The sequence below is a fragment of the Microlunatus parietis genome, assembly GCF_013407955.1.
Classification (GTDB): domain Bacteria; phylum Actinomycetota; class Actinomycetes; order Propionibacteriales; family Propionibacteriaceae; genus Microlunatus; species Microlunatus parietis.
In genome coordinates this window covers 2430781-2542011 of sequence record NZ_JACCBU010000001.1, presented here as the reverse complement: position 1 = coordinate 2542011, position 111231 = coordinate 2430781, and the positions used below count along the sequence as shown (strand labels likewise).

The window sequence follows — 111231 nt, the reverse complement described above, 5'->3', positions numbered from 1 at the left end:
CTGGCCCAGCCCGATCGTCGCGCTGAACCGGGCGGTCGCGCTGTCCCATACGGCCGGGCCCGCCGCGGCCCTGGAACTGATCGAGGAACTGGCCGCCGAGCCGGAACTGTCCCGCTACCACTATCTGCCCGCCGCCCGGGCCGACCTGCTGCGCCGGCTGGGCCGGGCCGACGAGGCCCGCGCCGCGTACACCGAGGCACTCCGCCTCGGCCCCAGCGACCCCGAACGAGCCTTCCTCGAGTCCCGCCTCGCCGCCCTCTGACCCACCTCCGCCGACCGGGCACAAAAGCAGGCGTTCTGGCGGCGTGTCGCGGCGGTTGTGACCGGTCGGCGAGGGAATGGAGTCGACGTGTCGTGGGCCGGGACGGGCGGGGAGCGGGACGGGGGTGGGGCGGCCGGATGGGTGAACTGGCCGGCCGGCTCGGGTCGGCGACCGGATCCCTGTCGTGATTCGTCTTCACCTGGACTGATAAGCGCTTCAGAGGCCTGGACCCCTCGAGTTCAAGAGGTATCGCGACAGGCTCGGCTACCTCGGTCGCGGTGGGGGCAAGGACCCGGGCGCGTGCTGGCGGCGTGCTGTCGCGAGTGTCCCTCGCTCTGACCGAAACCGGGATCGGGCCGCGATGCTCACAGCAGAGTTGTTCGCGACACGAGGCTGGCCGAACGGCTCAGGCCTGGGTGACCTCGGCGGCTGTCCGGACGACCGCGGTCAGGTCGCCGGTGCGGTCCAGGAGGGGCGCTGGGGATTGCGGGGTCTGGGAAGGCGTTCGGGACCGGGGGCGGAGGTGGGCTCCCGCGGTCGGGTGTGCGCCAGGCTCCGGTCAGGACTACGGCATCCCTGGCGGATCGCGCTGCTCAATCGAGTGGCGAGAAAACGACGTGGTTCGACGAAATTCGAGTCGATTTCTCACCACTCGAATGAGGAAGCTCAGTTCTGGGTGACCTCGGCCGCGGTCCGGACCACGTCGGCGAGGTCGCCGGTGCGGTCGAGCACGGCGCGCTGCCGGTCGGCGCCGTTGCCCTCGGTCCGGACCCGCTCTACCTCGGCGTGGACGGTGTCCCGATCGCCGTTCGCCCCGAGCGCCGCGTCGACGTGCTCGAGCAGTGCGTCGATCACCTGGGCCGCCGGTTGGGGCCGGCCGCCGGCCGGGTCGATCAGGTCGCCGGCGAGGCCGGACCGGCCGGCCCGCCAGGTCGCCAGCCGGAGCGGCTCAGGATCGGTCGCCGGCGCCGGTTCGCCCGCGCGCCAGGCCGCGGCCGCGGTGTCGACCAGGGCCCGGACCAGGCCGGCGATCATCACCGTGTCGACGGTACGGGCGCAGATGTCGGCGATCCGGACCTCCACGGTCGGGTAGTGCCGGGACAGCCGTGCGTAGAAATAGATCATGTCGCCGTCGAGCGGGACCCCGGTGGCGACCAGGTCGTCAACATAGTCGCGGTAGTCCGCGCCGGAGGAGAACGCGCGGGTCGGGCCGGTGGTCGGGAATCTCATCCCGGCCTGCGACCGGTAGCTGGCGTACCCGCTGTCCCGGCCGTCCCAGTACGGAGAGTTGGCCGACAGCGCGAGCAGGGACGGCAGCCACGGCTGGATCCGGTTGATCACGGCGGCGCCCTCGTCGTCGGACTCGACCCCGACGTGCACGTGGCAGCCGCAGGTCAGCTGCTCCAGCGTGGTCAGGCCGAACTGCGCGATCATCGCCTGGTAGCGGGCCTTGACGGTGGTGCGCGGGTCGACCGGCAGCGGCGAGGTGGCCAGCGCGACGGCCCGCGCACCCGAGCCCCGGCCCAGCTCGTCGGCGCGCCGCCGCCAGTCCCGGACCTGGCTGCCGAGGTCGGCCAGCGACGTCGTCGGGGTGGTCTCGACCTCGATCTGCTGTTGTTGCAGCTCGGCCTCGATCTCGCCCTCCGGGTCGTCCGCGGACCGGGAGGCGGCGTGCGCGAGTACGCTCCCGGCGACCGCGACGGGTGCTCCCGATCCCGGATCGACGAGCAGCAACTCCTCTTCGACGCCGACCGTACGCACGCCCTCAGTCTGGCAGGCGAACCCTGACCCGTACCGTGATTTGGGTCCTCGCGCGAACTGGCGTAAAGTTTCGGGTCGGCCACCTTTGCCGGTGGTTCGTTGTTCCCTGTCAGGCGATCGTTAGAGAGTTTATGGCGAAGAAGGAAGGCGCGCTCGAGCTGGAAGGCACAGTGGTCGAGGCCCTGCCCAACGCGATGTTTCGCGTGGAGTTGTCCAATGGACACAAGGTGTTGGCCACGATCAGCGGCAAGATGCGGCAGAACTACATCCGTATCCTTCCGACCGACCGCGTCGTCGTCGAACTCTCCGCGTACGACCTGAACCGGGGTCGCATCGTTTACCGGCACAAGTAGTCGATCTTCCTGGGGTTCGCGCCCCGGGAAACCCCGCAAACCATCCACCACATGCCTGTGGCCTGCCATGGGCTGATCAAGAAAGCAGCTCGATGAAGGTTCAGCCGAGCGTCAAGAAGATCTGCGACAAGTGCAAGGTGATTCGCCGGCACGGTCGCGTGATGGTGATTTGCGAGAACCCCCGACACAAGCAGCGTCAGGGCTGAGCTCGGGACTCGCACGTCCCCGCAGCACCAACTGAACAGAAAAAGTGTGACCGCAACTCAGGGAGCCTGAACTCCCCGAGACCACCCTCGGACGAAGGCCGAGGCCCCGCGGCAGCCGGGATTCCGGCAGCTCGTCGGGGACGCGTCACGCCAGACACCTTCGCGGTCCGGACGATCTCCGCTGGAAACGGGATCCGGATCGAAACCGAGAGGTAGACCGCCTGATGGCACGCCTGATTGGTGTCGACCTGCCGCGTGACAAGCGGCTCGAGGTCGCACTGACCTACATCTTCGGCGTCGGCAAGACGCGCGCCGCCGAGACCCTGGAGGCCACGAAGATCAGTGGTGATCTTCGGGTACATCAACTCAACGACGACCAGCTGGTCGCGCTGCGGGACTGGATCGAAGCGAACTACCAGACCGAGGGTGATCTTCGCCGGGAGGTTTCGGCGGACATTCGGCGCAAGGTGGAGATCGGCTCGTACCAGGGCCGTCGTCACCGCAGCGGCCTGCCGGTACGTGGTCAGCGCACCCGTACCAACGCCCGGGGCCGTAAGGGCGCCCGGAAGCCCGTCGCCGGAAAGAAGAAGGCCAAGTAACGCGTCCGCGTGCTTGGTGAGAAACCTCCAGGAGAACCACACACATGGCAATCGCAGGACGCGGCGCCGCCAAGAAGGTCCGGCGCAAAGAGAAGAAGAACGTGGTCGCGGGCCACGCTCACATCAAGAGCACCTTCAACAACACCGTCATCTCGATCACGGACCCGACCGGCGCGGTGATCGCGTGGGCCTCGGCCGGGACGGTCGGTTTCAAGGGCTCCCGCAAGTCCACCCCGTACGCCGCGCAGATGGCCGCTGAGGCTGCCGGCCGGCGCGCGATGGAGCACGGCATGAAGCGGGTCGACGTCTTCGTCAAGGGCCCGGGTTCGGGCCGTGAAACCGCGATCCGTTCGCTCGGCGCGGTCGGCCTCGAGGTCGGCGCCATCGCCGACGTGACCCCAGTTCCGCACAACGGCTGCCGCCCGCCCAAGCGGCGCCGGGTCTGACCCAGAAAGGACGACTGAATCATGGCTCGCTATACCGGTCCCATGACCAAGAAGTCGCGACGGCTGGGTGTTGACCTGGTCGGCGGCGACAAGGCGTTCGAGCGCCGCCCCTACCCGCCCGGCGTGCACGGCCGCGGCCGCACCAAGGACACCGAGTACGCGCTGCAGCTGCGGGAGAAGCAGAAGGCGCGGTTCGCGTACGGCGTGCTGGAGAAGCAGTTCGCCCGCTACTTCGAGGAGTCCAGCCGGCAGTCCGGCAAGACCGGCGACCTGCTGCTGCAGATCCTCGAGTCGCGGCTGGACAACGTCGTGTACCGGGCCGGCTTCGCCCGGACCCGGCGGCAGGCCCGCCAGCTGGTGGTGCACGGCCACTTCCTGGTCAACGGCCAGAAGGTGAACATCCCGTCGTACCGGGTCAGCCCGCACGACGTGATCGACGTCAAGGAGAAGTCGCGTGAGCTGCTGCCGCTGGTGATCGCTCGCGAGACCCACGGCGAGCGGGACGTGCCCGGCTGGATGGACGCGCTGCCGAACAAGATGCGCATCCTGATCCACCAGCTGCCCACCCGCGAGCAGATCGTGATCGACGTTCAGGAACAGCTGATCGTCGAGCTCTACTCCAAGTGAGTTGTACGTTCTCTGGGCTTGTTGATCTTGGGTCTTGACCCTTCGACAAGCTCAGGGAACGATCCGCAGGATCCGCCGGCGTTGGATGCGCCGGCGGTTTCCGTACCGTCAAATAGCGGTCGGTACGGGGAAGGAATGAACCACCATGTTGATCGCACAGCGCCCGACGCTGTCGGAGGAGACCGTCTCCGACTACCGTTCCCGGTTCGTCATCGAGCCGCTGGAGCCCGGATTCGGTTACACGCTCGGCAATTCGCTGCGGCGCACGCTGCTGTCCTCGATTCCGGGGGCGGCCGTCACCAGCATCAAGATCGACGGTAACCAGCACGAGTTCGACACGCTCGAGGGCGTCGTCGAGGACGTCACCGAGATCATCCTGAACCTCAAGGGCCTGGTCGTCTCCTCCGAGGAGGACGAGCCGGTCACCATGTACCTGCGCAAGGCGGGCCCGGGCGCGGTCACCGCGGCCGACATCGCCCCGCCGGCGGGCGTCGAGGTGCACAACCCCGACCTGCACCTCGCCACGCTGGCCGAGAACGGCCGGCTGGAGATGGAGCTGGTCGTCGAGCGTGGCCGCGGCTACGTCTCCGCGGTGCAGAACAAGACCGCCGACGCCGAGATCGGCCGGATCCCGGTCGACTCGATCTACTCGCCGGTGCTCAAGGTCACCTACAAGGTCGAGGCCACCCGGGTCGAGCAGCGGACCGACTTCGACCGGCTGATCCTGGACGTCGAGACCAAGACGGCGATCCGCCCGCGGGACGCGGTGGCCTCGGCCGGCCGCACCCTGGTCGAGCTGTTCGGCCTGGCCCGTGAGCTGAACCTGGAGGCCGAGGGCATCGAGATCGGCCCGTCGCCGATCGACGAGCAGCTGGCCGCCGACCTGGCGCTCCCGGTGGAGGACCTGAACCTCACCGTGCGTTCGTACAACTGCCTGAAGCGGGAAGGCATCCACACGGTGAGCGAGCTGGTGTCCCGCAGCGAGCAGGACCTGCTGGACATCCGGAACTTCGGCTCCAAGTCGATCGACGAGGTCAAGCTGAAGCTGCACGAGATGGGCCTGTCCCTGAAGGACAGCTCGCCGGGCTTCGATCCGCTGACGGTGGGCCGGAACTACGACGACGAAGAGTCCGAGGACGAGGTCGACTTCAGCGAGACCGAGCAGTACTGAGTCGAGAGTCATGACGAGGAAGAACTGAAACCATGCCAACACCCACCAAGGGCAACCGGCTCGGCGGCAGCCCGGCCCACGAGCGCCTGATCCTGTCCAACCTGGCCACCCAGCTGTTCGAGCACGGCCGGATCGTGACCACGGAGGCGAAGGCGAAGCGGGTCCAGCCGCTCGCCGAAAAGTTGATCACCAAGGCCAAGCGCGGCGACCTGCACGCGCGCCGGCTGGTGCTCTCGACGATCCGGGACAAGGGCGTCGTGCACACCCTGTTCGCCGACATCGCGCCGACGTTCGCCGAGCGCGACGGCGGCTACACCCGGATCACCAAGGTCGGGCCGCGCAAGGGCGACAACGCCCCGATGGCCGTGATCGAGCTGGTCACCGAGTCGGTCGAGGAGTCCAAGGCCGCGAACGGCAAGGTCACCGCGAAGAAGGCCGATGCGAAGCCCGCCGCCAAGGCCGAGGAGCCCAAGGAGCCGGAGGCCACGGAGACCGAGGCCGAGGACACCTCGGAGCCGACCAACGCCGAGCTGGCCGCCGACACCGCGGAGGACACCGCGGAGCCGACGAACGCCGAACTGGCCGCGGAAGGGTCCACGTCGGAGGGCACGTACCGGGGCACCGAGCCGCCGGCGGGCTTCACGATCAAGGGCAACGAGGACTCGATGAAGTACCACACCGAGGCCTCGCAGTGGTACGACCAGACCGAGGCCGAGGTCTGGTTCGACAGCGAAGAGGCGGCCCAGGCCGCCGGCTTCACCAAGGCCGGCTGAGCTTCAGCAAGCACCGGAACGGCGCCCGTCCCCACCAGGGGAGGGGCGCCGTTTCCGTTGTTCAACTGGCCGGTTCGGCCGCGAACGCGGTGTCCCGGGCCACCGCCTCCCACTGGTCCAGTTCGGCGCCGACCCGATCGAGGTGACCGCGGATCGCGTCGACGGCGTCCCCGCCGAGCGGCAGCCGGAGCGGGGTCGACTCGGCCGCCAGGGCGGTCAGGATCGCGGCGGCGGCCTTGGCCGGGTCGCCGGCCTGGGTCCCGTCGCCCGCCTGCACCATCCGCCGGGTCTCGCCGACCGACGCGTCGTAGGCGGCCAGCGGCTCGCTGAACACCGCCGCACCCTTGCCGAACAATCCGGTACGGAAGGCGCCCGGCTCGACCACCAGCACCTTGATCCCGTACGGCGACACTTCGTCGGCGAGCGCCTCGGCGAACCCCTCGACGGCGAACTTCGTCGAACTGTAGGCCGAGAAGCCGGCGAACGACAGTTGCCCGCCCATGCTGCTGAGCATGACGATCGCCCCGCTCCGCCGCTCCCGGAAATGCGGCAGCACGGCCCGGGTCAGTGCCGCCGGGCCGAAGAAGTGCAATTCGAACAGGTCGCGCAGCTCGGCGTCGGTGGTCTCCTCGACCGCGCCGACCTGAGTCCGGCCGGCGTTGTTGACCAGGACGTCGATCCGGCCGTAGCGCCGGACCAGGTCCTCGACCAGCCGGCTGATCGCTGGGGCGTCGGTCACGTCGAGCTCGACCGCCTCGAGTTGATCTTGGTGGGCGGCGACCAGATCGTCGAGCCGCTCGGGGCTGCGAGCTGCGCCGATCACGATGTCGCCGGCGGCGATCGCGGCCTCGGTCAGAGCGCGACCGAAGCCGCTGGTGGCGCCGGTGATCAGCCAGACCCGCTGGGTGGTGTTGTTCATGGTGTCCACGGTTCCGTACCGCGAAGCCGGCGTCCAAGACCTGCTGTGATAACCATCAGGCATGGACGTGCATCTGCGTGAGTTGCGCTCTTTCGTCGCGGTCGCCGAGCACCTGCACTTCGGCCGGGCGGCCGAGGCCCTGTACGTCAGCCAGCCGGCCCTGTCCAAGCAGATCCGTGCCCTGGAAGGACAACTGCGGGTCCGGCTGTTCGAGCGCGATCGCCGGACGGTACGGCTGACGGCGGCCGGAACGGCGCTGCTGCCGCAGATCCGGAACGTGCTGGCGGCCTGGGCCGATGCGGAGGCCGAGCTGGCCGCGACGGCCGCCGAGACCGCGGCGACGCTGGTGGTCGGCATCAGTACCGGACTGGGCCGCGGCCTGCTCCCGGCGATCCGGGCCCGGTTCGCCGACGCGGCGCCGACGGCGACCCTGCAGCTGCGCCAGATCGGCTGGGCCGACACGACCGGCGGGCTGACCGGCCCGGCGGAGGAGGGCTGCGACGCGGCGTTCGTCTGGCTGCCGCTGGCCGAGCCGGAGCGGTACGACTGGATCACCGTCGCCACCGAGCAACGCCTGGTGCTGCTCCCGGCCGGCCACCGGCTGGCAGGCGCAGAGGCGATCCCGTTCGAGAGCCTGCTCGACGAGCCCTTCCTCGCCCTGCCTGCGGCGGCCGGCGTGAACCGCGACTTCTGGCTCGCCACCGAGAGCCGCGGCGGCCGGCCGCCGGTGATCGGTGCCGAGATCGCCTCGACCGACGAGACCCGGGAGGCCCTGGGCGCGGGACTCGGCGTCTGCCTGGTCGCCGCCGGCAACGTGCCCCTGTTCCGCGGCGACGACATCGCGGTCCGGCCCGTCACCGGGGTGCCGCCGTCGGAACTCGTCCTCGCCTGGCGGCGCGGGGACCGACGCCCCCTGCTGCGGACCCTGATCGAGGCGACCGGGGCCGGCGTCGGTCCGGCGGATGTGAGGAAGGAATGACGAGCTCCGGCAGGCTCTTCCTCTACAGCACGTCTCCGGCTCCGCACGAGGCCGCGATCCTGGCCGCGGTGCCGCGGGCCGGCCGTGCCGACGACCCGATTCGGGCCGTCGCGCTGCGGACCGCTCAGGACGAGCCGAGTGATCATGATCTTGAAACTCTGGCCGCGCATTTCACCACCCAGCCGGGGTTCCCGGTCCTGCTGGTCGACTCGGGCCTGGGGTCGCGGGCGGACGCCTTCGACCCGGCCGTGCTGGAACGGTTGGCGGAGGCGGAGTTGATCTTGATCAGCGGCGGATCGCCGACTCGGCTGGTCACGACGCTCAGCGGGACTCCGGCGCTCGCCGCCCTGCAGCGGGTCCATCGCGGCGGTGCCGTCGTCGCCGGCTGCAGCGCCGGTGCGGCCGTGGTGGGAATCGGCATGATCGACTTCGGGCGGCCGCTGCGGACCTGGGGCTGGCTGCCCGGGACGCTCGTCGCGCCGCACTTCGGCCAGTTCGATCATCGCGCCTGGCTGCGGGCCTATCCGGGCCGGTCGATGGTCGGCATTCCCGACGGTGCCATGGTGCGGGTTGCGGAGACCGGCGAGATCACGGGACTCGGTTCGATCCCGCTCGTCCACCTTCCGGGCGTTGACCGCGATGCGCAGTGAATTTCCGCCGGTCAGTCGCGGCGAGAAATCACTCTCGGTGGCCAGGCCCCGAACCCTTGACGTGGAATGCCCAGGTCCTTAGATTTCACAGAATTAGCGGCAGGGTGTTAACGCCCGTTCGGATGTCCGAAATTGATGCCGCAATTCGAGGGGGCGGGCGAAATGGGTCGCTGGGTCGTCGGTGCGGTGTTGTTGATCATGGTCGCGGCCGGTCTGGCCAGGCCGCCGGTCGCCGCCGCGGAGGTCGTCCCGACCACGCCGCAGTGGTGGAATCGCGGGCAGATCCCGCTCTACTCGACGAGCTCGGCGAGCGGCGAGACAGCGCGGATGCCGGACGGGTCGGTGCGGACGTACCGGGTGTTCAGCGGGGCGCCGGCCTATCTCGCGGAGATCGACACGTTCTCCGCGAAGGTGCTGCGGATGATCACGCTCCACGTACCGAACTCGGACCCGGCCGAGGTCCCGGCCGACAAGGGTGCGCAGGGCGCCTGGGGCGTCTCGGTCGATCGGCACGGCACGGTCTTCGCCTCGACGTACGGCTACGGGCACGTCTACCGGCTGCCCTGGGGTGCGACCGAGATCGAGGACCTCGGCCGGCCGACGAAGTACGCCAGCTTCACCTGGGAAGGCGACGTCGACGACAAGGGCAACTTCTACATCGGCACCACCGAGGGCTTCGCTCCGCCGCCGCTGCCCGGGGGCCGGTTGATCGCCTGGAACGCCGAGACCCGGACCTATCGCGACTACGGCGACTTCGGCGGGACGTACGGATACGTCCGCTCCGTCGAGTACGCCGAGGGCAAGATCTATGCCGGCCTCGGCCAGAGCGCCGGGCTCTGGCAGGTCGATCCGGTCTCCGGGAAGCGGGTCGAGATCCCGCTGCCGAAGGGGATGCCGACCGACAAGTACGCGTACCAGATGGAGGACGAGGCCGGTTTCCTCTACGTCATGTTCGCCGGCGGCACGACCGCTTCGACCGGCTGGGTGCTGAACCTGCGGACCCTCAAGTGGGTGCACGAGATCCCTGGCTACCTGGGCCAGACGATCACCTCCGCCGATGCGCGTGGCCGGGTCTACCTGATCGACTCGGCCGAGTTGAAGCTCTTCGATCCCCGTACCGGCCGGCTGACCGGCACCGGCTTCAAGGGCGGCGACGAGCAGGCGGACAAGGGCGGCCTGGGTGCGGGCAAGGGCCTGGGTCGGTTCCCCGATCCGGTCACCGGCCACGAGACGATCGTCGGCGGCGGGGCCACCGGTGACCTCTGGCGCTACGACACGGTGACCAGGGCCGGCATCCTGACCCAGATCGACGGCCTGGTCGGCACGCCGACGGCGCCGCGCTCGCTGGCCAAGGGCCCGGACGGCCGGATCTACGGCGGAGGCTACTTCCAGGGCGGCTTCGTCGCGTACGACCCGGCGACGACGACGTGGACCGAGTACAAGTTCCCGCACCAGATCGAGGGCATGGGCACCCACAACGGCAAGCTCTACCTCGGCATCTACGCCAACGCCGAACTCTGGGAGTACGACCCGGCGCAGCCGTTCGCCGACGGCACCAACCCGAAGAAGCTGTTCGACCTGAAGGCCGAGGGCCAGGAGCGGCCGTGGACCGTCGTCAGCGCCGGCAAGTACGTCGCCGTCGGCACCTCGCCGAAGAACACCCAGCTCAACGGAGCCGTCACCTTGTATGACCCGGAGACGGGGGAGCGGCGGACCTGGAACTCCGGCCTGGTCAGCGGCGCGAACCAGATCTCGGCGCTGACCTACCGGGACGGCATCGTCTACGGCGGGTCGCTCGGCTGCTGCAACCCGGCCGACGGCTCGAAGCACCGCGGCCAGGTGTTCGCGCTGGACGCCGCGTCGGGTGAGGTGAGGTGGACCTCGACGCCGCTGGCCGACGAGGACGGCGTCTCCGGCCTGACCTTCGACGGCCAGGGCCGCCTGTTCGGCCAGTCCTACGGGACCGTCTTCGAGATCGACCCCACCGACGGCAGGCTGCTCCGCTCCAAGAAGTACTTCGACTATCCGTGGCCGACCATCTCCGGTTTCCAGCCGCGGGCCGTCAACATGAACTTCGATCCCGGCGACGGAGCGATCCACACCACCAGCGGGACGACCCGCCGGATCGACCCGGACACCCTGAATGATCTTGGTCCGAACTACCGCTGCAGCTTCGCCGACACCTCGCCCGGCGCGAGCAAGTTCTACGTACAGAACGGCCTCCTGCTCGAGGTGAAGTGGTACTGAGCGACTAGGAGATCCGCCGCGCGGCGGTACGGAAGCTGCTCGGGGTCTGGCCGAGGCCGCGGCGGAACTCGCGGTTGAAGTGGGCCAGGTTGGCGAAGCCGCTGAGCCGCGCCACGGTGGCGATCGGAGTGTCCGACTCGGCCAGGAGGTGGCAGGCGTTGGCGATCCGGGCTCGGTTCAGGTAGGCGGTGATCGTCATCCCGGTCTGCCGGCGGAAGAAGCGGCTGGTCGCCGTCGGAGTCAGGGCGGCGACCTCGGCGATCTCGGCCAGGGTGATCGGCTCGGCAAGGTGATCGGTCAGGTGGCCGACGATCCGGTCCAGCCGGTCGCGGGACCGGACGGAACGGTCCGGGAGGTAGCGGGAGCTGGCCACCCGCTGCCGATCCGCCCGGTCGGCGAGGTCAACCAGTAGGCCGAGCAGGTTGATCGTCCGGCGGCCGGGACTCGGCGCGGACAGCCCGAGCCAGTCCTGCTCCCCGCACCGGGCAAAGCGCAGCCCGGTGACCGACTCGCCGAGCAGGCGGCGCAGGCTGGTGAACTCGGGCCGGTGCCGCAACTCCGGCCCGATCAGGGTCTCCGGGAACTGGCAGACCAGTGACCGGCTCGGCGTCTCCGAGACATAGGCGTGCGGCAGTTGCGGGCCGAGCAGGAACAGGTCGCCGGCGCCGTACGGCAGCACCCGGTCGCCGACGAAGATCGATCCGGTGCCGTCGGTGATCAAGATCAACTCGAGTTCGGCATGGTTGTGCCAGAGGTACGTGTACAGGCCGGTGGCCTCGAACCACCGCCAGGACTGGCCGGGCCCCGGCACGGTCCGCTCGTACAGCGGCTGGCGCATGCCGAGATCGTACGCAATCGGGTAACGGGGTATCAGGATCGGGCAATCCGGGTACTGGTCAGCCGCGAGCCGCGCAGGCACGCTGAGGGACATGACGACGATCACCGAAACCGTCACCAGCTCCTACCGACTCACCGACGCCGAACGCCTGGCCTTCGAACGGCAGGGCTGCATCAAGCTGCGTGGCGTGCTCGATCCCGATCAACTGGCGCCGTTCGGCGAGGTGATCACCGAGAAGGTGATCGAGCTGAACACGCAGCACCTGCCGATGGAGGAGCGCGACACGTACAGCAAGGCGTTCCTCCAGGTCGGCCATCTGTGGAAGCAGAGCCCGGTGGTCGACCGCTTCGTCCGTTCGCCCGATCTGGCTCGGCTGGCCGCCGACCTGCTCGGCGTCCGGTCGGTGCGGCTCTACCATGATCAGGCGCTGTACAAGGAGCCGAGCGGCGGGATCACGCCCTGGCACGCCGACCAGTACTACTGGCCGCTGTCCACCGACCGGGCGATCACCGTCTGGATTCCCTTGCAGGACACGCCTGCCGAGCTCGGCCCGCTCACCTTCGCGGTCGGCAGCCACCGGTTCGGGATGGGCCGGGACCTCCCGATCAGTGACGAGTCGGAGGCCAGGGTCGCCGACTACATGCTGCGCCAGGGCTATCCGGTCGACGACAGCCCGTTCGCGCTCGGTGACGTCAGCTACCACCTCGGCTGGACGTTCCACCGGGCCGGCCCGAACACGTCCACCGTGCCGCGCCGGGTGATGACGATCATCTACATCGACGGCGACATGATCATCGGCGAGCCGACCAACGACGCGCAGCGGGCCGACCTGAAGGCGTGCGCGCCGGGCCGGCAGCCGGGCGACCGGTTCGACACCGAACTCAATCCGGTGCTCTATCCCGTGCCGTAGGCTGCCCGGCGTGGAACGGGTACGGCTGTCGGACGGGGCGGAGCTCGCCACCTGGCGAACCGGGACGGTGACGGGCCGGCCGCCGGTGGTGCTGCTGCACGGCGGACCGGGGCTATGGGACTACCTCGAACCGGTCGCGGCCATGATCGACACACTCGCCCCGATCTTCCGGTACGACCAGCGCGGCTGCGGCCGGTCCACCCCGTCCGACGACCAGTCGATGGCGACCTCCCTGGCGGACCTGGAGCAGCTCCGGCAGGCCTGGCAGGCACCCGAGTTGATCTTGATCGGGCACTCGTTCGGAGCCACCCTCGCGCTCGCCTACGCGGCCGAGTTCCCGGACCGGGTGGCGGCGGTCGGGTATCTGGCCGGCCTCGGCACCGGTGACTGGCGAACCCCGTACCGGGCCGAGCGGGAGCGCCGCCAGCGTCAGTACGCCGACCGGCTGGCCCGCCTCACCGCCCAGCAGCGCAGCCGGGACGAGGAGATCGAGTGGCGCCGGCTCAGATGGGTCCACGACTACGCCGACCCCGACCGCGGTCTCGAGCTGGCCCGCCCGATGGCCGAGTCCGAGAACAAGATCAACTTCCAGGCCAATCGGGAGGTTCGGTTCGACGACGCGGACCTGGTCGGGTGGGCCGGTGCGGTGCGCTGCCCGGTCACGTTCCTGCACGGTGATCGGGATCCGCGGCCGGTCGCCAACGTGGTCGAGCTGGCCGGCCTGGTCCGGCGATCCCGGAAGCGGATCATCGCCGACGCCGGCCACCTGCCCTGGCTGGAACGTCCGGCCGAGACCGCCGAGCTGCTGCACGAGGTGATCATCGAGGCCGGTTGAGGCCGAGCCCTACTCCTCGGTGGACCCCTTGGCGGACGGCCAACGGTCGCAGCCGCCCTCCTTGTCCGGGCGGGACAGCGGGCGGTTGACCTCGGTGATCCCCTTGTAGGCGTACGGATCCTCGCCGGCCACCAGCAGCACGTCGCGGAAGTCGGCGGTGGCCATGCTCTCGCCCTCGACCGGGGGCCGCCAGGGCAGCAGCGACTCGGCGCTCATGTAGTGGTTGGCCAGCGCCCGCCGGTAGCCGTGCTTGCCGGAGTTCTCCAGCGACCGGTGCAGCAGGTAGCCGTTGAAGATCAGCGCGGTGCCGGCCGGGATCTCCACCGGCACCGCGTCGTCATCGGAGTACGGGAAGTCGTACGCCTCGCCGGTGCAGTCGAACCGCGGGTCGTTCTGCTCCTTGGACGGGTAGATCACGCCGCGCCGGTGCGAGCCGGGCAGCACCCAGAGGCAGCCGTTCTCGATGGTGGCGTCGTCGAGGGCGATCCAGGCCGCGGTCAGCGAACGGTCCCGGGTCGGGATGAAGAACTCGTCCTGGTGCCAGGCCTGGCCGGGCTTGCCCTCGGACTTGATGAACAGCATCGACTGCATCGCCTTGACGTTCGGGCCGATCACCGAGACCAGCGCGTCCACGATCCGCGGCGCGGTGAGCGCGGCCAGGGCGGCCGGCGACGCCTTGTGCGGGTAGTGGATGCAGAGGAACGACCGCAGCACGTCCTCGTCGCTCATCGAGGCGAACTCGGGCGGCGCGCTGTTCGGGTCGTCGCTGTCGCGCCAGCCGCCGAGGATCTCGCCGAGGTCGCCCCGGCAGAGCCGCAGCGCATCGTCGTTGACCGCGTCGACCTCGGCGCGGGAGAGGCCGTCGGCCAGCAGGGCGAAGCCGTGCTCGGCGTAGTGGGCGGCGAACTCGGCGTCCGCGGTGTCGAACCGGCGCAACTCCGGCGTGCGGGTGCTGATCAAGGAGGTCATGATCAACACTGTGCCGGGGACCGGTGCCGGGCCAATGGCCGATTGCCGCGAACTAATATCTGATCGTGACATCGCGAGCGATCGGGCTGGAGCCGGCGACGGCGGTGCTGGTCGCCGACTATCTGCCGGGAGACCAGTTCGGGCCCCGAACCCTGATCAGCTACGAGTTCGTCTGGCTGCTCGAGGGATCGGCCCGGCATATCTGGACCCGACCTCGGCCGGACGGCTCGATCGAGTCCGGCAGCACCCAGCTGCGGCCCGGCCAGCTGGTCCTGGTCACGCCCGGTACCCGGGACGCGCTGCACTGGGATCAGCACCGGGTGTCCCGGCATGCGTACGTCCACTTCATGATCACCGAACCCGGGCCGCTGCCGCCGATCGGGCAGTGGCCGATGGTCCGTGATCTGCTCGCCGCCCCGATCCTCGGCGGGATCTGCGACTACCTGCTGGAACTCGCCGGTCTCGGCACCGAGGCCGCGCAGCGGCGCAGCGTCGAGTTGATCACCCTCCTGGTCGACGTGTACGTCACCGGGCCGATGACCGACGCCGGGCCCGAGCCGCCGGCCCCGGTGGCCGCTGCTGTTGATCATGTCCGGGACGTGTGGGCGGCCGACGGGATGCGGATCGTCCCGGTCGAGGAACTGTGCGCGGCCGTCGGCATCTCGGCCGGACACCTGCACCGGGTGTTCCGGGCCGGCTACGGCACCGGACCGGCCCGCGCCTTCGAGCTGATCCGGCTGGCCCGCGGCGCCGTCGCGTTGCAGCGCAGCAACGCCGGGCTCGCCGAGATCGCCCGGCTGGTCGGCTACACGAACCCGTACCACTTCTCGCGGCGATTCCGCGAGGCCTACGGCCGGCCGCCCGGGAACTACCGGACCGCCGATGCGGCCGACCCGCTGGCCCCGCTCCGCAGGTCCGGGCTGCTCCCGTTGGCCGGGCCCCTGCTCAACCTGTGACGCTCCTCGCCTGCTCCCGGCGGCTCAAGATCGGCGCTGCTGATCCCGGTCTCCGGTGCCAGGATCAGGAGGCAGCTCCGGTCCGTGGCGTCCCGGTGATCGGTGACGATCTCGCAGCCGTCGCTCTCGGCCGCCATGATCAACTTCCGGGCCAGGGTGATCATCCGCTCGTCGCCGCCCGCCGGTACGACCAGCGTCAGCAGGTCGCCCCGGCCGCCACGCAGCGCCCGGGCGATCTGGTTCGGGCGGTAGCCGAGTTCCTCGACCGCGGCCAGCACCCGACGGCGCAGTCGATCACTCACTCCCGCGTACCCGTTGATGGCGTTGGAGGCGGTCTTCGTCGACACCCCAGCCTGGCGGGCGACGTCACGAAGAGTCGTCATGATCATCCCCTCACACCAGTGAAAGTTGTTTACTGGTGTAGTCTGAATCAGGAAATCACACCAGTCAAACGCTTATGATGGTGTTGTGAGCTCTTCCGCATCGGCGCCGGCCGAGGTGCTGCTGATCCGCGACTTCGTCAACAGCTACGAGCCGCAGGTCGACGACGAGACCCTGGCGTCCCCCAAGGCTCTGCGGGACTGGTTCGCCGGGCGCGGCCTGCTGCCGGCCCGGGCCAGGCTCGACGCCGCCGACCTTGCGGCGGCCACGACAGTCAGGGAAGGGCTGCGGGCGATCCTGCTCGGACACGGCGGGCACGCCGTCGACGAGGGCGCGATCGCCGCCGGCAACAGGATCCTGGCCGAGTTGCCCATCCGGCTGGAGCTCGGCGCGGACGGCTATCGGATGCTGCCGGCCGGCAGCGGGGCGCTCGATCCCGCGCTGATCGGGCTGCTGGACGCGATCCGGCGGGCCAAGGAGCAGGGCACCTGGGTCAGGCTCAAGGTGTGCGACCGGACCACCTGCCGCTGGGCCTACTACGACACCTCGCGCAACCAGTCGCGCCGCTGGTGCTCCATGACCGGCTGCGGCAACCACATCAAGATGAGGCGCGCCTACGCGGCCCGGACGGGCCGGGCGGAAGGCCGTACGAACTGAGCTGTTGACCATTGATCCGATCCTCACTCGACGCGAACGGCGTCTGCTGGCTCGCCTGGGCGGCCTCGGCGCCGGAGAGCAAGCGCCGCGACGCCGGAACTCGTGCAGACCGCCGTGGCCGAGACCGAGGCGGCCGTGTCGGTGTCGCAGGCCACGTTCGCCGGGGCGGAGCAGCTCCTGAGCTCCCGCCGGAATCCGGAACTGCCGAGTCGGTCCGGCACTCCCGGGAACGATGTCGTGATCGGCTCCCGCTCCCTGGTACTGGCCCGGATGGGCCGTTGATTCAGCCCGGACCCGATGATTCTCGGGCGGCGGAGGAGTCTCATTCCGTTATGGACAAGAACACTCATCCGCTGCCCGAGGTCGTCGATCGGGACACCTGGCAGGCAGCCCTGGATCAGTTGCTGGTCCGGGAGAAGGCCCACACCCGGGAGGGTGACGCGATCGCCGCGGCCCGCCGCCGGCTGCCGATGATCGAACTCGACCCGAAGATCGAACTGGTCGGCGAGAACGGCCCGGTAAGCTTGCTCGACACCTTCGAGGGGCGACGGCAACTGCTCGTCTACTTCCACATGTGGCATCACGGCCACCCCGCTCCGGAGCAGTGCGAGGGCTGCACATTCTTCACGAGCCACGCCACCGAGCTGTCGTACCTGCACAGCCGCGACGTCACATACGCGACGTTCTGCCAGGGCAGCTACCCGGAGAGCTCGCGCTACCAGGAATTCATGGGCTGGACGATGCCCTGGTACTCCGCCCGCGACGCCGAACAGGCGCTGCTCGGCGACCAGGGCTTCGGCGGCTACGCCTGCTACCTGCGCGACGGCGACCGGGTCTTCCAGACCTACTGGTCGACCGGGCGGGGGACCGAGGCCGGCGCGACCAGCTACCACCTGCTCGATCTCACGGTGTACGGGCGCCAGGAGACCTGGGAGGATTCGCCGGTGGGCTGGCCGCAGCCGTTCGCAGAGGCGGGGCAGCAGTTCCGGACCGGCGACCGGCCGACGTCCCAGTGGTCCCGGATCGAAGCCGGCCGCTCCGACGATCTCACCGGCACCGCATCCTGAGGTCCGTTGCCGGTACGGGTTTAGGATGCGGCGGTGACCCGCCCACGTATCGCGTACCAAGGCGAGCCGGGTGCCAACTCGCATCTGGTCTGCAAGGAGAACTATCCCGAGTCGGAGGCCGTGCCCTGCGCGTCCTTCGAGGACGTCTTCGCGGTCGTCGAGAGCGGCGAGGTCGACCTCGCCATGATCCCGATCGACAACTCCATCGCCGGCCGGGTCGCCGACATCCACCACTTCCTGCCGCAGTCCGGGCTGCACATCATCGCCGAGCACTTCCTTCGGATCCGGTTCCACCTGATGGGGGTACCGGGAGCGACGCTGGACACGATCACCACGGCGCACAGCCACGTGCACGCGCTCGGCCAGTGCCGCAAGATCATCCGCCGGCTCGGCCTGCGACCGATCATCTCCGGTGACACCGCCGGCGCCGCGCGCGAGGTCGCCGAGGCCGCGGACCCGACCCAGGCCGCCATCTCCCCGCCGCTCGCCGCCGAGATCTACGGCCTGGAGATCCTGGCCGAGGACATCGAGGACGAAGATCACAACACGACCCGGTTCGTGGTCCTGTCCCGCGACTTCATCAAGGCCCCGGCCGGCAACGGCCCCGTCGTCACCTCGTTCATCTTCAACGTCCGCAACCTGCCCGCCGCGCTCTACAAGGCGCTCGGCGGGTTCGCGACCAACGGCGTGAACATGACCAAGCTGGAGAGCTACATGGTCGACGGCTCCTTCAGCGGCGCCACCCAGTTCCTGGCCGAGGTCGACGGTCATCCCGACGACATCGGCGTCAAGCGGGCCCTGGAAGAGCTCGCCTTCTTCTCCACCGACGTCAAGATGCTCGGCGTCTACCCCGCCGACCCCTCCCGTTCCTGAGCCGAGCGGCGGCCCGAGCGAGCGGGGACGCTCGCGGCCTCCGGCGGCATCGAACCGCAGAGTCTCTGGTCACACCTCGGTCCGCGTCGAGTGGACCCGAATGGCATCGCTTCGGCACCAAGAGTTGCCAAAGGCGTCCGCTCAGTGCGGAGGCCGCGGGTGCTGGCCGCACGATTCTCGGTCGCGGGTCCTGCCGGAGTCGGCGCGGGTCGCGGAGCCCAAGTGCGGCTCGGTCCGGGCGTTCGAATGGAAGAGGCGCAGGAGGCTGCGACGGCTGCAGCGGACCCCGCGATCCGGCACACATCGATCGACCTCCGGGCGCAGACCGCGAGCTCATGGATGGAGATCAACGGGCCGCCAACACGGCTCCGGCGTGATCCGGTCGCGCCACGAAACGGTCCGTCCCGTACGCCCTCCCCGACCACAACGATCGAGTGGTGACTTAACGACGCCGAACGCGCCGGATGGCGTCGACAACTCACCACTCGACGTCGAAATGCCCGGGCCCTCCCGGCACCGCCCCGAGCGCCCGGGCAACCACAGTCGGCAAGATCAGCTCGACGCTCGGCTGGAGACCGGAAACCCCAGCCCCCGTCGCGGGACCAAGCTCCCCCTGAACTAAAAGATTCACGCGGATTCGTGGAGCCTCGGCACGTCGGCGAGCAGACGCTGCGTGTACTCGTGCTGCGGGTTGAAGATCACGTCGTCGGTCGGTCCCTGCTCGACCAGGATCCCCTTCTCCATCACGAGCACCTTGTCGGCGAGATAACAGGCCTGGCCGATGTCGTGGGTGATGAAGAGGACGGTCATGCCGAGCTCGTCGCGAAGGTCGGTCAGCACGTTGAGGATGTTCACCCGGAGCGAGGCGTCGAGCATGGAGGTCGCCTCGTCGGCGATCAGCAGGCGCGGGCGCAGCATCAGGGCTCGGGCGATCATGATCCGTTGCCGCTGACCGCCGGACAGCTGGTGCGGGAAACGATCAAGGACGCTCAGGTCCATCCCGACGTGGCCGAGCGCCTCCTCCAGCCGCTCCTTCGCCGACACCCGGTCCAGCATCCGCAAGGATCGGTTCAGCAGCCGACGTACGGTGAAGAACTGGTTGAACGACGAGAACGGGTCCTGGAAGACCGCCTGCACGTCCCGCCAGTACGCGATCCGCGCCGCCGTGGACAGCTTTGTCACGTCCTTGCCGTCGAAGGTCATGGTCCCGGAGCTGACCGGCAGCAGTCCGAGCACCATCCGCGCGATGGTCGACTTGCCCGAGCCGCTCTCGCCGACGATCGTCGTGATCTCCTTCTCCACCAGGGCGAACGAGACGTCCTCAACCGCGGTCACCTGGTTCCGGCCGGAGCCGAAGGTGCGGCCGATCCCACTGGCGGTGAAGATCTCGGTGCCGTGCCCTGAGCCCGTCGAAGGGTCGTCGCTCATGTCGTCCTCCCGGTGGTCGGGGCGTCCTCGAAGCCCTTCATGCCCTCGATCCTGATCTTGCGGTACTTGGGCTCCGGCACCAGCACCGAACCCAACAAGGCCCGGGTGTACGGGTGCTGCGGATCGTCGACCAGCTCCGGGGTGTCGCCGGTCTCGACGATCTTGCCGCGGTACATGATCGCGAGTCGGTTCGAGACCGTACGCAACACCGGAAGATCATGCGTGATGAAGATGACGCCGGACATGATCTTCTTCTCCAGCATGTCCAGCAGCATGTCGATCAACGCCTTCTGCGACGTCACGTCGAGCGCCGAGGTCGGCTCGTCGGCGATCAGGATCCGCGGATTGAGCAGCGTCGAGATCACCGTCACGGTCCGTTGCTTCATGCCGCCGGACAGCTGATGCGGGTACGCGTCGAGGGCCCGGACCGGCAGCCCGAGGGTCTCGAACCGGTCCCGGGCCCGGTCGATCGCCTCGCTCCGTTTCGCCGAACGATCATGGGCCTTCACGACGTCCACCACAAGATCACGAACGCGCATGGTCGGGCTGATCGAGTTCATCGCGCCCTGCGGCAGCATCGACACGACGGAGCCGCGCCAGGTCCGGGGGATCCGTTGCGATCCGTCCAGCATCAGCTCCTTGCCGTCCACCTCGAGGGCGCCGTTGTCGACGTACAGCGGCGGCCGCGCGGTCAGCGAGATGATCGACCCGAGCGTCGACTTGCCACTGCCGGACTCGCCGGCCAGGCCGAGCACCTCCCCCTCGTCGAGCGAGAGGGAGACGTGATCGACCGCGTGCAGTTCGGCCGACCCCGACCGGTAGACGCCATGGATGTCGGTGGCGCGCAGCAGTTGGCTCATTTCGGCGGTCCTTCCGCGGGGACGACATCGGCGACGGCCTTCTTGATCTTGCGGGCCCGGCCCCTGCGCAGCCGGGGATTGAACACCTCGTCCAGGCTGGACTGCAGCAGCAGCAGCGAGAACGCCACGATCGACAGCATCACCGTCGGCGGGATGAAGGCGAACCAGTAGCCGTTCCGGATCGAGCCCCAGGTCAGTGCCCAGTAGAGCATCAGGCCGAGGCTGACGGTGCCGCCGGCCGGCCCCAGACCGAGCAGGCTGAGCGCCGACTCGGCCAGGATCGCCCCGGACACCTGCAGAACGAAGGCCATCACGACATAGCTGAGCAGGTACGGCAGCACGTCCCAGCCGAGGATCGACCAGAACCGGGCGCCGGACAGCCGGGCGACGTCGATGTGTTCCCGGGTGCGCACGCTGGTCGCCTGGGCCCGGACCGCGCGGGCGGTCCACGGCCAGCCGGTCACGCCGATCACCAGCGCCAGGGTGAAGATCGACCGGTCGTTCAGCGCGATCGACAGCAAGATCACCACGACGATGCTGGGGATGGCCAGCGCGATGTTCGTGGCGCCCATCAGGATGTCGTCCAGCACGCCACCGCGGTAGCCGGCGATCAGCCCGATCACCAGGCCGATCGCGGTCGCGATGGCACCGGCGATCAGGCCGACGATGAGCGACGTGCGCGTCCCGTACACCAGATTGGCCACCACACTCTGGCCCTCGTTGTCGGTGCCGAGCAGGAAGGGCCCGAAGCCCTGCGGCGGGTCGTACAGGCCGCCGATCACGGCGTTCGGATCGGTCTGCACGACGAACGGGCCGAACAGGGCGATCAGCACCGTGATCCCGATCAGCACGCTGGCGAACCAGAATCTGGGAGTGAAACTCACGGCTTTCATCAGCGATCACCACTTTGGGCCGCGCGGATCCGGGGATCGATGATGCCGTACGCGATCTCGACGCAGAAGTTCGCGGCGAGCACGGCCAGCGTGATCAACAACGTGATCGACTGGATCACCGGATAGTCGCTCTGACTGATGGCGTTGAACAACAGGGTGCCGAGCCCGGGATAGTTGAACACCAGTTCGGTGATCAACGCGCCGCCGATCATGCCGCCGATCGACAACGCCAGGCCGGTGATCTGCGGCAGCATCGCGTTCCGGAAGATGTACCGGACGATCGTCGAGTCACGCAGCCCCAGACCCCTGCCGTAATTGACGTAGTCGGAGCCGAGCTCGTAGATCGCCATCGACCGCATGCCGATCGCCTGGCCGCCGATGAAGATCAACACCAGGGACCAGAACGGTAACCAGAAGTAGGTGATCGCATCGCCGAAGAACGCGAACGTCGCCTCCGGTGACAGGCCGAGCGAGTAGGCGCCGCTGATCGGCATGACGCCGAGCGAGACGCCGACGATGTACTGCAGCAGGATTGCCAGGCAGTAGTACGGCATGCTGGACAGGAACAGCGAACCGAGGAACGCGCCCCGATCGAAGTGCCCGCCCTTGAACGCCGCGATGGCGCCGAGCCCGTTGCCGACCAGCCAGCCGATCAAGATCGCCGGGAGCTGGATCGCGATGCTCCACGGGAGCGCGTCGCCGACCAGCGTGTTGACCTTCGCCGGGTACTGCGCGAACGAGGTGCCGAGGTTGCCCTGGGCCAGCTGGCCCAGATAGATGAAGAACTGCTTCCAGAGCGGCTCGTTCAGCCCGAACTCGCGCATGAACGTCTCGTGGATCTGCCGGAGCTGATCACCGCCGGTGCCACCGCCCCTCGCCAGCTGGCTGACGATCGTGTCCACCGGGTTGCCGGGGATCAGTCGGGGCAGCAGGAAGTTGAGCAGCAGCGCGATGATCAGAGCCAGCAGATACCAGAGCAGTTTGCGGCCGAGATAGCGTGCGAAAACCATCGAAGACTAGCCTCGCGCGCCTAGGTCCCCACCTTCTTCAACTTGAACAACCATTGGATTCCGGCGCCCTGCCACATCGGCGGTGCATACGGGTTCTCGGCGGTCGGGAAGCCGACCCAGTTGGTCTCGTTGAACTCGTAGAACTCCAGCGGCCGGTACATCAGCGGCACCGCCGGCACCTTCTCCCGGAAGATCGCGTCCAGCTTCTGGTAGACCTCGCGACGCTCCTCGTCACTGGTGGCGGCGCCGGCCTGGTCGAGCAGGCCGGGCACTTCGGGATCGGAGAACCGGATGAAGTTGTAGAACGTGGTCTTGCCCAACGGCGCGGCACCGCGGTTGTCCATCAGGTCCCGGAACCGCGACCACGGGCTGGCCAGGCTCACACCGGACGCGCTCCAGCAGGCCAGTTCGAAGTCGCCGTTCTGCATCTTCGACGTCACCTGCGGCGCCTGCGGGAACTCGGTCGCCACATCGATGCCGACCGCCTTGAGGCTCTTCGCCGCGACCTCGCAGGCCGTCTGCCAGTCCGACCAGCCGGTCGGCGTGATCACCGTCCAGGGGCCGAGCCGGGTGCCGTCCGGCAGCTCGTAGATGCCGTCCGATCCCTTGGTGGCCTTGAGATCCTCCTCGAGGATCCGGACCGCCTCGTCGGGGTCGTACTTCCAACCCTGCGAGTCCACCGCGGCCTGGTCGTAGAACTTCTCCTCGTACCCGGTCGGCAAGATCAAACTCGCGTTGGCGGGGTCGGAGTAGTCCGACATCGCGGTCTTGGCGATGTTGGGCGTGTCGATGGCGAACGCGATCGCTCGCCGTACCAACGGATTGTCCAGGCCCTTGACCTTGTTGTTGATCTGCAGCAGCGGGGTGTTGCCGGGCAGGTAGTACGGCTTCTCCTTGAGCCAGGTGCCGACCGGCTTGCCCTTCTCCCACATCTTCCAGATCTGGGCGGTGAACTGCTGGCTGGCGTCGATCTCGCCGCTCTCCAGCTTCAGGTCACCGTCGTTGTTGGAGCGGAAGATCGGGTGGTTGATCATCTTCATCGCCGGGGTGCCGTAGATGGCCTTGCCCCAGTAATCGTCGAACCGGACCAGGCTGATCTGGGTCTGGTCGGCCTTCTCCAGTTTGAACGGGCCGCTGCCGACCGGTTCCATGTTGGTGTCGGAGGTGAGCTTCTTGGCGTCGATCTTGCTCCAGACCGCCTGCGGGATGATCGCCGTGGCGGCGATCGCGTTGCGGACCGGCAGCAGGTTCAGCGGCTTGGACTTCGCCTTGAACTGGACCGTCCGCGGATCCTTCGCGGTCACCGACTCCAGGTATTCCCAGACATTGGAGTAGCTCAGCGAGTTGTCCTTGGCCAGCTCGAACGTGAACACGACGTCGTCGGCCGTGAGTTCCGACCCGTCGTGCCACTTGGTGCCGTCCTGCAGCGGTACCTCGAGCGTCTGCGCGTCGACCTCGATGAGTTCCTTGCCGAGGCCGGGCTGCAGGCTGCCGTCCAGCATGTTGAAGCGGAGCAGGGTTTCGTAGATCAACTGCATCTGGCCGCCGGTGGACGGCCAGGCCGGCGAGGGGCCGAGCGGGTTGAAGTTGGTCGGCGGGCCCCACTGGAAGCCGGCCACGAAGAAGGTCTCGCCCGAGGCGCCCGGCCGGCCCTGGCTCTCCGTACCGCCGGGCCGATTGCCCGTCTGCGCGGTGCCGCAACCGGCGGCACCGACTCCGACCGCGGCACCACCCGCGGTGAGTCCGGCGAGGGCCAGGAAGCGGCGGCGACTCGACTCCATCGTGGTCCCCCAGGAGTTCGAGTCATGGTCACCGGCCGGGTCCGGGCGTTCGCCTCGGCCTGGCTGGTGCGTGGGATCGGTCATCGTCGTCCTCCCCTGAAGGCAACATTGGTTCAAGTGAGCCCAAACTCACCACTTAACCGGTTCGGTTGTCAATGCCCCGACTGGCTTTGGATGCAGATTGATACCTGGTCCGGGCCGGGCCAAACGGGCGCGCCGGTGTGAGCCATAATCGAGCCCGGTTTGTCGAATCGATTCACGAAAGCGAGCGCCCATGACCGTCGTCGTCACCGCCGTGTTCCATCCCAAGGAAGGCGCGAAGGAACAGCTCGCCGAGGCCATGCGGGAGGGCATCGAGGCCGTCCACGCCGAACCGGGCTGTGAGTTGTACGCCATCCACGACGCCGCGGACGGCACGATCACCATGATCGAGAAGTGGACCACGGTCGAGGACCTGGACGCCCACGGCTCCGGCGCCGCCGTCAAGGTGCTCGGCGCCGGCATCGAGGGCCTGCTGGCCAAGCCGACCGTGGTCACCCGGATGACCCCGATCCCGCTCGGCACCCCGGAGCAGGGCGCCCTCTGAGCAACGTCTGCGGGTAGGCCGGATCGGCGAGACCGATACGGAGCCGAACCGCAGCGACTGTCGGCGGCGTTTGCAAGACTGCGCTCATGCTGTTGGAACGGGTCGCCGCGGCGTCGGCGGCGATGGCCGCGACGCGGTCACGGATCGCCAAGCGCGAAGTGATCGCCGCGGTGCTGCGCGACGCGGAGCCGGCGGAGATCGAGATCGTGGTGGCCTACCTGGCCGGCTCGTTGCGGCAGCGGCGGACCGGCATCGGCTGGCGTACGGTCAGCAAGGCGCCGCCGCCCGCCGCCGAGGCGACCCTGAGCGTGACCGAGGTGGACGCCATCTTCGAGGCCACGGCCGCGCTGGCCGGCACCGGGTCGGCGGGCCGCCGGGCCCAACTGGTGGCGAACCTGTTCGGCCGGGCGACCGAGCCGGAGCAGCGGTTGCTGGCCGGGCTGATCTCGGGCGAGCTGCGGCAGGGCGCGCTGGAGGCGCAGGTGCAGGAGGGGCTCGCGGTCGCCTACGAAGTGCCGGTGGCCGCGGTGCGGCGGGCGGCGATGCTCGCGTCGTCGACGACGGCCGCGGCACGGGTGCTGGTCGAGGGCGGTCTGGCCGGCTTGGCGGAGGTCGGGCTGACCGTCGGGACCGGGATCCAGCCGATGCTCGCGGCCAGTGCGCCGGACGTCACCGAGGCGGTCGGGAAGGCCGGCCTGCCGCTGCTGGTCGACCACAAGCTGGACGGGATCCGGGTCCAGGTGCACAAGGACGACGACACGATCCGGATGTTCACCCGGTCGCTGGACGAGATCACCGAGCGGCTGCCGGAGGTGAGTGCCACGGTGGCCGCGCTGCCGTACCAGAGGATGGTGCTGGACGGCGAGGTGCTGGCGTTCCGGCCGGACGGGAAGCCGGAGAGTTTCCAGGTGATCGCCTCCCGGACCGGCTCCCAGCTGGACGTTCCCGCGCAGGCGGTGCGGACGCCGCTGCGCGGCTTCTTCTTCGACCTGCTGCACCTGGACGGTCGCGACCTGCTGGACGAGCCGCTGTCCGAGCGGATCCGGATCATGGCCGAGGTGCTGTCGCCGGAGCTGATCGTGCCGCGACGGTTCTGCGAAACCGAGGACGAATTGGCCGAGGTGTTCCGGACCGCCGTCCTGGACGGGTACGAGGGCGTCGTGGTGAAGCGGCTCGACGCGCCGTATGCGGCGGGCCGGCGCGACTCGGCCTGGATCAAGATCAAACCGCGGCACACGCTGGACCTGATCGTCACGGCCGCAGAATGGGGCCACGGGCGCCGGAAGGGCTGGCTGTCCAACCTGCACCTGGCCGCGCGCGACCCGGCCAGCGGCGAGTTGATCATGCTCGGCAAGACGTTCAAGGGGATGACCGACAAGCTGCTGGCCTGGCAGACCGACCGGTTCCTCGAGCTGGAGGCGAGCCGCGACGACTACACGGTCTACGTCCGGCCGGAGACGGTGGTCGAGATCGCGTTCGACGGGCTGCAGCGCTCGACCCGCTATCCGGGCGGGGTGGCGCTGCGGTTCGCCCGGGTGCTGCGTTATCGCGAGGACAAGACCGCCGATCAGGCCGACACGTTCGACACCGTGCTCGCGATCGGGGGCACCGTCGAGCCGGAGTGACGGTGCGGGTCGCTACGGTGGGCGGGTGGCTTCCGAGGACAGGGCGGATCAGCCCGGATCCGCACGCGTACTGGTGGTCGTGTCGATCGGACTGCTGGTCGTCGGCGCGACCGTCGCCGTCGTGTGCGGCCTGCTCGGCCTGACCGGGCCGGAGGTCGCGCTGGGTCCCTATGCCGGTTTCCTGTTCGGGTACGCGTTCGCGACGGTCGGCCTGTCGATCTTGCTCCAGACTGTGATCGATTCGGCCACGGTGCCGGCGATCGTCTGCGGCGCCGCGGCACTGCTGTTGGCGGGGATCGTGCTGGCCCGCAGGGAGGCGATGGACCTCGTCGAGGTCGGCGCCGGCTCCTTCGTGGTCGCCTGCATCGCCTGGTGGGCGTACCAGTCGTTCCGGCGGCAGCGCGGCCGCGCGTCCTGACCGGGCCGTCCCTTCTTTCCGCAGCCCTTCTTCCGCAGCCGCGACCGTTCCTCCCGTCCGCGACCGCTGCAATAGTCGCGGTTGCGTGCAACGGTCGCGGCTGCGGGCGGGCGATATCCTGGCGCGGTGTCCGATGCGGGTCGGTTGAGCCGATGATCTTCCTGCTGCCGTTGGCGATCGCAGTCACCGTCTGCGCCATCGCCGTCACCCGGACCCGCGCTGAGCCGCGCCGGCTCAGCAACGCGTACTGGCTGCTGGCCGGGGCGATGTTGTTGATCAACGTGCTCGGCGGCCTGGGGCTGGTCATCGTCGACCTGCTGTCCTTCCTCATCGTGGCGATCGCTCTGCTGTCTCCGCTGCTGATCCTGGTGCTCTGCGGCTTCCTGATCATGAACGGCGTCGTGATGCTGCGCCGGGAGCGGGCCAGCCTGGCCAACTCGCTGTCCCTGCTGGCCGGGCTGATGATCATGGCGGCGGTCGTCCTGACGATCCCGGTCTTCCTGGCCGGGCCGCTCTGGTTGCGGGCGCTCTGGCTGTTCGGCCTGCTGGCGGTCGGCTACCTCGGGTTCCACTTCGTGGCGTTCCTCGGGTACGCCCAGCTCTACACCTGGCTGGTCCGGAACCGTCCGGCCGCCTGGGTGATGGTGCTCGGCTCGGGCCTCCGCCGCGGCACCGAGGTGCCGCCGTTGCTCGCCTCCCGGATCCGCGCCGGTATCGCCGAGTTCACCCGCCGCGGCGCCCGGGTGTTGATCATGTCCGGTGGTCAGGGGAGGGACGAGCAGCTCGCCGAGGGGACCGCGATGGCGGCCTGGGCGGTCGACCACGGCGTCGATCCGGCTTCGGTCCGGGCCGAGATCCGGTCCCGGACCACCGAAGAGAATCTGCGCTTCACCGGGGAGCTGATCCGCGCCGAAACCTCGACTCCGCCCGGCTCCGGCCTGATCGTCACCAGCAACTACCACGTGCTGCGGGCCGCCATCCTGGCCCGCAAGGCCGGGCTGGACGCGCAGGCGACCGGGGCTCCGACCGCCGGCTACTACTGGCCCAGCGCGATGATCAGGGAGTACGTCGCGATCCTGCGCGAGCGCCTGCTCCTGCACGCGGTGCTGCTGCCGCTGATCGCGCTGCCGTTGCCGCTGGTCCTGCTGCTCGCCGGCGGCTCGCCCTAGTCGAGCTTCTTGTGCGCCGTCTCGCCGAGGAACACGTACACGATCAGCGAGATCAGGCACAGCCCGGCGATGTACCAGCCGAACAGGCCGGGGTTGCCCAGCTGCTTGAACCAGGTGCCCATGTACGGAGCCGTGCCGCCGAACAGTGCCACCGTCAGCGAGTACGGGAAGCCGATGCCGGACGCCCGGACCCGGCCGGGGATCAGTTCGGCGTTCAGCGCGGCGCTGATCGAGGTGAAGCCGCTGAGGAAGATCATCCCGAGCAGCGTGATGATCAACAGTACGGCGAAGCTGTTGCTTGAGCTGATCAGGTTCAGCGCCGGCACGATGCCGATCATGAAGGCCGCCGCGAAGGCGATCAACATCGGGCGCCGGCCGATCCGGTCCGAGATCGCCCCGGTCACCGGCTGGATCAACCCGAAGAACGCCAGCGAGATCGTACTGATCAACAACGCCTGCTGAGTCGGATGCCCGTTCTGCTGGGCGAACGTCGGCAGATACGTGGTCCACGAGTAGTAGGCGATCGTGCCCGCGATGGTGACGCCACAGATCAACAGTGACTCCCGCGGGTGCCGCAGGATCGCCTCGAACAACCCCGGCCGGCGCTGGTCCTGGCCGACCTCGCGGGTCTCTTCGGCGCTGAACCGGATGACGAGCCCGACCAGCGCGATGACCGCGCCGATGAAGAAGCCGATCCGCCAGCCCCAGCCGGACAACTGTTCCTGGGTGAGCGCGAAGGCGAGGATCGTCGCCACGCCGGACGCGACCAGCTGGCCGGCCGTGGTGGAGACGTACTGGAACGAGGAGAAGAAGCCGCGCCGTCCGGGCGGCGCCGACTCGACCAGGAACGTCGTGTTCGCGGCGAACTCGCCGCCGATGGAGAAGCCGGCCACCAGCCGGCCGAAGACCAAGATCATCGGTGCCAGGATCCCGGCCGACTCGTAGGTCGGGGTGAGTCCGATGATCAAACTGCCGAACCCCATCATCAGGATGGTCGCGGTCAGCGTGTTCTTCCGTCCCCAGCGATCGGCGGCCCAGCCGATCACCAGTCCGCCGATCGGCCGCAGGAAGAAGCCGACCGCGAACACCGCGAACGCGGACAGCACCTGGGCCACCGGATCGCCGGGAGCGAAGACCTGCGCCGCGAAGATCGGCGTCAGGAAGGTGTAGATGTACCAGTCGTACCACTCGACGGCGTTCCCGATGGAGGCCGCGACGATCTGTCGCGGCCCGCGCTGCTGGGCCCTCGTTCGTTGATCAACACCGCTCCGTTGATCAACGGCGTCGCCATGCCCCGCAGGTTCGCTCATCGAACGCCGGGCTGGGGTCAGGCCGGGATGATCAGGCCGGCGGTCTGGGTCTTGGCGGCGGCGTAGCGCTGCTGGGCGTCGGCCCAGTTGACGACGTTCCACCAGGCCTTGACGTAGTCGGCCTTGACGTTTTGGTACTGCAGATAGAAGGCGTGTTCCCACATGTCGAGCAGCACGATCGGGATCTGGGCGAGGGGGAGGTTGCCCTGCTGGTCGAACAGTTGGACGATGTTCAGCCGCTGGCCGAGGGCGTCGTAGGCGAGGATGGACCAGCCGGAGCCCTGGATGGCGTTGGCGTTGGCCTCGAACTGGGCGCGGAAGGCGTCGAAGCTGCCGAAGGTGGCGTCGATGGCGGCGCCGAGGTCGCCGTCGGGCTTGTCGCCGCCGTCGGGGGAGAGGTTGGGCCAGAAGACGGAGTGGTTGATGTGGCCGCCGAGGTGGAAGGCGAGGTCCTTTTCGAGGCGGTTGATGTTGGCGAAGGAGTTGGTGCTGCGGGCTTCGTCGAGTTGGTCGAGGGCGGTGTTGACGCCCTTGACGTAGGTGGCGTGGTGTTTGTCGTGGTGGAGTTCCATGATCGTGCCGGAGATGTGGGGTTCCAGCGCGGCGTAGTCGTAGGGAAGATCAGGAAGCTCATAAGCAGGCACAGCGCATTCCTTTCGCAGGTTCAACGAACTCGGTTTGTCATATTACGCTGGCCCGTTCGGGCCCGATCAAGGGCCAACCGGCGCGCGGCGCGCAGCCCGGTGCGACGGAGCCGCAGCCCGGTGCAGGACACTGGCTCCATGATCTCGGCCATGTCGCTGCGAGGATTGCGCAAGAACTTCGGCCAGAAATGGGCCGTCGACGATCTCGAGCTCGAGGTACGGCAGGGCTGCATGTTCGGGCTGGTCGGGCCGAACGGGGCCGGCAAGACGACGACGCTCTCGATGGCGACCGGCCTGCTCCGCCCCGACGCCGGTACGGCCTCCGTGCTCGATCACGACGTCTGGTCCGATCCGGTTCGGGCCAAGGAACTGATGGGCGTGCTGCCGGACGGCCTCCGGCTGTTCGACCGGCTCAGCGGCGGCGAACTGCTCCGCTACGTCGGCCTGATCCGCCGGGTGCCGCTGCCCGACATCGAGGCCCGCAGTGCCGAACTGCTCGCCGCGCTCGGACTGGCCGACGACCGGGACACCCTGGTGGTCGAGTACTCGGCCGGCATGACGAAGAAGATCGGCCTCGCCTGCGCGCTGATCCACGCGCCGCGGCTGTTGATCTTGGACGAGCCGTTCGAGGCGGTCGACCCGGTGTCCGGTGAGACGATCCGGTCGATCCTGCGCGACTTCGTCCGCGGCGGCGGCACCGTGGTGCTGTCCAGCCACGTGATGGAGCTGGTGGAGAGCCTCTGCGACGAACTGGCGGTGGTGGCGCAGGGCCGGGTGCTCGCCGCCGGGACGCTGGACGACGTCCGGGCCGGATCCACGCTGCAGCAGCGCTTCCTCGAACTCGTCGGGTTCCAGGCCGGCGCGGAGGGAGGTTTGGCGTGGTTGCAATCGTCGTCCGACTCAAACTAACCCTGCTGAAGAACAGCCTGCGGCGCAGCATCTGGCGCACCGTCGGCATGATCATCGGCGGCGTGTACGGACTCGGCCTGGTGGCCGCGGCGATCTTCGGCATCGTGGCGCTCCGCCTCTGGGCGCCGGCCGACATCGCGGCCGACGTGCTGGTGCTCGCCTTCGCCATGCTGACCGGCGGCTGGCTGTTCTTCTCGCTGCTCGTGTTCGGCGTGGACGAGACCGTCGACCCGGCCAAGTTCGCGCTGCTGCCGGTGCGGGCCGGGGAACTGCAGCCAGGACTGTTGATCGCCGGGCTGATCGGCATCCCCGGCGTCGCCACGACCCTGGTCGCCCTGGCCATGATCATCGGCTACGCGCGCGATCCGGCGTCGATCATCGCGGCAGTCGTCGTCGTACCGTTCGGCGTGGCGAGTTGCTTCCTGCTGGCCCGGACCGCCACCACGGTGTTCGCCCGGGTGCTGTCGTCGCGGCGGTTCCGTGATCTTGCCTTCGTGCTGCTGGCGGTGCTGGGAGCCGGCAGTGCGGTGCTCGGCAACCTGTCCGGTGGGCTCGCCGGCGCAAGCCTTGATCAACTACGGGCCATCCTCGGCGACAGCGCCGAAGTGGCCGGCTGGCTCCCGGTCGGCTGGCTCTGGTCGGTCCCGGCCGAGGTCGGCCGCGGCGGTTACGCCGTCGCGGTGATCAAACTGCTGCTCGGACTGGCCATGATCATCGGGCTCTGGCTGGTCTGGCGGCACTTCTTGGCCCAGCGGCTGGTGGAGCCGATCGAGGGCGGCGGCGAGGCCCGCAAGGTGAAGCAGGGCCGACTGGTCGAACGGCTCTATCCGGCGACCCCGGCCGGCGGGGTGGGCTTCCGTACCCTGATCTACTGGCGCCGCGATCCCCGTTACATCGCGGGGATCGCGGGCTTCCTGATCTTGCCGCTCGCGTTGATCGCGACCCAGATCGCGAACCCGAACGCCGGCAGCCGGCCGTTGATCGCCTTCGCGCCGGTGCTGCTCGGTCTGTTCGTCTCGGTCAGCCTGGCCCAGGACCTCTCCTACGACGGCTCGGCGATCTGGCTGCACATCAGCAGCGGGCTGTCCGGTGCCGACGACCGGGCCGGCCGGGTCTATTCGGGTCTCACCCTGCTCGGTCCGCTCTTGCTTGCGGTCACCGTGATCTCGTTGGCGATCAGTGGGCAATGGCACCTCACGTCGCAAGTGCTGGCGTTGGTCGTCGGGCTGACCTTGATCGGCTTCGGCGTCGGGTCGTTCGTCGGCGCCCTCTGGCAGTGGCCGGCGCCGCCGCCCGGCAGCAGCCCGTTCCAGAAGGGCAACAGCGGTGGATTGCCGGCGCTGTTGTCGTTCCTGGTCTCGTCGGGGCTGTCGATCGGGCTCGGGCTGCCGTTGATCGCGTTGGTGGTCGCCTCGTTCTGGGTCGGCTGGCTGGCGGCGGTCGCCCTGGTGGTCGGCATCGTCGGCGGCCTCGTCGTGCTCCGGTACGGGATCCGGCTCGGCGGCCGCCGGCTGGAACGTCGCTGGCCCGAGGTGATGGCGGCGGTCAGCGAGCGGGCCGGCTGACCGCGAAGACGCGGAACCCCTTCGCGCTGGCCACCCGGTCGCACCGGTAGCCCTGCTCGACCAGCCACCGTTGCAGCGAGTCGGCGCCGAGGTTCCTGCCGACCACCAGCCGGGCCGCCCCGTCCGGCGCGAGCCTCGGCAGCCAGGTGGACAGCAGGGCGTGGACGGCCTCCTTGCCGATCCGGATCGGCGGATTGGACCACAGTTCGTCGTACCGGACGGACGGGTCGGCCTGATCCGGCCGCAACGTGATCACTCGGTCCGCGACGCCGTGCTCGGCCGCGTTGTCCCGGCACAGACGTAGCGCCCGGTCGTTGCTGTCCACCGCGTCGATGCGCGCCTCCGGGACGGCCAGTGCCAGCGTGATCGCGATCGGTCCCCAGCCGCAGCCGAGATCCAGCAGCCGGCGGGCCCCGGCCGGCGGCTCGAACGTCCGCAGCAGCAGCGCCGTCGCATGATCAAGTCCGTCGGCCGAGAACACGCCGTTCGCCGTGCTGAAGGTGAGGTCCCGGTCGCCGATCCGGGCCGTGATCCGGCGCCGCTTCTCCGGTGTGGCCGGCTCCCGTTCGAAATAATGATCTTGGGTCATGGCAGCGACCTCGTGGTGCGCGCCTCGGCGACACGGGCGGCGAGTTGATCATCGGGCGGGTAGTGCACCTGCTCCAGGGTCAGTCCGTGGGCCGGCATCACCTGGACCGAGGAGTCCCGGACCGGAGTGGCCGCGATCCCTTGCAGCCAAGCGAGATCTCGTCGCCCGGTGCCCACCGCGACGACCGCGCCGACCAGCGAACGGACCATCGAGTGACAGAACGCGTCCGCGCGCACGGTCAGGTCGATTACGCCGTCATCGAGGCGGTGGCCGGCGAAGTCGAGCAGGGTCCGGATCGTCGTGGCGCCCTCGCGACGTCGGCAGAAGGCGCCGAAGTCGCGCAGCCCGAGCAGGGTGGCGGCCGCGGCGTTGAGCCGGTCCAGGTCGAGCGGCTCGCGGACGTGCGCGACCAAGTGCCGGATCAGCGGGTCGGGCCGGATCGGTCCGTCGACGATCCGGTAGCTGTAGCGTCGCCAGTCCGCGGCGAACCGGGCGTCGAAGCCCGGTGGTGCCGGCCGTACCGTACGGACGACAAGATCATCGGGCAGCGCCCGGTTGAGCCGGCGGAGCAGCGTCGAGCCGTCGCCGGCGACCTCGGCCGCAAGATCGACATGGACCACCTGCCCGCGCGCGTGCACCCCGGCGTCGGTCCGGCCGGCGCAGACCACACGGGCCGGCTCCGGCAGCCGCAGCACCGCCGCGATCCAGCGTTCCAACTCGCCCTGCACGGTCCGCAGGCCGGGCTGGTCGGCCCAGCCGGCGAAGCCCGCGCCGTGGTAGGCGAGATCGAGTCGAAGCCGTACCAGAACGTCGTCCGTCATGATCAACGGCGGCGATAGGAGAGATCGAAGATGTGCCGGCCGGCGTCGATCCCGCGCTGCTCGAACCGGGTCATCGGCCGCTGCACCCAGCGGGGCGCCCAGCCCTCGCGGAACTCGTTGACGAACCGCGGATGATCATCGAGGACCTCCCGCATCTGACCGGCGTAGTCCTCCCAGTCCGTGGCGAGCCGCCAGACTCCGTGCCGCTTCATCCGGCTGGCGACCAGGTCGGCGAACGGCCTGCTCACCAGCCGCCGCTTGTGGTGTTTCTTCTTCGGCCACGGATCGGGAAAGAACGTCCACAGCCGGTCGATCGACTCGGGCGGCAGTAGCCGGCGCAGACCCTCCGCGGCATCCGTTTCGGCGACGCGCAGATTCTCGATCCCGGCGTCGGCGATCTTGCCGAGGATCGAACCGACCGAAGGGGTGTAGACCTCGAAGGCGAGCACATTGGCCTCCGGTCGGGCGGCGGCCATCGGGACCAGCGATTCGCCCATCCCCGGGCCGATCTCGATGATCAGCGGCGCCTCGCGGCCGAAGATCTTCCCGAGGTCGAGAGGTGGTTCGGCCGCCGGATTCTCCGGCACCGGCGGCGGGGGTACGTCGATCACCCAGCGCTCCCGATACCGGTCCAGGTTCCGCTGCTGGGCGACGGTGATCCGCCCGCCGCGGCGGACGAAGGACACGATCCCGCGGCGAACCGTCCCTGAGCGCTGGCCTACCATGATCACGCAATGTACCAACCGCCCAGTAGGTTGGCAGGGGAGGAGCTCCATGGCGCCGAAGGCCGTTTTCGCGATGAACCCCGGGCTGGAGCGACGGTTCTTCGACGCCGGCCGGCTGGCCCGGCTGACCGAACTGGTCGACCTGGACCCCGACCTGGTGATCCGTGACTGGCGGGACGCTCCGGCGGACGTGGAGCTGGCGATCACCGGCTGGGGCGCACCCGTACTGAATGCCGCTGCGCTGGCGCGGTTGCCGCGGCTGCGAGGGGTGATCCACGCGGCCGGGTCGGTCCGTTCCATGCTCCCCGACGAGGCCTGGCAGCGCGAGCTGCAGGTGTCCAGCGCCGCCCACGCCAACGCGGTGCCGGTCGCCGAGTTCACCCTGGCCGCGATCCTGTTCGCCGGCAAGGATGTGATCGGGATCTCGCGGGCGTACACCGCCGATCAGGTGCGGACCGAGCGCGGCCCGGAGATCGGCAACTACGGCAGGACCATCGGGATCGTCGGCGCGTCGCTGGTCGGGGCCCGGGTGATCGAACTGCTGCAGCCGTTCGATCTGACCGTTCTGGTGTACGACCCGTACCTGACCGCTGAGCGTGCCGAGGAGCTCGGTGCGACCAAGATCGACGACCTGGTCGAGCTGGCCCGGCGCAGCGATGTGTTCAGCCTGCACGCGCCGTCCATCCCGGCGACCGCCAACATGATCTCCGCCGAGGTACTGGCCGCGCTGCCGGACGGGGCGACGTTGATCAACACCGCGCGGCCGTCGATCATCGAGACCGCCGCCCTGGAAGCCGAACTCGTCTCCGGGCGGTTGCGCGCCATGCTCGACGTCAGCGACCCGGAACCCCTGCCGCCCGGGCATGTGCTGTACGGGCTGCCGAACGTCTTCCTCACGCCGCACCTGGCGGGGTCGGCCGGGAACGAGCTGGGGCGGATGGGTGCCTCGGCGGTGGCCGAGGTGGAGCGGTTCGTCGCCGGGTCGCCCTTGCAGCATGCCGTGACGGCTGCTGACTTGTCTCGCGTCGCCTAACGGGCCTGGTCTCGCGGCGCGGTCCGGGGTCTGGGGTCAGTGCGCGGGCAACCAGTCGCGCGCGGTGATCTTGGGTGCCGAGGGTGCGCGTCGAGAGCTGTCAACGTCAGGCGGTGAAGCCTGGGTGCTACCGCAGTCCTCCGAGCCTGGCCTGCCCGCCGTCCGGTCGTCCCTGTCGTCACTCTGGTCACAAGTTTTTCACGTAACGTGAAAAACTGGCTCTTCCCGCGAGTTACTTCTCTGGTAAAGCGACAAGAAGTGTGGGGTAGTCACACGCGTGGGCTGGCCGGTAGTCCGGTCAGTGCGGCGAATCCGGACTCACGTCGACGAGTTCGGCCTAGACGGACCAGCCTCGTCGAGTGTGACGAAAAACATCCCACTCGATGCATCATGCTGCCGACACGCCCCGAGTGGATGTCTGACCCCTGCCCGGCCGCCGACAAATCCCGTGCTTCGGGGTCGACTCAGCATCTAGGGTGACCGCATGGGACACGTCGAGTTGGCACGCGTGTCGTATCACCTTCCAGATGGGCGGGTGTTGCTCGACGAGATCTCGTTCCGGGTCGGGGACGGGGCCGTGGTCGCCCTGGTCGGGCCGAACGGCGCCGGGAAGACGACGCTGATGCGGATCATCTCCGGGGACGTGGCTCCGACCTCGGGGACGGTGACACGGAGCGGCACGCTCGGGGTGATGCGGCAGTTCATCGGCAGCATTCGCGATGAGAGTACGGTGCGCGACTTGCTGTTCTCGCTGACCGGGGATCGGCTGCGGGCCGCGGTGGCGGAGGTGGACCGGCTCGAGCTGGCGTTGATGGACGACGACTCCGAGGCCGTACAGCTGGAGTATGCGCAGGCCCTGGCCGACTACGGCGACGCGGGCGGCTACGAGGCCGAGGTGATGTTCGACGCCTGCTGCACGTCGGCGCTCGGCGTCCCGTACGAGCGGGCCCGGTGGCGTGAGGTCAGGACCCTGTCGGGTGGCGAGCAGAAGCGGCTGGCCCTGGAGGCCCTGCTGCGCGGTTCCGACGACGTGCTGCTGCTCGACGAGCCGGACAACTATCTCGACGTGCCGGGCAAGCGGTGGCTGGAAGATCAACTCCGGAATTCCCAGAAGACGATCTTGCTGATCAGCCACGACCGAGAGTTGCTGGCCCAGGCCTCGACGGCGATTGCCGCGGTCGAGTTGGGCGCGGCCGGCAACTCACTCTGGGTGCACCCGGGCAGTTTCGCCACGTTCGCCGAGGCGCGGCAGGCGAGGTTCGACCGGCTCGAGGAGTTGCGGCGGCGCTGGGACGAAGATCATCAGAAGCTCAAGGACCTGGTCCAGCTGTACAAGATCAAGGCCGCCTACAACTCCGACATGGCGGCCCGCTATCAGGCGGCGAAGACCAGGCTGGCCAAGTTCGAGGAGGCCGGGCCACCGGAGGCGATCCCGCTGGCTCAGCACGTCTCAATGCGGCTGCGCGGCGGGCGGACCGGCAAGCGGGCGGTGATCGTCGAGGACCTAGAGTTGACCGGGCTGGTGAAGCCGTTCGACGCCGAGATCTGGTACGGCGACCGGGTGGCTGTGCTCGGCTCCAACGGCTCCGGCAAGTCGCACTTCCTGCGCCTGCTGGCCTTGGGCGGCAGCGATCCGGACGTGGAGCATCGTCCGGTCGCGTCGCTGGACATCGCGCCGGTCGCGCACACCGGCAAGGCCCGGCTCGGCGCCCGGGTGCGGCCCGGCTGGTTCGCCCAGACCCACCATCATCCCGAGTATCTCGGCCGGACCCTGCTGGAGATCCTGCACCGCGGCGATGATCATCGCGACGGCATGGGCCAGGAGGAGGCGGCGCGAAAGCTGGACCGCTACGAACTGGCCCGCTCGGCCGAGCAGCGGTTCGAAACGCTGTCCGGCGGCCAGCAGGCCCGGTTCCAGATCCTGATCTTGGAACTGTCCGGGGCCACCCTGCTGCTGCTCGACGAGCCGACGGACAACCTGGACATCTCCTCGGCCGAGGCCCTGGAGCACGGGCTCGAAGTCTTCGACGGTACGGTGATCGCGGTCACCCACGATCGATGGTTCGCTCGGGCGTTCGACCGGTTCCTGATCTTCGGTGCCGACGGAAGCGTGTACGAGGCCGATCAGCCGGTCTGGGACGAAGGACGGGTCGCCCGGGCGCGGTGACGCGGAAAGGGAGATCCGATGCAGCTCGACGACATCACCCGGCTGGCCTGGGAGGTCCGCCACTACGGCGCGGTCGGCAACGGCCTGGTCGACGACACAGCGGCCCTGCAACTGGCGATCGACCGTTCCAACGCGGGCGGCGGGGGCCGGGTGCTGGTCTCGGCCGGTACGTATCGCTGCGGAACGGTCGAACTGCGCACCAACGTCGAGTTGCACCTGGCGCCCGGGAGCCGGCTGGTCGCCGATCCCGACCATTCGGGTGAGCTGGTCGTCATGACGGGGCAGCGGAACGTCGCGATCACCGGGACCGGAATGATCGACGCCGGCGACTCGGCGCGGGCGGCCGTGGTGATCACGGACTGCGACGATGTCGATCTTCGCGGGCCGACCGTCGCCGGCTCCGACGCCGGGATCGAGATCATCGGCTCGCGAGGGATCACCATCGACGGAAGCCGGGTCCGTGCCGCCGGCACCGGGCTCTTGCTGCGGGCCGAGGACCAGGACGCCGGCAATCGCGACCTGATCGTCGTCAACAGCTCCTTCCGCTCAGCCGCGGTCGGCATCAAGATCAACGGCTCGGCACGACGGTGCGCCTTCTCCAGCCTGGTGCTGGGTGACTGCGGCATCGGGATCGAGTTCGGCGCCGGCCCGGTCGACCAGTTGCGGTTCGCGGAGTTGATCATCGGTGCTGACGTGCCCTTGTTGTGGTCCGGAGACGCCCCGAACCGTTCGATCACCGTCGCCGGCCTCTCGATCGCGGGTCGGTGATCTCTTCGATGGAACCAGCGAATCCGACCGCGCCGTTGGCCTTTCAGCTCGACGTGAGCTCGATGCTCCTTGATCATCACCTGGGCGGCCTGGCGGCCGAGGACCTGGACTGGGTGCCGGCTCCGACGCACTGGACCATGCACCGGACCGCTGCAGGAACCTGGGAGCCGGACTGGGCCGACGTCGAGCCGGACCCGGTCCCCGTGCCCACGATCGCCTGGGTCAGCTGGCACCTGATCTGGTGGTGGTCCTGCACGCTCGCCGACATCCACGGCCACCCGGCGCCGTCCCGTACCGAGACCGGCTGGCAGCCCGACCCGGACTGGATCCGCGCCAAGCTCGCCGAGCTCCGTACCGCCTGGTCGGAGGTCCTGGCCGACCTGACCGAGGCCGACCTGGCCGAGCTGAGCGCCTTCCCCTGGCCCGCCGACGCCGGCCGAACCCGCCTCGACCAACTCGCCTGGGTCACCGTCGAGTACACGAAGAACGTCGCCGAACTCGGCCAGCTGATGATGCTCCGCCGAGCCGCACCTCATTCTTGACCGGGTTGCTGCAGGAGGACTTTGGGTGAATTTCCGCCGCGTACTCCCGGCGGAAATTCACCCAAATCGACGTCTCACCTGACTTCTCGGCTTCCTGGGACGTAAGGCTCGACGGCACAGTTGTCGATCACTCCGGCCCGCAGGACTCGGAGGGCGCATTCGGACACCACCAGCTGAGCCTTGCTCGTCAATCCAGGATCATCGTGACCGGCGGCCCGGTCACCTTGAGCCACCGGAAATGGGGAGTTGCTCCCGGCATGCTCCTCCTGCGCATCCGGATTCAGTGTCACCTCTACCTCGGCGAGGGTGAACGCGCCCAAGTCCGACGCCACGAGGGTGTCGGCAAAGCGATCCGTCATGATGTAGCAGGGGAAGCCTCCAGGAGTTCGTCACGAGCCACCCGTAGCCGAACTCGTCGTTGATGGAGCCTGACTCGATCCGAGGTCAGGGACCGATGTGTCGTAGCTCGTAGCCCGCGGGAATGTCCTGGGTCTTGTGGTAGGAGAAGAAGAGCTCGGCTGCCTCGCTAGCGTCGAACACTTCTGTGGGATAGATGTAGAGGGTCATCTCTCCGTTGTGATAAGTGATCGGAACCGTGGGCTCCCCCTCTCTCGGGCCGGCGTGGCCGATGGTGAAGAGCTTTTGTACGCCGTCGATGACCTTGCTGATCTCGCAGGTCATCGCATCGGCTGAGCCCGCGCACTGAATGTAGCTCCTACCCATTTCCTTGGTCTCAGCGGGCGTGAGATCTTCGGGCCATTTCGGAGTTGGCATGTGCATGAGGTTGAGTGAGAAGTTTTCATTGCCGTCCAGGACTGAAAGTGGGGCAAGGAAGTAGCTGAGACCATTGCCGGAGTCAATGGCGGCTTCAAGTTCTCCGCTATACGTCAGGATTTGGGAGGTTATCATCGATTCGTTTTGTCCTTATCAGTTCGACTCTGACAATATTGATCGCGGTGCCGTCCGAGAGTTTGGCGGTGGCGGGATTCTCCGGGGCTGACTGATTGGTCGAATTCTCTTTGGTGGCGGGTTCTGGTGGCACCTCGACTTCACCTCGATGCCGACATCGCCGTCGCGGCCTCGCATAATACCGTCGAAGTATCGGCCACTGGGAAATCCGGAGAGAGTTGCGCGAACCTTTTCGGTGATGATCGGAACTCCCCTCCTTCTGGATTGTTGCTCCAGGGCGTGATGCTCCGCGAGCTTGCCGTGCGTAGTCCCGACAGTGGCGAATTTCGTTCGATGTCCCGGCCACTGCCGTAGGAGTTCGTTCGCGAACACCTGTGCGTGGAATTTCCATGGGGCTCGGTCGAAGGTCCAATCGCGTACTGGGGCATTGCTCTCGTCAGTTCGCCGCCGAATCGCTCGTAGTCGGTCTCATAGTGCAGTCGCTAGACCTGCGATCGACATGCCGGCGCACGGTAGGCGGCTGCCGCGCCCTCCGTGATCAAGTACCTTAGCGAAGATCGTTGTCCTCGATCCGCCCGATCCCGCCGCGCCAGGGCAGTTCGTCTTCGTAATCGCATGCCGCCACAGTTGGAATCCCGGCATCCCACATCGTTTTCAAGATGCTCGAGGTGGTTCCGACGATGGACTCATTGTCGGCGTCATTCTCGGCCGCAATCTCGATAAGGATCGGCCAGCCGAGGAAAGAGTACCCCGCGTCAGTGTCCGGATTCCTGAGTACATCGAGTTCCGCGTTGGACGAGGTCATGAGGCCGTCTTGGAACGGTGCTCCCAGCAGGGGCTCCAGGAGTTCCGTCGCTGTACGAGTGTCCCCCCTGAAGGAACATCTTGCAGTAGTGATACTTCTCGTCTGCCATATCAAGGCAACTCAATGAATGGTGGATTTGTCAAATGGGCCGCCTTGCCGAATCAGTCCTCGAAGTCAAGCGCCAGGAACTCGTCCCAGTTATCGGCGAGTCGGCGCATGATCTCCTGGCTGGACCCGTCGGCGATGCCGAGCAACTCGGCCTGGTCGAAGTCGGCCCACCAGACCGACCCGATATCGTCGCCGCGGACCTTTATGGCGACGGCTCCGCCATCCCCGATGTTGACTGCCACGTAGTCCCTCGGGATGACGTCGCTACCCTCATAGGCTCGGACCATGGGTAGGCGCTCGACCGGCTCGAACTCGGAGAACAACCCGTTGCCCTCGGTGCCTGGGACGGGAGTGTCCTGCGGGACTTCAGCGCCGTTGGTCGCCTTGAGCCAACTGCGATAGGCTTCAGGCAACTGGAAGCCCAGCGCTGACTCGACCTCAGCGATCTGCAACTCCGAGGCTGGCTCGCGTGCATCGACCTCAAGCATTCTTCCCACCTTCCAAGTTCTTGACTCCGGTAGTTCTGATCCCGCCCCAGTGTCGAACGGCTTGGTGCAGATCCTTATTCACCAGCAACATCGTCACGCCATCCTCGTGGTGATGCCATGTTGTCCCACGTGGCCGTTCCTCGAATCCGGCAAGCCTGTCTGCCTCGGCGAAGTCGGTCCTCCGATTCCGGAACCCTTGGGGGAGCGTCACCTTGGCCAGGGAGTACGGCTCGAACTGCGGACAAGCTTCGTAGGAGAAGGCCACACCTGCTGGGTACTTGGCCCGTAGCGCTGGATCGGGGAAGTCATAGAAGACCGTTCCCGCTCGCTTCCTATTCGACCAACTCGTCGCGCCGAACGCCTTCTCGGCCCGGGCGAGCCCTTCTGCTCGCCGTCGCTGCTGCTCCGGCTCGGGCAGATTCGGGTTGTAGACCGATGCCGGACCACCCAGCGCGACCGAGTCGTTCGTCTGCACCGATGTTGCAGCTTCTCCGTTGGAAGCCGAAGCCCCTTGCGCCGCCTCGACTGGTGGCAGTCGGATCATATTCTGGGACATGCGGCGACGCCGGGCTGCTCGCTTGTCCTGTTCCGAGGCGTTGGGGTCGTTCAGGATCTCGTCGGGGGTCGGGCCGACGGGGCCGCCCGGCGCTGCCCTGGGACGGAGGGGTTGCTCGGTGTTCAGTTCCGAGTTGCGCTTGCCGAGTTTGGCGGTGGATCCCTTGCCGGTGACTTCCTCGTCGTCGCCCTTGCCGCGGCGGCGCAGGAGGCCCTGGCCTCGTTCGACGAGCTGTTGGGTGCCGACCCTGATGGCGCCGAGGCCGGCGCCGCCGGAGAGGGCTCCGCCCCAGGCCATCGCTCCCTTGACGGTCAGGGGTGAGGGCATGCCGGCCTTGTGGAAGGCGAAGTGCAGGGCGATCGCGGCCATCACCGGGGCGAGGCCGCCGAGGATCAGGGTCATGTCGGAGTTCGGGCCGGTGAAGCCTTTGATCACGTTCAGGATCACGTTGGTGAGCAGGGTGATCAGGCTGAGGATGAAGACGGCGAAGGCGGCGGTGAGGGACAGTCCGACGTACACCTTGACGAATTGGACCAGGCGGTTGTTGTCGGCGTTCGGCAGCAGGCAGATGATCGAGACGAAGATCGCGGACAGCAGCATGAAGGCCGCCACGGCCTTGACGATCATGATGATCGCGCCCATCGTGCCGAACACGGCGGCGACGCCGAGGGCCGACAGGATGTAGCCGATCAGGGCGGAGTTGCTGGCGCCCTGGTTGGTGCCGTGCAGGGCGGAGATGAAGTCGTAGATCGAGTGCGGCATGTCGCCGGCGACCTTCTTCAGCTCGCCGTCGCCGTCACCCCAGTCGAAGATCGCCGCGACCTTGTCGCCTTCGGTGTTGAAGAAGTCGAAGCAGGCCTTGTCGAAGTCCTCCGACCGGCCCTCCTCGGCCAGGCCGCGCTCACTCTGGTTCGTCTTCAGCAGCCAGCCCTGCGCACGCGGCGTGTGCCAGCCTGTCGGCTCCTTCAGATTGGCCAGCTTGTCGTCCCGCGGTACGCAAGCGGCCCAGGCGATCCAGGCCTTGTCCTGCTCCACCCGGTTCAGCGGCCGCCAGGCCGGGGCGCGGGGATTGACGACGAGCTGGCCCGGGTTGTCGGTGACCAACCGCAGTACGGCGGTCCGGGTGGCGGCCGACCGGTGCAACGTGTCGTCCCGGCCCTCGGTCGGGTACGCCTCGAGGCCGGCGGGGATCCCGGCGTTGGCATCGAGCATCCGGCAGGCGACCCGGTTCTGGCCATTCAGGTTGTCGCGGCCGAACTGGCCGACCGACCACGCCCGATAGCCGGACAGTTGCCACAGGTTGGACACCGTCTGGGCCGGGATCGACTTCGCCCTGATCATGGCGCCCTTGGACAGGGCGGACGCTTCGTATCCCTCCCGCAGGGCATCGACGTACGCGCCGCAGCTCAGTTCGTCCTGGTCGACCCCGACGCTGTCGTACGCCGACGGAGAGTCCAGGGCCGCTGCCGGCGCGGCGGCGATCTCGGTGATCGCCTGGTCGATCATGGTCGCGAACCAGCCCGGGGATCCCTCGCCGGGCTGGTATCTCCCGGCCGCGTCGGTCGTACTGTTGCCGGCCCCGACGACCATGATCACCAAGATCGCGACGATGATCATCTTCACGATCAGCCGCGGCAGCCAGCCGGGATCCTGTTTCATCCCGCGGATCAGCAACCCGATCACGGCGAGGCCGACGATGCCCGCCAGCAACGGCGACTGCAGGACGGCCTGGCCGAAGCGGGCCACGGTCTGGTCGATGGTGAGGCCGATCGACTGCAGCGGGCAGAACTCGGTCGACCAGGTGACGAACTTCGTGGTCACCGAATAGAAGAAGTCGCCGAAGGCGAACGCGCCGCCCTGGAACTCGCGCTGGAACGGCGCGAAGTCGAACGGGCCGCCGCCGCCGGACCGGATGTGCAGTTTCTGGGTCGCCCCGGACCACCGCTCGACCGGCAGGTACTGGTAGTCGGCCGTCGCTTCCGTCGCGCAGACGCTCCGGATCGGGTCCTCCGGGTCGGTCGGGCGGGCCCACGCCGGAGCCGCGCTCGCCAGCAGCACCACGGCGAGCGCCATCAGGAGCGCGCTCACCGAGCGGCCCCACCGCAGGCTGACTGCCGCCCTCACCCCACCTCCCCAACCGCACAACACGGGTCCCCGCCACCATAGAACCAGACGCTCCGCGGCGCCGCCAGGCTGCGACCAGTACGGTCGTGCCATGGCAGAGGACGGACTGATCGGGCGCAGGGCCGTGGTGACCGGGGGCGGGACCGGGATCGGAGCGGCGGTGGCCCACCGGCTGGCCGCGGACGGCGCCGAGGTGATCATCGTCGGCCGGCGGGCCGAGGTGCTGACCGAGACCGCGGACCGGATCAACACAGCGCTGGGCTCGGCACGGGTCACCGGCGCGCCGGCCGACCTGGCTGACCCGGACCAGGTGGCGGCCCTCGCCGAGCACCTGGCCGCGGGCGCGACCATCGACGTCTTGGTGCTCAACGCCGGCGGCGGGGCGACGTACGGCGACTCGACCACCCTGCACGGCGTCGCCGACGCCTGGCGGACCATCTTCGACCACAACGTGCTGACCTCGGTCCTGGTCACCGAGGCCCTGCGGGACCGGTTGACCCGCCCGGGCGCCCGGATCATCGCCATGAGCTCGATCGCCGGGCTCCGCGGTCCCGGCGCGTACGGGGCCGCCAAGGGTGCCGTGAACGCCTGGGTGATGGGCCTGGCCACCGAGCTCGCGGCCGATCAGATCACCGTGAACGCGATCGCCCCGGGCTTCGTCCCGGACACCGAGTTCTGGGCCGGGCGGTTGACCGAGGAGGTCGTGTCGTCGCGGCTGGCCCAGATCCCGCTCGGCCGTCCCGGCACGCCGGACGAGGTCGCCGCGACGGTGAGCTATCTCGCCGGCCCCGGCGGCGGCTGGACCACCGGCCAGATCATCCAGGTCAACGGCGGAGCGCTGCAGGGCCGCGGCTGACCGGCGCGCGGGCCTTGGTGGGGTGAGATCCGGTGTTGGTACGGGAGCGGCACCGCGAGATCATGCGGTTGCTCAGGCTGCACGGCGTGGTCCGGCTCGCCGAGCTGATGACGCGGCTCGGCTGCTCGGAGTCGACGGCGCGGCGGGATCTGGCTGCGCTGGAGGCCCTCGGCGAGCTGCGCCGCGTTCACGGTGGTGCGACCACGGTCGAGGACCGGCTGCCGAACGGTCCGGTCGTCGACGAGTTGCGTACGGTCGCGCTGGGGCTGCGCACCAGCCGCGGGTACCGGCCCGGCAGCACCGGCACCGTCGGGCTGCTGATTCCGCAACGCGGCTACTACTGGGCCCGGGTGCTCGCCGGTGCCCAGCGGGCGGCCGAGCTGACCGGGCTGCGGCTGGTGCTGGGTGAGGCGCCGGATCCGCAGCTGGAGGAGGCGGTACGCCTGCGTACCCTCCTGCAGATCGACGTCGACGCCCTGCTCATCGCGCCCAACCTGCACCGACTCGGTGACAACCGCGTGCTGGAGGCGCTGCAGGAGGTCGATCAGCCGTTGGTCCTGCTGGAGCGCCGCGTTCCGGAGGCGTTCGCGTCCCGCGCCGTCGACTCGGTCGTTTCCGATCATGCTCAGGGCGGCCGGCTGGCCGGGCGGCATCTGCTGGACCGGAGGCACCGGCGGCTCGGGATGCTCGGCTGGCCGGTCTCGCCCACCTACGAGCCGGTGCTCACCGGGCTGCGAGCCGTCGCGGCCGCCGCCGGGGCGACGCTGAGCGAGTACGGCCTGCCGTGGCTCGGCCGGATCGACCATCCTGATCATCCCGGCCTGGTCGCCGAGGGGCTGGCCGTGCTGCGGGAACAGAGAGTCACGGCCGTGGTCTGCCAGCCCGACGAGGCCGCGCTGTATCTGCTCGCGGCGGCGCGGACCGCCGGCCTGCGGATCCCGGACGACTTGGCCGTGATCACCTACGACGACGAGTTGGCGAGCGACGAGCTGCCGCTGACCGCGGTCGCCCCGGCCAAGGAGGACGTCGGGTTCACCGCGGTGATGTTGTGCCTGCGCCGGATCGCCCGGCTCGGCCCGTCGCCGCACGCCACTCAGCAGATCGCGCTGCATCCCCGGCTGGTGGTCCGGTCGTCCACCTGACGGGTTCTGACCGGTTTCGGTCCGGTCGCTGGTCCTCCGCGCGCGCCCGGTGCAGGCTCGGCTCACCAGTGCCGTCTCCACGGCAGAATTCGGAGGCATCGATGATGAAGTCCTCGGCCGGGCCGCTGCGTTCGAATCGGGTCGCGACCGCCGTGTTGTGCCTGTTGACGACAGCCATGATGATCTTGTCGGCAGCGCCGTACGCGGCAGCGGACACCGAGTCCGGTCGGTCCCGGCCGGTGATCTTCACGACCGAGGGGGAGATCAATCGGGCGATCCGCCGGGTCGCCGAACGCCAGGAACCCTTCTACGGTTCGTGGTTGAAGACGAAGGCGGTGGCCGACGCCGCGCTGACGAAGACGTACGTGCCCGACCAGAACTACCACCACGAGAGGTACTTCGGCACCGCTCGGCCGCAGGCACAGGACGCCCGCAGCCTCGCGCTGGCCGCCCGGATCACCGGCGACGACCGGTATGCCGAGAAGGCCCGGGAGATCCTCCGGCTCTGGGCCAAGGACGCGATCGACGGCGAGTACCCGGGCTGGGGGAGCCCGCACCAGATGGGTCTGGTGATCGGCCGGGTGATCCCGATCTTCGCGGACGCCTACGCGATGCTGTGGGACGAGTTGCCGGCCCAGGAGCGGTCCCTGATGGAGCAGTGGTTCCGCAAGATGGCCGAGGCGACCATGATCAGCCGGAACATCTTCAGGTACGAGACCCACACCTGCGACTACGGCGTGTGCCGCTATCGCGGTGAGCCGGGGACCTATCTGGGCGGGAACTACTTCAGCAACCACCTGTCCGCGCACAATCTGGGAATGCTGGCGATCGGGGCGATGTTCCGCGACGGCCGGATGATCCAGGAACAGCTGGACTCGCCGAAGAACGACCGCGACCTCCGAGAGTTGATCAACGGCGCGATCGTGATGCCCGATGATCTTGGTGGCGGTGTGGCGGACGGCGATCTGTACAAGGGGGATCCCACCTACACCGCGGGGGCCCCGCTGCCCGAGCCCGGTGAGATCTGGGACCGAAGCCGGACCACGCAGGGGCACGGACTGCACTACACGTTCCTGCACCTGCAACTCCTGATGCTGCAGGCCGACATCGCGAAGAACAACGGATCCCGGGACTGGTTCGCCTATGTCGGGCCGCGCGGGGAGAACCTCGAACTGCCGTTCAAGATCTACGACGACTTCCTGATGACGGCGGATCCGGGCGTCCGGACCGGGTACTACGTCGCCAGCACGATCGAATACAACCTGGTGACCCTCTACGAACTCGCCCACCGCGAGTACCGGAAGAACCGGGACGCCCGGAAGGTCCTGGAGTCCTTCGACCGGGCTCGGTTCATCGGTGATCACCAGACCTTCGGCTGGACCCTGCCGCTGACCGACGGGCTGGACGACCTGGCCCTGGCCGAGCATCTCTATCCCGCCTCCGGGAAGTCGAGCTGGACCTTCGACACCGACGGTGACTTCGAGGCCGTGACGGTACGGAAGGCGCCGGCGACCGTGGCCGGCGGCTCTCTGAACCTCACGGTGAACCAGGACGACCCCGGTGTCGTGACCCCGGATCTGCTCGGTCTGCCGACCGACGACTACGGCAAGGTCGAGGTGCGGATGCGCAACCAGACTGCGGACACCCAGCTGGTGGTCTACTTCAGCACCGACGAGGACCCGGTGATCGACGGTGCCAAGCGGGCGGCGATCACCGTGACCGCCAACGATGCCGAGTTCAAGACCTACCTGATCGACCTGAGCCAGAATCCCGAATGGACGGGCCGGATCCGGCAACTCCGGGTCGACCCGGTTCAGGGCACGTCGACCGGCACGGTGGCGATCGACTCGATCCGGGTCGTCAGCTGATCACACGCCCGACCGGCGTGCTCGGGCCAGGGAACGCAACGTGTCGTCGGCGACCGCGATCACCTCGCCCGGGCAGCCAACGCCGGGAGAACATGGTCACGTTGTCCCCCTCGGCGATCAGTCGCTGGATGTCGATCCGCATGTCCTGCAAGGGAAAATCGCGGAAGTATTCCAGCCACGCGGCCCGGGAGGAGGTGGAGACCTGCGCGGTCTCGGGAGTCGTCGATGAACCGGGTTTCATGATCACGGCGTGGCCCGGTCTGCTGCCGTGGCCGGGTCCGGAGTCGACAGCCAGGTCAGCGGCGAGAGGTCGAGCGCGGCGTCGGCGATCCGGCCGGCGAAGGACGTGCGCAGGGAGCGGCGGGAGGAGTCGATCCAGGCCTGGACGTCCTGGTAACCGGCATGGCGATACTCGACGGCCTGGATCAGGCATTCCAGCTTGTCGGCGTCCCGGGCACAGAGCGCCTCCCGTGTCTCGGCCGCCTCGTATTCGATCACCGCGTCCAAGATCGACTTCGCCAGGGACTCCGGGAGTTCGGCGAGTTGATCACGGGTGATCTGCTCGTGGTCCGGCATGGTCGCGAGGTACGCCCGGGCCGAGTGGGGGAGGTCGCAGATCCTGGTCTCCTGGGAGTCGTGCCAGATTCCGAGGTACGAGGAGCGCACCGGATCGGCGTCCTCCTCGGCGGCGACCAGTGCGGCGAGCTGGGCGACCCGAAGGCTGTGCTCGGACACCGACTCCGGGTCCCGGACACCGACCTGCCACCAGCCGGCGCGGCGCAGCCGCTTCAGCACTCCGAGTTCGTACGCGAAGCTCGCCACCGCAGTGGCGTCCCGGTCGTTGATCATGGCCCTCCGTTGATCGCTCAGGTCTCGTCAGGGTAACGCCGAGAGTCACGGCCACCGCGAGGCCTGCCCGAGGCGAGGTCGAGACAGCCGCGGATGATCAACAGCGGGCGCCCCGGATGTCGGTGCCAGGCCCGAGGCGATCAGGCCGGGTTGGGCGCGACGGGCTCCAGCCTGCCGGCGTCGGCAGCCGCTGTCGCCCGATGGGTCCGGCAGTCCGGCCGGGTGCCGCGGGCGTAGTGGATGGTCAGCAGGCACAGCCCGACGCCCCAGACGGCGAAGCTGCCGTACACCACGGCATACGCCCAGCCGGCGATCTCCGCATCGCCGATCTGCCGCAGCCCGAGCGCCGCCGGGATCAGGCCGATCACCGCTCCGATCACGCCGACCGGCACGAGCATGAACGAGCCGACGGTCCCGACGATGATCAAGCCGAGCCGGACCAGGCGCTGCCGGAGTCGCAGCCCCATCAGCACCGAGGCCACGATCGACAGCCCGGTCAGCGCGGCGGTGTCACCGAAGCCGGGCGAGGCGAACGACACGCTGTCGAAGCTGTGCCCGGGCAAGCCGATCCGCAGGCCCACCGCCCAGGCCAGCTTGAGCAGCCCGTACGGCAGCGCGCCGACCACGGCGACGGCGGCCAGGATCGGCACCCAGCGCGACCGGCCAGGCTGCACCGAAGCCTCGACCCGGCCGCAGGAGGGACACAGCCCGCGCGCGGCGCGCCAGCGGCCGAGCAGCCAGGCCCCGCCGAGGAAGGCGGCGATCGCAGTGACCAGGTGCGTGATCATGGTGATCACCGGAGGGTCGAGCACGAACGGCCCGCTCGCCTGGGTGACCAGGCCGATCGTCATGATGATCATCATCAAGCCGGTGTACGGGATCGCGGCGGCACTGCCGGCGGCCATGATCAGGAGCGCGACCAGGGTGGTGATCAACAGCGCCGGCCGGGTCCGCTCGCGGATCAGGAAGATCAACACCGCCGCCGCCAGGGCCCCCAGCGCGGCGACCGGCCGGGGCGCCATCGGCATCCCGGGCGCCGTCTCACCGAGGTCGAAGATCATCAAGACGACGAACCCGGCCGCGGCGAGCGCGCAGACCACTGCCGCGATCCGGCCGAGCCCGACCCGGGCAAGCAGAGCACTGGACATGACCCCAGCATCGCCCGGATCGGGCCGCCTCCGGTTCCCCCAGTTGGGGGAACCGGAGGCGGCCCGGCGGGTGAACCTCAGCCGGTGAAGTCCCCGTCGCCCAGCGGTACGGGTGCCGGTCGCTCCACCCGGGACTGGATCTCGACCCGCTGCCCGGACGCCGCGGAGGCGAGCAGCGACTCCATCACCTCGAGCACGTGGAAGGACAGCTTGCCGCCGGCCCGCGGCTCGGTGCCCTCCGGCGTGGCGACAAGGTCGGCGAGACCGTACCCGCGGCTGGCGTTGCGGTAGCCCGCCGAGACGTCGAGCGTCCGCCAGCCCTTGTCGGCCAGCCCGTGCAGTTCCACGTCGCCGTCGAACCGGTTCGGATCCGGTACGGTCAGCGACCCCAGCTCGCCGTGCACCTCGATCCGGGCCGCGTGGCTGGCCACCGAGTCGAAGCTCATCACCAGGGTCGAGAGGGCTCCGGACGAGTGCGTGAGCACGCCGGTCACGTGCGAGTCGACGGACACCTCGATCGTCTCGCCGGCCCGCGGGCCGCTGCCGATCACCCGGCTGTCCCGGGTCCGGCTGCCGGCCCCGATCACCGACGCGACGTCGCCGAGCAACGTGATCAACGAGGTCAGGTAGTACGGCCCCATGTCGAGCAGCGGCCCGCCGCCCGGCTGGTAGTAGAAGTCCGGGTTCGGGTGCCAGCGCTCATGGCCCGGCGTCACCATCGTCGCGGTCGCGGCGATCGGCGCCCCGATCAGGCCGGCGTCGATCGCGGCCCGGGCGGTCTGGGTGCCGGTGCCGAGCACCGTGTCCGGGGCGCTGCCGACCCGTACCCCGGCGGCGTCGGCGGCGGCCAGCACCCGGCGCGCCTCCTCGACGGTCGCGGTCAGCGGCTTCTCGCCGTACACGCTCTTCCCGGCGGCGATCGCGGCCTCGGCGATCTCGGCGTGCGCGGCCGGGATCGTCAGATTGAGCACTACGTCGACCTCGGGTGCCGCGAGCAGTTCGTCGACGCCGAGCGGCCGGGCTCCTGGATACGCGGTCGCGGCGGCCTTGGCCCGTTCCGGATCAAGATCAGCAACGGCGACCAGTTCGAGATTTCTCAACCGGGGCAGGGTTCCGAGGTACGCGCCGCTGATCGCGCCGCAGCCGATCAGGCCGACCCGGGCCCGGCGTTGCGGGCTCACCGGGCCGCCCACAACAGGCCGCGCTCGACGATCGTCTTCACCGACGGATGCTGCAGCACGTCGACGCTGTGACCCGGCGTCGCGACGAAGATCTTGCCCTCGCCCCAGTTCCGGGTCCAGATGGCCGGCGAGGTCACCTCGCGGTGCCACGGATCGCCGTCGCGGACCTTCTGCGTGGTGGTGGCCAGGACGTCGATGTAGTCGTCGGACAGCACCCAGTACTGCTCGGTGATCAGTTCGAAGTCCTCGATCCCGGCCACGATCGGATGGGTCGCGGTCTCGGGCTTGATGTTGATCACGTACGGCACGAAGTTGTTGGCCGGGTCGTCCGGCACGTGTTCCTCGGCGGGCTTCCCGGGATGGCAGGCGAACTGGCCGCCGACCAGGTGCAGGTAGTCGCTGCTGTTGCGGTACGAGTCCGCGATGCCGCCGTGCCAGCCGGCGAACCCGGTGCCGGCCTCGATCGCGCCGCGCAGGCCCTGGAGTTGATCACGCTCGATCGTGCTCATCGTCACGCACTGCATGATCAGATCGACGCCCGCAAGGTAGTCGGTGTCGGCATAGATCGCCGGCGAATCCTCGACCCGGACGGCGAAGCCGTTGTCGACCAGATGCGGAATGAAGAGGTCCGTCGCCTGGACCGGCGCATGCCCGTCCCAGCCGCCCCGGACCACCAGCGCGGTCCGTCTCCCTGTCGTGGTCATCGTCCCCCTTCACCTCCAACGCTCCGTACTGCAGCCTGAATCCTTTCAGACCGTACCCGGTGGCGGCAGCGCAGGTCCGGCTCACGGGACGGGCCCGCCGACGCAGGGGAGAATGACCGGGGTCGCCGCGAGTCAGGAGGGTCCGTTGTTCACGAAGCCGCTGGGAGACGATGCCGAGCTGAGCCCGCTGGAGCCGTGGCAGGCCGAGGAGCTGCTGGCTCACATGGATCGCGGGCGGGAGTTCATCGGCCGCTACATCGGGCTCGCCCATGCCGTCCACGATCTCGAGTCGGCCCGCTCCTTCCTGCGCTCGTACGCCGACAAGGCGCGGGACGACGCCGGGCGGATCTACGGCATCCGGGTCGACGGGACGCTGGTCGGCGGGGTGCTGTTCCGGGTGATGGACGTGCAGCAGGGCACGGCCGAGGCTGGCTGCTGGCTGGAGCCGTCCGCGGTGGGCCGCGGCCTGGTCACCCGGGCCTCGCGGATGATCATCGACTGGGCCATCCGGGATCGCAGCATCCACCGGGTGGAATGGATGGCGGCGGTCGGCAACACGGCCAGCATCGCCGTCGCGAAACGGCTCGGAATGGTCCGCGAGGGCGTACTGCGGCAGTGCTATCTGCATCCGGACGGTGAGCGACTCGACCTGGAGGTCTGGTCCGTCCTCGCTCCCGAATGGATCAATCACCAGTCGCCGCGCGAGCGGTGACGGAGCGGCTCAGGACTCGGGCGCGATGTACTCGCGCCGCAGGTCGGTCACCGCTGCGATGTGGTCGAAGTCGTGGTCGGCGGTCAGCACGGTCGCATCGTTCACGATGGCATAGCCGGCGATGAGGATGTCCAGGGAGCCGGCCGCGCGGACGAGCCTCGAGTTCCACAGGGCGCTCTGGATGTCGAGCACCAGTGACTCGTCGGGGGCGTGCTCCAGCGGAAATCCGAGGGAGATCTGCTCCCGGAAGCGCACGTGATCTTCGGGCGTCCGGGCGCTGTGGCAGAACTCCAGAACCTGCGGTGGGCAAGTCACGAAGAGGTCTGATGGTTCTGCTTCGAGGCGATGAGGCGGCGGAGTGCGAGGTCGAGGACCGCCCGGCTGGACCTCTCGCCGGTGAGCGCCCTTGCCGCTCGATCAGCCGGGGATCAAGGTCCACACTGGTCAAGGGCCAAACCGTCGTCGAAGATCTTGCGGTCCTGCCCGGACTCGAGGCGCGCGACCGGAGTGAGTTTCAGCCGGTCAGTCGCGGCGGAAATCCACAGCGGTCGTGTCGCGAGGTGAACGGGGCCGAATCCGCAACACGCTCTACTCGCGCCGTACCGGGCTCAGTCGCGCGTCGGGCGGCCGGTGAGCGCCGCGGCCAGGTCGAACAGGGTCTGGTCGGCGGTGTGGACCGCGGCTCCGTCGGCATCGGTGAGCCAGCGCAGCTCGCCCAGCACGCCGAGCCGGGCGAACGGCAGCAGCAACTCCTCGTCGGCGGGATCGAGCGGTCCGCCGGCCTCGAGGTAGTCCCGCCAGACCCGGCCGGGGTCCACGTCGAGGTCGGTGTAGGCGAGGTTGGCGACCTCCCAGACCAGGGGATCGACCCGAAGATCATCGGTGTCGATGATCGCGACCAGGCTGTCCTCCAGGTAGAGCTGGTTGCGCGGATTGAGGTCGCCGTGGATCGGTGCCCGGTCGGCGAGCCGCCCGGCTGTCGTCCAGCGGTCCAGTTGTTGATCAAGCTCCTCGATCGCCTGGTCGATCACGCTGACCGGCCCGAGAATGTCCGCCCCGCGGCCGAACCGTTCGATCACGGCGGACCGCGCCACGGTCCAGTCGGCCCAGCGCGGCTGTTCGTCGATCGAGGTGAACCCGGGCCGTTGCCGCAGGTCGAGCCCGAGCGAGACGCGGTGCATCGCCGCGACGACCGGGATCAACTCGCGGGTCCGGTCGGGACTGGCCATCGAGAGGCCGGAGAACCCTTTCACATAAGGGAAGATCGTCAACACGCGATCATCGACGACGGGTACGTCCTCGTGTTCGGCGGCGACCACGACCGGCGCGGCCTCGGCCCAGGCCCGGACCACCGGGAGTTCGTACGCCACCTGTTCGGGGGTTCGCTCGGACCGGCTGACCCGGAGCACCCGATCATGGTCGGAACACTCGATCTTCCAGCTCTGGTTGAGCAGCCCTTCGGCCAGCAGGCTCACCTGCGTCGCGGGCAGGCCGCGATCCTCGGCACAGAAGGCGAAGACCTCATCCGCGGTCAGCCAGAGTTCCTGCCAACCCCAGTCGGGCCCGTCGTAGTACTGCGTGCCGTCGGCCGAGAGTTCGGCTCGACGGGGATGCTCGGTCAGCGCTGCCCGATCGGTACGAACTGGCGGGTCCGGTGGCCGGTGTAGATCTGCTTCGGCCGGGCGATCTTCTGCTCCGGATCGGTGATCAACTCCGACCACTGGGCCAGCCAGCCGGAGGTGCGCGGGATCGCGAACAGCACGGTGAACATCTCCGGCGGGAACTCCAGCGCTTCATAGATCAGGCCGGAATAGAAGTCCACGTTGGGATAGAGCTTGCGGGAGACGAAGTATTCGTCCTCCAGCGCGATCTTCTCCAGTTCCTGGGCGATCTTGAGCAGCGGGTTGACCCCGGTCACCTCGAAGACGTCGTCGCAGGCCTTCTTGATGATCGTGGCCCTCGGATCGTAGTTCTTGTAGACCCGGTGGCCGAAGCCCATCAGTCGTTCCTTGCCCGCCTTCACACCCTCGATGAAGCCCGGGATGTTGTCGGTGGAGCCGATCCGGCGCAGCATCCGCAGCACCGCCTCGTTGGCGCCGCCGTGCAGCGGACCGTACAGCGCGGCGATGCCGGCGGCGACGGCCGAGTACGGATCGACCTCGGTCGAACCGACCGCGCGGACCGCGTTGGCGGAGGCGTTCTGCTCGTGATCGGCGTGCAGGATGAACAGCACCTCGAGGGCCTGGACCAGTCGCGGGTCCGCCTTGTACTCCGGCTCGCTCATCTTGAACAGCATGGCCAGGAAGTTCGCCGCATAGGAGAGGCCGTTGTCCGGGTAGACGTACGGCTTGCCCTGCTGATGCCGGAACGCGAACGCGCCGAGGGTCGGCATCTTGGCGATCATCCGGGTGATCTGCAGCTGCCGGTTCTCGGCGTCGTCGATCTGGACGGCCTCGGGATAGAACGTGGACAGGGCGCTCACGCCTGCCATCAGCATCGCCATCGGATGCGCGTCGTAACGGAAGCCCTGGATGAACTGCTTCAGGTTCTCGTGCACGAACGTGTGGTACGTGACCTCGTGCGTCCACTCGGCCAGCTGGTCGGTGGTCGGCAGCTCACCGTTCAGCAGCAGGTAGGCCACCTCGAGGTAGGTCGAGGACTCGGCGAGCTGCTCGATCGGGTAGCCGCGGTACTCCAGGATGCCGGCCTCACCGTCGATGTAGGTGATAGCGCTGCGACAGGAAGAGGTGTTGACGAATCCGGGGTCGTACGTCGCCAATCCGGGCTGTCCCTCGACGGCGATCTGTTTCAGGTCGGCGGCGCGGATGGTGCCGTCTGTGATCTCCAGCTCATACTCTTGGCCGGTGCGGTTGTCCCGTACGGTGAGCGACTCGGTCATGGCGACAACCTACGCGGGCGTAGCGGCGAGTGGCCAGCGGGGGACGGCGATGTGCGCTGGCTCACTCAGCCGCCTGCGGACGGCCGAAATCGGCCGTTTTGACCGGCATCGGAGCGGCCGGTAACCTTGACCGCTGTTGCGCCAATGCGCACTCACTTCCTTGCATCATGCACCGTCCGGGAGTCCGGGGGTGCCCGCAGGGGATTCCTTCAGCAGCACACCAGAGAGAGATTGGCAGGGCGAGGAGTGTCCACGTACAGTCCCAAACCGGGTGAGGTCACCCGTGAATGGCACGTCATCGACGCCGATGACCTCGTGCTGGGCAAGCTCGCCGTGACCGCGGCCACGCTGCTCCGGGGTAAGCACAAGCCGACGTTCGCGCCGCATGTCGACGGGGGTGACTTCGTCGTCGTCGTGAACGCGTCGAAGATCGCGCTCACCGGCAACAAGCGCGAGGACAAGATCAGTTACCGGCATTCCGGCCGGCCCGGTGGGCTCAAGTCCATCGCGTACGGAAAGCTGCTCGACACCGACCCGCGCAAGGCGGTGGAGCAGGCCGTGTGGGGCATGCTGCCGAAGAATCGGCTGTCCCGGAAGCTGATCAAGAAGCTCAAGGTGTACTCGGGACCGGAGCATCCGCACACGGCCCAGAAGCCGCAGCCGTTCCAGATCACCCAGATCAGCCAGTAAAGACTAAGGAAGCTCTTCGACGTGTCCGAAACTGTGACCGAGAACCTGGACGACGAGGTTCGCCCGTTTACCGAGGGCGACCGCGAGATCGCCTACCGCTCCGAGGCCAACCCGCAGGCCACCGGCCCGACCAGCCGGCCGGCCGTCGTGGCCGCCGGTGCTGCGACCGGTCGCCGCAAGGAGGCCATCGCCCGGATCCGGATCGTCCCGGGCACCGGCACCTGGAAGATCAACGGGCGCACCCTTGAGGAGTACTTCCCCAACAAGGTGCACCAGCAGATCGCCTCGGAGCCGTTCGGTACCGCCGGAGTCGAGGGCTCCTACGACGTGATCGCCCGGGTCCACGGTGGCGGCATCACCGGACAGGCCGGCGCGGTGCGGCTCGGCATTGCCCGCTCGCTGAACGCCGTCGACGCCGAGGCCAGCCGGTCCGCGCTGAAGAAGGCCGGCATGCTGACCCGGGACGCCCGGATCAAGGAACGCAAGAAGGCCGGCCTGAAGAAGGCCCGTAAGGCTCCTCAGTACAGCAAGCGCTGACGTCGTCCTCGCGATGGGGCGACTGTTCGGGACCGATGGAGTCCGTGGCCGGGCCAACGAGTTGCTGACCGCCGAACTGGCGCTCGACCTCTCGGTGGCCGCGGCCCACGTACTCGCGGAGAGCGGTGCCTTTGGTGGGCACCGCCCGTCCGCGGTCGTGGGCCGGGATCCGCGCGCGTCCGGCGAGTTCCTCGAAGCTGCGGTGGTGGCCGGGCTGGCCAGCGCCGGCGTCAACGTGCACCGGCTCGGCGTCCTGCCGACGCCGGGCGTGGCGTATCTGACCCGGTCCACCAAGGCCGACTTCGGCGTCATGCTGTCGGCCAGTCACAATCCGATGCCGGACAACGGCATCAAGTTCTTCGCGCGTGGCGGCGAGAAGCTGGACGACGCGGTCGAGGACCTGATCGAGGCCAGGCTGCGGGAGCCGTGGCCGCGGCCGACCGGGGCCGATGTCGGCCGGGTCTGGAACGACACCGCGCTGACGGATTCGTACGTCCGGCACCTGGTCCGGACCGTCGCACCGACCCGGTTCGACGGCATCACCGTGGTGCTCGACTGCGCCAACGGCGCCGCCCACCGGGCCGGCCCGGAGGCGTTCGAGGCGCTGGGCGCGAAGGTGATCCGGCTGCATGCGGAGCCGGACGGCATCAACATCAACGAGGCCTGTGGTTCCACCCACCCCGAGGACCTGCAGGCGGCCGTCGTCGAGCACGGTGCCGACCTCGGACTGGCCGTCGACGGTGACGCCGACCGCTGCCTCGCGGTGGACGCCGCCGGCCAGGTGGTCGACGGCGACCAGATCCTGGCCGTGCTCGCGCTGGCGCTGTCCGAGCAGGGCCGGCTGGCCGGCAACACCCTGGTCGCGACCGTGATGAGCAACCTCGGCCTGGTCCAGGCCATGCACTCCGCCGACATCACGGTGCAGCAGACCAAGGTCGGCGACCGCTACGTGCTGGAAGCGATGAAGGCCGGCGGGTACGTCCTCGGCGGCGAACAGTCCGGCCACGTCGTGCTGTCCGAGCACGCGACCACCGGCGACGGGATCCTGACCGGCCTGCACCTGGTCCGCCGGATGGCCACCTCCGGCCAGCCGCTGGCCAAGCTGGCCTCGGTGATGACCCGGCTGCCGCAGGTGCTGATCAACGTGCCCGGCGTGGACAAGACCCGCGCCGACTCCGACCCGATCCTGACCCGCGCCGTGGCCGATGCGACCGCCGAACTCGGCACCACCGGCCGGGTCCTGCTCCGCCCCTCCGGCACCGAGTCCCTGGTCCGCGTGATGGTCGAGGCCGAGACCGCCGACCGAGCCACCGCCGTGGCCGAACACCTGGCCGCCGTCGTCCGCACCACCCTCACCCTGACCTGACCCCCACCAAAACCGCCGACCAGTCAAATGATCGAGTGGCGAGTTGTCGACGTGATTCGGCGAAATTCGCGTCGATATCTCGCCACTCGAATGGACTCGGCGTGATCGGCGCTTGGAGCGGTCGCCTGCGGCTACTTGACGGCGATGAAGCCCTCGAAGCACAGGTTCTTGACCACGCTCACGATGCTGGTGAACCCGGCCTGGCTGAGCATCGCCAGGTTGTCGGAGGTCGTGATCGGTTGGAGTACGCCGAGCAGGCTCTCCTTCTTGTTCAGGATCTCCTCCGGCGACAGCCCCGAACGACGCTTCCAGCGGTAGTGGAGCGTGGTGATCAGGTCCTCGAGCCGGGCGTCCGGCGCGAGGACCTTGTCGCACATGAAGAAGGCCCCACCCGGTCGCAGGGCGTCGTGGACTCGGCGGGCGACCCGTGCCCGGGCGTCGATCGGGAGGAACTGCAGGGTGAGATGGGCGGCCACGAAGTCGCAGGTGTCGAGGGGATACCCGGTGATGTCGGCCTGGATGCACTCAACGTTGTCCAGGTCGCGGCAGTGCTGGATCGCGGCGGCGGTCATGGACGGCTCCCGGTCGATGCCGATCCAGCGCGCGGCGGCGTTGGCTTCGCTGTGGGTCGCCAGCTGGCGCAACAGCTGTCCGGTCGACGATCCGAGCTCGTACCCCAAACCCATCGGGCCGACGAAGCAGCTCGACAGGTCGCAGGCGATGACGTGGGCCTGCTCATACAGCGGCACCGAGTGGCGCACGTGGTCGACGAAGACCTTGGAGACCTCCCCGGCGAAGGTCCATGACCCCGTGTCGGCGGCGATCCCGTCCCCGACCGGCGGCCGGCCCGGGGCCTGGGCCGGGAGCGCCGATCGGGAGGGATACGGGGCTGTGTCGGTGGATACGAGCTCGCCGGTCATGCCTCGGCAGCCTTCCGGTAGACCGAGACATGGGACGAGCTGTGGGCCGTGAACGGCTGCCGGTCCCAGCCGCCCCAGCGGGATTCGAGTTCGAGTCCGGCCATGATCGCCATCAGGTCCAACTCCGCCGGCCAGGCGTAGCGTGACGCAGCGGGGCGCAGCTTCACCCCACCCTGGTCGTCGATGTCGAAGTGGCACATCACCATCTGCTGGGTCACCGGATTCGCGCTGGAGAAGAAGAGGGTCAGGGCGTGCGGCTTCACGGCCGTCGTCCAGGCCCGACCGTTCTCCATCGCCGCCGAGCCCGGATTCATCACCTCGATCACGAATCGGCCACCCTCGCGGAGATGCGCGGAGGCATTGGCGAAGCAGTTGACCTGGGCCTGCTGGGAGGTGAGCGCGAACAGGGCGTGGCTGGAGATGAAGACCAGTCCGAAGTCGCCCTCGACGCGGGTGGTCTCGAAGTCGCCTTCGACCAGTTCGATCACCTCGGCACCGGGTTTGCCGCGCAGCTGACCGAGCATGTCCGGCGACGAATCGACGCCCACCACCTTCAGCCCCTTCTCGACCAGCGGCAGGGCCAGCCGGCCGGTACCGATGCCCCATTCGAGGATCGTGGTGCCCTCGGCGAGGGCCGCGACGGTGTCGACGGTGGCCCCGGTGTTCGGGTTGTTGCCGAACTCCGCGTCCCACCGTTCGGACCAGAAGGGTCCGTAGCCGACCGAGTTGAGCGCTTCCGCGTGTCCCATGGGTTTGCCTTTCAAAGGTTGGTTCAGGCGTGTGGAAGAGGAAAGAGTTCGAGGTCCTGCTCGGCGAGGGGCTCACTGCGCCAGCCGAGAGCCACCGGCCCGTCCTGGAGCCGGCGGTTGCCGTGGAACGGGAACGCTGCCGGGAAATTGGAGACCAGGCCCGGCACCAGTACGCGGACGGCCCGGTGACCGCTCGGCGCGACGTCGGAGGTCGTGATGTCGACGACGAGAATCTCGTAGCCCCGTCGCTCGATCCGGTCGCGGTACGTGGCCAGGGTGCGGTCGGGCAGGCTCGGCACCTCGGCGATCGGAGCCCGCTCGCCGGCGAGCGTCCAGGCGCGGGCCCTATCGACGGCACGAACGTCGAGATAGAACTGCATCTGGCATTCCAGATCGCCGACGTCCCGGAAGTCGTCTCGGTAGTCGTCGAGGTAGCGGCGATCCCTCCGCCAGGGCTTCATGAAGTGCTGTGCCTTGACGCCCGCTCGGACCGCCTGCCAGTACCGGCCCTGAGGATTGTCGAGGTCGCGGGAGATCTCCTGCAGGGTCAGCGCCTCGGCCCAGGCCTTCGCTGCCGCGGCTTCGGCGGTCTCGCGGGCGCCGAAGCCGATCGCCAAGCGGTTCTCGGCATCCTCCACGACCCCGGCGACGACGGGGATGCCGAACTCGTTCTGCAGCTCCACCAGCCAGTACTGCTGGCCGTGTTCGGGGTTGACCCCGTCGAACAGCCCGTGCAGCCGCCGGGAGGGCTCGAGCAGCGGCAACGGCTGCCGGTTGGCCCACCACATCATGGTCGCGTCGCGCTCGACGATCTCCTCGAGGCCGGACCGGATCGCGTCGTCCAGCGACGTTCCGGCGGCAAGGCCGGCATAGAACGGATAGTTCGTCCTCGGTTCGTCGACGAAGGGCCCGACGTACCAATTGACGTAGACCGTGCTGGCCGGGACGAGGATCGGCCGATCCTCGGTGAGCGAATGCCCGGAAACCCAGTAGACCGGCAGATCCGGAGTGAACTCCACGAACGGGAAGCCGGGCGTGGCGTGCTGCCGGTCCGAGTACAGGACCAGGCGTGCCGGGTCCAGGGCGTGCTCGCCGCGGGCGGTCAGTTCGGCATAGCTGGCCTGCACCAGCTGGTCCCTGTCGATCACATTGCCGCAGTAACGCTCCACGCTCTCGCCGATGGCCGACCCGCGGGCCGCCTGCTCGTCGCCGAAGACGCTGCCGCCGCAGACGGTGTTGGGCGCCCACGGCAGCACCCGCCCCATGTCGGTGACCTCGGCCTGGACGGTCTTCAGGTCCCGCGGGATCGACGGGTGGTGGGTGATCGTCCGCAGGTTGGTGACTATGCCGGTGCGGTCGTCGAGGAGCAGGTCGATGCCGCTGAGCCGGTCGTTGCGGTACGGGACGGTCGCCCGCCCGGGCACCGGGAGGACCGGGTGCGGAGTCACGGTCGGCCGGTGCGGGTCGAGCTCGAGCTCGTTGCCGACCAGGGAGCTGTCCCGGCCGGCGGCCCACCGCCGCGCCTCGGCCAGGAACACGGCCACCATCCAGGTCACGGCGTCGGAGTCCGGAGGCCGCAGCGGCCCGAGCACCGGGGCACTGAGCAGCGCTTCACCGAGTTCGCGGCGCTGGGTCGCACAACGGCGTCGCGTCAAGACGTCCGGGTACGTCAGCGACGATCCCGGACCGAGCGCCGGGCCGGCCCAGCCACGACGAAGATCGATATGGAACGGCGCCCAGGACAGGTTCGTGTCGGCGCACGACCGATCCAGCGAGGCCAGCCGCTCGGCGTCGAACTGGTCCAGCAAGATCACCACCGGACCCGCGGTGCTGCCCAGCGCCGCGGGCCAGCCGGAGCACGAGTCCGCCAGCGGTGCCACCGACTCGTCCTCGTTGATCAGCCGGGTCGCGATCGGAGCCAGCATCGGATCGGCCAGTACGGTGAGCGTCGCGGTCGCCCCGGAGTCCTCGTTCGCCGGAACGATGCCGCCGGAGTCGCGCAGGACCGCGGCGAGCTCCGGCCACGGCGGGTCGTCCGGGGCGGCGAGGAAGGCCTCGATGGCGGCGCGAAGTTCAGCCGGCGACCGATCCACTTCGAAACGTCGGCCGGTCGCGGTGATCAGCAACGATCCCGAGTCGCCGAGCGGACGCAGGTCGACGTCGAGCTCGGCCGGCCGGGCGGCCGCTCCGGTTGGGCGCGCCGTCATGGAGGTCTCCTTCGGTCGGGTTCTCGGCGATGCATGGGTTCCGGTTCGGTGGGCCGTGGGGCCGCCCGGGTGCGCGGGCGACCCCACGGATTCATCAGTTCCAACCGAAAACGGCAGCCTGAACCGCGTGGTTGTGCGGCGCCAGCGTCTGCTCGCGCTCCTCCTTGATCTCGGTGATCATGTGTTTCACCTCCTTCCGGGTGTCGGGGTCGAGAGGATCCCGGGGCGCCGCCCTTCGGCGGCGAGTTGGGTCCCCATCACCGCGGTGTAGGTACCGTCCACGGCGGTGAGCTCCTCGTGAGTGCCGAGCTGGACGATCCGACCCGCCTTGATGACGGCGATGCGGTCGGCGGAACGGATCGTGGAAAGCCGGTGCGCGATGATCAGGGTCGTACGCCCGGCCCGGACCCGTTCCATCGCCGACTGCAGTTCACGTTCGCTGCGGGCATCGAGATTCGACGAGGGCTCGTCCATGATCAGAACGGGCGCGTCGCGCAGCAGCGCCCGGGCGATGGCGATCCGTTGCCGTTGGCCGCCGGAGAGTGCGGCGCCCCACTCACCGACCACCGTGTCGTAGCCGTCGGGCAAGTCCGCGATGAACTCGTCGGCGAGTGCCCCGGCAGCTGCGGCCCTGATCTGCGCCGCAGAGGCGTCCGGGCGAGCCAGGGCGATGTTGTCGGCCACACTGGCGTTCAGCAGGTACACGTCCTGCGGCACCACCGTGATCGTCTGGCGGAGTGCTTCCTCGGTCAGGTCGCCGAGGGCGACGCCGCCGATGGTGATCCGGCCCTCGTCGAGGTCGAAGTAGCGCAGGATCGCCTTGATCAGCGTCGATTTGCCGGCGCCCGACGGGCCGACCAGGGCGACGGTCTCGCCCGGCCGCACGGTGAGCGTTGCTCCGTCCAGGGCCGGGGCGGCGTCCGGCGCGTACCGATAGCGGGCGGCCTGGACGGCGATCTCGGGGTCGGCCCCGGCCGGCAGCGCTCGCGACCCCGGGCCCGAGACCAACGAGGGGGCGTCGAGGACGGCCGTGACTCGCGCCAGCGCCGCGGAAACCACGCCCAGCTCGCGCGCGGCGTCGCCGAACTTGGCGATCGGCGCAAGCGCCGCGCCGGCCAGGACGACGGCGGCCGGGTACAGCGCGGCGGACAGGTGCCCGCCGGCGACCAGGTAGGAAGCCACCGCGAGTACCGCGATGGTGCCGATCGCGACCAGCCCGTCGGTGAGGACCTTCGTCGTGCCCATCCGGAGCGCCTGCGACCGCTGGGCCCGCTGCAGCCGGCGGGTCCGTCGGTCGAGCCGGTCGAGGAAGTAGCCCTCGCGGCCGAAGCTCACCACCTCGCGCACCCCCTGGATGCCGTCGATCGCCTCGGCGTTCGCGATTCCCAGGTCCTCCCGTACGACGGCCCCCTGCGCTTCCGCCCGCCGGCGGGACCAGGTCGGAATCGAGGCGGTCAGCAGCGCGACTGGCAGCAGGGTCAGCGTCAGTGCGGGGTGGATCCATGCCAGCGCGATCAGCGATCCGGTCGGCATCACGACAGCCACCACCAGGGGCCCGACCGTGTGGGCGAAGAAGACTTCGAGCCGCTCGACATCGTCCATCGCGGTGGACGCGAGATCACCGGAACGCCGGCCACGCAACAGTTCCGGCGCGAGCCGGTCGAAGGCCCCGGCCAACGCCTTGCGGGTTCCCATCAGGATCCGGAACGCCAGGTCGTGCGCGAGGTAGGACTCCAGCCAGGCGGTCAGGGCCCGCGGCAGGACGAGGAGGAGCAGCACGACGAGCCCGGGGCGCAGTTCGGTCAACGAAGCGCCGGTGATCACCGAACCCACCAGCCAAGCCCCCACCGCGGCACTGGTGATGGCGAGTGCCTGATCCAGGATGCCGAATCCGAGCATCCCCGCGACCTGGCGCCGGTACGGAGCGGCGAGCCGCAACAGCGGACGAAGCGAGGTCATCGCGGCACTCGCTCCGCCGTCGCGGCGTGGGCGTCGAACGGCCCGGCGTCGAACCGCTGGGCCTCCAGCAGGCTCGCGTAGCTGCCGCCGCGCGCGACCAGCTCATCGTGCGAACCCGACTCGACGACCGAGCCGTTGTCGAGCACGATGATCGAATCCGCCCACCGGACGGTCGACAGCCGGTGGGCCACCACGAGGGTGGTACGGCCTCGGGCCAAGGTGTCGAGTGCGCTCTGCACGCCGGCTTCGGTCGCCGAGTCCAGGCTCGAGGTCGCCTCGTCGAGCAGCAGGACCGGTGCCTCGGTGAGGACCGCACGGGCGATGGCGATCCGCTGCCGTTCGCCGCCGGACAGGGTCGAGCCGCGCTCTCCGATGATCGAGTCGTAGCCGTCCGGCAGCCTGGCCAGCAGGTCGGTCGCGCCGGCCGTGTGCAGGGCCGCGTCGAGGCGGCCGGCGCCGGCATCGGGGCGGCCGAGGAGAAGGTTGTCCCGGAGCGTGCCGTGGAAGAGGTAGGTGTCCTGGGCGACGACGGCGATCCGGCTTCGCAGGTACGCCGGCGACAGTTCGCGGAGGTCGACGCCGCCGAGCGTCAGGGTCCCGCTGTCGGGGTCCAGGAATCGCTGGATCAGTGACACCACGGTGCTCTTGCCGGCGCCGGACCGGCCGACGATGGCGACCGTATGGCCCTCGGGCACCGTCAGGCTCACGTCCCGCAGGACGGGGAGGTGCGGCCGGTAGCCGAAGGTGACCCGACGCAGCTCGATGGCCTCGCCCCGAACCCGCCGCCCCGCCGCCGCGGCCAGCTCCGGGTCCGGTGCCTTCACGGTCGGCTGTTCGGCCAGGAAACCCTGGATCGCGCGGCCCGCCGCCACCGCGGGATAGGCCGAGTGGTACGCCTTCTGCAGTTCCTCGAGGGGACGGAACGCCTCCCTGGCCAGGAGGAGGACGAGCAGCAGCCCGAAGGCGGACAGCGCCCCGTCCGCCACCCGCACCACTCCGACCGCGATCGCCACGGCCGCCCCTCCGCTGGACAGCAGGCCCATCGCGCCGGTCCGCAGGTTCGCGACGGCCACGAAGCTCAGCGACGCACGGTAGAAGTGCCAGGATCGTTGCGCGAGCGCGGCTCGTCGCGGCGCGGCCGCACCGAACAGCTTCAGGGTGGTCATGGCCTGAAGCAGGTCGAGATGGTCGGCACCGAGGCGACGCCACTCGGCCCAGTACCCGCTGGACCGCTCGGCCTGGAGCCGGCGGGCGAGCAGCGGCGTCGTCGCGATCGCCAGCGCCGCGGCGGTGAGGATCACCCCGACGACCGGATCGATCATCGTCAGCCCCAGCAGAATCGCGGCCGCGCCCAGCACCGACACCAACAACTGGGAGACGAACTTGCTGAAGTACGCCTCCAGGCGCTCGATGCCGTCGATCACCATGGTCTGCACCGCGCCGGCCCGGGCGCCGGTCGTGTAACCGGGCCCCAGCGCGAACAACACCGCGAAAGCCCGCCGCCGCAGCGCGGCCTTGATCCGCGCGGCCGCGGTGACCCCGACCGATTCGCGGAGCCAGGTCACGCCGGCCCGGATGATCACCATCGCGACGGCGGTCAGCAGCAGTCCGAGGACGTCGGCCCATGCGCCGCCCTGCAGGATGCGGAGGAGTGCGAGCGCGAACGCGATCCCCTGGCCGACGTAGGTCGCGGTGATGATCAAGCTCAGGCCGGTGCTCAGGACGATCCACCGGCGCGCGCCGGTGGCGAGCCGCAGCATCGCCGAAACGGTGGGCGGTTCCGTACCCATCGCCACCTCGTTCCGCCGAGTGAATCCCGTAATGATAATGAAAGTCATTCTCAAGAGAGGACCGTAGGCGTCCGGGCTGCTGTGCCGCAATCCCCTGGTGGGGAATGTCCTGCGGATGGCGATGGGGTCTTGTGCACCACCCTGGCGCCACTTATGGTGACCCTGCATTGACAATCATGTTCAATAACTCGGGAGTTCGATGATCATCCGTGGGCAACACATCGGAGCCTGGGCGGTCACCGCCCTCCTGGTCGCGGCCATCGGCGGCTGCGCCGCCGATCGGACCGCGGACGCCGGCAGCATCACGGCCGACGGCTGCATCGAGAACTACTCGCCCGATGTCGACTACTTCCCCGACAAGGCGGAAGCGGAGTACGCCCGCGGGTGGTCGGTGACCTATCACCGGTCGTACAAGGTGCTGCGCACCACGGTCGAGTCCGCCGGCGGGCACGCCACGGCCGGGTCTCGGCACATCGAGAGCACCTATGTGCTGAACCACTGCGGGGCTCCCGAGCCCGAGTTGACCGGTGACCTCGCCGGCGCAGGAGTGATCACGATCCCGACCAAGACCCTGGCGGATGGCGGCAGTGTCCTCTACGCCGCTCTGGAACGGCTGGACGTCGCGGAATCACTGGTCGGTGAGGCGGAGCGGTTCATCGGGCCCACCGAGGCGCCCCACTTCCCGAAGGTCTCCGCCCAGATCGCGTCCGGCAAGGTCGCTGAACTGGGCTACGACGTGAACCTCGAGGCACTGGCCGACGCCGATCCGGACTTCTACACCAACTATGCGGGCGATCAGGCGATGTTCGCCAAGATCGAGGAGCTGGGCATCCCCGTCGTCTACTACTTCCCGTACACGGAATCTCCGCTGGGTGCCGCGGAGCAGCTCAAGTTCACGTCGCTGTTCTTCAATCGCGAGGCCGAGGCCAACGCGATCTTCGACCCGATCGAGCAGCGGTACCAGGCCCTGGAGCAGGCCGTGTCCGCGAAGGTGGCGAAGGACGGGAGCAAGCCGACGGTCGTCGTCGGGGTGATCGGCAGCTCCGGCGAGGTCACCACCAACCAGAACGATCGGTTCGAGGAGCAATTGATCCGCGCGGCCGGTGGGACGGCCCTGCCGGACCTGCCCGGTGGCGGCAAGGAGACCCTCTCACTCGAGGCGTTTCTCGACATCGGTGCCGATGCCGACTTCTGGCTGGACCTGGTGTTCTTCCCGAAGTACGCCAGCAAGGCCGAGTATCTCGCCGCCGATCCGCGGCTCGACGTCCTCAAGGCGCTGCACAGCGGCGACACGTTCCACCGGATCGGCGCCCGGGGGCAGGACTACTTCCTCAACGGCGCCGTCGATGCCGATGTGATGCTGACCGATGCCGTGAGCCTGCTGCATCCGGAGTTGGCACCCGACCACCAACTCGTCTATCTGGGCGCGGTCTCCGATTAGCAGGACGATCCCCGAGCGTGCCACCTCCCCGATCGTGGACGCGGGCGTCGCACGGGCCGCCGTCACGCGGCAGCACCGGATCGTCACCGTCCGTTACCTCGTCCTGTTCGTCGCGCTGGCCGTCGCCGGAGCGGGCCTGATCCTCGCGTCGCTGGCCTGGGGATCGGTGTCGATCCCGATCGGTGAGGTGTTCACGATCCTGGCCGGCGGGGAGCCGAGCCGGCGGACCTGGTCCGGCATCGTGACCACGCTGCGGCTGCCCAGGACGATCACCGCGGTGATCGCCGGGGCGGCGATCGGGCTGGCCGGCCTGACCATGCAGACGATGTTCCGCAACGCCCTCGCCGATCCGTACGTCCTCGGCGTCAGCTCCGGCGCCAGCCTCGGCGTCGGCTTGGTGATCTTGCCACAGGGAGCCAACGCCGGGCTGTCGGCTGCGGTGCTCAGCGCAGTGGGTCCGCTGCAGAGCCTCGGCGTGGTCGGTGCGGCGGCCCTCGGCGCCCTGGCCGTGCTGTTGATCATGTCGGCGATCGCGGCCCGGGTGCAGAACCTGGTGATCGTGCTCGTCGCCGGAATCATGCTGAGCGCCTTCATCACCGCGCTCGTCAACGTCCTGGTGTACTTTGCCCGCCCCGAGGCCGTGAAGGCCTTCACCTCCTGGCAGTTCGGCACCTTCTCGGGCCTGCGGATGGAGCAGTTGCCGGTGTTGGGCGTGGTCGTCGCGGCGGGGATCACGGTGCTCGCGCTGAGCACCAAACAGCTCAACGTATCGCTGCTCGGCGAGCACTACGCGCAGAGCATGGGGATGTCGGTCCGTGCCATGCGGGTCGCGACGCTCACCAGCACCGCGTTGCTGGCGGGTTCGGTGACCGCGTTTGCCGGCCCGATCGCGTTCCTCGGCATCGCCGCTCCGCATCTGGCCCGCGGCCTGTTCCGTACCACTGACCATCGCATCCTCCTTCCGGCAACTGCGGCGATCGGGATCCTGATCGCGGTTGCCGCGGGCATCTTCGCGCAACTGCCCGGCCTGGAGAGCGACGCGATCCTGCCCCTCAACGCAGCACTCGCGCTCATCGGTGCCCCCATCGTGATGCGGGTCCTGCTGCGGATCCACCGCAGCCAAGACGGATTCTCGCTGTGACGGCCGCCGCGCTGACCGTGGCGAACGCCACCGTCGGCTACGTCGCCGGCGGCCGGAAACGCGCGATCCTCTCCGACCTCCGGGCGAACCTGGGCGCCGGGGAACTCGCCTGTCTGGTCGGCCTGAACGGCTCCGGCAAGTCGACCTTGCTGCGCAGTCTCGCCCGGTTCCAGCCCCTTCTCGGCGGCACGGTTGAAGTCTGCGGACAATCTCTCGCGCGCCTCACTCCTCGCCAGCTCGCCCGGCAGGTCGCCGTCGTGCTCACCGAACGGACCGCGCCGGGACAGATGCGTGCCTACGACGTCGTAGCCCTCGGCCGCTACCCGTACACCGGGATCGCCGGGCGGCTCTCGCCGGCGGACCGTGCCGTGATCGACGAGGCGTTGGCGGCCACCGCCGCGGAAACCCTGGCGCAGCGCCCACTCGGCGAGCTGAGTGACGGCGAGCGCCAACGCGTCATGATCGCCCGCGCGCTCGCGCAGCAGCCCGAGGTGCTGTTGCTCGACGAGCCGGCGGCCTTCCTGGACGTACGGGCCCGGATGGAACTGGCGGCTCTGCTGACCACCCTGACCCGCGAGCGCGGCCTGGCGGTCCTCATGTCAACCCACGATCTGGAACAGACGATGCGCCACGCAGACACGGTCTGGCTGATCGACGAGCTGCGCACCTTCACCACCGGCGCTCCGGAGGATCTCGGCCGGGCCGGTCTGATCGAGAAGGCCCTCGGTGGAGGACTGGATTTCGATCCCGACACCGGCACCTTCCGGGCACCCGGGTCACCGCACCGCGCGGTCGCCCTGGACGGCGACGGCCCGCTGCTGGCCTGGACCCGGCGCGCCGTCATCCGGGCGGGTTGCCGGATCGACCAGGATGCGCCCATCCGGGTGTCCTGGGTGGCCGGCGCCGAGCGGCGGGGACCTCGCTGGACCGTCCGCGCCGCCGGGGCCTCGGTCGACGTGCAGGACCTGGGCGAGTTGGTTCGTCAGGTGAGGCCCGACCGGTTCGCCTGAACCCGGGCTGTTCGGCCGGCGTCGGAGTCCGTTCCGCAGGGGAGGGCGTAGGCGAGCTCGACTCCGATGGGCGCGCCCGACTGGTCGGTGACGCCGACCTGGCGGAGCAGGCCGAGGTTGAGGTCGAGGTCGCGGCGTTCGACCTCCTCGACCAGGGCGATCGCGGCCGGGTGCATCGCGCCCTCGGCCGGGTCGGTGCCGTCGAAGGTCCAGGAGGCGACGATCTCCTCGCGCTCCGGCAGGGTGCCGACCTCGACGCGGTGGCCGTCCAGCGCGAAGCCGGGCTCGGGCTCCCGGGCGACCGGCCAGCTGAGGACCAGCTGGACGTGCTCCGGGTCCTTGCCGGACCGGATCGTCGACCAGAAGTCGCCGGTCGGCCGGTTGTCCGTTGCGGCGAGGGCCTGCCAGAGCGCGCCGAACGCCCGGTTCGCCGGTTCGTCGTCGTCCCACTCCCGGGCGTCGCCATCGGACACCTCGACCAGCACCCCGGCGTACGGCTGCGACGGTGCCGACCGGACCTCCAGACTGACCTCCTGCTCCAGGTCGGCCAGCACCCGCCGGGCCTGCTCGGCGGCCAGGTCCTCGGCCCGGCGCGCGGCCGCGACCCGCTCCCGGTGCTCGTCCAGGAGTTCGGCGGCGCGGTCCGGCGCGGCGGCGGCATCGGCCACCCCGGCCAGCGGTACGCCCGCGTCCCGCAGCGCCTTGATCATGATCGCGTCCCGGAGCTGGCCCGCGGAGTAGCGCCGGTAGCCCGAGAACGGATCGACCTCGGCCGGCGCCAGGATCCCGCGCTCGTCGTACAGCCGAAGGGCCTTGATCGTCAGGCCGGTCCACTGGGCGAACTCTCCGATGTTCAGCATGATCACTCCATTCTCGTTCGGGTGATTCGAGCGTGACGGCTCCCCCAGGGGGAGAGTCGAACCCCGCATCAAGTGATCCTGATTTGCAACCAGTTGCGATGACTGATTACGATGCCGCCATGACTGACCGCCAAGACATCGTGCAACGTTACTTCGAGGGGTTCCGCCGCAGTGATCATGAGGCGATCCTGGCCCTGCTCACCGACGACGTGATCTGGGACCTGCCCGGGTTCCGCCACCTGCAGGGCAAGGACGCGTTCGACGGCGAGATCGAGAACGAGGCCTTCAGCGGCAGTCCGATCTTGATCATCGACCGGCTGATCGAGGGCGAGGACGCGGTGGTCGCCCTGGGCACGGGACAGGGCACGTTCGTCGACGGGCGGGTGCACCGGTTCGCGTTCAACGATGTCTTCACGTTCGCCGGCGACAGGATCAGCCGGGTCGAGTCCTACCTGGTGCCGCTGACGGACGACGCCGGATGAACGAGCCCGACCGGGCCGACCTGCTGCACTATCTGCAGGCCCAGCGGGACAGCGTGGTGGCGATCGTCGACGGGCTCGACGAGGCCGCGCTGGCTCGGTCGGTGGTGCCCAGCGGCTGGACGCCGGCGAGCATGATCATGCATCTGACCGGCGCCGAGCGCTATTGGTGCCACGGGTTGCTCGCGGGCCAGGAGGTCGGCCCGGATCCGGTCGGGATCGGTGCGGTGCAGGCCTATCGCGAGCAGTGGGCCCGATCGGATCGGGCGCTGGCCGACTTGGCGCTGGACGACCGGCCGCGCGGTCCGGTGCCGCCCGAGCACGTACCCCTGTCGGATTCGGTACGGACCGTGCTGCTGCACCTGATCGAGGAGACGGCCCGGCACGCCGGTCACCTCGACGTGGCCCGCGAACTGATCGACGGCGCGACCGGCCTCGGTCCCCGTTGATCAATTGGGGAACGGCAGCGGGACCTGCACCCGGAACGCCAGGAACAGCACCGCGCTGATGATCAACATGATCACCGACAGGACGAGCGAGAACAGCACCACCCCGAACGCGGCGAAGAAGCCGAACTTGATCGCGGTACCGGCACCGATGATCACCTTGGTCTCGGACCGCTCCTGATACGGGTTGCTCATGCCCTCGTACGCTAGCGGTCCCGACTCAGACTTTCCGGATCCGTACCCATTTCACTCGGTGGTCGGAATCCTTGCGCAGGATCGCGGTCGCGCGGCCCCGGGTCGGGCGGATGTTGGTCCACAGATTCGGCCCGTTGATCGAGTCCCAGATCCGGCCGGCCTCCGCGATCGCCTCCTCCTCGGTGAACTTCCCATACTTGACGAAGTACGAGCGCGGGTCCTGGAACGCGGTGTCGCGGAGGGAGAGGAAGCGCTGGATGTACCAGTCCCGGATGTCGACCGGATCGGCGTCGACGTAGACGGAGAAGTCGAAGAAGTCGCTCACCGCCAGCCCGGTGGTGCCGTCGGCGCGGACCCGGGCCGGCTGCAGCACGTTGAGGCCCTCGATGATCATGATGTCGGGCCGCCGGACGACGGCCTGTTCGCCCGGCACGATGTCGTAGGTCAGGTGTGAATAGACCGGCGCGGTGACCTCCTCCTTGCCGGACTTCACGTCGATCACGAACCGGAGCAGCTCCCGGCGGTCGTACGACTCCGGGAAACCCTTGCGGTGCATCAGTCCGCGGCGCTCCAACTCCGCGTTCGGCAGCAGGAAGCCGTCGGTGGTGATCAGGGTGACCCGCGGATGCTCCGGCCAGCCGGCCAGCAGTTCACGGAGCAGCCGGGCCATGGTCGACTTGCCGACCGCGACCGAGCCGGCGACCCCGATCACGAACGGCGTCCGATCCACCGAGAGCCGGAGGAACTCGTTGGTCGAGCGATACAGGTTGCCGGTGTGCCGGACGTACTCGCTGAGCAGCCGGGTCAGCGGCAGGTAGACCTCGCTGACGTCGATCAGCCGGGTCGGGTCGCGCAGTCCGCGCAGCTTCTCTAGGGTCGCCGCGTCGAGGGTGAGTGGGGTCGATGCCGCCAACTCAGCCCAATCGGCCCGGTCGCGCTCGACGTACGGGCCGAGGCCGTTGCCGTTTCCGGTGAACCGCTGAACCACAAGGAGGCATTCTGCCGAATCGGCGCCACCAGGGCGAAACCCGGGATCAGGGCGCCGTGGGGTGGTCTAGCCTGTCGGGCATGTGTGGAATCGTCGGATACGTCGGAACCAAGCCCGCAGGCTCGGTTGTGGTCGAGGGGCTGCGCCGCCTGGAATACCGCGGGTACGACTCCGCCGGGGTGGCCGTGGTGGACGAGGGTGTGGCGCGGACGCTCCGCTGCGTGAAGAAGGCCGGCAAGATCGCCAACCTGGACAAGGAGCTCGCCGATCACCCGCTGCCGCTGACCGGCCAGGGGATCGGGCACACCCGCTGGGCGACCCACGGCGCGCCGAACGACACCAACGCCCACCCACACCTGTCCGCCGACGGCCGGGTCGCGGTCGTGCACAACGGCATCATCGAGAACTTCGCGGCGCTGCGGGCCGAATTGGTCGCGGCCGGGATCCCGCTCAGTTCCGAGACCGACACCGAGACCGTCGCCCACCTGATCGGCCGGCTGCTGGACGAGGGCGTCGACCTCGCGACCGCGATGCGCCGGGTCTGCGTCCGGCTGGACGGGGCCTTCACGCTGGTCGCGGTGGACCGGGACACGCCGGATCTGGTCGTCGGCGCCCGGCGCAACTCGCCCCTGGTGGTCGGCGTCGGCGAGGGGGAGAACTTCCTCGCCTCCGACGTGGCCGCGTTCATCGAGCACACCCGGGACGCGATCGAGCTCGGCCAGGACCAGGTCGTCCAGATCACCTCGTCCGGGGTGACGGTCACCGATTTCGAGGGGCGGCCCGCCGACGTGCGTCCGTACCACGTCGACTGGGACCTGACCGCCGCCCAGAAGGACGGCTACGACTGGTTCATGCGCAAGGAGATCTACGAGCAGCCGGATGCGGTCGCGAACACGCTGCTGGGCCGGCACTCCAAGGAGGGCAAGCTGGTCCTGGACGAGCTGCGGATGTCCGAGGACGACCTGCGCAAGATCGACAAGATCATCATCGTCGCCTGCGGTACGGCGTTCTATGCGGGACTCGTCGCCAAGTACGCGATCGAGCACTGGACCCGGCTGCCCTGCGAGGTCGAGTTGGCCCACGAGTTCCGCTACCGGGACCCGATCGTCGGGCCGACCACGCTGGTCGTCTGCATCTCGCAGTCCGGCGAGACGGCCGACTCGTTGATGGCGGTCCGGCATGCCCGGGAGCAGAAGGCGCGGGTGCTGGCGATCTGCAACACCAACGGGTCCACGATCCCGCGGGAGTCGGACGCCGTGATCTACACCCACGCCGGGCCGGAGATCGGCGTCGCGTCGACCAAGGGCTTCATGACCCAGCTGGTCGCCTGCTACGTGCTCGGGCTCTATCTGGCCCAGGTGCGCGGCACGAAGTTCGACGACGAGATCGCCGCCACCGTCGCCGAACTGGAGGCGATGCCGGCCGCGATCCAGTCGGTGCTGGACGGGATCGAGCCGGTGATCAAGCTCGCCGAGGAGTTCGCCGACGAGCCGTCGGTGCTGTTCCTCGGCCGGCACGTCGGCTACCCGGTCGCACTGGAGGGTGCGTTGAAGCTCAAGGAGCTCGCGTACATCCATGCCGAGGGGTTCGCCGCCGGCGAGCTGAAGCACGGCCCGATCGCCCTGATCGATGATCAACTTCCGGTGTTCGTCGTGGTGCCGCCGCGCGGTCGTGATCAACTTCATGACAAGGTGGTCTCCAACATCCAGGAGATCCGGGCCCGCGGCGCGCGGACCATCGTGCTCGCCGAGGCCGATGATCAAGCCGTCGAGCCGTACGCGGATCTCATGATCAAACTGCCCAAGGTGTCCACGCTGTTGCAGCCGATGCTCGCCGTCGTTCCGCTGCAGGTGTTCGCCTGTGAGCTGGCCACCCGGAAGGGTCACGACGTGGACCAGCCCCGCAACCTGGCCAAGTCGGTCACGGTCGAGTGAGTCCCCGCACACGATGATCATCGGGGTCGGGATCGACGTCTGCGACGTGTCCCGGTTCGCCGAGACGATCGAACGTCGGCCGGGCTTGATCACCAGGCTGTTCACGCCGGCCGAGGCGGAGAAGTCGACCGCCTCGCTGGCCGCCCGGTTCGCCGCCAAGGAAGCCCTGGCCAAGGCGCTCGGTGCGCCGAGCGGGATGATCTGGACCGACGCCGAGGTGATCACCGACGGAGAGGGACGGCCCTCCTTCAAGATCATCGGTACGGTCGCCGCCCGGGCCGAACAACTCGGCGTCGGCACCATCCACCTCTCCATCTCCCACGACGCCGGCATCGCCTCGGCGATGGTCGTCTGCGAGCAATGACGCTGGCCGGCTCTCCTCCTTGCATGTACCCTTGAGGTAAGGCGTGCACGGATAAGGTAAGGAGCTGGAATGACGGCCGCGACCATGACCAGCAAGGGGCAGATCACGGTGCCCCGGGACGTACGGGAAGATCTCGGGCTGGTGCCCGGGTCGAAGGTGATGTTCGTGAAGCTCGGCCCGCGCGACTATCGGATCGTCGCCCGGACGGGGCGGATCGAAGACCTGTTCGGAATCCTCCATCGGCCGGGCCAACCGCCGCTGACCATCGAGGAGATGAACGAGGCGATCGCCGAAGCTGCCGCCGAGAGCGGGATGCGCGGCGTACGGGACGAACCGTGATCGGTGTTGACACGAACATCCTGGTCCGGGCGATTGCCAAGGTCGACGACACGGCTTCTGCGGACCTGGCACGCTCCTTTCTTAGCGGTCTGACAGCGGAGAGACCCGGCTTCATCACCCAGGTCGTGATGGCGGAGTTCTACTGGGTGATCTCGCGCAGCTACCGGCTCGACCGGGAATCCTGTCTCAGCGTGATCCGCGGGCTGGTCGAGACGCCGACGTTGGAGTTCGACGACGGTGAAGGTGTCGTCCGGGCGTTGATGTTGGCCGAGGACACCGGCGCCGACTTCGCCGACGCCCTGGTCCAGGGGGCGGTCGATCGCTTCGGCGCCGACGAGGTGGTGACCTTCGACCGGGCCGCGGCACAGCGACTTGGCTGGCGCCTGCTCACCGACTGAGTCGGCGGGGCTGGGGTTCGTTACCGGTCACGGACGACCCGGAAGCTGGTGCGCTCTCGCCAGGCGATGGCCTCGACCGCCGCGTACACCTCGGATCTGGCTTCGTGGCACCAGGTGATCGGGATCCGCGGCCAGTAGCCCTGTCCGGTGGCGTCGACCAGCAGCAACCGGATCGGAATCTCCGCTCTGGCCGGACAAGCCTCATGCCAACCGGGCACTCGGTCGTCCGGCAGCGACAGTGCCTGCGACAGGACGTCCGACGGCGCGCCGACGAGTTCGCGGACGAGGTAGTCGAACCGCCCGTCCTTGCGGGTCAGCGGCTCGTCGACCAGGCACCGGATCACCCCGGTCGCGACGAATCCGGCTGGTGCCAGCCCACCGAGGTACGGATCGTCCGGGACGTCCGGGTGGACCACCCCGTCGCCGTCGCGCGGGCAGCGACCGTCCACCAGCGGCGCCGGCGTCGGCGACGGTCGGGGGCTCATCGTGTCGGCCGAAACGCAGCCGTACGTGATCATGAGCAGGGCGGCCAGCCAGCAGCCCCGCAGCCAGCGGGCCATGGATCGAGGGTAGGACTCCTGTGTGCCGGGCGCGGGGTTCGATCAGGATCGGTGCTTGATCGTGAACTTCGCCTGGGCTCGCCACGGCATCGCCTCGACCACGCGCTTGACCTCCGACAGCGGCCGGCCGCACGGGGTGATCGGGACGCGTGGCCGGTAGCCGCGCTCGGTGGCGTCGACCAGCAGCAAGAAGAGCGTCGGCTCCAGGTTCTCCGGGCAACCGAAGTCGGCCCGCTTCGGCACCTCGTCGGGGAGGGCGAGCGCCGCCAGCAGTTCGGGAGTGACCGCGGTGGAGTACTCGGTGACGTCGAAGATCTCGTACCCGTTCTGGGACCGGCCCAGGTTGCCGGTGCAGCGGATCGCCGTGACCGGCCGGAAGCCCTCGGGCGGCAGCGAGCCGCGATAGGGGTCCGCGTCCTCGAGGGGCTGGATCAGGCCGACTCCGTCGCGGGGACACCGGCCGTCCACCAGTGGACGCAGGATCGGTGCCGGCCGAGGCTCGTGCGGGGGCGGCGGGGTGCATCCGGCGGTCACCAGGACGATGATCAACAGCACCCACCACAGCGAGGTCGTCCGGCCCATGGTTCGAAGGTAGATGGTCGAGCGGCTCCGCGGGTGAAGACCTACCCTAGGCTTCCGTTCCCGGCTCGCCGAAGCGGTAGCGGTCGACGACCGTACTCACGCTGCGCAGCCGGCGGGGGTTGATCGACAGCAGGCCGGTCATCGCACGACCGATCAGCCGGGTCGCGGGAGACAGCTGGCCGAGGTCGGCGTCGCGGGTCGGATACGACTCCTCGACCAGTGTCAGTCCGGGAGCCCAGCGTTCCGGGTCGTGCGGGTCGTCGGAGCCCGGGTTGACCACGTCGGGCGCGATCGAGCCGAACTGCTTCGGGAAGTGTTTCACCACCCAGACGGCGAGCTTCGGGTAACCGTTGAACGCGATCTCGCCGGCCGGAAAATGATCAACGAGCCTTCGCAGCAGCGACGCGAAGCCCTCCGCGGTCAGGAACGGCATCAGGCCGTCGGCGACGATCACGGCCGGCCGGTCGCGGGGAAGATCACCGAGCCAGCCATGATCCTTGAGATCGGCGGCCAGCGAGCGCACGCCAGGCCGTACCGGAACGACCTGCTCCCGTACCGAGACGACGGTGGGGAGATCGATGTCGTACCACCGGACGGTCGCTGGTGGATCGACTCGGGAAGCCCGGCTGTCCAACCCGGCACCAAGATCGAGAACGACCGCGTCCGGATGGGTCGCGACGAAGGCGGTGACGATGTCGTCCAGTTTCTTCGCTCGGGCGGCGATGTCGATGATCTTGCTCTTCGGCAACGGGAACCGGGCGAGGTCGTAGCCGGTCTTGATCACGATCTCGTCCGCTGTGGTGTCACCGAGCAGCGGGTTCGGCAACCTGCTGTCCAGGGCGCGTCCGCACTGGGTCAGCCAGAGGCTGCTCTCGGCCGGCGAGAACGCTGGAAGTGTCATGGTCATCCGGCTCAATCCTTTCCTGGGTTGGGAGGGCGGGCCATCGACCTGATCCACGCATCGGTCGCGCTGCGGGTCACGGAGTCGTCGACGTACACGCCGCGGGTGAAGAGTTCGAGCGCCGGCCCGGTCAGGCGGCGCAATGCCTCCGGGCCGAAGTCCTCCGCGCCGAGTGCCCGGACCAGTGCGGCCGGCATGGTCAGGATGCCTTGGCTGATGATCAAGGTCAGCACGGCCAGTGCCCTGGGATCGTCGGTGTGCCGGAACGAGCCGTCCTCGGCGCCGGCCCGGAAGATCGCCTCGGCCTCGGCCACCAGCGCCTCGACCAGCGGCCCGGCGGCCGGCACGTCCTCCTCGATCGCGCGGGCCAGGTAGAGCGCCTGCCGGCGATAGGCCTCGGGGTCGGCCAGGTAGGCGTCGAGCAGTTCGGGAAGCCCGGCGCCGGACGGCCGGGCGGCGGCACGGGCGCGGTCGCTGACGGTCGCCAGGACGTACGCGTCGCAGGCGGCTCGGAGGCCGTCCTTGCTGCCGAAGTGGTGGAAGATCAGCCCGACGCTCACCCCGGCCTCGGCGGCGATGGAACGAACCTTGGCCCGCGTGAAACCGTCCCTGGCGAAGTGCGCGATGGCGACGTTGCGGATCCGCGCCCGTGCCGTCAGGTCGTCGCCCTTCGTCTCGACTGAACTCATGTTCAGTATCCTAATCCTCCGTTCAGACCTTCACAAGGTTCGGCGCTTGTGGCGTACGCATATGTATATGTATAGTTCTGCGTATGCCGAACAAGACGATCTATGTCTCCGACAGCGACCAGGAGCTCTTCGCCCGGGCTCAGGAGCTGGCCGGGGGCAGCCTGTCCCAGGCGATCACCACCGCACTCCGGCGGTTCGTGGAGTTCGAGGAGGGCAAGCTCGAGGGCTTCGAGGAGGTCGTCGTCAAGGTCGGCCTCGGCGTCGGTCGCAAGGTCCGGTTCTCCGGGATGCTGCTGGCCGAATGGATGGACACCACCGCGACGTCGGTGGCGACGATCAAGGTCTACCAGAGCCGTACCGGCAAGTTCGTGGTGCACACCGAACGATCGCCGGAATGGAAGGACCAGTCCGAGAACGCCGAGAAATGGAGTCAGGGCTGGCGGGCCTGGGTCGGCAACCTCAGCGCCAACCAGAGCTGGAGCTTCACCGAGGGCGAATCGACCCTCGACGTGGTCGACACCGTCGAGGAACTGAAACCCAAGATCCCGGCCAAGCTGTACGACCTCGTCGCGTCGGCCCAAGATCATCCGCTGATCGAAGACCTGGACATCTGAGCTAGGCCACACCACACCACAACCGAGGGACTCCGGGCGTACTCCGGTCTTTCGAGCCTGCCCACCTCGCACCACACCTGGAAAGGCGCAGCCATGCCCACAGCCATCGAGGCCGTCGGCCTCCGTCGCAGTTACGGCGACCTGACCGTGCTCGAAGGGGTCGATCTGACCGTCGCCACCGGAACGATCTTCGCCCTGCTCGGCCCCAACGGCGCCGGCAAGACGACCACCGTCAACATCCTGTCCACCTTGATCACGCCGGACGCGGGCCGGGCCCGGGTTGCCGGCCACGACCTGGCCACCGAACCCGACGCGGTGCGCGCCGCGATCGGCGTCACCGGCCAGTTCTCTGCGGTCGACGGCCTGCTCACCGGAGCCGAGAACCTCCGCCTGATGGCCCGGCTGCACCACCTGGACCGGGCCGAGGCCGACGCGACCGTGGCCCGGTTGCTGGAGCAGTTCGATCTTGTCGACGCGGCCAAGAAGCCGGCCGCCACCTATTCCGGTGGCATGCGGCGCCGGCTCGACCTGGCGATGACCCTGGTCGGCGATCCCAAGATCATCTTCCTGGACGAGCCGACCACCGGTCTCGATCCGCGCAGCCGAAGGACCATGTGGCAGATCATCCGGGAGCTGGTCGCCGGCGGCGTGACGATCTTCCTGACCACCCAGTATCTGGAGGAGGCCGACGAGTTGGCCGACCGGATCGCGGTCCTTGATCACGGCCGACTGATCGCCGAGGGTACGGCCGCCGAGCTGAAGGGCCGGATCGCCGGTGGTCACCTGCTGCTCCGGTTCGGCGACGCCGAGGCACTCGGCGCGGCGACCGTGGCGCTGGACGGGTCGGTGCCCAACCTGGAGGCGCTCACCCTGCAGGTACCCAGCGACGGCGGCGTCCGGTCGCTGCGCACGGTGCTGGACCGGCTCGACCGGTCCGGCGTGGAGATCGCCGAGCTCTCCGTCCACACGCCGGATCTCGACGACGTCTTCCTGGCTCTGACCGGCCAGCCGAACGAATCCATGATCACGAACGAGAAGGAATCAGTCCGATGAGTACGCTCACGTACGCGGCCGCCGACACGATGGCGATGGCCCGCCGCAAACTCCTGCACATCGTCCGCTACCCGAGCATGACCCTGCTGCTGATCGGGATGCCGATCATCTTCATGCTGCTCTTCGTGTACGTCTTCGGTGGCACCCTCGGGGCCGGCATCGGGGGCAGCCGGGCCGACTACCTCAACTACGTGGTGCCCGGCATCCTCGTGATGGGTGTCGCGGCCAGCGCCCAGGGCGTCGCGGTGTCCGCCGCGATGGACATGACCGAGGGCGTCATCGCCCGGTTTCGGACGATGGCGATCTTCCGGCCGTCGGTGCTCGCCTCGCACGTGATCGGCGGCGTCGTGCAGACTTTGTTGATCTCCGCGGTGGTGATCGGCGTCGCGCTGCTGATCGGCTTCCGGTCGCCGGCCGGGCCGTTGCAGTGGCTCGGTGTGATCGGTGTGATCACCATGATCGGCTTCGCGCTGACCTGGCTCTGTGTCGCCCTCGGCCTGGTGGCCAAGACCGTGGAGTCGGCGAGCAACCTGCCGATGCCGCTGACCCTGCTTCCCTTCCTGGGCAGCGGATTCGTGCCGACCGATTCGATGCCGGTCGGGCTGCGCTGGTTCGCCGAGTACCAGCCGTTCACGCCGATCATGGAGACGCTGCGCGGCCTGCTGTTCGGCACCCCGATCGGCTACAGCTGGATCCTCGCGATCGGCTGGTGCCTGGTGATCTCGGTTGGCGGCTTCCTCTGGTCCCGGCACCTGTACCGCCGCGACCCCAGCCGCTGACCGTCGGGGTCAGGTCAGGAGCAGGTCGAGCAGGCGGCGGCAGCGGGGCGGGTCCTCGGTGAGGCCGTGCCGCAGGCCCCAGAAGAGGTAGTCGGCGGCCCGGAAGATCACCCAGCAGCGGGCCCGCTCAGCGCGCAGGCCGGCCACCTCGACCACGGTCCGGAGATGATCATGGACGTCCTGGTCGGCCATCTCGTCCAGGCGGCTCCACAGGATCCGGGCGAGGTCGTACTCGATGTCGCCGCGAATCAGCACCGGATCGACCACCAGCCAGGGCTCCCGCTCGCCCGCCAGCACTTGGTCGTGGTGCAGGTCGCCGTTCACGGCTCGGTCCTCGCCGGGCTCGGTGATCAACCGGCCCGTCGCCTCGAGAACGCCGTCGAGGAGGCGGGCCGGGAACGGCCGGTCGAGCTCCTCCCACTCGCGGCCGAACCGCTCGGCGCCGCTGCGGAGCCAGGAGTCCGTGGTCGGTACGCCCTCGGGCGGGTCCACCGCCAACCGCCGCATCACCCGGGCGATGATCGGCACCGCCTCCGCGAGCGGCAGCGAGGAGAGGGACCGGTCGCCGTCGAGCCGTTCCAGCAGCATCGCGCCGACCGCCGGGTCGGCCTCGTGCAACAGGACCGTGCCGCGGCCGGCCCAGAACTCCAGCGCCGCGACCTGGGCGGGAAGATCATGATCATCGGGCGGGTTCAGCCGGAGCACGTACGGCAGTCCGTCCCGTCGGACCGGAAGCACCAGCGCATTCGAACCGTGCCGGGCCGGCCCGTCCACGGTGAGCCGCAGTCGCCGGCAGGTCTCGGTGATCAACTCCGGCAGCTGGTCAAGCCACGCGGTGCCGTCGTGCCACCACCGCGGCATAGCACGAAAGCTCTCCGGGATCTCCACCACAGCGACGACCCTAGTGCCAGACTGACCTCATGCCCTTCGAAGCTCGCCTGGCGGAGCTCGGTGTGGAGCTGCCGCCGCCCACTGCCGCGCCGCCGGGCGCGCGGATCCCGTTCGACTGGGGGCGCGTCGTCGGCTGACGCTGTTTTCTCAGCGGGCACGGCGCGATCGGCGCCGACGGAGCCCGGCCGGACCGTTCGGCAGGGTGCCCGACGTGGTCAGCCTGGCCGAGGCACAGGAGTCGGCGCGGCTGACCGGGCTGGCCATGATCGCCGCGCTGCGCACCGAACTCGGCGATCTTGACCGAGTCGAGGCCTGGTTGACGATCAGCGGGTACGTCAACGCGGCCGAGGGCTATCCGCAGACCACGGCGGTGATCAATCCGGTGTCGGAACTGGTGCTGGAGATCTTCGGTGACGCCGGCCGGCATGCCCGCACCGCGATCGGTGTCTCCGCGCTGCCGCTGAACCTGCCGGTGATCGTCGCCGCCGAGCTGACCCTGAAGTCCTGACTGACGCAGACACTAGCCTGGGCCTCATGGAACAGCGCGCCTATTCGACCGCGACGGTCCGCGAGGTGGAGCAGGTCGAGATCGACCGGGTCGGGCTCGCGCTGATGCGGCGGGCCGCGGCCGGGGTGGCGGCGGTGGCCCGACGGGAATTGATCAAGATCCGGGGCCGGGTCTATGGCGCGCGGGTGTTGATCTTGGTCGGCGGCGGCAACAACGGCGGCGACGCCCTGTATGCGGGCGCGTCGCTGGCCCGCCGGGGAGCTCGGGTGCTGGCGGTGAGCTGCCTCGGTACTCCGCATCCCGAGGGTCGCGCGGCGCTCGAGCAGGCCGGCGGGCGGGTGGTCGGTCTGGCCGAGTTGCCGGACCAGAACTGGGATCTCGCGATCGACGGGATTCTCGGCATCGGCGGCCGTCCCGGGCTGCCGGAACCGGTCGCGGCGTTGGCCGGAAGTCTGGCAGGCCAGGGCGTTCCGGTGATCGCTGTCGACCTGCCGTCCGGCGTCGCCAGCGACACCGGGGCCGTCGGTGATCAGTGGATCCGGGCCCGCCGTACGGTCACGTTCGGTGCCCGCAAGCCGTGCCACCTGGTCGAACCGGGCCGGTCGGCCACGGGCGAGCTGACCATGATCGACATCGGCCTCGACTTCACCTCGGCGCGGCCCGACCTGATCGGGCTCGACGTGGCCGGGCTCGCGGCTCGGTGGCCGTACCCGGGACGACAAGTCGACAAGTACGCGCGCGGGGTGGTCGGCCTGGACACCGGGTCGGACAGCTACCCGGGCGCCGGGCTGCTGTCGACGCTCGGCGCCGTCCACTCGGGCGCCGGGATGGTCCGGTTCCTCGGCCCCGATCACCCGACGTCGCTGGTTGTCGCCGAACTGCCCAACGTCGTGCTCGCGCCGGGCCGGGTCCAGGCGCACGTGTTCGGCTGCGGCTGGGGCGACCGGCCGGACGGCGCCCGGTTGATCAAGGACGCACTGGACGCGGGCACCCCGGCCGTCGTCGACGCCGATGGCCTCCGCTATCTCCCGGACCGGCTGCCGTCCAGCTGGCTGCTCACCCCGCACGCCGGTGAACTGGCCCGGCTGCTCGGCCGCGACCGCTCCGAGGTCGAGGCGAACCCGATCGCGGCGGTCCGGGCCGGCGCCGAACGGACCGGGGCCACGGTGCTGCTCAAGGGCGCCACCCAACTGGTCGCCTCGCCCGACACCGGGCCGGTCTGGGTCGCGCTGCCCGGGCCGTCCTGGACCGCGCAGGCCGGTTCGGGCGACGTCCTGGCCGGGATCTGCGGCACCCTGCTCGCGGCCGGGCAGCCCGCGTTCCGGGCCGGCCAATTGGCCGCCTCCCTCCAGGCGTACGCCGCTGCCCGGCACCCCGGGCCGCGCCCGCCGCAGGATCTGGCCCGAATGCTCCCGGAGACCATCGCCGAGTTGGCCGGGCTGGCGCGAATCGGGGACGGACGTTCCGGCTGACTCGGGAGGTGCTGCGGTAGAAAGGACCTCGTGGACCATCAGACCGCGAGCGCCGAGATCGACCTCGCAGCGATCCGGCGCAACGTCGGCACGCTGCGGGACCTGGTCGCGCCGGCGGCCGTGATGGTCGTGGTCAAGGCCGACGGATACGGGCACGGGATGGTCCCCGCCGCCGAGGCGGCCCGCGCCGCGGGTGCAGACTGGCTCGGTGCCGCGATCCCGGACGAGGCCCTCGGGCTGCGGGCCGCGGGCGACACCGGCCGGGTGCTCTGCTGGCTGTACGGGCCCGACGAGGACCTGACCCCGTTGGTCGCCGCCGACGTCGACGTCTCGATCCAGTCCACCGACCAGCTGGCCCGGGTCGCCGCGGCCGCCGACGCGACCGGCCGTACCGCACGGATCCATCTCAAGATCGACACCGGCCTGACCCGGAACGGCTGCGACGCCGCCGACTGGCCGGCCCTCTGCGCCGCTGCCCGCACGGCCCAGGAACGGGGCGGGGTCGAGGTGATCGCGGTCTGGTCCCACCTGGCTGCCGCCGACGAACCGGGCCATCCGTCGGTTCCGCTGCAGCAGCAAGCCTTCGACGCCGCGTACCAGCAGGCGCGTGCGGCCGGTCTCGACCCGCAGCGGCACCTGGCCAACTCGGCCGGCGCGATGATCCTGCCCGACGCCCGCTTCGACCTGGTCCGGATCGGCATCGCCGCGTACGGCATCGACCCGGCACCCGGCCTCGCCGACCTGGCCGGGATCACGTTGACGCCGGCGATGACGCTGCGGGCCCAGCTGGCCAACGTCCACGCGATCGGGCCCGGCGTCTCGATCTCGTACGGCTGCCGCTGGACGTCCACCGGGGACACCGTGGTCGGCCTGGTGCCGCTCGGCTACGGCGACGGCGTACCGCGGCACGGTACCAATCGGATCGAGGTCGAGGTGGCCGGCCGGCGGGCACCGAACCGGGGCACCATCTGCATGGACCAGTTCGTCGTCGATCTCGGGCCGGACGGCGGCAAGCTCGGCGACGAGGCGGTGCTGTTCGGGCCCGGTTCGGCCGGCGAGCCGACCGCCGAGGACTGGGCCGAGTGGTGCGGCACGATTGCGTACGAGATCGTCACCAGGATCGGCGCCCGGGTGCCGCGACGCTACCGGAACGGTACGGACTGATGCCCAGACCACGCCCGCAACCCACACCACGCCCGAAACCGACGCCCCGACCGAGACCGACCCCCGGCCCGAAACCGGCGCCCGGGCCGGATCCGGCCCCGGCCCGCCGGGCAGCGACGCCGCCGGCCAGGTCCAGGCTGGGGATCGGCGAGGGGCTCGGCCTGCTGGCCGGCTTCGCCGCGCTGGCCGCCGGCGGGATCGCGGCCGGGCTGGAACTGGAACGCCGGTTCATCAGCAAACGGATCCAGCGCCACTCCGACCGGACCGACGAGAACTTCTTCGGGCTGCGGTCCGACGGCCCGATCCTGACCACGGCCGACGGCGTGCTGCTGCACACCGAGATCGACGAGCCCGAGGAGGACGATCCGCAACGGCCGACCCTGGTCTTCGTGCACGGGTACGCGCTCAGCCTGGACTGCTGGCACTTCCAGCGAAAGTACTTCCGCGGCCGCTACCGGCAGGTCCTCTACGACCAGCGCTCGCACGGCCGGTCCGGCCGGTCCGACCCGGACCGCTGCCGGATCCCGCAGCTCTCCGATGATCTTGCCCAGGTGCTGGACGAACTGACCGGCGACCGGCCGGTGATCTTGATCGGCCATTCGATGGGCGGCATGACGATCATGCGCCTGGCCCAGACCCGGCCGGAGTGGTTCGGCACCAAGGTCCGCGGGGTGGCGCTGTTCGCCACGTCGGCGGGGGAGTTGGCCGATCACTCGCCGATCCGGGCCCTGCCGGGCCGGGCCTTCACCCGGATCGCCCCGCCGCTGATGGCGACGCTGAACCGGATCCCGGAACTCGTCGAGAAGGGCCGCCAGGCCGGCTCCGACATCGGCTACGTGGTGACCCGACGGATGGCCTTCGGCTCGGCCGACCCGCCGGTCTCCTGGATCGAGTTCGTCAGCGAGATGCTCGGCCGGACCCCGCTCGAGGTGGTCGCCGACTTCTATCCGGCCTTCGCCGAACTCGACGAGTACGAAGCCCTCCGGGTGCTCCGGCGGATCCCCACCGCGGTCGTCGGCGGCGTGGACGACGTGATCACCCCGATCGAACACACCGACAAGATCATCGCGCTGCTCCCGGACGCCGAGTCACACCGGCTGGAACGCTGCGGTCACCTCGGTATCATCGAGCGACACAGCGAGATCAACCCCGTGCTGGACCGGCTGATCGCCCGGGCCAAGGAGCCGATCGTTCTTGATCAGGGGCGCGCTCTAGATCAAGAACGAGCCGGTGATCAGGAACCGGGCCGGTAGTAGGCGCCGACCAGTCCGCTGAGTTCCCGCCAGCCGAGGCTCCGATAGAGCTCGCGGCCGTCCGTTGTCGCCGACAGCACGGCGGTCCGGGCTCCGCTGTCGTACGAGAGCCGCTGCAGTTCGCGCATCACCACCCGGCCGAGGCCGCGGCGCCGGTGTGGCTCCTCGGTGACGATCTTGTCCGGCACGGCATACGGCGGGACCAGGCCGCACTGGCCCGACGCGGCGAGCTCACCGGACCCGTCCCGCACCCGGACCATGATCAACTCCGGCTCGACCGAGACCTCGAGCCGGTGGCCGTCCGGTGCTGGCGACGCGTCGGCCGGCCCGAGTTCGCGGGCCATGAACCAACCGGGGTCGGCCTCGACCCAGCCGGGCCCGAACCGCGGCAGCCAGGCCGGCGGATCGCCGGCGAACTTCACGCAGGCGGCGTCCGGCACCGGCCCGGCCACGATCTCGGCCAGCCGATCCGGGTCCGGCCGGGTGAGCACCCAGCGACACGACTCGAAGTCGGTGTCCCTGCGGATGAACCAGCCCCCGTCGACCCGTTCCGCTGACGGCGGCCGCCGCGACTTGATCCACCCGGTCACCCAGGCCTCGACGAACCACACGCTCGGCACCCTAACCGCCCGGCTCTGACCGAATTCCAGCGCACTTCGTCCGTTCTGGGCGCGTTGGGCCAGATCGATGCGAAGTCCGCTGGATTTCGGCCACGCTCCCGGCGAGGCCTAACCCGCCGATTCGTGGGAAGGCGGGTCCGGTTGCTAAGGTAGGGGTCTCCCCGGGACGATTTCCGCTCCTGGGCCATGCGTCCGCCGACGGCGGACCACCGGTTCTCTCTTCTTCGTGCCCCCTGTGGTCGATCGATCGTGTGAGCGAACCGAGCGATCGCCCGCCTATGGGCAGAGAAGTGAGCAGCATCAAGATGTCGAGCACTGCCGCGGGTTCCCGCGCGCGCCCGAAGTCAACCAAGACCTCCAACACCAAGAAGGACCGCTGGACCGCCAAGGAGCGGGCCGACCGCGGCCGTCGGCCCAGCCGTCGCCCCGACCAGGGCTTCCGCAGCGAGCGGACCCGGGACGACCGGTCCGGTCCGGACGAGCGGTACAGCCGCGACGACAACGTACGTACGGAACGTCCCCGGGACGACCGCAACCGCACCGACCGCTCCCGCGACGGTCGCTCCGGCGACAGCTGGTCCCGGAACGACCGGGACCGTGGCGACCGGTTCAATCGGACCCGCGACGACCGTCCGCGCGATGACCGGGGACGCGGCGATCGGTTCCGTGACGACCGTCCGCGCGACGAGCGTCCGCGCGATGACCGGTTCCGTGATGATCGTGGCCGTCGGGACGACCGGTCCGGCAGCGATCGCTTCCGTCGGGACGACCGGCCGCGCAACGACCGGCCCCGCGACGACCGCCCCCGCGACGACCGTCGCCCGTTCGACCGGCAGCGTGACGAGCGTCCCCGCGAGAACCGCTTCGGCGACGACCGTCGCCCGTTCGACCGTCAGCGCGACGACCGGCCGCGCAGTGGTGACCGTTTCGGCGACAACCGGCCGCGCCGCGACGACGCCCCGGGCGATCGCTACGGCAACACCCGCGGACCGCGGCACGACCGCTTCGGCGACCGGGACCGCCCGGCTCGCCCCGCCGACGAGGCCGATCAGGATCTGATGACCTGGACGGGCCCCGAGGAGACGGCCGAGGCCGACGCCACCGGCTCGGGTTTCGCTGACTTCGGGCTGCCGGAGCCGCTGCTCGGCGTACTGGCCGGGAACGGGATCAAGGATCCGTTCCCGATCCAGGCCGCGACCATCCCCGACGCGCTGGCCGGCCGGGACGTGCTCGGCCGCGCCCAGACCGGGTCCGGCAAGACGCTCGGCTTCGGCCTGCCGCTGCTGGCCCGACTCTCGGGTACGGCCTCGCGGCTGCCGCGGGGCCTGATCCTGGTCCCGACCCGCGAGCTCGCGCTGCAGGTTGCGGACGCCATCGCGCCGCTGGCCAAGTCGGTCGGTCTCTCGGTGACGCTGATCGCCGGCGGGATGCCGTACGGACCTCAGCGCCGCGCCTTCGAGCAGGGCGTCGACGTGGTCGTCGCCACGCCGGGCCGCCTGATCGACCTGCTCGACCAGGCCATCTGCGACCTCAGCAAGATCGAGATCACCGTCCTCGACGAGGCCGACCACATGGCCGACCTGGGCTTCCTGCCCGCGGTGACGACGCTGCTCGACACGGTGCCGGCGGGCGGCCAGCGGCTGCTCTTCTCGGCCACCCTGGATTCGGGCATCAACCGGCTGGTCCGTACCTATCTGTCCGACCCGGCCACCCACCAGGTCGACTCCGACCGGGCCAGCGTCGCGACGATGAGCCATCACGTCGTGCACGTCCAGCCGAAGGACAAGACGGTGCTCACCGCCGAACTCGCGGCCCGCGACGGCCGTACGGTGATCTTCGTCCGGACCCAGCGGGGGGCCGACCGGATCGCCGGTCAGCTGCGCGAGGCCGGCGTGACCGCCGGTGCGCTGCACGGCGGCCTCACCCAGGGTGCCCGCACCCGGATCCTGGCCGCGTTCAAGGAGGGCCGGATTCCCGCGCTGGTGGCGACCGACGTCGCTGCCCGCGGCATCCACGTCGACGACGTCGGCCTGGTGCTCCAGGTCGATCCGCCGAACGGGCCGAAGGAATACCTGCACCGGGCCGGGCGGACTGCTCGCGCCGGTGGCAGTGGCGCCGTGGTCACCCTGGCGCTGCCGCACCAGCGCCGCGAGCTGGACCGGCTCACCCGGCAGGCCGGCGTCAAGGCCACACCGGTGATCGGCGAATCCGGCGACCCGGCCCTGGTCGACGCGACCGGCGCCCGGACCCCGACCGGCGAGCCGATCAGCGATGCCGACTACCAGCGCCTGATCAGCCCGCCGAAGCCGCCGCGCGGCGCGGGCCGGACGGGGCAGCGACCGTTCCGCGGCCGCCAGGGATCCGGGGGCCGCAAGGGCTTCGGGGACCGGCGGGGTTCCGGGGACCGGCGCCGCCCGCGTCGGGACGATTCGGCCGCACTACGATGACCGCTGGTGAACGCATCCGTACCTGAACTCGAGCTCCGGCTGGCCGATCCCGAGGACGCCGCCGGAATGGTCGAGGTCATCCACGCCGCCTTCGGGGCCCGGCCGCCGCTCGACCCGCCGTCAACGGCGATCGACGAGACGCCGGCCACGGTCGCCGAAGCGCTGCGGCGTGGCGTCGGGGTGTTCGCGACCGTGGCCCAGAAGCCGGCCGGCGTGATCTTGATCGGTGGTACGCCGGGGCAGCGGGCCAGCCTGCAACGGGTCTCGGTGCATCCGGCGTTCCAGCGCCACGGCGTCGCATCGGCCATGGTCCGCGCGGCCGAGGACCTGGCCGCCGCCGAAGGCCATACCGAGGCGGAACTGTTCGCCCGCACCGAGTTCCCCGAGCTGATCGAGTTCTGGCAGCACCGGGGGTACCGGGTCGACCGGGAGGCGCCGCACGGCGTCTATCTGATCAAGCCGCTGCCGGTCGTGATCATGGTCCCGGACGCCGACACCATGCACGCGCTCGGCCGCCGGCTGGCCGGGCTGCTGCAGGCCGGTGACGTGATCATCGCCTCCGGCGAACTGGGCGCCGGCAAGACCACGCTGACCCAGGGCATCGGGCAGGGCCTGGACAGCCAGGGGCCGATCATCTCGCCGACGTTCGTGATCTCCCGGATCCATCCGTCCGGGTCCGGCCGGCCCGACCTGGTCCACGTCGACGCGTACCGGATCGGCGGCGAGGACGAGCTCGATGATCTTGATCTGGACTCCCGGGTGGCCGACTCGGTGACCTTGATCGAATGGGGCGAGGGACTGGCCGAGCGCTTGTCCGCCGACCGGCTCGAGATCGGGATCCACCGGCCGCCCGGCACCGACACCCGGACCGTACTGTTGCGTGGTGTCGGGGCGCGTTGGGAAACAACCAACCTGACGGCGCTGCGGGAAGGGGTGACCGATGCCGACTGAGGCGTACGTCCTCGGAATCGACACCTCGACCGTCGCAACGGTCGGCCTGGCCCGCGGCGGTACGGTGCTCGGCCGCGCCACTGCCCCGGATCGGATGAAGCACGCCGAGCACCTGATCGGCCTGCTCGATCAGGTCTGCGCCGACGCCGGGATCGATCCGCGGGACCGGAAGCTGGAGCGGCGGCTCGTGATCGGCGTCGGCCCGGGCCCATTCACCGGCCTGCGGGTCGGCATCATCACCGCCCGTACCCTCGGCCTGACGCTAGGCATCGAGGTCCGCGGCGTCTGCAGCCTGGACGTGCTCGCCGCCCAGGCCGTTGCGGAGGCCGGGCCGGCCGGCGAGTTCGTGATCGCCACGGACGCCCGCCGCCGCGAGGTCTATTGGGCACGGTACGACGCGTCCGGCCGGCGCCTGACCGGACCGGAGGTCGGCTCGCCCGACCGGGTGCCGGACCTGCCCTGCTACGGCCCGGCGACCGCGGTCTACCGGGACCGGTTGAACGGTGCCGGACCCGAGTTGATCTTGGACGGCGGCACCCTGGCGGCGTCCGGCCTCGGCCTGCCGGACGTGGGCCTGGAACCCTTGTATCTCAGGCGTCCCGACGCCGTCGAGCCGTCCCGGCCGAAGTCGGTGCTGGCCGCCAACCGGAGGCGCTCGTGATGATCACGATCAGCCCGGCGGGACCGGCGGACCTGGCCGCGATCATGGAGCTGGAACGGACCGGCTTCGACACCGGCGAACAGTGGAGCGAGACCGGCTGGCGGGACGAGCTGACCGGCGATGGCCGGACCGTGCTGGTCGCCGCCGACGATGATCAACGACTGCTCGGAGTGATCACCCTGCGGACCACCGGCGAGGTCGCCGATCTGCACCGCATCGTCGTGGCCGATGATCAGCGCCGGCAGGGGATCGGCGGCCGGTTGCTGGAGGCCGGACTGGCGGCGGTGCGCGCGCTCGGGGTGCGTTCGGTGCTGGCCGAGGTGCGTTTCGACAACGAGGCGGCGATCGAGCTCTATCAGCGCAACGGTTTCGAGCAACTCGGCGCCCGGACCGACTACTACGGGCCCGGCCGGCACGCGTTGATCTTGAAGCGGTACGACCTCGACCTAGAGCCTGGAGCGGCGACATGAGCGGCCCTTTGATCTTGGGCATCGAGACCTCCTGCGACGAGACCGGGGTAGGCATCGTGCGTGGGCACGACCTGCTGGCCAACGAGGTCGCCTCGAGCGTCGAGGAGCACGTACGGTTCGGCGGCGTGGTGCCCGAGGTGGCCAGCCGGGCCCACCTGGAGGCGATGCTGCCGACGCTCGAACGCGCCTGCGCGACGGCCGACGTCGACCTGACCGAGATCGACGCGATCGCGGTCACCGCCGGCCCCGGTCTGGTCGGCGCGCTGGTCGTCGGCCTGGCCTCGGCCAAGGCGCTGGCGTACGCGCTGAACAAACCGCTCTACGGCGTCAACCACCTGGCCGGCCACGTCGCGGTCGACCTTCTCGATCATGGTTCGCTGCCCAGCCCGTGCGCCGCGTTGCTGGTGTCCGGCGGGCACACCTCGCTGCTCACCGTCGAGGACATGGCAAGCAAGATCACCGAGCTCGGGTCGACGATCGACGACGCGGCGGGCGAGGCGTACGACAAGGTGGCCCGGTTGATCGGGCTGCCGTACCCCGGCGGGCCGCACATCGACCGCGCCGCGGTGGACGGCGATCCGACCGCGATCTCGTTCCCGCGCGGGCTCAGCACCAACCGGGATCTGATCAAGCACCGGTTCGACTTCTCCTTCTCCGGTCTGAAGACCGCGGTCGCCCGCTGGGTCGAGGAGCGCCGGCTGGCCGGGCAGGACGTACCGGTCGCCGACGTTGCGGCGAGCTTCCAGGAGGCGGTCTGCGACGTGCTGTCGGCGAAGGCGATGGACGCCTGCCGGGCGACCGGCGCCACCGACCTGCTGATCGGCGGCGGAGTCGCCGCCAACGGCCGGCTGCGGGCGCTGCTCGCCGAGCGGGCCGCCGAGAACAAGATCACGTTGCGCACCCCGCGCCCCGCCCTGTGCACCGACAACGGCGCGATGATCGCCGCGCTCGGTGCCGAGGTGGTGAGCCGCGGACTGCGGCCGTCCGGCCTCGACCTCGGTGCCGACCCGGGGCTTCCGGTGTCGACGATCGTGGTCTGATCATGGACGCGGCGACGGCGACGGCGCTGACCACCATCGAGGGCGCGGCCGCGATCGAACTGGCGATGGAGCAGGACGACCCGGACAGCTTGGCAGCCGCGACCGCCCTGCGCCGGGCGTTCCGGCCCGAGCTGGCCGCGGCCGCCTTGACCCAGGCCGCCTTGTGGCGGGCGGCCCGGCCGAAGCTGGGCGAACTCCTGGATCTGCTGCCCGGCGGGCTGTTGCTGTCGCCGGACGGTCTGCAACAGGCCTCCCGGGTCGACGTCTCCGGCCACCACGCCGACCGGTTCACGGCGGCCGGGACGCTGCGGGTGTTCGACCTCGGCTGCGGCATCGGCGCGGACGCGATCGCCTTCCTGCTGGCCGGGATCTCGGTCGTCGCGGTGGAACGGGATCCGGCGACGGCGATCCTGGCCCGGCACAATCTTGATCTTGCCCGGCGGGTCGCCGATGCCGAGGACCTGACCGCCGAGGTGATCATCGCCGACGTCACCGAGGGCGCCGTGCGGCCCGGGCCGGAGGACGGCGTGTTCCTCGATCCTGCGCGACGCAACGCCGGCCGCCGGGTGTGGAATCCGGACGACTTCAGCCCGCCGTGGGACTTCGCCGCGGAGCTGCTGCGGCGGCCCGGCGCGACCGGGATCAAGCTCGGTCCCGGGCTGCCGCACGACCGGATCGACGACTCGGTCGAGGCGGAGTGGCTCAGCTCCGGCGGCGAGGCGGTCGAACTCGGCCTGTGGAGCGGACCGGGTGCCGCGCCCGGCCGCTGGTCGGCGTTGATCATGCCCGAGACCCGGATCGTCAGCGAACCGGTGCAGCTGCCGGTCTCCGGCCCGCTCCGGTACGTCTACGAACCGATCGGAGCCGTGATCAGATCGCGCGCGATCGGCACCGTCGGCGCGATGCTCGACGCGTCGCTGCTCGATCCGCAGGTCGCCTATCTCACCTCGGACGAGTTGATCGAGACGCCCACCGCCGCGGCCTTCGAAGTGATCAAGGAGCTGCCGTACAGCGAGAAGGTGCTCCGGGCCTGGGTCCGCGACAACGGCATCGGCACCCTGGAGATCAAGCAGCGCGGGATCAGCCTGGACCCGGCCCTGCTCCGGCTCCGCCTCAAGCCCCGCGGCCCATCCTCGGCCACCCTCCTGATCACCCGAACCCCCTCCGGCGCCCGGGCCCTGCACGTCCGCCGCGTCTGACCCTCCTGCCGCCCTGCCCTGCTCCGGCCTCCCCGCCAGCCGGATCCGCGACTGTTCCTCGCATTCGCGACTGTTGCAACGGTCGCGAATGGGTGTAGCGGTCGCGCCTGTGGGATCGGGGCGCGCTGCCGCGAGGGGGCCTGCTGGAGCCAGCCTCCCCGCCAGCCGGATCCGCGACTGTTGCAACGGTCGCGGATGGGTGTAGCGGTCGCGGCTGGGGGATGGGACCCGGGGGCGCCGGGTTGTGCGGGTGTCCGTGGCGGAGGTTGGGGGCTGGTGGTCCCGGGCGGCGGCCGCTATCGTCTCTGCCACGTGGCAGATCTCAAGGTAGGGAGATGATCATGGATCGACGTCGATCATGGAAGCGAGCCTGGCTCGCGAGGCTGCTGGCGGTTGCCGGGCTGCTGCTCGGTCCGGTGGTGCCGGCGGTCGCGGGAACGCCGGCACCGCCCGAGCCGGTCTTCGCGGGCACGGTCGCGGCCGATCCGGGCGTGATCTTCGCGGACGGTGAGTACTACGCCTTCACGACCGGCGCCGGAGCTCCCTACCTCAAGGCGCCGACGCCCGCCGGGCCGTGGCAGGCGATGGGGCCGGCGCTGACCGGGACCGGTGGCTGGGCGCTCCCCGCGCCGATCTGGGCGCCGGACGCGGTGCACGTCGGCGGGGACCGGTACGTGCTCTACTACTCGGCCCGGGTCGACGGCCTGGCCGCGAATCAGCGCTGCATCGGCGTGGCCGTGTCTGACGTCGGCCCGGCCGGCCCGTACGAACCGACCGACCGGCCGGTCAGTTGCCCGGCCGGCGCCCGCCGGCACGACAACGGCGAGTTGATCAATGCCAGTGATCAACCGCCGACCCCCAACCCCGGCGACGGGCTGATCGACGCGTCCCCGATCCTGACCGAGGACGGCCGCAGATTCGTGCTGTACAAGACTCAGCGGCCGAATCCGCTCACCACGCTGCGGATCGTCGAGGTGGACGCCAGCTGGACCACGGCGATCGCGCCGAGTGTCGAGCTGCAGCGGTACGAGGGCCAGATCGAGAATCCCGCGATGGTGCAGCGGGGCGGCAAGTTCGTCCTGTTCGCGTCGAAGTTCAACTACCTCAGCTGCGACTACGCCACTGTCTGGTGGCGTTCGAACTCGCCGACCAGAGGCTTCACGGCCGGCCCCGAGCGGAGTCTGCTGACGACGAAGAAGACCGGTGTCTGCGGTCCCGGTGGTGCCGACCCGACGCCGACCGCAACGCCCGGCGAGTGGCGGCTGGTGCTGCACGGCTGGGTCTGCCCGGCGCTCTCCACGACCCCCTGCGCCGACGTCTTCCCGTTGCCGGCCGACAAACGGCGGGTGATCTACGCGGCCACGCTCGGTTGGGGCGATGACGGTGCCACCCCGGAGGTCAAGCGCTTCCTCGACCCGGCATGATCATCGACGGGCCCGCCCCGTCGTTGTCGATCATGGTGCGCAAGCTCAAACTCGGCGGCACCTGGAGTGAGCACCCGGCGACGCTGGTCCAGGCCGGCCCGGAAGGCTGGTGGCTCTACAGTGCGGCCGGGACCAAGATCACCAACTCGGACGGCCGGACCGGCCGGCAACCCGCGGACGGTCTTCAGCTGGTGTCGTTCGAGCGCTGGTTCCGCGCCTGGTGGTTCGTGCCGGGCGAGCCGCCGCTGAGCCGCCTCTGGGAACGTCCCTGGATCGCCGTCGACATCGCCGAGCCGGCCCGGATCGATCACAATTCGGGCCGGATCGACGTCGTCGACCTGGAACTGGACCTGTGGTGTTCCGACGAAGGGTACGGCCTCGTCGACGAGGACGAACTGGCCGACGCCGAGCGGCTCGGGCTCCTCTCGGCCGCAACGGCCGAGCGTGCGCGCCAGGCCGCCGACGAGGTGGCGGCGGAGTTGCGGGTCGGCTATCCGGCGGCCTTCGGCGGTACGGGGTGGCGGCTGCTCGACCAGGCGCGGGCGCCGATCTCCGGCGGGCCGGGCTGGCAGCTGGATCCGCTCACGCTGCGACCCGAGATCATCGACCGCAGCCTGTTCCGGTCCGGCCTCGCCGACGATCCGTGCCGACCGGTGATCGAGGCCCTGTGGACCGGGCGGCCCGCCGAGGCGAGGGCGTACCTGGACGAGATGTTGATCATGGATCCCGACGATCCCCGACTCCGCTCGCTGGCCGCCGAGTGTGATCGTGATCTTGGTCGGATCGGCGCGGCGCTGGAGGTGTTGAGCAGGCTCGCGGGCGAACACCCCGGCGAGCCGGCCCTGGCCTACCGGCTCGGCGCAACGAGGTTCGCCACCAGCGACTATGCCGGAGCACACCGGGCCTTCGCGCTGGCCGCATCCCGTTCAACGTCCGGTGGTGAGTTCGGGGCGGTCTCGGCGCCGGCTCGCGATCGGGCCCGGCAACTCGCCGGAGCGTGATCATCGGCGTCAGCTTGTTGTCGGGTTGGCCTGGGGATACCCTTGCCCGGTAGCGGATCGGCGCGTGTGCGCACGCCGAGGTGGAGGAGGTGAGGACCATGAGTCCTGGTCAAAGTACCCAGCTCCGTCCTCAGACCGCCTCGGATCCGGCCACCAGCTCGGGCGATTGATCAACTCGCCGCGATGCTGGACGTTCGGGTCTGCCGACGCAGCGGGAGTTCCCGATGTCCATTCTTCGGCTTTTCCGGGTTTCCAAGACCCTCAATCACCATGACGGCGCGCTGATGCCCGACGACCTCGAACCGATCACCGAACGGCGCGGCGGCGTCGTCGACAACGCGATCTACGTGAACGGCATCCGGACCAACAGCCCGGCCAGCCTCGACGAGACGTACGAACTCCTCCGGGAACGCCGCGGCCTGGCCTGGATCGGCCTGTACCGGCCCACCGAGGAGGACATCCACTCGGTAGCGAACGAGTTCGGCCTGCACGATCTCGCCGTCGAGGACGCGATCACCGCACACCAGCGGCCGAAGCTGGAACGCTACGGTCACACGCTGTTCGCCGTGCTGCGGCCGGCGCGCTACCTGGACGACGTCGAGCGCGTCGAGTTCGGTGAGCTGCACGTGTTCATCGGCCCCGAGTTCGTGGTCACCGTGCGGCATGCCGAGTCGCCGAACCTCGCTCACGTACGGCGTCGGCTCGAGGAGAACCCGGAACTGCTGTGCCGCGGGCCCGAGGCGATCCTGTACGCGATCTTGGACCAGGTGGTCGACGAGTACGAGCCCGTCGTGGCCGGCCTGGAGAACGACATCGACGAGATCGAAGATCAACTTTTCAACACCGGCGACGAGACGGTGTCCCGGCGGATCTACGAACTGTCCCGCGAGGTGATGGAGTTCCAGCGCGCCACCCGGCCCCTGCTGGGCATCCTGAACGCGCTGGAACGCGGCTTCGAGAAGTATCGCGTCGACGTCGAACTGCAGCGCAACCTGCGCGACGTCCAAGATCACGTGATCCGGATCGTGGAGCGCGCGGACGCCTACCGGGCCCTGCTGCAGAACGCGTTGACCGTGCACGCGACGCTGGTCGGGCAGCGGCAGAACGCCGAGATGCAGCACCTGACCGAGTCCAGCCTGGCGCAGAACGAGGAGGTCAAGAAGATCTCCGCCTGGGCGGCGATCCTGTTCGCGCCGACGCTGGTGGGCACCATCTACGGGATGAACTTCGACTACCTGCCGGGCTCGGACTGGATCTTCGGCTTCCCGGTTGCCCTGCTCGCCACCCTGGCCACGGCGATCGTTCTCTATCTGGTGTTCAAGCGCCGCCGCTGGCTCTGACCGCCCGGGCGGCGGCTACCCGGCCTTCTGACCGGGCAGCCGCCGACGAGCCAGGCATCTGCCTCGGTCGGCTCAGCGCAGCGCGCCGCCGGTCAGGCCGCCGACCGGGAGGTCGCCGCCCGGCAGGCCGCCCAGCGGAAGGTTGCCCAGACCCGGCAGGCCGCCGAGACCCGGCAGGCCGCCGAGACCCGGCAGGCCGCCGTCGAGCCCGGGCACGCCGCCACCGAGCGAGCCACCCAGGAGGCCGGTGACGAGGTCGAGGTCGACCGTACCCAGCAGGCTGAGGACCAGACCGAGGCTGGAATCGAGCGACAGATCGACCGGAACGCCGAGCTGGTCTTCCAGGTCGCCGGCCAGCGAGTCCTCGAGCCCGTCCAGTTCAGCGGCGTCGAGCGACCCCTTGTCGGACACCGCATCGTCGATCTTGCCGGACAGCCCGGTGGCCAGCAGTTTCGAGAGATCCGCGGCCTCGGCGGCCGGCATCTGCTTGCCCAGTTCGGATTGCAGCTGGGACTGCAGGTTGTCGGTCAGCACCTTGGCGGCATCGTGGCCGGTCAGCGAGCTGACCGAGCCGTTCGGGTCGACCGGCCGGGGATCGGCGCTGGCGTACGAGACTCCGGCGAAGGAGGTCACCACGACGGCGATACCGGCGACGGCGCCCTTGGCCAGGGGCTTCAGGATGGACATGTCACTCCTTGAGGTGGGGTTCACCGAGACGCTGGTCGCCTCGGCCCAGCGATCCGACCCCTCACATCCCGCAAACACCGATCCTGAGGATCGGCCTGACGTCCATCCACGGGCGCTCAAATCGCCAACTCGCCTTGCGAACCTATCGAACCCGCCCCGGTCGTTGTCCAGTCGACACGTCCGACGCGTGGTCGGCTTGTCGGACACCTCCCCTGGGCCGTTGTGCCGATCATGATCACTCCGTCAGGCAGAACACGGTGATCATGACTGTTCCATGATCAGGTGGAAGACGATCATGGTGGCGGGCGTTGTCGGTGATCTTGGTGCGCGAGGTGGGTTCGTGGCGAGGGTCGCGGGAGTCCGTGCGGCGTACGCCGATCGGTCTGGATTCCGCACCGACGATTGGATCGGGTGCGCAGGCCGTTCCACTCCTAGATTCGTGTCCGTGAAGACGCGATACCTGCACAGCGCAGACACCAGACTCGAAGTGAGCGCCCTCTGCCTGGGCGTGATGTTCCTCGGCGTACGGGAGGACGAACGGACCTCGTACGCGATCCTGGACCGGTTCTACGAACAGGGCGGCCGGTTCTTCGACACCTCGAACAACTACGGCGGCTGGACCGAGGACACCCTGGGCACCCGGTCCGGCGACAGCGAGCGGCTGCTCGGCGGCTGGATCGCCAGCCGGAAGGTCGCCGACGAGGTGGTCGTGTCCACCAAGTGCGGTGCCGGCAAGCGCGACCCGGGCCGCCCGCTGTCGATCGAGCCGCCGACCAACTACGAGGGACTGGCCCCGGAGGTCGTCCGGACCCAGCTGACGGAGAGCCTGCAGCGGCTCGGCCTGGACCGGGTCGGCGTCTATCTCGGCCACGTCGACGACCGGGACCGCGACATCACCGAGATCGCCGACACCTTCTCCGCCCTGGTCGACGAGGGTCTGGTCGCGATCCCGGGCCTGTCCAACACGGCGACCTGGCGGCTGGCGGTCGCTCGCCAGCACAGCCGCGCCGCGGGCCGGGCCGAGTTCGGCGCCTGGCAACAGAAGCATTCGATCTATTGGCCGGCGCCCGGCACGGACGAGGCGACCACGGTCACGCCCGAGGCGGTCGACTACGCCGCCGATCAGCCGGAGCTGACGATCATGAGCTACTCGCCGCAGCAGGGCGGTCAGCTGGTCCGGCCCTGGATGCCGATCTTCGATCCCTACAACCACCCGGGCAGCGAACGCCGGCTGCGGCTGGCCCACCGGATCGCCCACGAACTCGGCGCGACCGCGAACCAGGTGGCGCTGGCCTGGCACCTGGCCGGGGTCCGCAGCACGCTGCACTACGTGCCCGGCAGCAGCCGGGATGCGGCCGCGGACCTACCGGCCCGGCGGGCGGCGATGATCCCGGTGTTCAGCGCCAGTTCGGTGGCCCAGCTGGACGAGGCGCTCGGCGCGGTCGACCTGAAGCTCGGCGACGAACACCTGGCCGCCCTGGACACTCCCTGATCCGACGGGGCCGGCGCGGCTATTCTGTGCGCCGGAGGTGGGGCCGTGTCGCCGCTCAACGTGCTGCTGGTCGTGCTGTATGTCGCGGCCGGCGTCGCCGCGGCGTGGGAGGCCCGCCGGAAGGGGTACCACGACCTGATCTTCACCGTGCTCGGCGTGCTGCTCGGCCCGATCCTGCTGTTGATCATGCTGTTCCTGCCGCCGCGCCCGCTCAAGGTCGGCCAGACGGTACGGCCCGCCGCCCCGATCGCGCTGGAGGACGGCCGCCGGCTCCGGACCAACCACGTCACCGTCGTCCGGGCCGTGAAAGTGGTCGACGGAGAGCTGGTCTGTTTGATCACGTCACCGGAGGGTTCCCGGCACTGGGTGGCCCAGGAGGCGCTGTCCCGGGTCGGCGGCGCGCCGAAGAGCTGAATGACCGCCGGGCCGTTGGCACTCGTCCAGGGTGAGTGCTAATGTCGGATTGGCACTCTCCAAGGGAGTGTGCCAACTCAACCGGGACGGCACCGCGACGACGGCTCGGCTGAGCTATCCCATGCACATACATTTCACCTGTGAAAGGGGTTTGAACGTGGCAGTCACGATCAAGCCGCTCGAGGACCGCATCCTCATCGAGCCGCTCGAGGCCGAGCAGACCACGGCGTCCGGGCTGGTCATTCCGGACACCGCGAAGGAGAAGCCGCAGGAAGGCAAGGTCCTGTCCACCGGACCGGGCCGGATCGACGACAACGGCAACCGGGTTCCGCTGGACGTCGCCGAGGGCGACGTCGTGATCTTCAGCAAGTACGGCGGCACCGAGGTCAAGTACGACGGCAAGGACCTGCTGCTGCTCAACGCGCGGGACATCCTCGCCGTCGTCACCAAGTGATCCGGTAAGGGGACATTCGTTATGCCAAAGATCCTTCAATTTGACGAGGAGGCCCGTCGCTCGCTCGAGCGCGGTGTCGACATCCTCGCCAACACGGTGAAGGTGACCCTCGGCCCCAAGGGACGCTACGTCGTCCTGGACAAGAAGTGGGGCGCCCCGACGATCACCAACGACGGCGTCACCGTGGCTCGCGAGGTCGAGCTCGAGGACCCGTACGAGAATCTCGGTGCGCAGCTGGCCAAGGAAGTTGCGACCAAGACCAACGACATCGCCGGTGACGGCACCACCACGGCCACCGTGCTGGCGCAGGCTCTGGTGCACGAAGGTCTGAAGGCCGTTGCCTCCGGCGCCAGCCCGGTCGGGCTGAAGCGTGGGATCGACGCCGCCGTGGCCGCCGTGGAGGAGCGCCTCCGGGAGAACTCCCGCGAGGTGCAGACCACCCAGGACATGGCCAACGTCGCGACCATCTCGGCCCGTGACCCGCAGATCGGCGAGCTGATCGCCGAGGCCTTCGACAAGGTGGGCAAGGACGGTGTGATCACCGTCGACGAGTCGCAGACCATGGGCACCGAGCTCGAGTTCACCGAGGGCATGCAGTTCGACAAGGGCTACCTGTCCCAGTACTTCGTCACCGACGCGGATCGGATGGAGGCGGTTCTCGACGATCCGTACATCCTGATCCACTCCGGCAAGATCAGCGCGATGAACGAGCTCCTTCCGTTGCTGGAGAAGGTCATCGGTGCCTCCGGCACCCTGTTCATCGTGGCGGAGGACGTCGAGGGCGAGGCCCTGTCCACCCTGGTCGTGAACAAGATCAAGGGCACCTTCACCTCGGCCGCCGTCAAGGCGCCGGCCTTCGGTGATCGGCGCAAGGCCATGCTCGAGGACATCGCGACCCTGACCGGCGGTCAGGTCGTCACTCCGGACGTCGGCCTCAAGCTCGACCAGGTCGGTCTGGAGGTTCTGGGCCGGGCTCGTCGCGTGGTGATCACGAAGGACAACACCACGATCGTCGACGGTGCCGGCTCCAGCGACGACGTCAAGGCCCGGGTGGCCCAGCTGCAGGCCGAGATCGAGCGGACCGATTCCGACTGGGATCGGGAGAAGCTGCAGGAGCGGGTGGCCAAGCTGGCCGGCGGCGTCTGCGTGATCAAGGTCGGCGCCGCCACCGAGGTCGAGCTCAAGGAGAAGAAGCACCGGATCGAGGACGCCGTGTCGGCGACCCGGGCCGCGATCGAGGAGGGCATCGTCGCCGGTGGCGGCTCCGCCCTCGTCCACGCTGCCCAGGCTCTGGCCGACGGCCTCGGCCGGACCGGCGACGAGAAGGTCGGTGTCTCCATCGTCCGCAAGTCGCTGGTCGAGCCGCTGCGCTGGATCGCCGAGAACGGTGGCGATCAGGGCTACGTGATCGTCTCCAAGGTCGCCGAGCTGCCCGTCGGGCAGGGCTTCAACGCCGCGACCGGCGAGTACGTCGACCTGGTGGCCGCCGGCGTCATCGACCCGGTCAAGGTGACCCGGTCCGCGCTGGCGAACGCCGCGTCGATCGCTTCGCTGCTGCTCACCACCGAGACCCTGGTGGTGGACAAGCCGGAGGACGAGGACGCGCCGGCCGCTGCCGGGCACTCGCACTGACCTTCGGTCAACAACGCACGACGAAGGGCCCCGGGCCCTCCCCGACGATCACGTCCGGGAGGCGCCCGGGGCCTCTTCTTTGCGCAGGGTGGCTACGGTTCGTCCCCGGCCCAGGTCCAGCGGGGAACCTCGCGGAGCGGATGGAGTTCGTCATCGCTCGCGGCGTTGGAGTTCTGCAGGGCCACCTGGGTGCCGAACTCGACGTGCTCGAGTACGGCAGCGCGGAAGTCCGGGTCGTCGGTGAGCCCGACCTCGTCGAGGGCGCTGGCGTACAGGTCGACGAAGCGCCGGCGCTGGCGCTCGGTGATGTGTAACCCGCGATGCACGTCGATCAGATGCTGGAATCCGAGCTCGCGGCTGAACCGGTCGGGCCCGCCGAAGGACTCGGCCGTGAACGCCGTCAAATGGTCCACGTGCTGTGGCTGGCCGGCGCCGAACAGCGGCTGGAGCAGGTCGTCGGCGAGTACGAGCGCGTAGAAATGCTCCTCCAACCGGTGCAGGCCCTCTTCGCCGCCCGCGAATTCGTACATCGTCGGCACCTGATCAACGCTACCGGCAACGGCCGCCCGGTGCGGAGGCTTCGCCCCGGCCCTTCAGGACGCGCTGCCGGCCGAGGAACCTGCGGTCAGGCTCCGGCGGCCCGTGCCAGCTCCAGGTCGGCCGCGTTCGCCAGCGCCTCGCTCAGCCTCTCCCGCTGCTCGCTGGTGAGCTCGGCGGCCGCGACCTCGGCCAGCAGGACGCCGGCCCGGGCCCGGTCGTCGAGCCGGATCGCGAGCTCGGCGCCGTAGACCAGCGCTTCCACCAGGTCGGTGACCGGCGCCGACTCGCGGTGCTTGATCAGCGCGCTGTCGAGGATCCGGGCGGCCTGCGGGGTGTCGCCCTTGGAGTCGCTCAGCACGACCGCGTTGCGCATGGTCTTCGCGAGCTGGCTGGACGGTTCGTCGGTGCCGGCGTCGGCGGCGTCGGTGTTGTGGAAGATCCGGATCCAGTTGCCGCCGGGGTCGACGACCGAGAAGCCGCTGATGTTGCCGACGTTCTTGCGCTTGCGCGGCCTGGTCATCCGCGGACGGCCGGAGACCAGCACCTTGCCGTGCACCGCGCGCATGCCGGCGGCGAAGGCCTCGTAGAGCGCCAGGGTGTCCTCGACCAGGACCACGCACGACCCGTACGACGCCTCCGGGTCGAAGCCGTCCAGCCCGAAGAACTGCAGGTTGAAGTCTTCGCGCCGGAGGCCGACGCACGGGTAGGGCTTGGCCTGCCGGTAGGTGCGCTCGAAGCCGAGCATCCGGTAGAAGTCCTCGATCTCGTCGATGGAGCGGCAGGGCAGCAGGGGGACGGTGATCTCGCCGGCCATGGCTTCTTCCTCACGCGTACGGGGTGGAGGTAACTCTGTACAGCGTACGGCAAATAAGCGAGGAGCGCTTCGCGGGTCCGCTGTGGGACGGTGGCAGGGTGGAGGAAGCAGTCGAGTGGCTGCTGGGATCGGACGAGCCCGGCATCCGCCTTCAGGCACGACGCGACCTGCTGGACCAACCGGGAGCCGAGGCGCCCGCCGACATCCTGGCCGGTCCGAAGGTGACTGCGCTGCTGGAGGATCAGCGGTCGGACGGGAGCTATGGCCAGCGCGTGAACATCCGCCGGTATGCCGGCACCTCGAGGTCGCCGGAGGACCTGATCGGGATCGACCGGGTCGACCTGACACCGGACGTCGGAGGCACGCTGTGGCGCACGTTGTCGCTGACCGAGCTCGCCGTACCGCCCGATGCCCGGATTCAGGCGTCGGCCGGCTTCCTGCTCGACGCCACCCTGGCGGCCAGGCCGCCGCGCGTCATCGACGGCCTGGCACGGACCTACGGGTTCGGCCCGGGCGGAGCACTGCTGATCGCCACGCGAATCGGGCTGGCGGATGATCACGCACCGCGACGATCGTGGAGCGGCTGATCGAGTGGCAGTGGCCCGACGGCGGCTGGAACTGCCACCTCAAGGCGTCGGGGCGGCGCTCGTCCTTCCACCAGTCGCTGCTACCCGCTCGCGGCCTACGGGAGTACGCCCTCGCGACCGGGAACCCGGCAGCCGCGGAGGCAGCGGACCGGGCGGCCGAGCTGTTCCTGCAGCACCAGCTCTACTTCAGCACCGGCACGGGAATCCCGAGCAAGCAGCGCCCCAACCCGCGGCCGGCCGGAGCGATCATCGATCAGCGCTGGACCAAGCTCGGCTATCCGTCGTACTGGCATTACGACGCGCTCGCCGCGCTGACCTTCCTGACCGCCGACCGCAGCATCACCGACTCCCGCGCCGACCTCGCCCTGGACCTGCTCGAACGCAAGCGCCGCCCCGACGGGCGCTGGGCCGCGGATCGCCAGTGGTGGGTCCCCCCGGGGCACCGGTTCGAACACCAGGTGGAGGTCGTCGACTGGGGAGTCGCCGGGGTGCCCAACGAGATGATCACGCTCAACGCGCTGCGCATCCTGCGCGCGGCGGGGCGATGGAGTCATGACGGGTTGCGGCACCAGTAGGCTGCCGCCGTGATCGAGGAGCGGGTGCGGCGCAGCGCCCGGGTGCTGCTGGTCGACCCGGCCGACCGGATCCTGCTCTTCTCGGTCACCGACGACGGCGCCACCCGTTGGTTTGCGCCCGGTGGCGGCCTGGTCGACGGCGAGACGTACCCGGAGGCGGCGGCCCGCGAGCTGTGGGAGGAGACCGGGCTGACGGTCGATCCCGCCGACCTCGGGCCCGAGGTCTGGCACGGCCGGCCCTGGGCATCGGTCCGGGAGGGTGTTCCGTACCGGAACTTCCAGCACTACTTCCTGCTCCGGGCGCCCGCGTTCGAGATCGACACGTCGAGGTTCGAGGCGCTGGAACGGGCGGCGATCGACGGCCATCGGTGGTGGACCGTCCCACAGCTTCGGTCCACCACCGACTGTCTCCGCCCGGCCGGTCTGCCCGACCTGCTCAGCGACCTGCTGAGCGGCGGGGCGCCGGCCCAGCCCGTCCTCGTCTCCGGCTAGTCAGACCCGCTCGAGCTCCGGAACCGGCTCGGGATCGGGGTCGACCAGCGGGGCCTCGCGTCGCGGCAGCAGGGCAACCACCAGACCCGCGGCGGCCACCGCGACGGACAGGAACAGTCCCGGCCGGAACTGCGCCAGCATCTCCTGCGCCGACGGCGCCGCGGCACCGTGCCCGCCGCCGATCACCAGGGCGGTCGTCACGGCCAGCACCAGCGCCGCGCCGACCTGGGTGCTGGTCTGCAGCAGTCCGGCGGCCAGCCCCTGCTCGGAGTCCTTGATCCCCGAGGTCGCCTGCACGCTGATCGACGGGAAGCCGAGTGCGAAGCCGACGCCGAGCAGGATCACCGACGGCAGGATGTCGGTCAGATAGTTCGGGCTGGTCCCGACCCGCAGGAACAGGACGTAGCCGAGAGCCAGTGCACCCAACCCGATCATGATCAGCTTCCGGCTGCCGATCCGGTTGATGAACCGGTCCGCGAACGGTGCCGTGAACGCCACCAGCAGGCCGGCCGGCAGTAGGGCGAGGGCCATCGACAGCGGTTGCCAGCCGAGCACCGACTGCAGGTAGAGGGTGACGATGAACTGGAAGCTCAGGTACGAGCCGAACAGTGCCACGATGCTCAGATTGGCCCGGGCGACCCAGCCCTGACGCAGGATGCCGAACCTGATCAAGGGATGCCGGACCTTGGTCTCGATCACACCGAATGCGGCCAGGATCGCCGCAGCCAGGGCGAATCCGCCGATCGTGCGCGGATCGGCCCAGCCGACCTCCGGCGCCGACACGAGGGTATAGACCAAGATCAACATCCCGGCGGGCAGGGTGAGCGCTCCGGCAAGATCATGACCGCCGCCGGGCTCCGGCCGATCCTTGGGTACGAAGATCGCGCCCATGATCACCGCGATCAGGGCGAACGGCACCGAGAACAGGAAGGTCCAGCGCCAGCTCACGGTCGTCATCAGGCCGCCGACGATCAGGCCCAGCGAGTAGCCGGAGGCGCCGAAGGTGGAGAAGATCGAGATCGCCTTGTTGCGGGACGGGCCCTCGGCGAAGTTGGTGGTGATGATCGAGAAGCCGGTCGGCGCCGTGAACGCGGCGGCGACGCCCTTGACGAAGCGCATCCCGATCACCAGCAGCGGATCGGAGACCAGGCCGCCGATCAGCGAGGCCACGGCGAACACGGCCAGGGCGATCAGGAAGATCCGGCGCCGGCCGAGCAGGTCGGCCAGCCGGCCGCCGAGCAGCAGCAGGCTGCCGTACCCGAGCACGTAGCCCGAGACGATCCACTGCAGGGCCGCCGTGTCGAGGCCGAGTTCCTGGCCGATCGAGGGGAGTGCGACGCCGACCATCGAGACGTCCAGCCCGTCCAGGGCCAGCACGACGCTGACCACCAGGAGCAGGATCCAGCGGCTGCGGGGCCACCGGGCGGGTTCCGCGGCGACGGCCGCGGCGGAAGCAGATGAAGTCACGATTCGAGAAGATATATGCGTAAGCATCGAATGCGCAAGCATCTTATGAGGTTGCATGTTATTCGGTTGCGTGGTAGGAATGGGGTTCATGAACGGTGCGGTTGCCGACACGGGACTGGTCGAGCGTTGGCGCGAGTTGCAGGGCACCTATCTGCGGACGTCGATGGCGATCGATCGCGCCCTGACCGCCGAGCACGGCATCGGGCTGAGTGAGTTCGAGGTGCTGGATCTGGTGCACGAGGCGCAGGATCCGGACCAGCCGTGTCGGATGAAGGACCTCAGCCAGCTCACCTCGATGACCCAGAGCGCGTTGTCGCGCGTGGTCGACCGGCTCTACAAGGCCGGGCTGGTGGATCGGATGACCTGCGACGACGACCGGCGGGCGCTGCTGGTCGGGCTGACGGCGGCGGGCAAGAAGCTCCACACCAAGGCGGTCGTGTCACATCGTCGCCTGCTCGCCGAACACCTGGACTGACTCCGGGTCAGGCGCCTCCGGCCCAGAAGTCGATCATGAACTCGACGGCCTTCCGGACGGTCGCCGTCACCCGCTCTCCGGTCGTCGGGCCGGAGCCCGAGACGAGCCCCACGGCCCAACCTCGTTGATCACCGCTGCGGCGGAGCGCGTTCAGTGCCGCGGCATCCAGGGTCCCCGGCGAGTGATCATCGGAGAGCACCACGACAGCCGCCCGATCGGCTCCGGTGCGGGCGACGGCGCGGGTGATCCGCCCGCGGAGTCCGGCCTCGTCCTTGATCAACCTGACGGCGTCCGCGGGCCGGTGCCGGCGGACCAGTTCCCGGATCGCGAGTTCGCCGGCGCGGGCGGCTTCCCCGGAGTCCGTGACCAGGACGACCGCCGCCCGGTCCTCCGGTACGTCCTCGGCGAGGGCTCCGAGCCGTCGGCGCAACGCCGGGGTCAGGCCCCGGCGCAGGGCTGCCGCCGGGAGCCGCCGCCGGACCATCGCTGCGGTGTCGTCGTTCGCCGGGACCTGGCGCGCGAAGGCGTTCAGGTCGGCCAGCCGGCGCCGGGCGGCGTCGCCGAGCAACCGGCCCACCGCCTCCGGGTCGACGTCGTCCAGGCTCGACCCCGGGTAGTCCTGCCCCAGTGCCCGGTCGAGCAGGTCGAGGTCCGCGGACTCGGCGATCGGGTCGAGCACCTCGGCGAAGAGGTAGAGGGCCAGTCGGTCGTCGGGGCGGTCCGGGTCGGTCCCGCTCCGGAGCACGGTGAGCCGCCGGTGGAAGGCGGCGATCGCGGCGAGCCAGTCCGGTCGGCGCGCGGCGGATCCGGTCCAGGCCGCGACGAGCCGGCGCCGCGCGGGCTCGTCGAGTACGGCGAGCAGCCGGTGCTGGGCGGACCGGCGCCAGGCGAGTTCGTCGGCCAGGTCGCCAAGATCGGGCGTGGCAGGGTCGGTCCGGGAGCCCAGTGGCCGCAGCCGGGCGTGATCTTGATCCGTGCCGAGCCGGCGGGTGCCGTCGTCGACCAGCGTTCCGAAGTGCTCCAGGGCCATGATCATCTCGGCGACGTCGGTGCCGGCCAGGGCGCCGAGCTCGCGTACGGCACGGTCGACCAGGACGGCGAAGACCGACCGGTGGACGGTGTCCGCGGCGTCGGCGAAGATCGCCTCGGCCGCCGCCGAATGCCAGCGCCGGCTGGACAGCACCTGGTACGTCGCGGCGGCCGACTCCGGCAGTTGCCGGAGCTCCGCCTCCTCGAGCCGGGCCAGGTCGTCCGGGTCGGCGAACAGGGTGTGCAGCTCCACCCGTACCGCATCGTCGACGACCGGCGCGACCGCGGCCAGGACCGGATCGATGGCCAGCACCCGGTCGACGGTGGCCCGTCGGGCGGCGACCCGCGGCCGCAACGCGTCCAGCCCGGTGAGTCCGGCCGGATGCCCGTACTTGATCATGGTGCTGACGGCCCGCTCGACGGTCGCGCCGTCCAGGACCAGCTCGGCGACCAGGTCGACCGCCGGCCGGGAGGTCACGGCGTGCCGGCCTGGCTGGCCGCACGGTAGTCGTTCATGGTCCCGGTGCGCTGCCGGACCAGTTGGTGCCGAGCGGCGAGGCCCTCCAGCGCGAACTCGACGGCACCGGCCGCGAGCCCCGGCGTCTCGGCACCGTCGTTGACTCCGAGTTGCTTGAGCAGGTGAGAGAACCGGGGCACCGTGCCGAGTTGATCAAGGAGATCCCGCGAGCCGGTGTCCGGACCGGATTCGACGGTCACGCCGGCGTCGATCCGCGCCCCGACGATCGTCAGGTCGGCGTCGGTGAGCCGGGACCGGCAGGTCTGCGCGATGGCGTCGTCCAGCAACTCCTCCAGCAGGGAACGCTCCTGTTCCAGGTCCCCGTCCGGAGCATGCAGCCGGAGGTTCGCTCCGGTCAGCAGGGTGGCCAGATCCGAGGGGCGCGCGATGGCGTCCTCCTGGCACAACGAGGCCCGCCGGGCGGCCGAACCGCCGAGCAGTTCCAGGGCAGCGATGCCGAACCGGACGCTGCCGGCGTGTTCCGGGTCGAAGGTGGTGGTGTCGCGGACCGCTCGGGCGAACCGGGCCACGATCTCCACCAGGTAGTCGGGAATCCGCGGGATGAAGAGGTTGGAGTCGAGTGGTCCGATCACCGATCGCCGGCGCAGCACCTCGATCTCGTCCTCGAGGGTCGGCGGATAGTGGGTGGTCACCGTGCCGGCGAACCGGTCTCGCAGCGCGGCGATCAGCCGGCCGTCCTCCTGGTAGTCGTCCCGGCCCATGCTCGCGACGACGAGCACGTCGAGCGGCAGCCGGCTCGCGTCCTCGGCAACGGTGAGCTCGCGGCCGGACAGGATGCCGGCCAGGGCGGACTGCACCCGTGGCGCCAGCGCACCAAGATCATCGATGATGATCACGCCGCGGTTCATCGCGGGCAGCAGCCCGTGCCCGGCCGCCGGATCATGATCACCGAGCAGATCGGTGACCGTGGTCGCCGCCGTGGCGCGCAGTTCGGCCAGCCGGGTGTCCCGGTGGACCCAGTCCACCGGGGTGTCGTCGCCGTGCTCGGCGATCAACGCCTCGGCCCAGCGGCTCTGCGGATTCATCGGGTGTTCGTGCAGGACGCTGCCCTCGATCACCGGCGCCCACACGTCGAGCAACTCCCGCAGGCCGCGCAGCAGCGTCGACTTGCCCTGGCCGCGGTCGCCGATCACGATCACGTCGTGCAGGGCGAACAGCGAGCGCTCCAGCTCCGGCAGCACGGTCGCCTCGAACCCGATCAGGTCGGGAACGGTGGGCCGCCCCATGCTGAGTCGTGCGACGAGGTTGTGCCGGATCTCGGTCCTGACGCTGTGGTACCGGTAGCCGGCGCCCCGCAACGCGCCGAGCGTCGTCCGGCCCGGTGCGGCCTCGGGCCCGCCCGGCATGCCGTACTCGTCGAATCCCCCGGACATGTCCATGCCGCTGCAGGTTACCCGTCGGTGGCGTTCGGCATGCCGTCCGTCCGGCGACGGCCCTGGACGATCGTGATGAGGCCGAGCGTCCCGACGGCGACGAGCCCGGCCAGGACGGCGCCGGAGATCCGCCCGGTGACGCGTTCGTGGCACTCCGCGCCGATCAGCCGGGCGGTGTCAGTGCCGGCCCTGTGCTGTCGCGCCGCCCGGGTCACCACGTCCTCGTCGAAGAGCAACGGAACGCCACAGGAGAGTTCCATGCGGTTCACGTCGGAGGAGTACGTCGGCGGAATGATCAACAGGAACAGCCCGATCAGGGCCGCGGCCAGGACGATGAGTCCGGCCCGGCTTCCTCGTGCTCTGGCCACCGCGGGAGGCTAGCAGTCCCGGCCGGCGGGAGCCCGGATGGACAGGCCGTTGTGCACCGGCCCCTCAACCCGCAGAATTACTGCTATACCGAATCTTGTTTCTGGTCGTGTCCAAAGGAGGATCCATGGCCATCGAGGTTGTCGGACGACGCAGGTTTCTGGGCGGCTCACTCGCCGCGGGTGCCGGGGTGATCGGATCGGGGCTCGCGACGCCGACCCGGGCCCTGGCGGCGCCGGGACAGGAGTACCTGGGCACCCCGATCACCGGGGTCACCACGGCGGGGATGGGCTTCACCCAGGACGGTCGCGGGCGGCCGCTGGCGGTGATGATCGCCGGCGGGACTCCGTCGATATTCAGCGTGGTGGACGCCGTCAGCGGCGAGTTGATCAAGTCCGAGGCGTTGTCCTCGGTGAAGCAGGCGTGGACGTACAAGACGGCGCCGGACGGCCGGGTCTACATCGGCACCCAGTCCAGCGGTCGGGTGCTCCGGTTCGACCCGGACGACCGCACGCTCAGCGTGATCAAGGACCGGCCGTTCGGTCAGACCCACTTCTGGGCCACCGCGGTCACGGCCGACGGCCGCGTGCATTTCGGCACCTACCCGGACGGGAAGGTGATCACCTACGATCCGTCGACCGACACCTGGATCGATCAAGGACAGGTCGTCCCCGGCGCCCAGTACGTCCGCAGCCTCGGCACGGATGGCACGATGCTGTACGCCGGCACCGGGACCGTGCCGCGGGTGGTCCGGCTGGATCCGGCCACCGGACAGACGGCGGAGATCGCGCTGCCGGCCGACGTCGCCGGCGAGTCGTTCGTGTACGACCTCGACGTGGCCGAGCACCTGCTGTTCGCGCGGCTGAGCCCGTCCTCGGTGCTGCTGGTGTACGACCTGACCCGGGACCGCTGGGTGGACCGGATCCCGAACGTGGTCGGGCTGCACGTGTCGTCGGCCGCCGACCTGGTGACCGCGGACGGGCGGCGCCGAGTGGCGTTCTATTCGCCGACCGGCGGACCGGTGACCGGCTACGACCTCGACACCGGCGAACGGCATCCGACCGCGCTGACGACGACGTACGCCAACCGGGACTGGGCCTGGCTCCGGCTGCCGGGGCTGCCGCGGCAGACCCTGATGACCGGCAACAGCCTCGGTGATCTGGCCGCCTTCAACCCGATCACCCACGAGGTGC

General features: G+C 69.4%; 118 protein-coding genes (2 of these 118 cut by a window edge). 69 read left to right on the top strand and 49 right to left on the bottom strand.

Features of this window, described 5'->3' with window-relative positions:
* Positions 1-262: the 3' portion of an RNA polymerase sigma factor gene (locus BKA15_RS12085; RefSeq protein ID WP_246322327.1), read on the top strand. Its footprint begins 842 nt before the window's first position; 262 of the gene's 1104 nt are visible here — the last part of the coding sequence; its start codon lies beyond the left edge, outside the window; its stop codon occupies positions 260-262.
* 666 nt (positions 263-928) lie between these two features.
* On the opposite strand, the gene BKA15_RS12080 is transcribed toward BKA15_RS12085, so the two are convergent.
* A complete protein-coding gene (locus BKA15_RS12080) occupies positions 929-2023 on the bottom strand; it encodes a carboxylate-amine ligase (protein ID WP_179751072.1) in 1095 nt (364 codons plus the stop codon).
* Positions 2024-2154: 131 nt separating this feature from the next.
* Here BKA15_RS12080 and infA point away from each other — a divergent pair, with 131 nt between their 5' ends.
* From infA to rplQ, 7 genes are all read left to right on the top strand, one after another.
* Complete coding sequence (gene infA, locus BKA15_RS12075; protein ID WP_152361856.1) at positions 2155-2376, top strand: translation initiation factor IF-1; 222 nt, start codon at positions 2155-2157, stop codon at positions 2374-2376.
* 92 nt (positions 2377-2468) lie between these two features.
* Positions 2469-2582 (top strand): 50S ribosomal protein L36, encoded by a 114-nt coding sequence (rpmJ, locus tag BKA15_RS12070; RefSeq protein ID WP_020575560.1) that lies wholly within the window; start codon positions 2469-2471, stop codon positions 2580-2582.
* Positions 2583-2806: 224 nt separating this feature from the next.
* Positions 2807-3181: a 30S ribosomal protein S13 gene (gene rpsM, locus BKA15_RS12065; protein ID WP_179751070.1), complete on the top strand. Its 375-nt coding sequence runs from the start codon at positions 2807-2809 to the stop codon at positions 3179-3181.
* 44 nt (positions 3182-3225) lie between these two features.
* Positions 3226-3627, top strand: a complete 402-nt coding sequence (gene rpsK, locus BKA15_RS12060) for a 30S ribosomal protein S11 (RefSeq protein ID WP_179751068.1) — start codon at positions 3226-3228, stop codon at positions 3625-3627.
* A gap of 21 nt (positions 3628-3648) precedes the next feature.
* The gene (gene rpsD, locus BKA15_RS12055; protein ID WP_179751066.1) at positions 3649-4254 is read left to right on the top strand and encodes a 30S ribosomal protein S4; all 606 of its coding nucleotides are present in this window, start codon (positions 3649-3651) and stop codon (positions 4252-4254) included.
* Positions 4255-4399: 145 nt separating this feature from the next.
* Complete coding sequence (locus BKA15_RS12050) at positions 4400-5425, top strand: DNA-directed RNA polymerase subunit alpha (protein ID WP_179751059.1); 1026 nt, start codon at positions 4400-4402, stop codon at positions 5423-5425.
* A 32-nt stretch (positions 5426-5457) separates the two neighbouring features.
* The gene (rplQ, locus tag BKA15_RS37250; RefSeq protein WP_179751057.1) at positions 5458-6198 is read left to right on the top strand and encodes a 50S ribosomal protein L17, sunset domain variant; all 741 of its coding nucleotides are present in this window, start codon (positions 5458-5460) and stop codon (positions 6196-6198) included.
* A 61-nt stretch (positions 6199-6259) separates the two neighbouring features.
* Here rplQ and BKA15_RS12040 read toward each other — a convergent pair whose 3' ends face one another.
* Positions 6260-7117, bottom strand: a complete 858-nt coding sequence (locus BKA15_RS12040; protein WP_179751055.1) for an oxidoreductase — start codon at positions 7115-7117, stop codon at positions 6260-6262.
* Positions 7118-7178: 61 nt separating this feature from the next.
* Between BKA15_RS12040 and BKA15_RS12035 the strand changes: the two genes are divergently transcribed.
* From BKA15_RS12035 to BKA15_RS12025, 3 genes are all read left to right on the top strand, one after another.
* Entirely contained in the window at positions 7179-8096 is a 918-nt protein-coding gene (locus BKA15_RS12035; protein WP_179751053.1) for a LysR family transcriptional regulator, read from the top strand.
* Positions 8093-8746: a Type 1 glutamine amidotransferase-like domain-containing protein gene (locus BKA15_RS12030; RefSeq protein ID WP_179751051.1), complete on the top strand. Its 654-nt coding sequence runs from the start codon at positions 8093-8095 to the stop codon at positions 8744-8746. Before BKA15_RS12035 ends, BKA15_RS12030 begins: the two co-directional genes overlap by 4 nt.
* A gap of 135 nt (positions 8747-8881) precedes the next feature.
* Positions 8882-10993 carry an outer membrane protein assembly factor BamB family protein gene (locus BKA15_RS12025; protein WP_179751049.1) on the top strand — a complete coding sequence of 704 codons (2112 nt, stop codon included), beginning with the start codon at positions 8882-8884 and terminating at the stop codon, positions 10991-10993.
* A gap of 4 nt (positions 10994-10997) precedes the next feature.
* Here BKA15_RS12025 and BKA15_RS12020 read toward each other — a convergent pair whose 3' ends face one another.
* Positions 10998-11831, bottom strand: coding sequence for a helix-turn-helix domain-containing protein (locus BKA15_RS12020; protein ID WP_179751047.1), 834 nt, complete (start codon positions 11829-11831; stop codon positions 10998-11000).
* A gap of 91 nt (positions 11832-11922) precedes the next feature.
* Between BKA15_RS12020 and BKA15_RS12015 the strand changes: the two genes are divergently transcribed.
* Together BKA15_RS12015 and BKA15_RS12010 are read left to right on the top strand one after the other, a co-directional pair.
* Positions 11923-12741: a phytanoyl-CoA dioxygenase family protein gene (locus tag BKA15_RS12015; protein WP_179751045.1), complete on the top strand. Its 819-nt coding sequence runs from the start codon at positions 11923-11925 to the stop codon at positions 12739-12741.
* Positions 12742-12751: 10 nt separating this feature from the next.
* Positions 12752-13576, top strand: coding sequence for an alpha/beta fold hydrolase (locus BKA15_RS12010; protein WP_179751043.1), 825 nt, complete (start codon positions 12752-12754; stop codon positions 13574-13576).
* Between the two features lie 9 nt (positions 13577-13585).
* On the opposite strand, the gene BKA15_RS12005 is transcribed toward BKA15_RS12010, so the two are convergent.
* The gene (locus BKA15_RS12005; protein WP_179751041.1) at positions 13586-14545 is read right to left on the bottom strand and encodes a phytanoyl-CoA dioxygenase family protein; all 960 of its coding nucleotides are present in this window, start codon (positions 14543-14545) and stop codon (positions 13586-13588) included.
* Positions 14546-14610: 65 nt separating this feature from the next.
* Between BKA15_RS12005 and BKA15_RS36835 the strand changes: the two genes are divergently transcribed.
* Complete coding sequence (locus tag BKA15_RS36835) at positions 14611-15501, top strand: helix-turn-helix transcriptional regulator (RefSeq protein ID WP_179751039.1); 891 nt, start codon at positions 14611-14613, stop codon at positions 15499-15501.
* Here BKA15_RS36835 and BKA15_RS11995 read toward each other — a convergent pair.
* Positions 15414-15890: a LacI family DNA-binding transcriptional regulator gene (locus BKA15_RS11995; RefSeq protein WP_179751038.1), complete on the bottom strand. Its 477-nt coding sequence runs from the start codon at positions 15888-15890 to the stop codon at positions 15414-15416. The genes BKA15_RS36835 and BKA15_RS11995 overlap by 88 nt on opposite strands.
* Positions 15891-15969: 79 nt before the next feature.
* On the opposite strand from BKA15_RS11995, the gene BKA15_RS11990 reads away from it, so the two are divergent.
* The 4 genes from BKA15_RS11990 to BKA15_RS11975 all read left to right on the top strand — a co-directional run bounded on the left by BKA15_RS11990 (position 15970) and on the right by BKA15_RS11975 (position 18479).
* Positions 15970-16539: a CGNR zinc finger domain-containing protein gene (locus BKA15_RS11990; protein ID WP_179751036.1), complete on the top strand. Its 570-nt coding sequence runs from the start codon at positions 15970-15972 to the stop codon at positions 16537-16539.
* 114 nt (positions 16540-16653) lie between these two features.
* Positions 16654-16821 (top strand): hypothetical protein, encoded by a 168-nt coding sequence (locus tag BKA15_RS11985; RefSeq protein WP_179751034.1) that lies wholly within the window; start codon positions 16654-16656, stop codon positions 16819-16821.
* Positions 16822-16871: 50 nt separating this feature from the next.
* Positions 16872-17606, top strand: a complete 735-nt coding sequence (locus BKA15_RS11980; protein WP_179751032.1) for a DUF899 family protein — start codon at positions 16872-16874, stop codon at positions 17604-17606.
* Positions 17607-17639: 33 nt separating this feature from the next.
* Positions 17640-18479 (top strand): prephenate dehydratase, encoded by an 840-nt coding sequence (locus BKA15_RS11975; protein WP_179751030.1) that lies wholly within the window; start codon positions 17640-17642, stop codon positions 18477-18479.
* 627 nt (positions 18480-19106) lie between these two features.
* On the opposite strand, the gene BKA15_RS11970 is transcribed toward BKA15_RS11975, so the two are convergent.
* From BKA15_RS11970 to BKA15_RS11950, 5 genes are read right to left on the bottom strand one after another with little or no spacing between them, the layout of a single operon-like run.
* On the bottom strand, positions 19107-19907 hold the full coding sequence (locus tag BKA15_RS11970) for an ABC transporter ATP-binding protein (RefSeq protein ID WP_179751028.1): 801 nt from the start codon (positions 19905-19907) through the stop codon (positions 19107-19109).
* On the bottom strand, positions 19904-20767 hold the full coding sequence (locus BKA15_RS11965) for an ABC transporter ATP-binding protein (RefSeq protein ID WP_179751026.1): 864 nt from the start codon (positions 20765-20767) through the stop codon (positions 19904-19906). The genes BKA15_RS11970 and BKA15_RS11965 overlap by 4 nt, the downstream gene beginning before the upstream one ends.
* Positions 20764-21660, bottom strand: a complete 897-nt coding sequence (locus BKA15_RS11960) for an ABC transporter permease (RefSeq protein WP_179751024.1) — start codon at positions 21658-21660, stop codon at positions 20764-20766. Before BKA15_RS11960 ends, BKA15_RS11965 begins: the two co-directional genes overlap by 4 nt.
* Positions 21660-22670 (bottom strand): ABC transporter permease, encoded by a 1011-nt coding sequence (locus tag BKA15_RS11955; RefSeq protein WP_179751022.1) that lies wholly within the window; start codon positions 22668-22670, stop codon positions 21660-21662. The genes BKA15_RS11960 and BKA15_RS11955 overlap by 1 nt, the downstream gene beginning before the upstream one ends.
* A gap of 20 nt (positions 22671-22690) precedes the next feature.
* Positions 22691-24535, bottom strand: a complete 1845-nt coding sequence (locus tag BKA15_RS11950) for an ABC transporter substrate-binding protein (protein WP_246322326.1) — start codon at positions 24533-24535, stop codon at positions 22691-22693.
* Between the two features lie 190 nt (positions 24536-24725).
* Here BKA15_RS11950 and BKA15_RS11945 point away from each other — a divergent pair, with 190 nt between their 5' ends.
* The 4 genes from BKA15_RS11945 to BKA15_RS11930 all read left to right on the top strand — a co-directional run bounded on the left by BKA15_RS11945 (position 24726) and on the right by BKA15_RS11930 (position 28249).
* A complete protein-coding gene (locus tag BKA15_RS11945; protein WP_179751020.1) occupies positions 24726-25037 on the top strand; it encodes a putative quinol monooxygenase in 312 nt (103 codons plus the stop codon).
* Positions 25038-25123: 86 nt separating this feature from the next.
* Positions 25124-26662, top strand: coding sequence for an ATP-dependent DNA ligase (locus tag BKA15_RS11940; RefSeq protein ID WP_179751018.1), 1539 nt, complete (start codon positions 25124-25126; stop codon positions 26660-26662).
* A 25-nt stretch (positions 26663-26687) separates the two neighbouring features.
* Positions 26688-27080: a hypothetical protein gene (locus BKA15_RS11935; protein ID WP_179751016.1), complete on the top strand. Its 393-nt coding sequence runs from the start codon at positions 26688-26690 to the stop codon at positions 27078-27080.
* 152 nt (positions 27081-27232) lie between these two features.
* Positions 27233-28249, top strand: coding sequence for a YdcF family protein (locus BKA15_RS11930; RefSeq protein ID WP_179751014.1), 1017 nt, complete (start codon positions 27233-27235; stop codon positions 28247-28249).
* Here BKA15_RS11930 and BKA15_RS11925 read toward each other — a convergent pair.
* Positions 28246-29559 (bottom strand): MFS transporter, encoded by a 1314-nt coding sequence (locus tag BKA15_RS11925; protein ID WP_179751012.1) that lies wholly within the window; start codon positions 29557-29559, stop codon positions 28246-28248. The two genes, BKA15_RS11930 and BKA15_RS11925, sit on opposite strands and share 4 nt — an antisense overlap.
* Before the next feature lie 17 nt (positions 29560-29576).
* Entirely contained in the window at positions 29577-30203 is a 627-nt protein-coding gene (locus tag BKA15_RS11920) for a superoxide dismutase (RefSeq protein ID WP_179751010.1), read from the bottom strand.
* A gap of 138 nt (positions 30204-30341) precedes the next feature.
* Between BKA15_RS11920 and BKA15_RS11915 the strand changes: the two genes are divergently transcribed.
* Positions 30342-31112 carry an ABC transporter ATP-binding protein gene (locus tag BKA15_RS11915; protein ID WP_179751008.1) on the top strand — a complete coding sequence of 257 codons (771 nt, stop codon included), beginning with the start codon at positions 30342-30344 and terminating at the stop codon, positions 31110-31112.
* The gene (locus tag BKA15_RS11910; protein WP_179751006.1) at positions 31082-32677 is read left to right on the top strand and encodes a phosphatidylglycerol lysyltransferase domain-containing protein; all 1596 of its coding nucleotides are present in this window, start codon (positions 31082-31084) and stop codon (positions 32675-32677) included. The genes BKA15_RS11915 and BKA15_RS11910 overlap by 31 nt, the downstream gene beginning before the upstream one ends.
* On the opposite strand, the gene BKA15_RS11905 is transcribed toward BKA15_RS11910, so the two are convergent.
* From BKA15_RS11905 to trmB, 3 genes are read right to left on the bottom strand one after another with little or no spacing between them, the layout of a single operon-like run.
* On the bottom strand, positions 32658-33266 hold the full coding sequence (locus BKA15_RS11905) for a class I SAM-dependent methyltransferase (protein ID WP_179751004.1): 609 nt from the start codon (positions 33264-33266) through the stop codon (positions 32658-32660). The two genes, BKA15_RS11910 and BKA15_RS11905, sit on opposite strands and share 20 nt — an antisense overlap.
* Positions 33263-34072: a tRNA pseudouridine(38-40) synthase TruA gene (truA, locus tag BKA15_RS11900; protein WP_179758410.1), complete on the bottom strand. Its 810-nt coding sequence runs from the start codon at positions 34070-34072 to the stop codon at positions 33263-33265. The genes BKA15_RS11905 and truA overlap by 4 nt, the downstream gene beginning before the upstream one ends.
* Before the next feature lie 17 nt (positions 34073-34089).
* Positions 34090-34812: a tRNA (guanosine(46)-N7)-methyltransferase TrmB gene (gene trmB / locus BKA15_RS11895; RefSeq protein ID WP_179758409.1), complete on the bottom strand. Its 723-nt coding sequence runs from the start codon at positions 34810-34812 to the stop codon at positions 34090-34092.
* A gap of 49 nt (positions 34813-34861) precedes the next feature.
* Here trmB and BKA15_RS11890 point away from each other — a divergent pair, with 49 nt between their 5' ends.
* The 4 genes from BKA15_RS11890 (at position 34862) to BKA15_RS11875 (ending at position 39322) form a co-directional block, all read left to right on the top strand.
* A complete protein-coding gene (locus tag BKA15_RS11890) occupies positions 34862-35845 on the top strand; it encodes a hydroxyacid dehydrogenase (protein WP_179751002.1) in 984 nt (327 codons plus the stop codon).
* 484 nt (positions 35846-36329) lie between these two features.
* A complete protein-coding gene (locus tag BKA15_RS11885) occupies positions 36330-38012 on the top strand; it encodes an ABC-F family ATP-binding cassette domain-containing protein (RefSeq protein ID WP_179751000.1) in 1683 nt (560 codons plus the stop codon).
* An 18-nt stretch (positions 38013-38030) separates the two neighbouring features.
* Complete coding sequence (locus BKA15_RS11880) at positions 38031-38780, top strand: glycosyl hydrolase family 28-related protein (RefSeq protein ID WP_179750998.1); 750 nt, start codon at positions 38031-38033, stop codon at positions 38778-38780.
* 8 nt (positions 38781-38788) lie between these two features.
* Positions 38789-39322, top strand: a complete 534-nt coding sequence (locus tag BKA15_RS11875; protein WP_179750996.1) for a DinB family protein — start codon at positions 38789-38791, stop codon at positions 39320-39322.
* 444 nt (positions 39323-39766) lie between these two features.
* On the opposite strand, the gene BKA15_RS11870 is transcribed toward BKA15_RS11875, so the two are convergent.
* The 4 genes from BKA15_RS11870 to BKA15_RS36830 all read right to left on the bottom strand — a co-directional run bounded on the left by BKA15_RS11870 (position 39767) and on the right by BKA15_RS36830 (position 44276).
* The gene (locus tag BKA15_RS11870) at positions 39767-40231 is read right to left on the bottom strand and encodes a hypothetical protein (RefSeq protein WP_179750994.1); all 465 of its coding nucleotides are present in this window, start codon (positions 40229-40231) and stop codon (positions 39767-39769) included.
* 547 nt (positions 40232-40778) lie between these two features.
* The gene (locus BKA15_RS11865) at positions 40779-41036 is read right to left on the bottom strand and encodes a hypothetical protein (protein ID WP_179750992.1); all 258 of its coding nucleotides are present in this window, start codon (positions 41034-41036) and stop codon (positions 40779-40781) included.
* A 161-nt stretch (positions 41037-41197) separates the two neighbouring features.
* Positions 41198-41632, bottom strand: coding sequence for an SMI1/KNR4 family protein (locus tag BKA15_RS11860; RefSeq protein ID WP_179750991.1), 435 nt, complete (start codon positions 41630-41632; stop codon positions 41198-41200).
* On the bottom strand, positions 41625-44276 hold the full coding sequence (locus BKA15_RS36830; protein WP_179750989.1) for an HNH endonuclease: 2652 nt from the start codon (positions 44274-44276) through the stop codon (positions 41625-41627). The genes BKA15_RS11860 and BKA15_RS36830 overlap by 8 nt, the downstream gene beginning before the upstream one ends.
* Positions 44277-44403: 127 nt before the next feature.
* On the opposite strand from BKA15_RS36830, the gene BKA15_RS11850 reads away from it, so the two are divergent.
* From BKA15_RS11850 to BKA15_RS11840, 3 genes are all read left to right on the top strand, one after another.
* On the top strand, positions 44404-45168 hold the full coding sequence (locus BKA15_RS11850; protein ID WP_218871244.1) for an SDR family NAD(P)-dependent oxidoreductase: 765 nt from the start codon (positions 44404-44406) through the stop codon (positions 45166-45168).
* Between the two features lie 32 nt (positions 45169-45200).
* Positions 45201-46310 (top strand): substrate-binding domain-containing protein, encoded by a 1110-nt coding sequence (locus tag BKA15_RS11845; protein ID WP_179750987.1) that lies wholly within the window; start codon positions 45201-45203, stop codon positions 46308-46310.
* A 101-nt stretch (positions 46311-46411) separates the two neighbouring features.
* Positions 46412-48178, top strand: coding sequence for an alginate lyase family protein (locus tag BKA15_RS11840; RefSeq protein WP_179750986.1), 1767 nt, complete (start codon positions 46412-46414; stop codon positions 48176-48178).
* Here the strand turns inward: BKA15_RS11840 and BKA15_RS11835 are convergent.
* The 5 genes from BKA15_RS11835 to BKA15_RS11815 form a co-directional block, all read right to left on the bottom strand.
* Positions 48171-48419, bottom strand: a complete 249-nt coding sequence (locus tag BKA15_RS11835; protein WP_179750984.1) for a nuclear transport factor 2 family protein — start codon at positions 48417-48419, stop codon at positions 48171-48173. The genes BKA15_RS11840 and BKA15_RS11835 overlap by 8 nt on opposite strands.
* Positions 48420-48421: 2 nt before the next feature.
* Entirely contained in the window at positions 48422-49027 is a 606-nt protein-coding gene (locus tag BKA15_RS11830; RefSeq protein WP_179750982.1) for an HD domain-containing protein, read from the bottom strand.
* Between the two features lie 140 nt (positions 49028-49167).
* Entirely contained in the window at positions 49168-50175 is a 1008-nt protein-coding gene (locus BKA15_RS11825; RefSeq protein ID WP_179750980.1) for a hypothetical protein, read from the bottom strand.
* A 77-nt stretch (positions 50176-50252) separates the two neighbouring features.
* The gene (locus BKA15_RS11820) at positions 50253-51356 is read right to left on the bottom strand and encodes a Gfo/Idh/MocA family protein (RefSeq protein WP_312878971.1); all 1104 of its coding nucleotides are present in this window, start codon (positions 51354-51356) and stop codon (positions 50253-50255) included.
* Positions 51353-52060 carry a ThuA domain-containing protein gene (locus BKA15_RS11815; RefSeq protein ID WP_179750976.1) on the bottom strand — a complete coding sequence of 236 codons (708 nt, stop codon included), beginning with the start codon at positions 52058-52060 and terminating at the stop codon, positions 51353-51355. Before BKA15_RS11815 ends, BKA15_RS11820 begins: the two co-directional genes overlap by 4 nt.
* 112 nt (positions 52061-52172) lie before the next feature.
* Here BKA15_RS11815 and BKA15_RS11810 point away from each other — a divergent pair, with 112 nt between their 5' ends.
* Positions 52173-52772 (top strand): GNAT family N-acetyltransferase, encoded by a 600-nt coding sequence (locus tag BKA15_RS11810; RefSeq protein ID WP_246322325.1) that lies wholly within the window; start codon positions 52173-52175, stop codon positions 52770-52772.
* A gap of 9 nt (positions 52773-52781) precedes the next feature.
* Here the strand turns inward: BKA15_RS11810 and BKA15_RS11805 are convergent, their stop codons facing one another.
* The 3 genes from BKA15_RS11805 to BKA15_RS11795 form a co-directional block, all read right to left on the bottom strand.
* Positions 52782-53087, bottom strand: a complete 306-nt coding sequence (locus BKA15_RS11805) for a PIN domain-containing protein (protein WP_179750974.1) — start codon at positions 53085-53087, stop codon at positions 52782-52784.
* Positions 53088-53380: 293 nt separating this feature from the next.
* The gene (locus BKA15_RS11800) at positions 53381-54247 is read right to left on the bottom strand and encodes a phosphotransferase enzyme family protein (protein ID WP_179750972.1); all 867 of its coding nucleotides are present in this window, start codon (positions 54245-54247) and stop codon (positions 53381-53383) included.
* 143 nt (positions 54248-54390) lie between these two features.
* Positions 54391-55671, bottom strand: coding sequence for a citrate synthase (locus BKA15_RS11795; protein WP_179750970.1), 1281 nt, complete (start codon positions 55669-55671; stop codon positions 54391-54393).
* A gap of 246 nt (positions 55672-55917) precedes the next feature.
* Between BKA15_RS11795 and rplM the strand changes: the two genes are divergently transcribed.
* The 3 genes from rplM to glmM are packed head-to-tail and all read left to right on the top strand — an operon-like array spanning position 55918 to position 58264.
* On the top strand, positions 55918-56361 hold the full coding sequence (rplM, locus tag BKA15_RS11790; protein ID WP_179750960.1) for a 50S ribosomal protein L13: 444 nt from the start codon (positions 55918-55920) through the stop codon (positions 56359-56361).
* Positions 56362-56382: 21 nt separating this feature from the next.
* The gene (rpsI, locus tag BKA15_RS11785) at positions 56383-56898 is read left to right on the top strand and encodes a 30S ribosomal protein S9 (protein WP_179750958.1); all 516 of its coding nucleotides are present in this window, start codon (positions 56383-56385) and stop codon (positions 56896-56898) included.
* Between the two features lie 13 nt (positions 56899-56911).
* The gene (gene glmM / locus BKA15_RS11780) at positions 56912-58264 is read left to right on the top strand and encodes a phosphoglucosamine mutase (RefSeq protein WP_179750956.1); all 1353 of its coding nucleotides are present in this window, start codon (positions 56912-56914) and stop codon (positions 58262-58264) included.
* Between the two features lie 131 nt (positions 58265-58395).
* Here glmM and BKA15_RS11775 read toward each other — a convergent pair whose 3' ends face one another.
* From BKA15_RS11775 to BKA15_RS11755, 5 genes are all read right to left on the bottom strand, one after another.
* On the bottom strand, positions 58396-59184 hold the full coding sequence (locus BKA15_RS11775) for a methyltransferase domain-containing protein (RefSeq protein WP_179750954.1): 789 nt from the start codon (positions 59182-59184) through the stop codon (positions 58396-58398).
* Positions 59181-59933: a class I SAM-dependent methyltransferase gene (locus BKA15_RS11770; protein WP_179750952.1), complete on the bottom strand. Its 753-nt coding sequence runs from the start codon at positions 59931-59933 to the stop codon at positions 59181-59183. Before BKA15_RS11770 ends, BKA15_RS11775 begins: the two co-directional genes overlap by 4 nt.
* A 23-nt stretch (positions 59934-59956) precedes the next feature.
* On the bottom strand, positions 59957-62140 hold the full coding sequence (locus tag BKA15_RS11765) for a SagD/YcaO family ATP-dependent cyclodehydratase (RefSeq protein WP_179750950.1): 2184 nt from the start codon (positions 62138-62140) through the stop codon (positions 59957-59959).
* A 186-nt stretch (positions 62141-62326) separates the two neighbouring features.
* Positions 62327-64099 (bottom strand): ABC transporter ATP-binding protein, encoded by a 1773-nt coding sequence (locus BKA15_RS11760; protein WP_179750948.1) that lies wholly within the window; start codon positions 64097-64099, stop codon positions 62327-62329.
* Entirely contained in the window at positions 64096-65889 is a 1794-nt protein-coding gene (locus BKA15_RS11755) for an ABC transporter ATP-binding protein/permease (protein ID WP_179750947.1), read from the bottom strand. Before BKA15_RS11755 ends, BKA15_RS11760 begins: the two co-directional genes overlap by 4 nt.
* A gap of 199 nt (positions 65890-66088) precedes the next feature.
* On the opposite strand from BKA15_RS11755, the gene BKA15_RS11750 reads away from it, so the two are divergent.
* From BKA15_RS11750 to BKA15_RS11740, 3 genes are read left to right on the top strand one after another with little or no spacing between them, the layout of a single operon-like run.
* Entirely contained in the window at positions 66089-67330 is a 1242-nt protein-coding gene (locus tag BKA15_RS11750) for an ABC transporter substrate-binding protein (protein WP_179750945.1), read from the top strand.
* A 34-nt stretch (positions 67331-67364) separates the two neighbouring features.
* On the top strand, positions 67365-68471 hold the full coding sequence (locus tag BKA15_RS11745) for a FecCD family ABC transporter permease (protein WP_179750943.1): 1107 nt from the start codon (positions 67365-67367) through the stop codon (positions 68469-68471).
* A complete protein-coding gene (locus BKA15_RS11740; protein ID WP_179750941.1) occupies positions 68468-69481 on the top strand; it encodes an ABC transporter ATP-binding protein in 1014 nt (337 codons plus the stop codon). Before BKA15_RS11745 ends, BKA15_RS11740 begins: the two co-directional genes overlap by 4 nt.
* Here the strand turns inward: BKA15_RS11740 and BKA15_RS11735 are convergent.
* Positions 69454-70341 carry a MerR family transcriptional regulator gene (locus tag BKA15_RS11735; protein WP_218871240.1) on the bottom strand — a complete coding sequence of 296 codons (888 nt, stop codon included), beginning with the start codon at positions 70339-70341 and terminating at the stop codon, positions 69454-69456. The two genes, BKA15_RS11740 and BKA15_RS11735, sit on opposite strands and share 28 nt — an antisense overlap.
* A gap of 119 nt (positions 70342-70460) precedes the next feature.
* Here BKA15_RS11735 and BKA15_RS11730 point away from each other — a divergent pair, with 119 nt between their 5' ends.
* On the top strand, positions 70461-70823 hold the full coding sequence (locus BKA15_RS11730; protein ID WP_179750939.1) for a nuclear transport factor 2 family protein: 363 nt from the start codon (positions 70461-70463) through the stop codon (positions 70821-70823).
* The gene (locus BKA15_RS11725) at positions 70820-71269 is read left to right on the top strand and encodes a DinB family protein (RefSeq protein ID WP_179750937.1); all 450 of its coding nucleotides are present in this window, start codon (positions 70820-70822) and stop codon (positions 71267-71269) included. Before BKA15_RS11730 ends, BKA15_RS11725 begins: the two co-directional genes overlap by 4 nt.
* Here BKA15_RS11725 and BKA15_RS11720 read toward each other — a convergent pair whose 3' ends face one another.
* Entirely contained in the window at positions 71270-71461 is a 192-nt protein-coding gene (locus BKA15_RS11720) for a hypothetical protein (protein ID WP_179750935.1), read from the bottom strand.
* A gap of 25 nt (positions 71462-71486) precedes the next feature.
* Complete coding sequence (gene coaA, locus BKA15_RS11715; protein WP_179750933.1) at positions 71487-72449, bottom strand: type I pantothenate kinase; 963 nt, start codon at positions 72447-72449, stop codon at positions 71487-71489.
* Between the two features lie 80 nt (positions 72450-72529).
* Here coaA and glmS point away from each other — a divergent pair, with 80 nt between their 5' ends.
* From glmS to BKA15_RS11695, 4 genes are all read left to right on the top strand, one after another.
* Entirely contained in the window at positions 72530-74383 is a 1854-nt protein-coding gene (glmS, locus tag BKA15_RS11710; protein ID WP_179750931.1) for a glutamine--fructose-6-phosphate transaminase (isomerizing), read from the top strand.
* Positions 74384-74396: 13 nt separating this feature from the next.
* Positions 74397-74747, top strand: coding sequence for a holo-ACP synthase (locus BKA15_RS11705; RefSeq protein ID WP_179750929.1), 351 nt, complete (start codon positions 74397-74399; stop codon positions 74745-74747).
* Positions 74748-74816: 69 nt separating this feature from the next.
* On the top strand, positions 74817-75086 hold the full coding sequence (locus tag BKA15_RS11700) for an AbrB/MazE/SpoVT family DNA-binding domain-containing protein (RefSeq protein ID WP_179750927.1): 270 nt from the start codon (positions 74817-74819) through the stop codon (positions 75084-75086).
* The gene (locus tag BKA15_RS11695) at positions 75083-75484 is read left to right on the top strand and encodes a type II toxin-antitoxin system VapC family toxin (RefSeq protein ID WP_179750925.1); all 402 of its coding nucleotides are present in this window, start codon (positions 75083-75085) and stop codon (positions 75482-75484) included. The genes BKA15_RS11700 and BKA15_RS11695 overlap by 4 nt, the downstream gene beginning before the upstream one ends.
* 20 nt (positions 75485-75504) lie before the next feature.
* On the opposite strand, the gene BKA15_RS11690 is transcribed toward BKA15_RS11695, so the two are convergent.
* The 4 genes from BKA15_RS11690 to BKA15_RS11675 are packed head-to-tail and all read right to left on the bottom strand — an operon-like array spanning position 75505 to position 78216.
* Positions 75505-76044, bottom strand: coding sequence for a hypothetical protein (locus tag BKA15_RS11690; RefSeq protein WP_179750924.1), 540 nt, complete (start codon positions 76042-76044; stop codon positions 75505-75507).
* A 42-nt stretch (positions 76045-76086) separates the two neighbouring features.
* On the bottom strand, positions 76087-76626 hold the full coding sequence (locus tag BKA15_RS11685) for a hypothetical protein (protein WP_179750922.1): 540 nt from the start codon (positions 76624-76626) through the stop codon (positions 76087-76089).
* A 46-nt stretch (positions 76627-76672) separates the two neighbouring features.
* On the bottom strand, positions 76673-77533 hold the full coding sequence (locus BKA15_RS11680; RefSeq protein WP_179750920.1) for a class I SAM-dependent methyltransferase: 861 nt from the start codon (positions 77531-77533) through the stop codon (positions 76673-76675).
* Positions 77534-77538: 5 nt separating this feature from the next.
* Positions 77539-78216, bottom strand: coding sequence for a TetR/AcrR family transcriptional regulator (locus tag BKA15_RS11675; protein ID WP_179750918.1), 678 nt, complete (start codon positions 78214-78216; stop codon positions 77539-77541).
* A gap of 83 nt (positions 78217-78299) precedes the next feature.
* Between BKA15_RS11675 and BKA15_RS11670 the strand changes: the two genes are divergently transcribed.
* The 3 genes from BKA15_RS11670 to BKA15_RS11660 all read left to right on the top strand — a co-directional run bounded on the left by BKA15_RS11670 (position 78300) and on the right by BKA15_RS11660 (position 80662).
* Complete coding sequence (locus BKA15_RS11670; RefSeq protein WP_179750916.1) at positions 78300-78830, top strand: EXLDI protein; 531 nt, start codon at positions 78300-78302, stop codon at positions 78828-78830.
* A gap of 93 nt (positions 78831-78923) precedes the next feature.
* Positions 78924-79883, top strand: coding sequence for an ATP-binding cassette domain-containing protein (locus BKA15_RS11665; RefSeq protein WP_179750914.1), 960 nt, complete (start codon positions 78924-78926; stop codon positions 79881-79883).
* Entirely contained in the window at positions 79880-80662 is a 783-nt protein-coding gene (locus BKA15_RS11660) for an ABC transporter permease (protein WP_179750912.1), read from the top strand. Before BKA15_RS11665 ends, BKA15_RS11660 begins: the two co-directional genes overlap by 4 nt.
* Before the next feature lie 9 nt (positions 80663-80671).
* Here the strand turns inward: BKA15_RS11660 and BKA15_RS11655 are convergent, their stop codons facing one another.
* Positions 80672-81553, bottom strand: a complete 882-nt coding sequence (locus BKA15_RS11655) for an aminoglycoside phosphotransferase family protein (RefSeq protein ID WP_312878965.1) — start codon at positions 81551-81553, stop codon at positions 80672-80674.
* Between the two features lie 211 nt (positions 81554-81764).
* Between BKA15_RS11655 and BKA15_RS34830 the strand changes: the two genes are divergently transcribed.
* Genes BKA15_RS34830 through BKA15_RS11635 form a run of 4 tightly spaced genes read left to right on the top strand, consistent with a single transcriptional unit; the run spans position 81765 to position 85950 of the window.
* The gene (locus BKA15_RS34830) at positions 81765-82061 is read left to right on the top strand and encodes a RidA family protein (RefSeq protein WP_218871237.1); all 297 of its coding nucleotides are present in this window, start codon (positions 81765-81767) and stop codon (positions 82059-82061) included.
* Positions 82062-82087: 26 nt separating this feature from the next.
* The gene (locus BKA15_RS11645) at positions 82088-83533 is read left to right on the top strand and encodes a bifunctional ADP-dependent NAD(P)H-hydrate dehydratase/NAD(P)H-hydrate epimerase (protein ID WP_179750910.1); all 1446 of its coding nucleotides are present in this window, start codon (positions 82088-82090) and stop codon (positions 83531-83533) included.
* A gap of 30 nt (positions 83534-83563) precedes the next feature.
* Positions 83564-84697 (top strand): alanine racemase, encoded by a 1134-nt coding sequence (gene alr, locus BKA15_RS11640; RefSeq protein ID WP_179750908.1) that lies wholly within the window; start codon positions 83564-83566, stop codon positions 84695-84697.
* Positions 84697-85950: an alpha/beta fold hydrolase gene (locus BKA15_RS11635; protein WP_179750906.1), complete on the top strand. Its 1254-nt coding sequence runs from the start codon at positions 84697-84699 to the stop codon at positions 85948-85950. The genes alr and BKA15_RS11635 overlap by 1 nt, the downstream gene beginning before the upstream one ends.
* Here the strand turns inward: BKA15_RS11635 and BKA15_RS11630 are convergent.
* A complete protein-coding gene (locus BKA15_RS11630) occupies positions 85932-86561 on the bottom strand; it encodes a GNAT family N-acetyltransferase (protein ID WP_179750904.1) in 630 nt (209 codons plus the stop codon). The genes BKA15_RS11635 and BKA15_RS11630 overlap by 19 nt on opposite strands.
* A gap of 353 nt (positions 86562-86914) precedes the next feature.
* Positions 86915-87568 (bottom strand): hypothetical protein, encoded by a 654-nt coding sequence (locus BKA15_RS34825; protein ID WP_218871235.1) that lies wholly within the window; start codon positions 87566-87568, stop codon positions 86915-86917.
* A gap of 60 nt (positions 87569-87628) precedes the next feature.
* On the opposite strand from BKA15_RS34825, the gene BKA15_RS34820 reads away from it, so the two are divergent.
* From BKA15_RS34820 to BKA15_RS11585, 9 genes are all read left to right on the top strand, one after another.
* Entirely contained in the window at positions 87629-89017 is a 1389-nt protein-coding gene (locus tag BKA15_RS34820; protein ID WP_218871233.1) for a DEAD/DEAH box helicase, read from the top strand.
* A gap of 6 nt (positions 89018-89023) precedes the next feature.
* Positions 89024-89968, top strand: a complete 945-nt coding sequence (gene tsaE / locus BKA15_RS11620; protein ID WP_312878963.1) for a tRNA (adenosine(37)-N6)-threonylcarbamoyltransferase complex ATPase subunit type 1 TsaE — start codon at positions 89024-89026, stop codon at positions 89966-89968.
* Positions 89958-90629 carry a tRNA (adenosine(37)-N6)-threonylcarbamoyltransferase complex dimerization subunit type 1 TsaB gene (gene tsaB / locus BKA15_RS11615; protein ID WP_179750901.1) on the top strand — a complete coding sequence of 224 codons (672 nt, stop codon included), beginning with the start codon at positions 89958-89960 and terminating at the stop codon, positions 90627-90629. Before tsaE ends, tsaB begins: the two co-directional genes overlap by 11 nt.
* Positions 90629-91099, top strand: a complete 471-nt coding sequence (locus BKA15_RS11610) for a GNAT family N-acetyltransferase (RefSeq protein ID WP_179750899.1) — start codon at positions 90629-90631, stop codon at positions 91097-91099. Before tsaB ends, BKA15_RS11610 begins: the two co-directional genes overlap by 1 nt.
* Positions 91096-92139 carry a tRNA (adenosine(37)-N6)-threonylcarbamoyltransferase complex transferase subunit TsaD gene (gene tsaD, locus BKA15_RS11605; RefSeq protein WP_179750897.1) on the top strand — a complete coding sequence of 348 codons (1044 nt, stop codon included), beginning with the start codon at positions 91096-91098 and terminating at the stop codon, positions 92137-92139. Before BKA15_RS11610 ends, tsaD begins: the two co-directional genes overlap by 4 nt.
* A gap of 2 nt (positions 92140-92141) precedes the next feature.
* On the top strand, positions 92142-93338 hold the full coding sequence (locus BKA15_RS11600; protein ID WP_179750895.1) for a THUMP-like domain-containing protein: 1197 nt from the start codon (positions 92142-92144) through the stop codon (positions 93336-93338).
* Positions 93339-93673: 335 nt separating this feature from the next.
* Positions 93674-94762, top strand: coding sequence for a family 43 glycosylhydrolase (locus BKA15_RS11595; RefSeq protein WP_179750893.1), 1089 nt, complete (start codon positions 93674-93676; stop codon positions 94760-94762).
* Entirely contained in the window at positions 94759-95763 is a 1005-nt protein-coding gene (locus BKA15_RS11590; RefSeq protein ID WP_179750891.1) for a DUF402 domain-containing protein, read from the top strand. The genes BKA15_RS11595 and BKA15_RS11590 overlap by 4 nt, the downstream gene beginning before the upstream one ends.
* A 224-nt stretch (positions 95764-95987) precedes the next feature.
* The gene (locus BKA15_RS11585; RefSeq protein ID WP_312878962.1) at positions 95988-97103 is read left to right on the top strand and encodes a magnesium and cobalt transport protein CorA; all 1116 of its coding nucleotides are present in this window, start codon (positions 95988-95990) and stop codon (positions 97101-97103) included.
* Positions 97104-97175: 72 nt separating this feature from the next.
* On the opposite strand, the gene BKA15_RS11580 is transcribed toward BKA15_RS11585, so the two are convergent.
* The gene (locus BKA15_RS11580) at positions 97176-97790 is read right to left on the bottom strand and encodes a hypothetical protein (protein WP_179750889.1); all 615 of its coding nucleotides are present in this window, start codon (positions 97788-97790) and stop codon (positions 97176-97178) included.
* 445 nt (positions 97791-98235) lie between these two features.
* Here BKA15_RS11580 and BKA15_RS11575 point away from each other — a divergent pair, with 445 nt between their 5' ends.
* The 4 genes from BKA15_RS11575 to groL all read left to right on the top strand — a co-directional run bounded on the left by BKA15_RS11575 (position 98236) and on the right by groL (position 101782).
* The gene (locus BKA15_RS11575) at positions 98236-99282 is read left to right on the top strand and encodes an aldo/keto reductase (RefSeq protein WP_218871229.1); all 1047 of its coding nucleotides are present in this window, start codon (positions 98236-98238) and stop codon (positions 99280-99282) included.
* A gap of 45 nt (positions 99283-99327) precedes the next feature.
* Positions 99328-99696, top strand: a complete 369-nt coding sequence (locus BKA15_RS11570; RefSeq protein WP_179750887.1) for a hypothetical protein — start codon at positions 99328-99330, stop codon at positions 99694-99696.
* Positions 99697-99853: 157 nt separating this feature from the next.
* Positions 99854-100150 carry a co-chaperone GroES gene (groES, locus tag BKA15_RS11565; protein ID WP_152362995.1) on the top strand — a complete coding sequence of 99 codons (297 nt, stop codon included), beginning with the start codon at positions 99854-99856 and terminating at the stop codon, positions 100148-100150.
* Positions 100151-100171: 21 nt separating this feature from the next.
* Positions 100172-101782, top strand: coding sequence for a chaperonin GroEL (gene groL, locus BKA15_RS11560; protein WP_179750885.1), 1611 nt, complete (start codon positions 100172-100174; stop codon positions 101780-101782).
* A gap of 92 nt (positions 101783-101874) precedes the next feature.
* On the opposite strand, the gene BKA15_RS11555 is transcribed toward groL, so the two are convergent.
* Positions 101875-102312, bottom strand: a complete 438-nt coding sequence (locus BKA15_RS11555; RefSeq protein WP_179750883.1) for a group II truncated hemoglobin — start codon at positions 102310-102312, stop codon at positions 101875-101877.
* 95 nt (positions 102313-102407) lie between these two features.
* Positions 102408-103136 (bottom strand): DUF8817 family protein, encoded by a 729-nt coding sequence (locus tag BKA15_RS11550; RefSeq protein ID WP_179750881.1) that lies wholly within the window; start codon positions 103134-103136, stop codon positions 102408-102410.
* Between the two features lie 23 nt (positions 103137-103159).
* Here BKA15_RS11550 and BKA15_RS34815 point away from each other — a divergent pair, with 23 nt between their 5' ends.
* From BKA15_RS34815 to BKA15_RS11540, 3 genes are read left to right on the top strand one after another with little or no spacing between them, the layout of a single operon-like run.
* On the top strand, positions 103160-103723 hold the full coding sequence (locus BKA15_RS34815; protein WP_218871227.1) for a hypothetical protein: 564 nt from the start codon (positions 103160-103162) through the stop codon (positions 103721-103723).
* On the top strand, positions 103711-104298 hold the full coding sequence (locus BKA15_RS34810; RefSeq protein WP_218871225.1) for a hypothetical protein: 588 nt from the start codon (positions 103711-103713) through the stop codon (positions 104296-104298). The genes BKA15_RS34815 and BKA15_RS34810 overlap by 13 nt, the downstream gene beginning before the upstream one ends.
* Before the next feature lie 9 nt (positions 104299-104307).
* Positions 104308-104790 carry an NUDIX hydrolase gene (locus BKA15_RS11540; RefSeq protein WP_218871223.1) on the top strand — a complete coding sequence of 161 codons (483 nt, stop codon included), beginning with the start codon at positions 104308-104310 and terminating at the stop codon, positions 104788-104790.
* On the opposite strand, the gene BKA15_RS11535 is transcribed toward BKA15_RS11540, so the two are convergent.
* Positions 104791-106257: an MFS transporter gene (locus BKA15_RS11535; RefSeq protein ID WP_218871222.1), complete on the bottom strand. Its 1467-nt coding sequence runs from the start codon at positions 106255-106257 to the stop codon at positions 104791-104793. It abuts the gene before it with no gap.
* Between the two features lie 88 nt (positions 106258-106345).
* On the opposite strand from BKA15_RS11535, the gene BKA15_RS11530 reads away from it, so the two are divergent.
* Positions 106346-106732, top strand: coding sequence for a MarR family winged helix-turn-helix transcriptional regulator (locus tag BKA15_RS11530; protein ID WP_218871220.1), 387 nt, complete (start codon positions 106346-106348; stop codon positions 106730-106732).
* Positions 106733-106739: 7 nt separating this feature from the next.
* Here BKA15_RS11530 and BKA15_RS11525 read toward each other — a convergent pair whose 3' ends face one another.
* From BKA15_RS11525 to BKA15_RS11515, 3 genes are read right to left on the bottom strand one after another with little or no spacing between them, the layout of a single operon-like run.
* Positions 106740-108239, bottom strand: coding sequence for a vWA domain-containing protein (locus BKA15_RS11525; RefSeq protein ID WP_179750875.1), 1500 nt, complete (start codon positions 108237-108239; stop codon positions 106740-106742).
* Positions 108236-109678, bottom strand: coding sequence for a magnesium chelatase ATPase subunit I (locus BKA15_RS11520; RefSeq protein ID WP_179750873.1), 1443 nt, complete (start codon positions 109676-109678; stop codon positions 108236-108238). Before BKA15_RS11520 ends, BKA15_RS11525 begins: the two co-directional genes overlap by 4 nt.
* A gap of 11 nt (positions 109679-109689) precedes the next feature.
* Positions 109690-110040, bottom strand: a complete 351-nt coding sequence (locus BKA15_RS11515) for a hypothetical protein (RefSeq protein WP_179750872.1) — start codon at positions 110038-110040, stop codon at positions 109690-109692.
* Between the two features lie 125 nt (positions 110041-110165).
* Here BKA15_RS11515 and BKA15_RS11510 point away from each other — a divergent pair, with 125 nt between their 5' ends.
* On the top strand, positions 110166-111231 hold the 5' portion of the coding sequence (locus BKA15_RS11510) for a hypothetical protein (RefSeq protein WP_179750870.1). The gene runs 941 nt beyond the window's last position; 1066 of the gene's 2007 nt are visible here — the first part of the coding sequence; it begins with the start codon at positions 110166-110168; the stop codon falls past the right edge of the window.

What these genes read in the sequence shown, in the direction of transcription:
- BKA15_RS11925 (WP_179751012.1), bottom strand. Translation starts at nt 29,559, where the DNA reads ATGAGCGAACCTGCGGGGCATGGCGACGCCGTTGATCAACGGAGCGGT.
- BKA15_RS11905 (WP_179751004.1), bottom strand. Translation starts at nt 33,266, where the DNA reads ATGACCCAAGATCATTATTTCGAACGGGAGCCGGCCACACCGGAGAAG.
- BKA15_RS11600 (WP_179750895.1), top strand. Translation starts at nt 92,142, where the DNA reads ATGGACGCGGCGACGGCGACGGCGCTGACCACCATCGAGGGCGCGGCC.
- BKA15_RS11885 (WP_179751000.1), top strand. Translation starts at nt 36,330, where the DNA reads ATGGGACACGTCGAGTTGGCACGCGTGTCGTATCACCTTCCAGATGGG.
- infA (WP_152361856.1), top strand. Translation starts at nt 2,155, where the DNA reads ATGGCGAAGAAGGAAGGCGCGCTCGAGCTGGAAGGCACAGTGGTCGAG.
- glmS (WP_179750931.1), top strand. Translation starts at nt 72,530, where the DNA reads ATGTGTGGAATCGTCGGATACGTCGGAACCAAGCCCGCAGGCTCGGTT.
- BKA15_RS12030 (WP_179751051.1), top strand. Translation starts at nt 8,093, where the DNA reads ATGACGAGCTCCGGCAGGCTCTTCCTCTACAGCACGTCTCCGGCTCCG.
- BKA15_RS11960 (WP_179751024.1), bottom strand. Translation starts at nt 21,660, where the DNA reads ATGAAAGCCGTGAGTTTCACTCCCAGATTCTGGTTCGCCAGCGTGCTG.
- BKA15_RS11915 (WP_179751008.1), top strand. Translation starts at nt 30,342, where the DNA reads ATGATCTCGGCCATGTCGCTGCGAGGATTGCGCAAGAACTTCGGCCAG.
- BKA15_RS34820 (WP_218871233.1), top strand. Translation starts at nt 87,629, where the DNA reads ATGACCTGGACGGGCCCCGAGGAGACGGCCGAGGCCGACGCCACCGGC.
- BKA15_RS11700 (WP_179750927.1), top strand. Translation starts at nt 74,817, where the DNA reads ATGACGGCCGCGACCATGACCAGCAAGGGGCAGATCACGGTGCCCCGG.
- BKA15_RS11660 (WP_179750912.1), top strand. Translation starts at nt 79,880, where the DNA reads ATGAGTACGCTCACGTACGCGGCCGCCGACACGATGGCGATGGCCCGC.
- trmB (WP_179758409.1), bottom strand. Translation starts at nt 34,812, where the DNA reads ATGGTAGGCCAGCGCTCAGGGACGGTTCGCCGCGGGATCGTGTCCTTC.
- rpsK (WP_179751068.1), top strand. Translation starts at nt 3,226, where the DNA reads ATGGCAATCGCAGGACGCGGCGCCGCCAAGAAGGTCCGGCGCAAAGAG.
- BKA15_RS11955 (WP_179751022.1), bottom strand. Translation starts at nt 22,670, where the DNA reads ATGGTTTTCGCACGCTATCTCGGCCGCAAACTGCTCTGGTATCTGCTG.
- BKA15_RS11840 (WP_179750986.1), top strand. Translation starts at nt 46,412, where the DNA reads ATGATGAAGTCCTCGGCCGGGCCGCTGCGTTCGAATCGGGTCGCGACC.
- BKA15_RS11775 (WP_179750954.1), bottom strand. Translation starts at nt 59,184, where the DNA reads ATGACCGGCGAGCTCGTATCCACCGACACAGCCCCGTATCCCTCCCGA.
- BKA15_RS11810 (WP_246322325.1), top strand. Translation starts at nt 52,173, where the DNA reads ATGACCGGGGTCGCCGCGAGTCAGGAGGGTCCGTTGTTCACGAAGCCG.
- BKA15_RS11725 (WP_179750937.1), top strand. Translation starts at nt 70,820, where the DNA reads ATGAACGAGCCCGACCGGGCCGACCTGCTGCACTATCTGCAGGCCCAG.
- BKA15_RS11865 (WP_179750992.1), bottom strand. Translation starts at nt 41,036, where the DNA reads ATGACCTCGTCCAACGCGGAACTCGATGTACTCAGGAATCCGGACACT.
- BKA15_RS11930 (WP_179751014.1), top strand. Translation starts at nt 27,233, where the DNA reads ATGATCTTCCTGCTGCCGTTGGCGATCGCAGTCACCGTCTGCGCCATC.
- BKA15_RS11530 (WP_218871220.1), top strand. Translation starts at nt 106,346, where the DNA reads ATGAACGGTGCGGTTGCCGACACGGGACTGGTCGAGCGTTGGCGCGAG.
- BKA15_RS11685 (WP_179750922.1), bottom strand. Translation starts at nt 76,626, where the DNA reads ATGGGCCGGACGACCTCGCTGTGGTGGGTGCTGTTGATCATCGTCCTG.
- BKA15_RS11730 (WP_179750939.1), top strand. Translation starts at nt 70,461, where the DNA reads ATGACTGACCGCCAAGACATCGTGCAACGTTACTTCGAGGGGTTCCGC.
- rpsM (WP_179751070.1), top strand. Translation starts at nt 2,807, where the DNA reads ATGGCACGCCTGATTGGTGTCGACCTGCCGCGTGACAAGCGGCTCGAG.
- BKA15_RS11880 (WP_179750998.1), top strand. Translation starts at nt 38,031, where the DNA reads ATGCAGCTCGACGACATCACCCGGCTGGCCTGGGAGGTCCGCCACTAC.
- BKA15_RS11680 (WP_179750920.1), bottom strand. Translation starts at nt 77,533, where the DNA reads ATGACCATGACACTTCCAGCGTTCTCGCCGGCCGAGAGCAGCCTCTGG.
- BKA15_RS11795 (WP_179750970.1), bottom strand. Translation starts at nt 55,671, where the DNA reads ATGACCGAGTCGCTCACCGTACGGGACAACCGCACCGGCCAAGAGTAT.
- rpsD (WP_179751066.1), top strand. Translation starts at nt 3,649, where the DNA reads ATGGCTCGCTATACCGGTCCCATGACCAAGAAGTCGCGACGGCTGGGT.
- BKA15_RS11870 (WP_179750994.1), bottom strand. Translation starts at nt 40,231, where the DNA reads ATGATAACCTCCCAAATCCTGACGTATAGCGGAGAACTTGAAGCCGCC.
- BKA15_RS11580 (WP_179750889.1), bottom strand. Translation starts at nt 97,790, where the DNA reads ATGTCCATCCTGAAGCCCCTGGCCAAGGGCGCCGTCGCCGGTATCGCC.
- BKA15_RS11830 (WP_179750982.1), bottom strand. Translation starts at nt 49,027, where the DNA reads ATGATCAACGACCGGGACGCCACTGCGGTGGCGAGCTTCGCGTACGAA.
- BKA15_RS11550 (WP_179750881.1), bottom strand. Translation starts at nt 103,136, where the DNA reads ATGGCCGGCGAGATCACCGTCCCCCTGCTGCCCTGCCGCTCCATCGAC.
- BKA15_RS12025 (WP_179751049.1), top strand. Translation starts at nt 8,882, where the DNA reads ATGCCGCAATTCGAGGGGGCGGGCGAAATGGGTCGCTGGGTCGTCGGT.
- BKA15_RS11980 (WP_179751032.1), top strand. Translation starts at nt 16,872, where the DNA reads ATGGACAAGAACACTCATCCGCTGCCCGAGGTCGTCGATCGGGACACC.
- BKA15_RS11970 (WP_179751028.1), bottom strand. Translation starts at nt 19,907, where the DNA reads ATGAGCGACGACCCTTCGACGGGCTCAGGGCACGGCACCGAGATCTTC.
- BKA15_RS11595 (WP_179750893.1), top strand. Translation starts at nt 93,674, where the DNA reads ATGATCATGGATCGACGTCGATCATGGAAGCGAGCCTGGCTCGCGAGG.
- tsaB (WP_179750901.1), top strand. Translation starts at nt 89,958, where the DNA reads ATGCCGACTGAGGCGTACGTCCTCGGAATCGACACCTCGACCGTCGCA.
- BKA15_RS11815 (WP_179750976.1), bottom strand. Translation starts at nt 52,060, where the DNA reads ATGACCACGACAGGGAGACGGACCGCGCTGGTGGTCCGGGGCGGCTGG.
- BKA15_RS11665 (WP_179750914.1), top strand. Translation starts at nt 78,924, where the DNA reads ATGCCCACAGCCATCGAGGCCGTCGGCCTCCGTCGCAGTTACGGCGAC.
- BKA15_RS11860 (WP_179750991.1), bottom strand. Translation starts at nt 41,632, where the DNA reads ATGCTTGAGGTCGATGCACGCGAGCCAGCCTCGGAGTTGCAGATCGCT.
- BKA15_RS11950 (WP_246322326.1), bottom strand. Translation starts at nt 24,535, where the DNA reads ATGACCGATCCCACGCACCAGCCAGGCCGAGGCGAACGCCCGGACCCG.
- BKA15_RS11690 (WP_179750924.1), bottom strand. Translation starts at nt 76,044, where the DNA reads ATGGCCCGCTGGCTGCGGGGCTGCTGGCTGGCCGCCCTGCTCATGATC.
- BKA15_RS11995 (WP_179751038.1), bottom strand. Translation starts at nt 15,890, where the DNA reads ATGATCATGACGACTCTTCGTGACGTCGCCCGCCAGGCTGGGGTGTCG.
- BKA15_RS12040 (WP_179751055.1), bottom strand. Translation starts at nt 7,117, where the DNA reads ATGAACAACACCACCCAGCGGGTCTGGCTGATCACCGGCGCCACCAGC.
- BKA15_RS11850 (WP_218871244.1), top strand. Translation starts at nt 44,404, where the DNA reads ATGGCAGAGGACGGACTGATCGGGCGCAGGGCCGTGGTGACCGGGGGC.
- BKA15_RS11835 (WP_179750984.1), bottom strand. Translation starts at nt 48,419, where the DNA reads ATGAAACCCGGTTCATCGACGACTCCCGAGACCGCGCAGGTCTCCACC.
- BKA15_RS11760 (WP_179750948.1), bottom strand. Translation starts at nt 64,099, where the DNA reads ATGACCTCGCTTCGTCCGCTGTTGCGGCTCGCCGCTCCGTACCGGCGC.
- BKA15_RS11705 (WP_179750929.1), top strand. Translation starts at nt 74,397, where the DNA reads ATGATCATCGGGGTCGGGATCGACGTCTGCGACGTGTCCCGGTTCGCC.
- BKA15_RS11720 (WP_179750935.1), bottom strand. Translation starts at nt 71,461, where the DNA reads ATGAGCAACCCGTATCAGGAGCGGTCCGAGACCAAGGTGATCATCGGT.
- BKA15_RS12020 (WP_179751047.1), bottom strand. Translation starts at nt 11,831, where the DNA reads ATGCGCCAGCCGCTGTACGAGCGGACCGTGCCGGGGCCCGGCCAGTCC.
- groL (WP_179750885.1), top strand. Translation starts at nt 100,172, where the DNA reads ATGCCAAAGATCCTTCAATTTGACGAGGAGGCCCGTCGCTCGCTCGAG.
- BKA15_RS11770 (WP_179750952.1), bottom strand. Translation starts at nt 59,933, where the DNA reads ATGGGACACGCGGAAGCGCTCAACTCGGTCGGCTACGGACCCTTCTGG.
- BKA15_RS11825 (WP_179750980.1), bottom strand. Translation starts at nt 50,175, where the DNA reads ATGTCCAGTGCTCTGCTTGCCCGGGTCGGGCTCGGCCGGATCGCGGCA.
- BKA15_RS11940 (WP_179751018.1), top strand. Translation starts at nt 25,124, where the DNA reads ATGCTGTTGGAACGGGTCGCCGCGGCGTCGGCGGCGATGGCCGCGACG.
- BKA15_RS11675 (WP_179750918.1), bottom strand. Translation starts at nt 78,216, where the DNA reads ATGAGTTCAGTCGAGACGAAGGGCGACGACCTGACGGCACGGGCGCGG.
- BKA15_RS11610 (WP_179750899.1), top strand. Translation starts at nt 90,629, where the DNA reads ATGATCACGATCAGCCCGGCGGGACCGGCGGACCTGGCCGCGATCATG.
- BKA15_RS11585 (WP_312878962.1), top strand. Translation starts at nt 95,988, where the DNA reads ATGTCCATTCTTCGGCTTTTCCGGGTTTCCAAGACCCTCAATCACCAT.
- BKA15_RS11735 (WP_218871240.1), bottom strand. Translation starts at nt 70,341, where the DNA reads ATGCTGAACATCGGAGAGTTCGCCCAGTGGACCGGCCTGACGATCAAG.
- tsaD (WP_179750897.1), top strand. Translation starts at nt 91,096, where the DNA reads ATGAGCGGCCCTTTGATCTTGGGCATCGAGACCTCCTGCGACGAGACC.
- BKA15_RS11590 (WP_179750891.1), top strand. Translation starts at nt 94,759, where the DNA reads ATGATCATCGACGGGCCCGCCCCGTCGTTGTCGATCATGGTGCGCAAG.
- BKA15_RS11765 (WP_179750950.1), bottom strand. Translation starts at nt 62,140, where the DNA reads ATGACGGCGCGCCCAACCGGAGCGGCCGCCCGGCCGGCCGAGCTCGAC.
- BKA15_RS11750 (WP_179750945.1), top strand. Translation starts at nt 66,089, where the DNA reads ATGATCATCCGTGGGCAACACATCGGAGCCTGGGCGGTCACCGCCCTC.
- BKA15_RS12035 (WP_179751053.1), top strand. Translation starts at nt 7,179, where the DNA reads ATGGACGTGCATCTGCGTGAGTTGCGCTCTTTCGTCGCGGTCGCCGAG.
- glmM (WP_179750956.1), top strand. Translation starts at nt 56,912, where the DNA reads ATGGGGCGACTGTTCGGGACCGATGGAGTCCGTGGCCGGGCCAACGAG.
- BKA15_RS11965 (WP_179751026.1), bottom strand. Translation starts at nt 20,767, where the DNA reads ATGAGCCAACTGCTGCGCGCCACCGACATCCATGGCGTCTACCGGTCG.
- BKA15_RS11755 (WP_179750947.1), bottom strand. Translation starts at nt 65,889, where the DNA reads ATGGGTACGGAACCGCCCACCGTTTCGGCGATGCTGCGGCTCGCCACC.
- BKA15_RS11890 (WP_179751002.1), top strand. Translation starts at nt 34,862, where the DNA reads ATGGCGCCGAAGGCCGTTTTCGCGATGAACCCCGGGCTGGAGCGACGG.
- BKA15_RS11945 (WP_179751020.1), top strand. Translation starts at nt 24,726, where the DNA reads ATGACCGTCGTCGTCACCGCCGTGTTCCATCCCAAGGAAGGCGCGAAG.
- BKA15_RS11670 (WP_179750916.1), top strand. Translation starts at nt 78,300, where the DNA reads ATGCCGAACAAGACGATCTATGTCTCCGACAGCGACCAGGAGCTCTTC.
- BKA15_RS11555 (WP_179750883.1), bottom strand. Translation starts at nt 102,312, where the DNA reads ATGTACGAATTCGCGGGCGGCGAAGAGGGCCTGCACCGGTTGGAGGAG.
- BKA15_RS11520 (WP_179750873.1), bottom strand. Translation starts at nt 109,678, where the DNA reads ATGGACATGTCCGGGGGATTCGACGAGTACGGCATGCCGGGCGGGCCC.
- BKA15_RS11875 (WP_179750996.1), top strand. Translation starts at nt 38,789, where the DNA reads ATGGAACCAGCGAATCCGACCGCGCCGTTGGCCTTTCAGCTCGACGTG.
- BKA15_RS12050 (WP_179751059.1), top strand. Translation starts at nt 4,400, where the DNA reads ATGTTGATCGCACAGCGCCCGACGCTGTCGGAGGAGACCGTCTCCGAC.
- rplQ (WP_179751057.1), top strand. Translation starts at nt 5,458, where the DNA reads ATGCCAACACCCACCAAGGGCAACCGGCTCGGCGGCAGCCCGGCCCAC.
- BKA15_RS11645 (WP_179750910.1), top strand. Translation starts at nt 82,088, where the DNA reads ATGGAACAGCGCGCCTATTCGACCGCGACGGTCCGCGAGGTGGAGCAG.
- BKA15_RS12015 (WP_179751045.1), top strand. Translation starts at nt 11,923, where the DNA reads ATGACGACGATCACCGAAACCGTCACCAGCTCCTACCGACTCACCGAC.
- rpmJ (WP_020575560.1), top strand. Translation starts at nt 2,469, where the DNA reads ATGAAGGTTCAGCCGAGCGTCAAGAAGATCTGCGACAAGTGCAAGGTG.
- BKA15_RS12005 (WP_179751041.1), bottom strand. Translation starts at nt 14,545, where the DNA reads ATGACCTCCTTGATCAGCACCCGCACGCCGGAGTTGCGCCGGTTCGAC.
- BKA15_RS11635 (WP_179750906.1), top strand. Translation starts at nt 84,697, where the DNA reads ATGCCCAGACCACGCCCGCAACCCACACCACGCCCGAAACCGACGCCC.